The sequence below is a fragment of the Paractinoplanes globisporus DSM 43857 genome (assembly GCF_000379645.1).
Classification (GTDB): domain Bacteria; phylum Actinomycetota; class Actinomycetes; order Mycobacteriales; family Micromonosporaceae; genus Actinoplanes; species Actinoplanes globisporus.
The window spans coordinates 909,603-1,024,945 of record NZ_KB903294.1; the positions used below are offsets into that span (position 1 = coordinate 909,603).

Genomic DNA, 115,343 nt, shown 5'->3' on the forward strand with positions numbered 1-115,343 from the left:
CGAGTTCTGCGCGCACCGGGGCGTGTCGCTCTGGTTCGGCAACAACGAGCTGGACTCGGGGCAGGCGCCCGGACTGCGCTGCGCTTACCACGGCTGGAAGTACGACACCACGGGCCAGTGCATCGAGGTGCCGTCGGAGCCGGACAACAGCACGTTCTGCCGCAAGGTCAAGCTCACGTCGTACCCGCTGGTCAAGGTCGGGGACATCCTCTGGACGTACATGGGCGATCCGGACAAGCAGCCCGCGCTGCCGGAGTACGAGTTCTGCACGGTCCCGTCCGAGCAGAGCTACACGTCCAAGCGCTGGCAGGAGTGCAACTGGCTGCAGGCGCTCGAGGGTGGCATCGACTCCAGCCACGTCTCCTGGCTGCACAACGCCGGTCTGAAGAACGATCCATTGTTCAAGGGGTCCCGGGGCAACGAGTACAACCTCAACGACATGCGGCCGTTCTTCGAGGTCGTCGAGTCCGACGGCGGCCTGCTCGTCGGCGTCCGGCGCAACGCCGAGGAGGGCCACTACTACTGGCGGATCACGCCCTGGGTGATGCCGGCGTTCACGATGGTGCCGCCCCGCGCCGACCACCCGGTGCACGGGCACTTCTGGGTGCCGATCGACGACGAGAACTGCTGGGTCTTCACCTTCGACTACCTGCCGGTGCGGGCGCTGACCGAGGCCGAGCTCGCGGCCATGAAAGCCGGGCACGGCGTGCACAACGAGTACGAGCCGGGCGGCACGTACCGGCCGCTGCAGAACCGGGACAACGACTACATGATGGATCGCGACGCGCAGCGCCGCGGCGAGACGTTCTCCGGCATCAAGGGCATCGCCATGCAGGACGCCTCGTTGCAGGAGAGCATGGGCCCGATCGTCGACCGGTCCAAGGAACGCCTGGTCTCGGCGGACAGCGGCATCATCAAGGCTCGGCGCAAGCTGGTCGCCGCGGCGGTCGAGCTGCGCGAGAAGGGCATCACGCCGCCCGGGGTCGACCCGGTCCACCACCGCGTGCGCTCGGTCGCCGCGGTGCTGCCCCAGGACGCGTCGTTCGTCGAGGCGTGCCGGGAAGACCTGGTGGCCACGCCGGGCGTCCGCCAGACAACGGTATGAGGCTATGACTGTCACCGTTACTACCTCTTATATAAGGCCGACCCTTCTGCACAGCTGCGCCTGGGCGGCGACGGCCAAGGAAGCGGCCTTCCGGATCGACAAACCGCCGGCCTACGTACGCACGAGCCGCGTGTTCGCGCTCGATCCGGGCGCCGCCGGCGTGGTCCGCGACCTGGCCGCGATGCCGTGGCACGACACGCGCTTCATTCCCGCCTTCGACGCGGGCACGCTCGCCGACGAGCTGCGGGACGCCGACCTCGCGATGATGATCGCGACCGCCGACGACGGCGCCGCCGCGGCCCACGCGATCGGCCACGCGTGCTGGGAACGCGGCATCACCACCGCCGGCGTCGTGCTCGACCTCGGCGGCCTCGGCCTGCGCCGGGCGGCGACCGAGGCGGTCGCCGCGCTCCGCCCGCACGCCCGGGTGCTGCTGGTCACCGAGGACCGCGGGGACATCGTCGAGATCCTCGGCGAGGTGGGGGCCTGATGCCGACGCTGCCGGAGCTCGCCGCCCGCAAGAAGACCGGGCAGAAGATCGTCGGAGTGGTCGCCTGGGACTACCAGATGGCCCGCATCGCCGACCGGGCCGGAGCCGACCTCCTCGTCGTCGGTGACTCGGTCGGGGTCAACCTGTGGGGGCACGCCAACCCGTTCGAGGTCACCCTCGACGAGATGATCGTGGTCGCCAAGGCCGTACGGCGCGGGGCGGTCTCGGCCCTGGTGTGCTGCGACTTCCCCTACGGCCCGCTCCAGCAGGGGCCGGCGGCGGCGGTCGCGGCGGCGATCCGGATCGTCAAGGAGACCGGCGCCGACCTGGTCAAGCTCGACGGCGCGGCCGACCACCCGGACGGCGTCGAGGCGGTACGCCGGGCCGGCGTGCCGGTGTTCGCGCAGATGGGCGTGACCCCGCAGCTCGCCCTGCGGTACGGCGTCGACTACGCGGCCCTGTCCCGGGCGGGCGCGCAGGTCCCCGCCTCGCTGGCGGACGAGCTCGTGACGGAGGCCAAACGCCTCGAAGCGGCCGGCGCCTCGATGATCGACTTCACCAACTCCGGACCGGTGGCCGGCCGCCTGGTCACCGAGGCGGTCTCGATCCCGGTCCTCGGCGGCTTCGGCGGCGGGCCGTGGCTCGACGGCCGGGTGCGGATGGCCCACGCGGCCATCGGTTACGCCGCGAGCGGCATCGACAAACCATCTGACACGTACGCGCAGGTGGCGCGCGTGGCGCACGCCGCGCTCTCGGCCTATGCCGACGACGTGCGCGCGGGCCGGCAGATCAAGGGAGGGATCCCCGTTGCCGACGGCGGTCGTTGACGGCATCGTCACGCGCTACGAGGTGACCGGGGACGGGCCGCCGCTGCTGATGTACTCCCCCGGCGGCTTCGACTCGCGCCTGGAGAACTGGTCGTCGCTCGGGATCTACGGCCGGCTCGAACTGCTGTCCCGGTTGTCGTCCCGATACACCTGCATCACCTTCGACCGGCGGGAGTCAGGCCTGTCCGGCGGCCGCCTCGAACGCATCGGGTGGGCGTCCTACGTCGCACAGGGCAAAGGTCTGCTGGACCATCTGGGCTTCGATCGGGCCTTTCTGATGGGCGGATGCGTCGGGTGCTCGTCGGTGCTGGCGCTCGCGGTGGCCCATCCCTCGCTGGCCCGGGGCATGGTGCTCTACTCGCCGGCCGGCGGGCCGCGCTATCGGATGGTCCAGCACGCGCGCTTCGCAGACCATTTGGCCTTTGTACGCGAGTCCGGGCTGGGGGCCGTCGTCGAGCTCGCGCGGACGACCTCGCTGGGGTTCACCAAGGACCCTCGGGTCGGGCCCTGGGTTCCGGTGCTCCGGTCGGATCCGGCGTTTGCCGATGCCTACGCGTCGTTCGACCCTTCGCGGTACGCCGTGCTGGTGGCCGGCATGTCCCGGGTTCTGTACGACCGGGACACGGTGCCCGGCACCGAGCCGGAAGACCTGATGACCCTGGACGTGCCGGCCCTGATCGTGCCCGGGCAGGACACGTCGCACGCGCCGTCCGCCGCGCGCTACCTGCAGGAATGTCTGCCCGGCGCGTCCTACTGGGACGTGCCGGTCGCCGCCCAGACGGCCGCCAACGCACCCGCGCGGATTCTCGAGTTTCTCGACGCTCACTAGCGCTCGCCGCGGCCTCCGGCTCGGTCCGTAGCCGCCGGAAAGCTCTCTCCCGCCGGGTGCCGACCACGACAACGCCCCAGCGCCGCGTCACCTGCGGCAGGTCGGCCCCTCGAGAGATTGACCATTCGCGCCTCGCGAGGGCTTGTCCGCCCCGCGGGACTGCCCACTGGCGCCTGCGAGAGACGTCCGCCTGCGGCTAGCGGTAGGCCTCGTCCTCTTCTATGGCCATGATGGCGTCGACCCGGCGCTGATGGATGCCGCCCCGGAAGGCGGTGGTCAGCCACAGGTCGGCGAGTTCGAGCGCGAGCTCGGCGGAGATCACCTTGGCGCCCAGGATCAGCATGTTGCTGTCGTTGTTGAGCCGGGAGATCTCCGTGGTGAAACGGTCGAAGCCCAGGCCCGCGCGGATGCCGTGGAGCTTGTTGCAGGCGATGTGCTCGCCCTGGCCGCTGCCACCCACGATGATCCCGCGGTCGGCGGCGCCTCCCGCCACGAGGTGGCCGACGTCGACGCAGAGGGCCGGATAGTCGACGACTTCGTCGCTGTGGGTGCCCCGGTCGTCCACGGCGTGCCCCTGCGACGTCAGCTGGTCGATGAGGCGGGTTTTGAGGGCGACCCCGTTGTGGTCGGCCGCGATGGCTATGCGCAAAGGTCTAACCTTTCAGGCCGACAGGCTCACGGTGTTACCGGCGAACAGTTCTTCGAGCACCGGCGGCCGGGTCAGGATGTGCTGGCTCAGCGCCGCCCCGACGAGCGCCTGCAGGACGTGCCGGTTGGCCTCGAGCCCGAACGGCACCGGGTCGGCGCCGGTGATCTCGGCGACGCGCCGGTCCAGTTCGGACGGGCCGGCCGCCAGGTAGCGGCGCTTCGCCTCGGCGAAGGCCTCGAACAACGCGGGCGCGAGATCGGTATGACCGGCCAGCAGTTCGTCGCGTACGACCAGCAAATGATTTATCGGATAGACGCCGGTGCGGCGCAGGCTCGCGAGGCCCGCCTCGACCGGGTCGTGGATCAGCGGGACCAGGCCCTCGCCGGCCGGGACTCCGATCGCCGCCGCCAGTTCGCCCGAGGCGACCATCGAGGGCAGCGTGCGGCCGGCCGGCGCGGCGACGACGTTCGCCGGGGGCTGGTAGGAGGCGACGTGCTCGTCGCCGGACAGCACCCAGGTGATCCGGGAGAGGTCGACGCCGTACTCGTCCCGCAGCACCGCTCGGGCCCACACGCCGGTGGTCACGGTGTAACCCCGGTTGACGCCGACCGAGCGGCCCTCGAGCTGCTTCGGGTGGTCGATCGGGCCGCCGTCCAGGCGCATGATCGCGCCGTGGTGGAAGCCGCGCACCAGGAAGATCGGGAGTGCGGTGAACTCGGCACCGTGCTCCTTCGCGACCAGGTAGGTGGTCGCCGCCATCTCGCAGACGTCGAACTCGTTGGACCGGACCATCCGCCGGAAACCCTTGACGAGCACCGGGACGTCCTGCCAGTCGAGCCGGTAGCCGACCGGCTGCACGGCTCCGTCGACGACCGCTCGGTTGATGCCCGAGGGCCGGCTCACCGCGGTCAAGCTCATCGGGCTCACCGGCAATCGCTTCTCCTCCGCCACGTTGGTATGGTAGCAAACGGTTAGACCATTAGTCTTCAACGACCTGGGGGTCCGATGGCCGAAACAGTCCTCGCCGCGGTTCGCACCGCACCGGGCACGACCGAGATCCGCGAGTTCCCGATGCCGGAGATCTCCGACGACTCGGCCCTCATGCGGGTCGAGGTGGCCGGCATCTGCGGCACCGACGTGAAGATGTACGGCAAGCCGCCGTTCGCCGACCCGGTCATCATGGGCCACGAGAACATCGGCATCATCGAACGGTCCGGCGCGGTCTTCCGCGAGCGTCATGGCGTGCGCGACGGCGACCGCGTCTTCGTCGAGCACTACGTGGGCTGTTACCGCTGCGAGTGGTGCCGCATCGGGCAGTACCGCCACTGCGAGCTGACCGACTGGCGGACCAACCCGGATGCCCGCCGCTACGGCTACACCTCGTCCGACAACCCGGGCCGGCTCTGGGGCGGCTTCGCGCAGTACATGTACCTGCCGTGGAACGCCGTCGTGCACAAGGTTCCCGGCAACGTGACCGCCGAGCTGGGTGGCATCGTCACCCCGCTCTCCAACGGCATCGAGTGGGCGCTGGTCGACGGCGGCGTCGGCTACGACTCGCGGGTTCTCATCCAGGGCCCGGGCCAGCAGGGCCTCTCCCAGGTCGTCGCGTGCAAGCAGGCCGGCGCCTCGCTGATCGTCGTGACCGGCACCGCCCGCGACAAGGCCCGCCTCGACCTCGCCCGGCAGCTGGGCGCCGACTTCACCATCGACGTCACGTCGGAGGACCCGCGCGAGCGCATCCGCGAGATCACCGGCGGCAAGGGCGTCGACGTCGTGCTCGACTGCACGGCCGGCGCCGGCACCGCCCCGGTTCTGCTCGGCATCGACGTGCTCAAACGCCGTGAGGGCACCCTGCTGATCCAGGGTGAGCTGGCCGCGTTCCCCGACTTCCCGGTCAAGAAGCTCACCGAGAAGGCCATCACGATCAAGAGCGCCCGCGGGCACAGCTTCCGCTCCTGCGAGCTCGCGCTCTCCCAGCTGGCGTCGCACCGGTTCCCCCTCGAGGAGCTGGCTACCCACACGTACGGGCTGGCCGACGTCGACACCGCGATCCGGGCGGTCGGTGGCGAGGCGGGCGAGGACGTCATCCACGTGTCGCTGCTGCCCTGGCGAGACCTCTGATGGCCCACGTGGTGGTCCAGAACATTCAGCGGACCCCGGTCGAGCTCGCCGGCGCGTTCGCCGGCCTCGGGGTGGCCACCGTCCACGAGGCGCAGGGCCGCACCGGGCTGATGCGCCCCCGCATCCGGCCGGTCTGGAAGGGCGCGCACATCGCGGGCACCGCGGTCACGGTCAGCGTGCCGCCCAACGACAACTGGATGCTGCACGTCGCGGTCGAGCAGTGCCGGCCGGGCGACGTGCTCGTGGTGGCGCCGACCTCGTTCTCCGACGCCGGCTACTTCGGTGAGCTGCTGGCCACCGCGCTCGCCTACCGGGGCGTGCGCGGCCTGGTCATCGACGCCGGCTGCCGCGACATCACCGAGCTCGAGGAGATGGGCTTCCCGGTCTGGTCGGCCTGCGTCTCGGCGACCGGGACGGTGAAGGAGACTCTGGGCAGCGTCAACGTGCCGATCGTCTGCGCCGGCCAGATCGTCGACCCGGGCGACGTGGTGGTGGCCGACGCCGACGGCGTGGTCGTGGTGCCGCGCGCCGATGCCGAGGAGGTGCTCGCCGCCTCGCGGGCCCGCGAGGAGAAGGAAGCGGTCTCCCGCAAGCGCTACGCGGCCGGCGAGCTGAGCCTGGACGTGTCGGGCATGCGGGACGCGCTCGCCGCCAAAGGACTGACCTACCAATGATCATCGACATCCATGGGCACTACACGACCACGCCGGCGGAGCTCGGGGCGTACCGGAAGAAGCAGATCGTCTGGATGAACGATCGTCATTTGGTCAGACCGGAGCCGCCGGTGATCTCGGATCAGGAGATCGTCGACTCCATCGCGCGGAACCAGCTGCGCCTGATGGACGAGCGGGGCGAGGACGTCATGCTCATCTCGCCCAAGGCGTCGGGCATGGAGCACCACCGGCCGGACCGCTCGGTGGCCCGGGACTGGGCGAGGGTGAGCAACGACCTGGTGCATCGCGTCGCCGGTCTGTTCCCGGGGCGGTTCGCGGGCGTCTGCCAGCTGCCGCAGACGCCGGGAAGGTCCCTGGTGGAGCCGGTTCTCGAGTTGCGGCGCTGCGTCGAGGAGCTGGGCTTCGTCGGCTGCAACCTCAACCCGGATCCGTCCGGCGGCTTCTGGACCGCGCCGCCGCTCACCGACGAGTTCTGGTTCCCGCTGTACGAGGTCATGACCGAGCTCGACGTGCCGGCGATGATCCACGTCTCGTCGTCGGACAACCCGGCGGTCGAAACGCTCGGCGGCCACTATCTCAACGCGGACACCACGGTCTTCATGCAGCTGGTCGCCGGTGACCTGTTCGCGCGCTTCCCGGGACTGCGGTTCGTCATCCCGCACGGCGGGGGCGCGGTCCCCTATCACTGGGGGCGCTACGAGGGGCTGGCGACGCGATTGGGCAAGCCGCCGCTGGCTGACCATTTGCTGGGCAACGTGTATTTCGATACATGCGTTTACCACCAGGCCGGGTTCGACCTTCTGACCTCGGTGGTGCCGGCCCGGAACCTGCTCTTCGCGGCGGAGATGCTCGGTGCCGTGCGCGGCGACAACCCGGCCACGGGCAGGTCCTGGGACGACACCACGGCCTACTTCGAGGCGTCGCCCCTCTCCGAATCGGATCGGCAGCGCATCGCCTCCGAGAACGCGCGAATCGTCTACCCACGCCTGGAAAAGGTGCTGCCGTGACGCGGCCCGTGGTCGGGGTGGCTGGGCTGGGCGCGATGGGGCGTCCGATCGCCGCGCGACTGGCCGCGCACGGCTTCGAGGTGCTCGGCCTGGATCCCCACGTCACCCTTGACGGCGTACGCCGGGTCGATCGTCTCGACGAAGCCGACGTGGTCCTCGTGATTGTCCCCACCGACGACGACGTGACCGCCGTCGTCACCGGCATCCTGGCCGCACCGCGACATCGGGCGACGCACGACCCGGGCCGCACCGGCGGCCGGCGCCAGGTGATCGCGATCTGCTCGTCGGTACGCCCGGAGACATGCCGCACGCTCGCCACCGACGCGGCCGCCCGCGGCGTCGATCTGCTCGACGTGGCCCTGACCGGCGGCATTCGCGGCGCCGAGGGCGGCACGCTCAACTTGCTTGTCGGCGGCGATCCCGCGGTCGCGGCGAGGCTCGGCGGCATCTTCGCGGTGATCGCGAGCGCCTATCACGTGCTGGGCCCGGTCGGGGCCGGGCAGGTGGCGAAGGCGGCCAGCAACCTCATCCACTGGGCCGAGATCGTGGCCATCCGCGAGTCCCTGCGCCTGGCCGACGCGTACGGCGTGAAACCCTCGGACCTGCGGGACGCGCTGCAGCAGGGCGGAACCGATTCCCGGACCTTGCGCGAACTGGAACTGATGAAGTTCACCTGGTGGGAGAAGGACATCACCGTCGCCGAGGCGATGGCGGCCGAGGTCGGCATCCCGCTCCCGGTGGCCGGCCTGTCCCGCCGCCTGATGCCGACGGTCACCGTCGAGTCGGTGCGCGACCTGCTCTCCTAGAACCGCCGGCGTCGACGAAACCGGCCAGCCAGCGTGCCGATCGTACGGAATCAATGAAGATCGCCTTGACCAGCAGACTGAGCGGGATGGCGAGCACGGCGCCGAGCGGGCCGAGGACCCACGCCCAGAACGCCACGGATGCCACGGTCACCGTCATGGACATCCCCACCGCGTCGCCCACGACCTTGGCCGGGACGAACGTCGTCACGATCGAGTTCAAGACTATGTAGACGACGATCACGAGGACCATGCTCTGCCACCCCTGGGTCAGCAGCGCCAGCAACGCCGGCGGAACCAGCCCGACCAGGAAGCCGACGTACGGGATGAAGTTGCACACCGCGGCCAGGAGCCCCCACAGGAACGCCAGGGGAATCCCCAGGATGAGCAGGAATACCGTGTCCAAGGTTCCGACAATGATCGCGAACACTCCGGTGATGGCGACGTATCGCCGGGTGTTCGCCACGAAGCTCGCCAGCGCGAGGGCCAGCCGGGGATGGTCCTCCTGCAGCGCGACGGACCGGCGGCTGATCTGGGCGGACTCGATCCCGACGAACAACAGCAGGCTGTAGACGAGGACCAGGCTCGTGGCCGCCCCCACCAGCGAGGGGATGTGCGCCGTGAGCCAGCCGGCCACGACCGGCAGATCGATGTTCCGGACGATCTCGCGAATCTGCTCCGGGCCGACACCGAGCGAGGCCAGGAACTCGGAGAACTCGCGTGTCGTGGCGGCGGCCTCGTCGAAATAGCTCGGCAGGACCGTGGCCAGGCGGGCGATCGCGTACACCACGATCGCCACCAGCCCGAGGATGATCCCGAAGATCGACAGCAGCAGCGCCACCAGCGCCACGATCGCCGGAACCCCGCGCCGCACCAGCGAGGTGTATATCGGATGGACCAATATAACGATCACCAGCGCGAACACCGCCGGAGTGACCAGCCAGGCCAACTCCCGCAGACCCAGCACCGTGATCACGATTCCGCCGAGGACCACGAAAACGGTGGCGGCACGCGACGAGTTGAACCGTGTTGGTTCCATACTGCAAGCTTCGCTGAGCAATCTTGCGGCAGTCTCACCCCGTGCGGGTGAGCCTCGCCCAGCGGATGAGGGCCAGAATGCGCCATGGTCGTCCGCCACGAGATGCGCATCGCGGCGCTGCTGCTGGCCGGTCTCGCCGCCGCTCTCACCCTGGCCGGGCCGGTCGACGGCGCGCAGCCCTCCGATCCGCCGGAACCGGGACCGGCCGCGACGTCCACCGACGACGCCGGTCTGCCGGCGCCGACCCCGACCCCGACACCGGAGCCGAGCGAGTCCGCCTCGCCGGGCCCGCTCACGAGCGACAACGCCTCGGTCTCCGTGTCCGCCAGCCTCCCGTCGCCGCTTCCGACCACGACGACGGCACCGGTGTCGGCGTCCGCGCCCATCCCGACTCCGGATTCCGCGGGATCCCCCGCCGCGACGCGGTCCGGCATCGCGGTGTCCACGCTGCTCGCGGCACTGGGCGCCCTGCTGGCAACGGGCGCGGTCGCCCTCGCGATCGGCCGTCGATCGGCGCGCGCCGCACGCCGCCCGACCGGACCGCGACCGGGACCGCCGCCGCACCCTGGTGTCTCCGGTTCGCTCGTACCCTTCCTCGTGGCCCTGGGGCAGGCCCTGATCGACGGCGGCGAGCCGGTGTCCTCGGTCCAGCGGATCCTGGGCAGGGTGGCGGCGGTCAACGGCGTTCCGGACGCGGAGGTCGTCGTGCTGGCGACGGCGTTGTTCGTCACCGCGCCCACCCTGGGCACGGTGCAGACCGCCGTCGCGCCCGCCGGCACCGAGCAGCTCCGCCTGGAGCAGATGGACGCCCTCCACCGGCTCGTCCGGTCGGCCGAACGTGGCCGGGTCGGGCCGATCGACGGGCTCGGTGAGCTCACCCGGATCCGGGGCCTGCCACCGGCGTTCGGGCCGGCGGCCCGCGTGGCCGGCTATGTCCTGCTGTCGACCGGGCTCGCGCTGGTGCTCCGGGCCGACTGGACCGGCCTGTGGGGAGCTGCCCTGCTCGGCGCGGGCGTGGGCCTTCTGCAACTGGCGACGGAACGGGCGCCGGCGCGATGGCAGCCGTTCCTTCCGCCGTTGTGCGCCTTCGGCGTGGCGTGCGGAGCCTTTCTGCTCGTCCGACTCGCCCCCGGCACGGGGGCGTTGGCGCCGCTGGCCGCGCCCCTGGTGACGTTCCTTCCCGGCGCCCTGCTGACGACGGCGGCGATCGAGCTGGCCACCGGACAAATGATCTCCGGCGCCGGCCGGCTGGCGTCCGGCAGCATGCGCCTGTTCCTGCTGGCGCTCGGCATCACCAGCGCGGCCGAACTGGTCGGCGCCCCGCTCAATACCCTCATCGGGGTCAGTTCCGACCTCCTGCCGGCCTGGACGACCTGGCTCGGCGTCGCTCTCTTCGGTACGGGTGTCGTGCTGCACCACTGCGCCCGTCTTGCCTCGCTCGGCTGGCTGTTGCTGGTGCTCTACATCGCGTACGCGGGTCAGGTGGTCGGAGGGTTCTTCCTCGGTGGAGTGCTGTCCGCCTTCGTCGGAGCGGTGCTGATGACCCCCGCCGCCCGCCTGGTGGCGCGGGCGCCGAACGGACCACCGGCGCCGGTCAGTGTGCTGCCCGCCTTCTGGCTGCTGGTGCCGGGCGCGCTCGGCCTGCTCGGCGTGACCAAGTATCTCGGTGCCGACCCGTTGGACGGGCTCAACACCCTGTTGACGACCGCGGCGACGATGGTCGCCGTCGCGCTCGGCGTGCTGCTGGGCAGCGAGATCTACTGGTCAGACCGTTCGCCGGACAGGGCGGCGCCGGTGGTCTCGTAGGATGCTGCCTCAGACGGAGATGAAGCCCCTCCACAGTCCGATGAAGCCGACGATCCCGGCGCCCACGATCAAGACGCACAGGACGATCTCGGTGGGCGTGAACAACCGGCGGCCTCGCTCGCTGCGCGCCTTGACGTACAGCAGGGTGGCCGGCGCGAGGATCACCGAGCACAGCAGCAGGAACTTGAGACCGGCCGCCTCGAACAGGAACAGGGTGTACGCGGTCGCGACCCCCGCGATGATCGTCTCCTTGCGACGCGTCCGGGTCGCCACCTCGTCGTAGGACTCGCCGGTGAGGCCCAGCTTCAACGCGTACGCGGCGGCCAGGAAGTACGGGATCAGTGCGAGGCTGGTGCACAGGTCGAGCATGAAGTTCAGCGCGTCGGTCAGGACGAGAGTCACCGCGAGGAGCAGTTGGACCGCCAGCGAGGTGACGACGAGCGCGGTGATCGGCGTCGCCTTGTCGTTCTCCTTGCCGAGGAAGGCCGGGAAGTCCTCGTTGTGGGCCGGTATGTACATCACCTCGGCCGCCATCAGGGTCCAGGCGAGGTAGGCGCCGAGGACGGAGACGATGACGGCGATGCTGATGAACCAGCGGCCCCAGTCGCCGACGACGCTTTCGAACAGGCCGATCATCGACGGCTGGCGGGTCGCGGCGATCTCCGGCTGGGCCATCACCGAGTAGCTCGACAGCGTCACCAGAGCGAAGATCGACAGCACGCTCAGCAGGCCGATGACGGTCGCCTTGCCGACGTCCTCGCGCTTCTTGGCGTAGCGGGAGTAGACGCTCGCGCCCTCGATGCCGAGGAAGACGAACGTCGTAATGATCATGGTGTTCCGGACCTGTTCGTTGAGCGAGCCGAGGTCGCCGTACCCGGTGGCGGTCCAGTTGTCGGCGAAGATGCCGGCGTCGAAGGCGACGAACAGGACGACGATGAAGACGAGGATCGGCAGGATCTTGAAGATGGTCACGATCCGGTTGATCACGGCCGCGTCGCGGATCCCCCGCGAGATGAGGTAGTGGAACAGCCAGACCCCGACGGTGGACAGAGCCACCGCGAGGACGGTGTCGCCGTCACCGAAGCCGGCGAAGAGCCCGCCGAGGGTCGCGGTGATGAACACCCAGTAGAAGGCGTTGCCGGCGACCGCGCTGGCCCAGAAGCCGATGGCGGAGTTGAAGCCGGCGTAGTCACCGAAGCCGGCCTTGGCGTAGATGAAGACGCCGGAATCCAGGTGGGGCTTGCGGATGGCGAGGGTCTGGAAGACGAAGGCGAGCATCAGCATCCCGGTTCCGGCGATCGCCCACGCGATCAGCGACCCGAGGATGCCGGTTGCCACGCCGAAGCGCGCCGGCAGCGAGAACACGCCCGCGCCGACCATGCTGCCGACCACCATCGCCGTGAGAGTGGGCAGGCTCATCTTGCCCGGCGTCACGACCGGGGGGTCGGCAGCCGGGGTCGCGCCAACCGGGGTGGCGGCGAGCGAGGTGTGAGCGGCCGCGGGAACTGTGTCATCCATTGTCAGTCACTCCGTCCTGGTGACGGGTCGAGCGCGACCGGCTCGACCTTCTCGATCTTGAAGCCGGTGAAGCCGTACAGCACGCTCAGCGCGGGACTCGCGTAGCAGAAGATGGCGTACGGCAGATAGAGCAAAGTGGAGACGCCAAGGGTGGCGCCCATGAACGCCCCGCACGAGTTCCACGGGACCAGCGGGGAGGTGACGGTGCCGCTGTCGGCGGTCAGCCGGGACAGGTTCGTCGGCGCGAGACCGCGTCGGGCGAACTCGGCGCGGAAGATACGCGCGGGAAGGACAAGCGCGATGTACTGGTCACCGGCGACGATGTTCAGGCCGAAGGCGCACGCGAACACGGTGAGGAACAGCCGCCCGGTGCTCTTCGCGGTGGCGATCATCGGGTCGACCAGGCGCGAGATCAGCCCGAACCGCTCCAGCAGAACGCCGAACGTCACCGCCCCGAAGATCAGCCACAGTGTGAAGAGCATGCTCGCCATGCCGCCGCGGGAGACGAGCCGGTCGACATCGGCGAGGCCGGTGTCGGCATGGAAACCGGTCGCCATCGCGAGCCAGGTCGCCTTGATCGACTCCACCACCACGTTGCCCTGCCCGACGATGAAGTCGGCGACGACCTGGCGCTGGGTGAACGCCGCGAGCACGCCCGCGAACAGCGCCGACCCGAGCAGGGACAGCGACGCCGGCGCCTTGCGCACCGACAGCACGACCAGCAGCAGCAAGGGCAGCAGGTTCACCGGGCTGATCCAGAAGAGCTTGTCGAGATCGGCCAGTTCCGTGGCCGTCGGTACCGCGTCGTGCACGTCCGGAGCCCGGGCGAAACCCAGGATGAAAAAGACGACGAGCGCGATCAGGAACGCCGGCACCGAGGTCCAGACCTGCCGCTTGATGTGCTCGCGTGGGTCCACCCCGACCATCTGCGCGGTCAGGATGGTGGTCTCCGACAGCGGCGAGGTCTTGTCACCGAGGTAGGCCCCCGAGATCACCGCGCCCGCCGTGATCGCCGGCGACACGTCGAGCAGGGCGGCGATACCGACCAGGCCCACTCCGATCGTCGCCGCGGTGGTCCAGGAGCTTCCGATGCTCAGCGCGACGATCCCGCAGATGATCGCCGTGGCCGCGTAGAACCAGGCCGGCGAGAGCACCTGGATCCCGTAGTAGACGAGGGTCGGGATGGTGCCGGACAGGTTCCAGGTGCCGATCAGCGCGCCGACGGCCAGCAGGATGAACATCGCGCTGGTCACCGAGGCGATCGCCTCCTGCCCGGCGTTCTGGATCTCCTCCCAGCTGTGCCCGTTCTTGAGCGCGATCAACGCCGCGATCGCGGCGCACACCACCAGCGCCACCTGCAGGGGCCCGTCCAGCGCGTCCAGACCGAACAGGGCCAGGGAACTCGCGATCAGCACGGCCAGCGCGATCAGCGGGAGGACAGCATCCATCATCGACGGTCGTCTGACCGGCGGGACCTCTGGTTCAGCCATGGTGCACCTGCCACGGGATTACGTCAGACCGTTGGCCGTTGTCAGCCGCACAGTAGGCAGCGGCCGGAATCAAGGTCTTCATCCGCCGCGGGTGATCCCCGCGAGAACGTCCCATGAATCGCCGACTCCCGACCCGCCGGCCGAGTCCGGCACGGCTCGATGCGGCCCCGGGTGGTGGACCGGCGGCCGATGCGGCACCGAGGATCCTCGCCATTCGCGACTGGCTTCCGGTGGCGCTGTCCCTCTCGTCGGGCATGTACGAGGCAATATGCTTTCTGTCGTTCGGAAAGGTCTTCACGGGATTCCAGACCGGCAATCTGGTGTTTCTCGGAATCGGCGCCGCTGGCACCCGGCCGCCGCTGGGCCCGAATCCGGTGACCGTGACCATTTCGCTGGTCGCGTTTGCCGTCGGCGCCGGGCGTTCGACGCCGACGCCTCTCCTTGAAGCGAATCGTTCTGGAGCCCGGCGCCATCCGGGAGCCACAGTGGAACGTCAACGCGAATCGGCTCGCCTACTGCGTTTCCGGCACCGTGCTGGTCGCCGCGCTCGGCAATGGTGACAGCTTCTCGTCCTTCTCCGCCTTCGACCGCTGCCCAACGCCCGCCTGTTCGACATCGAGGGACAACACGCACCCCTCTCGTACGCCAACGGGCACGCGCGCCTGGCCCGAAGGCAGTTCTGGGCCGCCCTCGACGACCTGTCGATGTATTCGCTTCAGATCAAGGAGAACAGCATGCGTGAGCCGCATTGGCACCCGGTGACCGCCGAGATGGGCTACGTCGCATGCGTGTTCTCGCGCCGGGACGGCATGCTTTCCGAGTACGTCCTGAACCCGGGTGACGTCGGCTACCGCGCCACCGCGACCGCGTTCTCCGCTGATCGTCGGCCGGCGCAACCCGGTCGACCCGGTCGTCTGAGCACGCCTGGAGATGCTGGGCCGGCCCATCAGGGCCGGCCCAGCCGGGCTCAGCCGACGGCGATGCGGCCGTCGGTGGTGTAGGTGAACGGGTTGGGCAGGGTGCCGACGTACCAGACCAGCGGCACCAGCTCGGCGTCGGCGGTCTGGACGATGTTGCTCGCGCCGGTGAGGACGGTGAAGCCGTCGCCGCCGCCCATCATGAACGAGTTGGCGGTGCCGGTGTAGGACGCCGACGTGTCGTTCGGGATCGGGGTGCTGTTGTCGCCGGCCGCGCCCAGCCAGACCCCGGTGATCGTTCCGCCGGAGTAGGTGAAGTGCAGGCCGGAGATCTGCATGATCCCGCCGGTGCCGGGCGCGAGCTGCTGCGCCAGCAACGCCCACACCTGGGCGCCGGTCAGCGAGAACGTGTCGACGTAATCGTCCTGGAACGGCTGCATCGTGAACAGGTCACCGTAGGTCACCTCGCCGGCCGTCAGCCCGGCCCGGACGCTGCCGGTGTTGACGAACGCGAGCTGTGTCTTGGTGTAGAGCCGCTGCGAGTCGGCGATCAGGTCACCGGCCGGCGACTCACCGGCCGCAGTCGCCCCGCCCTCCCGCTGGGAGGGGACGTCGGCCGCCGCGTGGCCGACCACCTGCTGGGTCACCGGATTCGTCGCGGTCACCGCGTCGTCGACGATCTTCTGCACCGCCGGGTCCGGCTGCACCGCCGGCGCCGAGGGGTCGGTGGACAGCGGCGGGGTGTTCTCCCAGACCGGGAGCACCGCGCCCCAGGCCGCCGCGATCGTCCCGGCTTGCCGGTCGAGCAGCAGGTGCACCCGGTCGAACGCCCGCGTGTAGGAGGACGCCTGGATGACCAGCGCGTGCCCGACCCGGGTGTCCACGACCGTGTGGCTGTGCCCGCTGATCACCACGGAGACGGCCGGGTCGAGGTTCGCCGCGATCGTGTTGATCCGGTCGCCGACCGTCCCGACCGGGTAGGTGGACTGGGCGCCGCCCTCGTGGATGACCGCCACGAAGGCCCGCACGCCCTTCTTCTTCAGGGCCGCGACCTGCCCGTTGATGGCGGTGGCCTCGTCGGTGAAGTGGACGCCGGTGGTCGCGCCGGTGGTGGTGATCGTCGGCGTGGTGATCGTGGTGGCGCCGATGAAGGCCACCGGGACTCCGCCGACGGTCTTGATCGTGTACGGCTGCAGCAGCGGCTTCCCGGTCGCGTCGCTGATCACGTTGGCGTCGACCATCGGGAAGTTCAGTTTGTTGAAAGTGATGGACGGATCGACCGTTGACACCCCGCCGTTGATCTGCCGGAGCATCTCGGTGACCCCGCGGTCGAACTCGTGGTTGCCGAGCGTCCCGACGTCGATCCCCATCTTGTTGAGCGCGTCCAGCGTCGGCTTGTCGCGGAGCAGACCGGAGGCCGGCGGGCTGGCGCCCACCATGTCGCCCGCCTCGACAGTGACAGTGTCGCGCGGGTCGGCAGCCTTCGCGTTCTTGAGGTACGCGGCGAGCGTCGCGATCCCGCCCGCGGTGTCCTTCACGCCCGTGTACGGGTCGGTGTAGGTGAGCCCGTCGTGGGTCAGGTTGCCGTGCACGTCGTTGATCGCCAGGAGCTGCCCCGTCGCGTACCGCGAACCGCCCTTGATTATCGAGGTGAGCACGCTGCCCTGGGCCTGCAGCGGCGGGTTGAACCCACCCAGCACGGCCAGCGTCGGGGCGAGGTCGACCGCGTGCACCCCGCGGACCGCCGGGACATGCGCGATGTCCGGGCCGCCGGCCACGAACGTCGCGTGCATGTTGATGTTGTGCGCCAGGTCGACGTCGTCCGGCAGGTAGCCGTGCTGGCCGAAGAACTTCGACGGCGCGACGATCGTGCCAACGGTATTACCGTCGAACTCGTACGGCACCTTGGTGACCACCACGACGTCGCCGGAGCGGGTCGGGTTGAGCGAGTCGCTGCCGTCCACGTCGGCCAGCTCGGCCTTGGTGAGCACCTTCTCGACGACCGGCTTGCCGCTCGCCGGGTCCTTCAGGCCCCGGTACGCCGCGACGATCTTGTCAACGGTCGCCTGGTAGTCGGCCTGCGCGAGCACGCCGTCCGGGTTGCGGCCCTTGAGGTCGAGGTAGATCTGCGCGGTACCGCCCGCCCAGCAGGCCTTTGCAATGGTCTTACCGGTCTGGCTGGCCGCCGCCGGCCGGCAGTTGCCGGTCTGCTCGACGTCCTGCAGGCCGAGTTGCTTGAGCACCAGCGGGGCGTCGACCGCGTACCACTGCGGGGCGAAACCGTGGTCGCTGGAGGCGAGGATGTCCGGGTTGTGCAGCACCGAGCGGACGAAGCCGAGCCGCGCGTCCGCCGAGTGGTAGGCGCCGCGCAGGTAGCCCTCGCGCTGGACGAGCCGGTTGTCGCGCGGCCCGCTGCCGGCGACCCGGTCGAAGTACGGGTTGGCGCTGCCGTCCGGCGCGGTCGGGGTGAGCAGACCGAGGATCTGGTGGCTCACCTCGTCCGTCTGGTCGGTGCCGGCCAGCAGAACCTCGGTGTCCGGCTGCAACTTCTTCAGGACATAATCAAAGACCGCGAGGTCGTACGCCTGATTGAGGCCGACGGTCTGGCCGTACCAGGTGTCCTCGTCGATCAGGCCGGCCTCCTCGGGCGCGAAGTCGCCGAAGATCGCCGGGGGCAGGTTGTCGGCGATGTATTTCGCGAGCTTGTCCTCGCCCGGGGCGCCCGCGGGCAGCGCGTTGCAGGCCGCGGTCGCGCAGTGCGCGTTGGGCCGGGTGACCGAGGTGAAGTAGAGGCCGAAGCTGGACAGGTCGCTCGCCAGGTTCGTCACGTCGACGTAGAACCCGGCGCTCTCCCCCGCGGCCGCCCCGATCAGGCCGTTCGCGCCGGTCAGCTTGACCGGGCTGTAGGTGCGCGGCGTCAGGTTGGCCGCCGCCTTGCTGCCGTCCTTGCCCGCCACCGACGGCACCATCACGACCTTGTCGTAGCCGTGGCGCCCGCTCGCGTACACGTAAAGGTCAAATGTTCTGGTCGGGTTGAGGGCTGCGGAGGTCGACGTGACTGTCAGGATGGTCTGCTCGGCGGGCTTGCCGCTACTCGTCGGCACGTTCGTCCAGCCGGCGGCCGGAGTGAACGCGGCGACCTGGTAGGACAGTCCGAAGCTCGCGGCGCTGGTCTGCTTGGCCGGGTTGACCGGGTATTCCAGCAGGCCGCGTTGGGAGTAGAAGGTGGCGTAGTCGACGGTCGGGCCGCTGATGTTGGCGTTCAGACCACCGGTCCATTCCAACTGTGCGACCTTCTTACCGGCCAGCTCGGCGCTCGACGCGACCGACTGGGCCTCGAGCACGTTTGTCGGGTCGCTGCCCGGGCTCGCGCCGTTGCCGTGGAACGAGAACGACGTCGACGTGGTGAACGCCTGACGGTTGTCGAAGAAGGTGTTGTTGGTGCTGCCGTGCACGCCCGGCCCGGCGCCGGTGGCCATCGTGTACCAGCCCAGGCCGGTGTTCGGCGGGAAGCCCTGGGTCAGGCCGTTCGCCCCGGTCGCACCGCCGTGCATGAGCGAGGCGTAGGCCGGCATCTGGCCCTGCGCGGCGTAGCGCTGCATGAGGTCGGGGCGCATGCCGTCGGAGCTGAAGAGCACCACCGGGGTCGCACCGGAGCCGTGATGGGCCGCGGCCGGGCCACCGGTGGCCGCCACACCGGCCGCCGTGAGCGCGACGGTCAGGAAGGCGGCGAGGGGCGGATCGAGAAATCGTCTGTTGACCATTTCACACCTTTTTGGTTCATCTCAATGCTGTGGCATGAGTCGAATGTGGAAATCGACCTAACTCTTGCCAGTGCATGGATGCCGGTCAACGAGTCTCGACAGACTTCAAATCACGGTCCCGGTGGCGGTAGCCAGGCCAACTGGTCCGCCGCGGCGGACATCTCGGCGGCGATGGGCGCGGAACTGGCGTCGAAGAAGGCGTTCTCCACCGTGTTTCGCACCGCCGGCCGGGCCAGCCAAGTCAGGAGCTGGGCTGGTTGGTCGTGCCACCAGCCGGGCAGGACCGGGCCGGTGGGCCGGCGGCGGATCGAGTGGGCGAGTTCGTCGACGAAGGCGGCGAGGTGGCGCGCGGCCAGTTCGGTGGGCGGGTCGAGCCAGGCCGACAGGAAGGGCGACAAATCGTCAATGGCCTGGCCGATAGCCCGTAATACCGTGGCGGCGTCGTCGGGGGCGGGGAAGATGGTCAGGGTGCGCCGCCACCAGGCGCCGGCAAATGCCTCGATCGCGTCCCGTTGGTCCGGGGGCCACCGCGACCACCGAGCCAGCCGTAGCTTGCCGACGACGGTGGCCACGTCGACCGGCAGATCGCCGTGGGCGGCCAGCTCGAGCAGGCGGGGCAGGAAATGCCGCAGGTCGTCGGCGTCTCCCCAGGTACTGATGGCCTTGAAGGCGTAATGGTCCAGGTCTTCGCCGGTCAGTTCGCGCAGCGGCGCCCGCCGGATCTCCCGCTGATCGTCCTCGCCGACGCAGTGCGGGCACCCGGCCACCGGGCCCAGCTCGAAGCGGGCAAACGTCGCATACAGCGTTCCCACGGCCTGGTCCAGGCGTTCGTCGGCCTGTTCAGCAACCGGGCGGGACATGCCGCCACTATGCCGCACCCGCACCAGTGCGGAGCCCGGATACCGTGGCCGTGTGGAACTGGCCTGGTTGACGCCGGCCGGCGAGATCCTCGTCGAGGGGCCGGTCGACTCGGTGACGATCGCCGGCGGGCCGATTCTCACCGAGGCCGGCCTCCCGGTCGCCGCGCCGCACACGTACTACCTGCTCGACGCGGGTTGGACCATCAGACGGATATTCGGCAGCACCACCAGTTCCGTCGACGACTCTCTCTACGGCGCGGTCTGCAAGGTGGACGGGAACGCGCTCTACGAGTACTGGACCGAGTGGAACAGTTACCACGGCCGGGTCGGATCGGTCTGGCGGGACACCGAGATCACGGGTCTGGTGAGCGTCCCGCTCGAGGAGGTCGCCGGGTGGCAGGGCCTGGCGGCGACCCCCGCGCAGGCACTCACGGCGGCGCTCGCCGAATTCGACCGCAGCCGGCGCGAGGAACAGCGCGAACGGCAACGCCCGATCGACGAGCTGGCCGCGCGGTTCTCCGCCGCGCTGCCCGACTACCCCGGCAACGAGCCGGTCCACCTCGTCTTCGGGTACGCCGATGGCGCCCTGGTCCGCGAGCCGAGCGGCCGCGTGGTCTGGCGCCTCACCGAGCAGTGGCCGTACCGGGGCAAGGACCTGTACGAGTTTCTCCACACCGAACTTCGGCGCCGCTACCCGGAGCGGCTCGGCTCGTTCGTGACCGACATCGACGCGGCTCCGTGGTGGTTCTGGGCTCCCGACCTGTAACCCGTCTCGGTTTAGGGTGTGCTCATGCCGACAGACGATCTCCGCCATTCCTTTCACGTCGCGGCGACGGCGGCGGCGATCTACGCCCACCTGATCGAGCCCCGGAACTATGTCGGCCTGTCACCGCTGCTCGTGGCCGTGCACGATGTCCGGCCGGTCCGCGACGAGCAGGGCCGGGAGGCGGTGGGCTACGTGGGCGTCGAGCGTTTCCGGTTCGGCCCGCTGAAGTGGGACAACAAGCTGCGAGTGACCCTGACCCCGGTGACGCCCGACCGCCGGCTCCGCAGCGCGGTGGTCAGCCCGGGCGCGGTCCGCCTCGTCGCCACGGTCGACCTGACCCCGGACGGCGACGGCACCTTGGTGACCGAGTCGGTGGAGCTGCGTACCCCCACGGTCCTGCGGCGTTTTGCCCTCGGTCAGGCAACCGCCGTCCAGCAGTCCCGCGCGGCCGAACTGACTCGCCGAATGGAACGCTCACCGCGCTCGGCGTGACCGAGGTCGTTGTATTTTAGTAATGACTAAAATACCGACCGGGATCGGAGGCGGTCATGGCAGGCGGGCGACCGCGCGCATTTGACGACGACACGGCTCTCGATCGGGCACTGGAGGTGTTCTGGCGCCAGGGTTATGAAGGCACGGCGATCTCCGACCTCACCAAGGCCATGGGCATCAACAACGCGCCCAGCCTCTACAACGCCTTCGGCAACAAGGAGCAGCTGTTCAGGAAGGTGCTCGACCGCTACGCCGACGGTCCCGCCCGGTACATCCGTGAGGCATTCGACCAGCCCACGGCGCGAGCGGCGGTCGAGGCCCTGCTGCATGGCGCCGCCGATGCCACCACCGATCCTGACCATCCGCGAGGATGCATCACGGTGCAGGGCGCTCTGGCGTGCTCGCCGGGCACCGAGGCTGTACGCGACGAGCTGACGGCGCGCCGGGCAGCGGGCGAAGCGGCCCTGCGCGAGCGACTGCAGCGGGCTCGCGGCGACGGGGAACTCCCGGCCGATACCGATCCCGACGGCCTCGCCCGCTACTTCGCCACCATCTACCAGGGCATTGCGGTCCAGGCCGCCGGCGGAGCAACCCGCGCGCAACTGCACCAGATCGTGGACACCGCCATGGCCGTCTGGCCGCGGCGCGCAGACGCCTGATCAGGCCGTTGGCACTACCGGCGCAACCCACCCACTTGACTCCCGCCCTCGGTCGAGCTAGTTTTTTAGCGTTCATTAAAAAACGTAGAGAGGGAGCGCCCCATCATGGGTCAGCTTGAGGGCAAGACAGCGATCGTCACCGGAGGCACCAGCGGCATCGGCCTGGCCACGGCGGAGCGTTTCGCGGCGGAGGGCGCGCACGTCTACATCACCGGCCGGCGCCAGGAGGCACTTGACGCCGCGGTGGTCAAGATCGGTCACCGCGCGACCGGCGTACGCGGCGACGTCGCCGACCTGGCCGACCTGGACCGGCTCTACGAGACCGTGGCCGCGCAGAACCGGCGCATCGACGTGCTGTTCGCCAACGCCGGCGGTGGCGAGTTCTCGACCCTCGAGCAGGTCACCGAGAAGCACTTCGACGAGACGTTCGGCAGCAACACCAAGGGGATGCTGTTCACCGTCCAGAAGGCCCTGCCGCTGCTGAACGACGGCGCGTCCATCATCCTGCAGTCCTCCAACGCGGCCACCCTCGGCAACGAGGCGTTCGGCGTCTACGCAGCCTCCAAGGCGGCCGTACGCTCCTTCGCCCGGACGTGGGCCGCGGAGCTCAAGGGCCGCTCGATCCGGGTGAACGCCATCAGCCCCGGCACGATCGACACGCCCGGCATCGACGGCCTCGCCCCCGATCAGGAACAGGCCGGCCAGCTCAAGTCCTACCTCGCCGGCACCATCCCGATGGGGCGCATCGGACGTCCCGACGAGGTGGCCGGCGCCGCGCTGTTCCTCGCCTCGGACCAGAGCAGCTTCATCACCGGCATCGAGCTCTTCGTCGACGGCGGCCGCAACCAGATCTGACCACCGCCCCCGCACCTCGCGCAGGGCCAGGGCCGCCATCTCGGAGACAGGACCAAGAAATGCACCTGGGGGACCCTGTGGATACCGGGTCTGGGAGGTGGCGACATCCTCGGCGACTCGGAACGGCTGCTGCGGGCGACAGTCAGGGCGAAGGTGGCCATCGGAGTCGCGAGCATCTGGCGACACCGAGCGGGTGACATGGCAGCCGGGCACATACGCCTGCAGGACGCGTACGGCCGCCGGCACCTGCTCGGCCTCGGCGTCAGTGACCCCGCGACGGCGCAGCACGCGGGACACCCGTACCGGCCGCTGGCCGACATGGGCGGCTACCTCGACCAGCTCGACCGGGCGCCCGCGCCGCTGCCCCCGGCGGAGCGGCTCATGGCGGCGCTCGGTCCGAAGATGACCGAACTCGCCGGACGACGCACGGCGGGTGTTCACCCGTTCATGGTCACGCCGGAATACTCGGCCGTGGCCCGGAAACAGCTCGGCGACGGCCCGCTCGTCGCGCCTTACCAGGCCGTCGTTCTCGAACGCGACCCCGGAAGAGCCCGCACCGCGGCCCGCGAGTTCGTCGGCGTGTTCCTGGGCATGGACCACTACACCAGGAGCCTGCGCCGCCAGGGATTCACCGAGGAGGATCTGACCGGCGGTGGCAGCGACCGGCTCATCGACAGCGTCGTCGCCTGGGGAGACGTGGAAACCATCGGCGAGCGCGTCAGCGCGCACCACCAGGCCGGCGCCGATCATGTCTGCCTCCATGTGGTCGGCGCCGGCCCGGGCATGCCGTTGCCCCAGTGGCGCGAACTGGCTTCGCTCATCTCCTGACGGGCCGCCCGCCCGCGGCGACGCACCCCGCCGGGATGCGTCGCCGCGTCTGTCCGCCGCCGGCTGTCAGTCGGTGATGACGACGACACCCGACGGCGCGTCCAACAGCTCGACCGTCCGATCGGCGGCGCGATCGATCTGGACTCGCGGCTCCGCGGGCAGCTGGTGTTCGTGGTAAGTGCCGGGGCCGTAGAACTGGCCGTAGCTCAGCACGACGCCGCCCTCCGCGAGAACGGAGCGCTCCAGCTCCGCCACGGCCGCGGCATCCGGTCCGGCGGGCAATTGCCAGGCGACGGTCTGCGCCAGGATCTTGGGAGATCCGCTCTTCCGGGCGGCCTCGATCAGGTTCTGGTTTCCCTCGGTCCGGATGCGAGCGTTCAGTTCCGCATGCACACCGATGCTCGCGACATCGTCCGGCAGATCGGTGAGCTCGTTCAGGATCACGTCCGGTGCGAAGTCACCGACGGCCTGGAACAGAGTTTCCCGGTCGAAGACGTCGCAGAGGATCGGCTCGGCGCCGAGCCGGGCCAGCAGCTCGGTCTTGCCGGCCGAACGAGTCATGCCACCGACGATGTACCCGGCCTCGATCAGTCGAGGGATCAGTCGCCGGCCGATCACGCCGGACGCTCCGGCAAGGAACACGCGCCGGTTCTGGGTGGAGGACATTGTCTACCTTCCTGGTTGGGTTCGATGGGATGGTCTGGGTTCACACATCGGTGGCGCGGCGTTCGAGGCGCTGCTGAGCGCCCCGGCTGAGCAGCGCGAGGAGTACGACCACCGCGCTGTACCAACCGACCGTCGGTACGACACCGACGACGTCGGTGAGCTGCCCGGCGATGACCACGGGCACGCCGAGCCCGACGTACGAGACGACATAGATTCCGGCGACCACTCCCGCACGCTGGTCCGCGGCCACCAGCGGGATGATGAGACGCAGGGATCCGGTGAACGCCGCACCGAATCCGAGGCCGGCGATGGCCTGCCCGATGAACATGATCGGAAGGCTGCCGGCGGCGGCGCCACTGATGATGCCGAGAGAACCGATGATCGATGCGTAGATGCCGATGGCCGTCGCGGCACGAGGGCGGACGCCCGCGAACGACAGGCCGACGACCACCGAGACCGCCGGCGCGATGAATCCGGCGAACCCGTCGAGCAGGCCGCTGTCGAGGTGGAACACGCTGTGGATCATGCTCGGGGCCAGGCCGCCGGAGAGTCCGGCGAGCATCCAGACCGCGGCGACCACGGGTGCCGCGGCCCGGAACTCGGTGCGGGCCGCGGACGGAATCGCGACCTCGGGGATCATCGAACGAAGCGCGCCGGGCTTCCGGCTGATCGTCTCGGGGATGGTGAACACGGCGAGGCCACCGGCGATCGTCAGCGCGCTGAGAACGACGAAGACGATCGCGTCGGCCGAGGACGTGAGCTGGATCGCCAGGCCCGCGAGCAGGGAACCCACGGCGAGACCTCCGGTGAGCCCGACGCTGCCGAGGATCGGGCCGAGCCTCTTGCGGTGAGCCGGCGCGAGTTCCACGAGCACCGCGGTGAACGCGGAGGTGGCCGCGCCACTGGCAACCCCCTGCACGACGCGGCCCGCGATGACCCACCCGATGCCGGTAGCGAAGAGAAACATGAGATTGGACGCGAGCTGGACGACGAGGGCGGCTATCAATACCGGCCGCCGGCCCAGACGGTCTGACAGCGATCCCAGGGTGAGAGCCGCCGCGAGGAACCCGATCGCATAGACGGCGAACGCCACGGTAAGTAACAGAGGCGAGAAGTCCCACCGACTCCGGTAAACCACCAGCAGCGGCGTGAGAGCACCCGCGGCGAGATACAGGCTGGTGAACGCAAGTGCCGCGCCCACCAGGGCCGCCCCCGCCGGTAGCAGGCGCGTCGCGGGCGAGGAACCGGAAAGTTGTGTTGTGGACATCGAAGCTCCTTGATGCGACCGGGTGCGGTCCCGTGGACGGGCCGCCGTCGATGCCGGCCGGAACCACCATCACGCTATGCAATAAATGGCATGGGTGTAGAGTCCAATTTTGTGGCAAGTTTGCAGACCAATTTCCGCACTGAGCTGCTCTCGGGCAGCGGTGTGGATCTACACCTCGAGCTGAGAGGCGCTGGGCTGCGGGCCGGCCTGACCGATGCTCTGCGCGAGGCTGTGCGCTCGGGACGGCTGACGCCGGGAACCGCCCTGCCCGCGTCCCGGGCCCTCGCCGCCGACCTCGGCATTTCCCGGAGCACCGTGACCGAGAGCTACTCCGAACTGGTGGCGGAGGGCTGGCTCACGGCCCGGCAGGGCTCCGGCACCCGGGTGGCCCAGCGAGCCGAGCCACGCCCGGCGGCCACCGCGGCCGTACGGGTCGATCCGAAGCGACGTCCACCCACGGAGGGCCTCGCGCCGGGGTCCGCCGACTTCGCGGACTTTCCCCGTGCCCGATGGCTCGCCGCCGCGCGCCACGCTCTGACCGCCGCGCCCCACAACGCCTTCGGTTACGGCGATCCCCTCGGCCGGAGCGAACTGCGTACCGCCCTCGCCGACTACGTCTCCCGCGTCCGCGGCGTGTCCGCCGATCCGGAGCGGATCGTCATCTGCTCCGGCTTTCACCACGGCCTGGCCCTGATCGCACAGGCGCTCAGGGCACGGGGCGTGAAAACGGTCGCAGTCGAGGCGTACGGCCTGGATCTCTATCGCGCCCTGCTGCGGGACGCCGGGCTGAACATCCCGCCGCTTCTGGTCGACGAACAGGGTGCACGCATCGACGATCTGCCCGGCCGGAACGGCGTTGGCGCCGTACTGCTCACGCCCGCCCATCAATTCCCGACGGGAGTCGCGCTGTCCGCCGAACGGCGAGCGGCCGCTCTCGACTGGGCACGCGCCACCGGCGGGCTGATCCTGGAAGACGACTATGACGGGGAGTTCCGTTACGACCGTAAGCCGGTGGGCGCCTTGCAGGGCCTCGATCCGGACCGGGTGGTGTACTTCGGCACCGCGAGCAAGTCGCTGGCACCGGCTCTCCGCGTCGCGTGGATGGTGGTGCCGGAGCACCTCCTCCCGGACGTCATGGCGGCGAAGGGGCGCGTCGAGGTGGTCAGCGTGCTGGAACAGCTGACTCTCGCGGAGTTCATCGCTTCGGGTGCTTTCGACCGTCACGTGCGCTCACGGCGGCAGAGCTATCGGCGCCGCCGGGAACAACTGATCGCAGCCCTGGCGCGGACGGCACCTGATGTCCGGGTGACCGGCATGGCCGCCGGGCTGCAAGCGGTTCTCGAACTCCCACCCGGTACCGAGAGCGGGGTGCTGCGGGCCGCGGCCGGCCGAGGACTGCTGGTCAGCGGGATGGCGGAGTTCCGCCACGAGGCGCTGGACCGGTCCGAAGCCCTCCGGGACGGGCTCGTCGTCAACTATTCAGCCGTCTCGGACAGCGCATGGGGCGGAGTGCTGAGCGCATTGTGCGGCGTGATGCCGTAGCGTCGCCGCGCGGGGCTTCTTCAGGTGTCCGCCGGATCAGGCGTGCGGCTGCTCCCGTAGCGGGAGGCCGGCCGCCGTGTAGATGGCGTCGATCACCGACATGGTGGCTATCGAGTCCTGCGGCGGGGTGAGGTTGGTCGGCTCGCCGCGGACCGCGGCGGCGAAGGCGCGCAGCTGGTGGGTGTACGTCGAGTCGCCGCCGAACCGTTCGCGGCGGCGCTTGCCGTCCACGGTGACGACGAATCGCGACGGCAGCTGCGGCGCCGCGTAGTTGTCGACCGTCATGGTGCCGTGTTCGCCGACGACGCGGGCCCGGATGCTGAGCAGGGTCCGCGACCACATGGAGGCGCGGATCTGCCCGGTGGCGCCGTCCGGGAGGGCGAACCGTGCGGTCATCGCCCGGTCGATGCGCCGGTCCTTGCGCAGCGTCGACGCGGTGGCCGAGGTGACCACCGGCCCGCCGCCCGCGAGGCCGCCGGAGAGGTCGCCGGCGAGGCCGCCGGAGATGCCGCCGGAGAGCAGGCGCAGGCAGTGCACGGCGTAGCAGCCGGCGTCCATCAACGCGCCGCCGGCGAGCCCGAAGTCGTACCGGATGTCGGAGAACCTCGGCAGCGGGAAGCACATCGAGGTCTCCACCCGCCGGACCGTGCCCAGCTCTCCACTGTGGACGACCTCGAGCATGCGGTGCGCGAGCGGGTGGTAGCGGTAGTGGAACGCCTCCATCACCACCAGGCCGGTGCCCTCGGCGGCCGCCGCGACCTCGCGTGCCTCGGCCGCGTTGGCGGTGAACGGCTTCTCGCAGAGCACGTGCTTGCCGGCCCGGAGCGCGGTCAGCGTCCACCGGCCGTGCAGTCCATTGGGCAACGGAACGTACACCGCGTCCAGCGACGGGTCGGCCACCAACTCGGCGTACGAGTCATACACAACCGGCACACCGTGCTTGGCGGCGAACGCCTCGGCGCGCCGGCGGTCGCGGGCCGCCACGGCGCCGACCTCGACGCCCTCGACGATGCGGGCGGGCTTCATCAGCGCGGTGGGCGCGATCCGCGCGGCGCCGAGCACACCTATGCGCACTGCCCCTGACCTCCTCGAGATCGGAAATAGTTCATCGGCTCAGTCCGAGGAGGTCCTTGATCTGGGCGTACACGTCATCGATCGGCCGGTCGGCGTCGACGGTCAGCAGGATGCCGCGCCCGCGGTAGTAGTCGATCAGGGGCCTGGTCTCGTCGTTGTAGACCGCCAGCCGGTGCTGGATCACGTCCAGGGTGTCGTCGGGCCGGCCCTGGGCCGAGGCCCGGTCGAGCAGACGGCGGATCAGCACGTCATCGGGCACGTCGAGCGAGACGACCGCGTGGAATTTCAGGTCCCGGTCGATGCCGAGCTCCCGGTAGGCACGCTGGGCCTGGGCCAGGGTCCGCGGGAATCCGTCGGCGACGAAGCCTCCGGTCTGCCTCATCGCCCGCACCGCGATCGGAATCATCAGGTCGAAGAGCAGGTCGTCGTCGACCAGGTCGCCGCGCGCCACGACACCGGCGAGCTTCCGGCCGAGAGGAGTGTCCGTCGCGATCGTGGCACGGAGCACATCACCGGAGGAGACGTGCTCAACCCCAAGTTCCTTTGCCAGCCGTACGCCATGGGTGCCCTTGCCGCTGCCCGGCGGCCCCAGCATGAGCAGTCTCAACCGATCCTCCAGCCACCGGAGCGGACCCCAAACCCTAACTCGGATGGTCCGGGCCGCCGCTGACCGGTCGAGCGGGGCCGAGCTTCAGAAGAAGACCGCGCGGACGCTGCCCAGCCCGGTGATCTCGGCGGACACCTCGTTGCCGGCCTCGACCGGGCGCATCGGCCCGAGCGCTCCGGAGAGCACGACCTGGCCGGCTCGCAGCGGATCGCCCAGTTCGCGCGCCGTCTCCGCCAGCCAGGCCACCGCCCGCAGCGGGTCGCCGAGGCAGGCGGCGCCGGTGCCGGTCGAGACCACCTCGCCGTCGAGCGTCATGGTCATCTCGGCGTCGACCGGCTCGAACCGCTCCAGCGGGGCCACCCGCTCGCCGAGCACGAACAGCCCGCTCGAGGCGTTGTCGGCCACGGTGTCGGCGAACGTGATGTCCCATTCCTCGATCCGGCTGTCCACGATCTCGAGGGCGGCCATCGCGTACGCGATCGCGGCCCTGACCCCGTCCGGACCGAGGCCCGGCTCGTCGAGGTCGCGGCCGAGGACGAAGGCGACTTCGGCCTCGGCCCGCGGCTGGAGCAGGCGCGCCATCGGGACCTTGGCGCCGTCGGCGTAGGCCATGTCCGCGAAAAGCACGCCGAAGTCCGGCCGGTCGACGCCCAGCTGCCGCTGCACCGCGGGCGAGGTCAACCCGATCTTGCGGCCGACGACGCGCGCGCCGGTCGCCAGCCGGGCCCGGGTCAGCCCGCGCTGGACGGCGTAGGCCGCGGTCACGTCGGACGGCCCGATCAGGTCCCGGACCGGCGCGCACGGCCGGTGCTCCTGGGCCGCGCGGCGCAGCCGGGCCGCGGCTTCGAGGACCGCGTTCATGCGTCCTCGAAGGCGGAGGACCGGGCCAGCAACGCCGGCAGGACACCCCGATAGGCCGACGGATCGACCGGGTTCAGCCAGTGCGACGCCCGCACCCCTTTGCCGATGTTGAGGTCGAGGTCGTTCAGCACCTCGTCGACGTTCTTGAGCGAGAACGGGATGATCTTCGTACCCCGGCAGTGGTGCCGGTCGGTGGCCTCGTCCATGAACGCCAGTTGCGCCTCGGCCCGGCGGCGCATCTCCTCCGGTGCGGGCAGCGGCACCGCGCCGGCCAGGTCGGCCGCGATCCAGACCGCGGCCATCTCGGCGTTGAGCGGGCTGAAGAACGACGAGTTGTAGCCGTTGAAGTAGAGCCCGTCCACGCCGATCGGGCGGATCTGCCGGTAGAGCACGAAGTTGCCGCGCTCGTCGAGGATCTGCCGTCGCACGTCCTCGTCCAGGAACGGCACGCCCTGCCGGAAGCCGGTCGCGCAGACGATCAGGTCGGCGGGCAGACGCGTACCGTCGGAAAGTTCGGCGGTCCGCTCGCCCAGGCGGACGATTGTCGTGTCTCGATGGACGACGATCCGGCCGGCCTCGACGCCCTCGAAGAATCCCTCGGTGGCCAGGCCGATCGCGCCCTTGACGATGCCCTCCATCGTGCCGCGCGGCACCAGGCCGAGCTTCTCGAGCTTGAACTGCCGCACCGACACCGACCCGACCGAGTTGAGCATGTTCCGGCGTACGGGGTTGCCCGGCCCGTGCAGGAACTTCTCGGCCCCGCGCAGGGTGTGGTAGCGGAACAGCGCCTCGCCCATCCGGGTCAGCAGCAGCATCTTGAAGTTGAGCACTCCCCCGATCCTGCGAGGTACCTTCCAGAGCAGTTGGCGGGCGATCACGTCGGTGCCGGCCGCGACCTCGCTCAGCGGGACGGTCACGTCGCAGGCCGACTTGCCGTAGCCCACGACGAGCACGTGCTTTCCGCGAGCGATCTCGGCGTCGTGCACATCGGTGCCGGCCATCACCTGGCCGCCGAACGCATCCTGCCCGGGAAAGACCGGCAGGTTGGGCTCGCAGAACACGCCGTTCGCGACCACCAGCCGGTCCACCGCCGCGGTCTCGCCGGTCGACAGCCGCAGGGTCCAGCCGCCGGGCCTTCGCGACACGTGCTCGACCCGGACCCCGAGACGCAGATGTGGCTCGACCTTGAATTCATGCGCGTACGCCTCGAGCCAGGCCTGGACCTGGGCGCCGGTCGGCCATTCGGGGTAGTCCCGGGGCATCGGGTAGTCGGAGAGGCCGTACGTCGCCTTCGCGCTCTGCGTGGTCAGCCCGGGGTAACGCCGGGTGCGGCTCCACACCCCGCCCACGTCCGGCGCCGAGTCGAAGACCACGACCTCGTGCCCCGCCTGCAGCAGAGTCTTGGCCGTGGCGAGCCCCGCGACGCCGGCGCCGATGATCCCGATCCGCATGGTCAATGCCCCCCGCCCGGCGGTAGCTGCGGCCGGATCCCGAACTCCTCCATGATCGGCTTGATGACCGAGAGCTCCTTGGGGCCCGGTGGCAGCTCGCCGAGCGCCTGGTAGTACGCCTCCAGGCCGGCCGGCGAGACCACCGAGATGACCCGGGCCTCGTCGCCGTACGGGTTGCGGAAGGTGTGCACGACGTTGCGCGGCAGGTAGAGGTAGTCGCCGAACTCGATGGTGTACTCCTCGCCGCCGAGCGAGACGTCGAGCCGGCCGGCGAGGCAGATGAACGACTCGTCCTCGCGGGTGTGCAGGTGCGCCGGCGGGCCGTTGGTCTCCGGCGGGATCGCGTACTCGAACAGTGAATAGGCGTCCCGGGTCGCCGACCCGTTGGCCTTCATCGTGATGTTCAGGCCGATCGCGGGGATCTGCGTCCCCTTGCGCGAGCTGAGCATGTAACCGTTGCCGAGGCTCACGGCTTCCTCCTCTTCGCCGGGGCTGGACCGCTGGCTCACAGCGTGCGGCCCGCCGCCGGAGCGCCCAAGGAACAGTCCCGCTCAGCGGGACGGAAAGCTGCTGTACGCCCGCGAAGTCGCCGCCGCCGCCAGGCGTACCGCAGGCCCGGCGCGGTCGGCGCGCACCAGCGCGGCCGGCCCGGTCACCGAGACGGCGGCCACCACCGCGCCCAGTGGCCCGAAGATGGGCGCGGCGACGCAGCTGATCCCGATGTTGCCCTCTTCCCGCTCCACCGCGAGCCCGCGATCGGGGATCGCGGCCAGCTCCCGGCGCAGCGCGGTGGCCGTGGTCATCGTCCGCGGGGTCCGCCGTGGCATCCCGGCGTCGATGACCGCCTGCACGGCCGGCTCGTCGCTGTAGGCCAGGATGGCCAGCCCGAGCGCCGAGCAGTGCGCCGGCAGCAGCGCCCCGACCTGGGACAGCATCGGCATCGGACGATGTCCGGTGATCTTCTCGACCAGCAGGACGTGGGCGCCGCTGAGCGTGCCCAGCTGCACCGTCATGCGGGTGGCGTGGTGCAGGTCCTGCAGGAACGGCAGCGCCGCCTCGCGCAGCTGGTGGCGCACCGGGGCGAGGCCGGAGAGCTCGAAGATGCGGTTGCCGATCCGGTAGCGCGCGGCCGGCTTGTCGAGCCAGCCCAGTTTCAGCATCTTGTCCGCGGTCCGGTGCGTGGTCGAGCGCGGCAGGCGGCAACGCGCCACCAGAGCGGCCAGGCTCAGCTCCCGGTGCTGTTCGTCGAAGGCGCCGAGGATCGCGGCGGCCCGGTCGAGACCGCCGAGGGATCCGGTGTCCCGCTCAGCGGGACTCACGGTAGGGCCCGCAGAGTCATGGCGGTCAGGCTAACCCCGTGACTTCCCGGAGAACAGCACTGATCGGCGGAGGCGGCTCGGGCATCGGGTTCGCCGCCGCGGAGTGCCTGGACGCCGCCGGCCACGACGTGATCCTGGCCGGCCGCCGCCTTGCCCCGCTCGAGAAAGCGGCCGCCGCGCTGGGCTCCGCCTCGGTCGTGCTGGATGTCGCGGTCGACTGTCCCGCGGTGGTGACGGAGGTCGACGTCCTGGTGCTCAACGCCGGCGGTCCGCCGCCGGGCCGAATCCTGGAAATCGACGACGACGGCTGGCAGAACGCCTTCGATCTGTTGCTGCGCGGGCCGCTGCGGCTGGCCCGGGCGGCCCTGCCGGCGATGGCCGGCCGCGGCTTCGGCCGGGTGATCTTCGTGACCTCGACCGCGGTCCGGCAGCCGCAGCCCGACCTGGCCACCAGCGTGGTGCTGCGGGCCGCGGTCACCAGCGCGGCCAAGCTGCTGTCCCGGGAGTACGCGGACCGCGGCGTCACCGTCAACTGTGTGGCGCCCGGCCCGACCACCACCGACCGCAGGCGCGAGGTCCTGGCCGCGCGTGGCGCCAACCTCGCCGAGCTCGACGCCGCCGACGTGGCGACCGTGCCGGCCGGACGTGCCGCGCGGCCCGCCGAGATCGGCGCGGCCGTCGCGTTCCTCGCCTCGGCGGCCGCAAGCTACGTCAACGGGACCGTGCTCACGGTCGACGGTGGCAGAACGGAGACTCCCTGATGTTTGATCTGGCCCAGTTCCTCGGCTCGATCTCGCCGGTGGTGCGGCCGAGCCAGGCCCGCCCGCTCGTGGTCCACGACGACGAGCTGGAGACGCTGCCGGCCGGCCAGGTGCACAACCCGAGCACCCTGCGGATCGCCGGGAAGCTGCCGACCGCCACCTTCGAGCTGTTCCGGCAGAGCATCCCGGCCGGCAAGAGCTCGGACATGCACCGGCACTACCACGAGACGGTGCACTTCGTGATCTCCGGGACCGGCCACACCGAGGTCGAGGACGAGGTCGTGCGGTGGGCGACGGGCGCGTTCGTCTACACGCCGCCGTGGACCTGGCACCGGCACTACAACGACTCGGCGGACGAGCCGGTCGAGTTCCTCACCATCGAGAACTCGCGCCTGCTGAGCAGCCTCGGGGTGGCCCGGCGGCAGAGCGCGGGGCTGGTCACCGTCGACGAAGCACGGGCGCGATTCAAGGAGGGTACGTGAGCCACATCAGCATCTGGGGCGAGCTGGCCACGGTGGACCACGAGCTGCGGCACGTCGACGTGGGCGGTGTGCGCACCCGCGTCCTGCAGGCCGGCCGCGGCCCCGATCTGGTCCTGCTGCACGGGACCGGCGGGCACCTCGAGGCGTACGCCCGGAACATCGGCGGACTGGCCCGGGACTTCCGGGTCACGGCGTACGACATGGTCGGGCACGGCTGGTCGGACACGCCGGACCGGCCGTACACCATCGATGTTCTTTCTGATCATTTGCTCGGCCTGCTCGACGCCCTCGGCATCGACCGCGCTCACCTCTCGGGCGAGTCGCTCGGCGGCTGGGTGGTGGCCTGGAGCGCCGCCCACCACCCGGACCGGGTCGACCGGCTGGTGCTCAACACCCCGGGCAACATCGCGAACAAGCCCGAGGTGATGGCCCGGATGCGGGACAGCACGATGGCGGCGGTCCGCGATCCCAGCGACGAGACCGTACGCCGGCGGGTGGAGTTCCTGTTCCACCACAAGGAGATGGTCACGGACGAGCTGGTGAACCTGCGCCGCGCGGTCTACAGCCGCCCCGGCTTCGTGCAGGCCATCACCAACACGCTGGTGCTGCAGGACCCGGCGGTGCGCAAGGACTTCGCCTGGGACCCGGCGTGGGTCGGCCGGATCACCGCGCCGACCCTGCTGCTGTGGACCGGCCACGACCCGACCGGCGGGCTGGACGAGGCCGAGATGCTGCTCGGCTGGCTGCCCGACGCACGACTGCACGTCATCACCGACGCCGGGCACTGGCCGCAGTGGGAGCAGGTCGGCGAGTACCTGCTCGCCCACCACGACTTCCTCGTGCACGGGAAGGACCCGGCATGAGCGAGATCATCGGGTTCGTCGGGATGTCGCACTCCCCGTTCGCCACCCTGCTGCCGCCGTCCGCCGCCGGCACCGCGGGCGCCCGGTTCCTCGCCGACGCGCGGCGGGTCGCGGCCGCGGTCACCCGGCTGGCGCCCGAGGCGGTGGTGGTGATCGGGCCGGACCATTTCCACGCCAACTTCTACGACCAGATGCCACCGTTCGTGCTCGGCGTCGAGGCCGCCACCGGGTTCGGCGACTTCGGCAGCACCGAGGGGCCGCTGCCGGTCGCGGCCGGGCTCGCGTGGGCCGTCCGCGACGGGCTGGACGAGGCCGGCTTCGACGTCACCCTTTCCTACGCGCTCACCGTCGACCACGGCGTCGTCCAGAGCTACGAGATGGCCACCGGAGGGCACTCGGTGCCGGTGGTCCCGCTGGTGCTCAACACCGCCGCGCCGCCGCTGCCCTCGCTCGGCCGTTGTGTGGCGCTCGGGCGAGCACTCGGCGACGCGATCCGGCGCTCCCCCGGCCCCGGACGCGTCCTCGTCGTCGCCAGCGGCGGCCTCTCGCACTGGTTGCCCTCCAACGACCCTCGCGATCCCTCGGTGGTGGGCGAACGCCGGGACTCGCTGATCCACGGCCGGCGAGACGCCCGCGCCTTCGCGGCGGTCCGGGAGCCTCGCGTACGGGCGATGGCCGGCGACCCGGACGCGCCCGTGAACGCGGAATGGGACCGCTGGTTCCTCGGACAGCTGCGGACGCTCGACCTCGGCCCGATCGTCGCGCTCGGCCACGAGAGACTCGAGCACCAGGCGGGCAGCGGCGGCCACGAGGTGCGGACCTGGCTGGTCGGGCACGCGGCAACCGGGCTCCCGCTGGTGTGGGACAGCTACGAGCCCGTGCCGGAGTGGATCACGGGTATGGGCATCGGCACCACGTTCCCGGTCTAGGTTCCGGAGGCCTCCGGACTTCCATCAGAGCATGAAAGAAGACATGCTGGAAGTCACCACCGTCGATTCCCCGTCGACGTGCCTCCCCTATCCCCCGGGAGTTTCCCCGTGTTCCGACAACGATTCGCGGCGGTCGTGGCCACCGTGCTGGCCGCCACCGTCCTCTACTCATCCCCCGCCCGAGCCGCCGACCCACCCTGGATGGACACCTCCCTGACGGCCGCGGCGCGAGCCGATCTGCTGCTCGCCGCGATGACTCAGGCCGAGAAGCTGACCATGATGCACGGCGGCGGGTCGTGCGGCTACGCCGGCTGCGTACCGGCCAACACCCGTCTCGGCATCCCCGCGCTGCGGCTGCAGGACGGCCCGGTCGGCGTCGGCGACGGCGCCACCGGCGTCACCCAGCTCGCCGCTCCGGTCGCCGGCGCGGCGACCTGGGACACCGCCCTGATGAAGCAGTACGGCAGCACGCTGGGCGCCGAGCAGTGGGGCAAGGGCACCAACGTCGTGCTGGCGCCGACCATCAACATCGTCCGCGATCCCCGGTGGGGCCGTGCGTTCGAGTCGTTCGGCGAGGACCCCTACCTGGCCGGGCAGATGGGCGCCGCCGACATTCAGGGCATCCAGAGCCAGGGGCCGATGGCCCAGGTCAAGCACTACGCCGTCTACAACCAGGAGTCCTACCGCAACAGCTCCGCCGACAACGCGATCGTCTCCGACCGGGCCGTACGGGAGATCTACCTGCCGGCGTTCGAGACGTCGGTGAAGCAGGGCGGCGCCGACTCGGTGATGTGCTCGTACTCGGCGATCAACGGGCCGTTCGCGTGCGAGAACGGGCCGCTGCAGAATCAGATCCTCAAGGGCGACTGGGGCTTCCACGGCTTCATCACCTCGGACTGGGGAGCCACCCACTCGACGGTCGCCTCGGCCAACAACGGGCTCGACATGGAGATGCCGGGCAGCACCTACTACGGCAATGGACTGACCACCGCGGTGGCCAATGGTCAGGTGTCCCAGGCGACCATCGACGACCACGTGCGGCGCATTCTCACCTCGATGTTCCAGCGCGGGCTTTTCGACCGTACGCAGAGCGGCACCATGGCGAGCGTGGTGACCTCGGCGGCGCACACCGCGCTGACCCGGCAGGTCGCCGCCGACGGCAGCGTGCTGCTGAAGAACAGCAACGCCGTCCTGCCCGTGCCCGCCACGACGAAGAGCATCGCCGTGGTGGGAACCGGAGGCGGCAGCGCGCCGATGTACCAGGGCGGCGGCAGCGCGGGCGTCAACGCGTCCGGCTCGGTCAGCCCCTACCAGGGCATCGTGAACCGGGCCGGCAGCGGGATCAGCGTGACCTATTCGCCGGGGACCGCCGGCGCCGGCATCACCGGGCTCGCCGGCCGGTGCATCGACGTGGCGGCCGCGAGCACCGCCAACGGCACCGCGATCCAGCTGTACGACTGCAACGGCACCAACGCGCAGTCCTGGACCGTCGCGTCGGACGGCAGCCTGCGGGCGCTCGGCAAATGCATGGACGTGACCGGCGCCGGCACCACCGACGGCACCAAGATCCAGCTGTACGACTGCAACGGTTCCGCCGCACAGAAGTGGACCGCGACCAACGGGACCCTGGTCAGCACCGGCTCCGGCAAGTGCCTGACCGCGACCGCCTCGACCAACGGCACCCAGCTGACGATCGGCACCTGCAACGGCGCGGCCGGCCAGCAGTGGAAACTGCCGAGCGGGGCCGGCCACGACCAGGCCGTGGCCGCCGCCCGGGCCGCCGATCTGGCCGTGGTGTTCGTGAACAAGTTCGAGTCCGAGGGCAGCGACCTGTCCGACATCAGCCTGCCCGCCGACCAGAACCAGCTGGTGGCCGACGTGGCCGCGGCCAACCCGAACACGGTCGTGGTGGTCAACAGCGGGTCCGCGGTCGCGATGCCGTGGGCCGGCGCGGTCCGCGGCATCATCGAGGCCTGGTACCCCGGCCAGGAGTACGGCAACGCGCTGGCGTCGCTGCTGTTCGGCGATGTCGACCCGTCGGGCAAACTGCCCGTGACCTTCCCGGCGTCGCTGGCCGACGTGCCCGCGCGCACCGCGGCCCAGTGGCCGGGACAGAACAACACCGTGCAGTACTCGGAGGGCATCGGCGTCGGGTATCGCTGGTATGACAAGCAGAACATCACACCCGCATACCCCTTCGGCTTCGGCCTGTCCTACACCACGTTCGCGTACGCCAACCTGGCGGTCGGTGCGCCGGACACCTCGGGCAACGTCGCCGTCTCGTTCGATGTCACCAACGCCGGCACGCGTACCGGCGCCGAGGTGCCTCAGGTGTATGTCGGTCAGCCGTCGTCCACTGGCGAGCCGCCGAAGAACCTGCGCGGCTTCGCGAAGGTCAGTCTCACGCCGGGGCAGACCCAGAGGGTCACCGTCACCCTGGACGCCCGCAGCTTCCAGTACTGGAACAGCGCCTGGACAACCGCTGCCGGGACCAACCAAATAATGGTCGGCGCGTCCTCCCGCGACATCCGCCTCACCGGCGCGGTGACCATCGGCTCGTCGAGCTCGGTGCCGCTGAGCCGTACCGGCTGGATCGCGACCGCCTCGCCCTCCAGCACCACCGACGTCCCGGCCCGGATGCTGGACGGCAACTCGAGCACCCGCTGGAGCTCGGGCACGCCGATGACCAATGGAAATACCATCACGCTCGACCTGGCGTCGGCCCGTACGTTCAGCAAGGTGGTGATGGACTCGGGCGGCAGCGCCTCCGACTACGCCCGCGGCTACCGCATCGACGTGTCGCCGGACGGAAGCACCTGGCGCACCGTCGCCACGGGCGCCGGCACCGCCGCCGTGGTCACCGCCACGACCGGCAGTCAGACCGCCCGCTACCTGCGAATCGTGCAGACCGGATCGGCGTCCTCCTGGTGGTCGATAGCCGAACTCAACCTGTACTCCTGACGTGCCCCACCCGCGGCGCGGCCTCGGTCGCGCCGCGGGCCCACCCGGGCCGCTACAGCCATCCCGCTTCGGTGGCGATCCGGATGGCGTCGACGCGGTTCCGGGCGGCGAGTTTGGCCATGGCGGAGGCGAGGTAGTTACGGACCGTGCCGTAGGACAGGAACAGCTCCGCCGCGATCTCCCTGGGCTCCGCCCCGGCCGCGTACCGCTGGAGGACCGCGGTCTCCCGGGGCGTCAGCGGGGTCGGCCTTTGCTGAAGCGCGGCCGCGGCGGACGTGGGATCGATGACCGGCTCGCCCGCGGCGACCCGCCGGATCGCCGCGATCAGGTCGGCGGCCGGAGTGTCCTTCAGGAGGAACCCCCTGGCACCCGCGTCGAGCGCGGCGCGCAGGTTGCTGGGGCGAGCCAGGCCGGTAAGGATCAGGACCGCGCAGCCGGGGACCCGGTGGCTCAGTTCGGCGGTGGCGGTGATGCCGTCCACCCGGGGAAGGTCGATGTCGACCACGGCCACGTCGGGGTGGTGTTCCAGCGCGGCCGGGACGATGCGGTCGCCCGACGACACTTCCGCCACCACGTCGAGATCGTCCTGCAGTTGCAGCAGCGCGGACAGGGTTTCGCGCAGGATGCCGGTGTCCTCGGCGATCAGAACTCGCACCACAGTCTCCCCCTGGTTCTGCCTGCGCGCCGACGTCATCCCGGCACGGCGGGCAGCTCGACCATCATGACGAAGGTGCCACCGCTGCGTCGCGTGGTCAGGACGCCGCCGCATCCGGTGACGCGGGTCCGCAGGTTGTCCAGGCCATGGCCGGTCCCGTTCGGCGACAGGGGTGCCGAGACAGCGCCGTCGTTGCTGACCCGGAGGCGAACCAGGCCGTCCTCGGACTCGACGGTGATCGCGCATTGCCGCGCCTGGCTGTGGCGGAGGATGTTGGTGATCGCTTCCCGCAGGACGATGGCGAGGACGTTGTCCACAGCCTGCGGCACGGCCCGGTCGACCCCGGTGACGCGTACGTGGATCGCCGCTGACGCGAGCACGTCGGTCGCGAGTCCCAGTTCGGTGTCGAGGGACAGCCGTGGGCGCTCACCGGCGATCCGGGCGGTGTCGGAGCGTACGGTGGCGCAGACGTGGAGCAGTTCGCCGATCTCGCGGGCCGCCCGGGCGTCGTCGGGTCCGATCAACGCCCCGATCAGGTCGGACTTCAGCGCGAGGGTGGACAGCCCGAGCCCGAGCAGGTCGTGGGTGTCACGCGCCAGGCGCAGCCGCTCCCGTACCGCCGCGACGGCGGCCAGGTCCTCGCGGCGGTCGGCGAGGCGAACCGCCAGTCCCGCCAGACGGGACAGCCCGTACGCCATCAGACCGAAGCTGGCGCTGATGGCGGCGGTGTAAACGGCTCTGATGGCGACCGTGGGGGTCGACGGGCTCTCGCCGGACGCCAGCAGGATGAATAGGGCCGACACGCTGACCACGGCCGCGCCGAACCATATCCACCGCCAGGTTCCCGGCAGCAACAGCAGCCCGGACGCGGCGAGGAAGGCGACGAATATCAGTCCCAGGGAACCCACGAGCGGGACCTGGAGGTAGGTCAGAACGGCCAGCAGCGCCAGGGTGTACGGCCAGTACCGAGGTTTGCCGCGACCGGTCCCGGCGCCGGAGTGGTACCACTGCACGGCCATAATGCCCAGCGAGACGACCACGGCCACGAGCAGGGCGGTGGCGACGTGCTGTCGCGGCCGGCCCGATGGCATGGTGACGTTGAGCAGGTTCTGCGCGGCGAACAGCGCCACGACGGTGACGAGCACGGCACGTGCGGTACGCGGGGCCGTCGTCGTGTGCGACGGCTCGTACGGGGTGATGCCGCGGTCCGGGTCGGCGGCGTGCAGGCGCCGGCTTTCGGCCGCGGCCTGCCGGGCGATGACGCCGGCCGCCGCGACCTCGCCCCGGGCGTCTTCCGGTGTCGCCGACAGCCACCGGAGAGCGGCCCGGGCGTGCTGGGCCACCTGTTGAATCCGGTCCCCGATCAAGCGTCGCAGTTGTTCCTGCGTGGCCAGGCGTTCCCGGTCAACCGCGGCCGTCGCCAGTTCCTCCTGCGCGGCACCCAGGTCGCGCACCAACTGGGACAGCCGGGAAAGGCCGAACAGCCCCAGCGCGACGTCGGCGAACGCGACGACCACCCAGACTCCGGCGTTGATCGCGGGCCGGTACGGAACCCCGACGACCTCCACCCACAGCGTCGCTTCCAAGGCCAGCAACCCGCCCAGCAGGAGCCAGGACCGCGGCGCCGGAATCAATACCAGGACCAGGCCACCGAGCAGGCCGGACAAACCGGCCACCCAGCCGTTGCCGAACAGGACGAACGGTACGTAGGTCAGCAATGCCTGGCCCGCGAGCAGCCACCAGCGCCACCGGGTCCAGGCGTGGCGCGCGACCCCGCTCACGTACCAGACCGGCAGCACGAAAAGGGCAGCGACGAACGGCAAGTACCCGAACGTGTGGTGCACTGCCGCGTCGGCGCACCGGGCGAGCAGAAGAGTGCCCAGGAAACCAAGCGAAACCAGGCGGGTCCGGGTGACATCGGGACCCACCCCGCGCGGGTCATCGGAAGGCGTGAGCGTTTCGCGCTGCGAACCGGGCGCGCTCACGACTGTCACGCCGTCCGAGTCTAGGTGGGCGCGGCGCCCTGGCCGCTGTGCAGATTGCACGTCTTCGATTGCGGACCGCACCTGAACCGGTGCGTCGCGCACTACCGCGGCCAAGCGGCGGAAATGCACTGTGCTTGCTGAACGGCCGGATCAATTCGCCAAGAAATTCCGCAAGCGGTGTCGGTTGCGGTCCGGGGTGTTCGTAGCAGGGACGAGGCCGCCCACGAGGGGCGCCCGAGCGTAGAACGGAAGAGCCTTCCTCATGACTATCTTGACGGAACCGGGCCCGGTCACCACACCCCGCTCCAGCCGCCTGTTGTGGGCGATCCTGGCGCTGGTGCTGCTGGCCGACGCCCTCGACGTGATCGATGCGACAGTCACGAACATCGCCGCCCCCACCATCGCCCGGGAGCTGAACGGCGGTGAGAGTTTGATCAAGTGGTTGGGAACGGCGTACATGCTCGCCATGGGCGTCCTGCTCGTGGTCGGCGGACGGCTGGGCGACAAGTACGGTCAGCGCCGGCTTTTCCTGATCGGCATCAGCGGGTTCACCCTGGCCTCGGCGGTCGCCGGGTTCTCGCCCGACCCAACCCTGCTCATCGTGGCCCGGGTCGCTCAGGGAGCGTTCGGCGCTCTGCTCATCCCGCAAGGCATGTCGATCATGATGAAGGCGTTCGGCCCCGACCTGCTCGCCAAGGCGTTCGGGCTGTTCGGCCCCGTTCTCGGTCTCGCCAGCGTCGGCGGTCCGGTCCTGGCCGGATTCGTCATCGGCGCCGACCTGTTCGGTCTGTCCTGGCGCCCGATCTTCCTGATCAACGTCATCCTCGGTGGCGTGGGACTGGTCGTAGCGGCCAGGATCCTGCCGCGTGACGACGACGGCGACCGGTCTGTCGTCGTCGACGGCTGGGGCTCCGGCCTGCTCGCGGTCACCATGATCGGGCTGTTGTACGGCCTGATCGGCGGCTCGACCAATGGTTGGACCGCCGTTCCCGTCGCCTCCATGGCCGCCGGCGTCCTGTTCTTCGCCGCCTTCGCCTACCGTCAGCGCACCGCGACCCACCCGCTCATCACGCCCTCGCTCCTGCGGAACCGGGGCTTCACCTCCGGAATGCTCGTGGGCCTGATCGGCTTCGCCGCCGGCACCGGCCTGATCTTCGTGCTCTCGCTGTTCATGCAGGAGGGGTTGCACGCCGGCCCGCGGGACGCCTCGCTCGGCCTGGTGCCGCTCACCCTGGGCATCATCGTCTCCGCGTTCGCCGCCATGGGTGGCCTGGTCGCCAAGCTCGGTCGCCGGCTCGTCGTCATCGGCCTCGTCGTCGTCCTCGCCGGTTGTGGCTGGGTCCTGGCCCTTGTCGATCGCTCGGGGACGAACCTCGGCCTCTGGGCGCTGGCCCCGGCGCTGTTCGTCATCGGCATCGGCATCGGCCTCTGCTTCGGCACGATCCCCACCGTCGCTCTCGGCAACGCGAGCCCCGACGAGGCCGGCAGTGCCAGCGGCTCGCTCAGCTCGATCCAGCAGCTCTCGTCGGCGATCGGTTCGGCCGGGGTCACCACGATCTTCTTCCAGGCCGCCGCCTCCGGATTCGGTCACGCGATGAAGGTCAGTCTGATCGTCGTTCTGGCCGTCACCGCCCTCAGCCTCCCGGTCGTCGCCCTGATGCCCCGCGAGGCCCCGGCCGGACCTCCGGGAGGGGCAGCGGAGTGATGACCGTACGTCTAAACTCCGGGTCCACTCCATGCCAGCGGAGGTCACGGGGAGGTCCCGCACCATGCATCGCTCGTTCGGCCGGCGTTTGCTCATCGTCGCCGCGGCGGCCATCGCGGTCGGCTCGGCATTCGCCGCGCCCGCGAATGCCGCCCTGATTTCCGTCAAGATGTTCCTGCCCGACGTCCTGGTCGGGGCCGGAGCCTCGGCCGACATACACCCGATCGTCGTCGGCGGCTCGCACTATCCCATCAGCTCGAGAATGGACTACGAGCTCTCCGGCGACCTCGAGGGCGTCCGGCTCGCCGCCCCCGAGGACAACGGCCTGGAGTGCACCAGCGACGGCCCGCGAAAGCTCACCTGCGCCGCCACGCCCACCCAACCCGGAGATCCGTTCGGCTACGCCGAGCAGCATGCCGTGATCGCCGCCGACCCGTCGGCACTCGGGGGGACCGGGAAGCTCACCATGAGTCTCTCGGCCGGATCCATCCACCCGGTCAGCCTCACCGTTGATGTCTCGGTCGTCGACGGCGTCGATCTGACCGCCGGCGGCTCGTCGACGATCAGCGTCAAGCCGGGTGCGACGTTCGACGCCCCGTTGCAGGTCCACAACAACACCGACAAAGTCGTGCACGGGGCCGCGGTCACCGTGGACGCCGCCTACGCGTTCACGGCCGGGAAGCAGTTCAGCAACTGTCTCTACCTCGACGGCCAGTCCAACTCCTGCGTCTTCGACCAGGATCTGGAGCCCGGCGCCACCTACGAGGTCACCCTGCCCTTCCGGCCACGGCCGGACACGTACGCGCCCGGCAAGGTCGTCGGGGATTTCGAGTGGCTCACCACGGACGACTACCAGAACCTGATCAAGTTCCTGAAGGACAACGGCCTCGACGGTCCCGGCACCCCCGGCACCGGCCCGAAGCTGGAGCTGAAGCGGACGGGCACGGTCGGCTCGCTGGCCCGGCAGACGGACACCAATCCCGCCGACAACACGCAGTCGCTGACCGTCAACGTCACCGGCAAGCAGGGCGCCGACCTCGCCGCCGTCGGCGCGACCGCGTCCGGCGCCGCCGGCACCACCGTCACCCTGCCGATCGGCGTCCGCAACAACGGCCCGGCCACGCTGGAACTCCCGGCTGGAAACGCCATCGGGGTCCACATCACGTTCCCGGCCGGCACCGAAGTCGTCGCCGAGCCGGACGTCGCCGTCACGCCGGGCGGCTGCTACCAGCAGACCGGCACACCGCACGTCACGTATGTCTGCTACACGGGCGAGTTTGCCCCGTTCGTGGCCAAGACGACCATCACCTTGAAGTTCCAGGTGAAGATCACCAAGGTCATCGCCAACGCGGAGGGATCGGTCGAGGTCGACGACAGCTTCAACTTCAGCAAGGACATCAACCCGGCCAACAACGTCGCGAAGATCGTCCTGAACCCGGCCACGGGCGGCGGCACCGGCGGCGAAGGTGGGGGCGAAGGCCTTCCGATCACCGGCCCGCAGACCGCCCTGATCGGCGGCGCCGGCACCGGACTCGTGGCCGTCGGCCTGGTCGGCTTCGTCCTGGCCCGCCGGCGCCGGACCCGCTTCGAGGCCTGACCTTCCCTTCGACGAAACGAGCGGACCGACCGGCCGTGAAGGTTCTTCCCGTTACGGCGGGCGTCCTCGTACTGGCGCTGTCGGTCTGCTCGTCGGCCGGGGATGCCGCGGTCCGCCCCTCCGCGGCATCCCCGGTCCTGGAGTTCTCGGCGCGCGAGTGAGCTGCTGAGGGAGCAGCAGCGCGCCCTGCTGGCCGGCGACGAGCAGAAATGGCTGGCGCCGGTCGATCCCGGGCGGCCCGACCTGGTCGCGCGGTACCGCGGGATGTTCCGGCCGGCAGCGAATCACGTCGATGAGCATCGAGCCGCCGACCGGGCACACCCTCGACCCGGTGCCGTGGGAGGAGCAGGACCTGGTCGTTCGCGCCGGTTCCCGGGTCGTCGTGGCCGGCCCCCGGAGCGAGGAGAAGAACCTCGACCGTGTGCTGGCCATCGCCGAGCGGGCGGCGAAGCTCAACGACCGGTTCGCCGCGATCGAGGAGAATCCGCAGCCGCGGTACCGGGTCTACCTCGCCGACGACAAGGCGTGGCGGCGCTGGTTCGCCAAGGCCGGCACCAGCAGCGCGGTCGGCTACACCATCGGGATCGGCGGGCAGGACAGTGAAGTGGTCCTGCGGATGGACGAGTTGCTACGCGACCAGCGCGAGCTGATCGTGACCGTGAAGCACGAGATGGGTCACGTGGTCACCCTGAGCGGCCAGAACGCGCGGACGGCCGACGACATGTGGCTGGCCGGTGAGCCTGCGGCAGGGGCTCGGCTACGAGAACGCGTCCCGCAAGGTCATCGGCGAGCCCTTCACGACTGTCGACAAAACGTGCGTGGGGTGGATTCGCAAACAGGTCGGCTGACTACTCACCTGGTCCGGCCATTTGCGTAGGCCGAAAGGGCGACAGTTGGATGGTCTGGCCTACAGGGGTCCGGGCACGATGACGGGCATGACGACGATCACGCGAATCTATGCCGACCCGGACGGGCACGCGCGGTTCGAGGACGTAGCGATGGAGTTCACGCCGGCGGAGCCGCCGCCGGAGGTGATGAGCGTGTCGGCGCCGCTGCCGGCGTCGGCGGTGCTGTTCGGGCGCGGGGCGGCCGGCGGAAGCCATCCGGAGCAGCCCGAGCACCGGCGGCAGCTGATCATCGGGGTGGCCGGGAGTGTCGAGATCACGGCGACCGGCGAGACGCGGACGTTCGGGCCGGGCGACGTGCTGCTGGTCGAGGACACCACGGGCACGGGGCACTCGAGCCGGTCGGCGACCGGGTTCACGGCGGCGGTCGTGGTGCTCGCCTAGAAGCCCTCGCTCACCTGCCGGGGCGGAAGAGCTGGAACTCCTTGACGCCGACGGCGCGGCCGGTCGCGGGAGTCACCAGCAGGCGCAGTCGCTGGGCGGTGACCGGCGCGAAGGTGATCTCGTTGAGGTTGGCCGCCGGGGTCGGCGGCGTCATCGTCCGGCGATCGACGTCCACCCAGGCAGTGCCGTCGAAGTACTGCAGGGCGTACGCGCTCGGCTCCTTGTAGGTGTTGCCGCCGGAGCCAAAGGCCTTATTGCTGTAGAAGTAGACCTTTGCGTCGCCGACGACGGCCGGCCGTGCAAGATCGACTTCCAGCCAGTCCTGGGCGTTGGGCGAGCCGAGCGTGCCCCAGATCGGATTGGTGCCCACGTAGGAGCCGGAGACCACCGGCAGCCCGCTGATAGTGAAGCCGTCCACCGCGTTGGCCGGACTGGTCGCCTGGGACGCGGGGCTGGTGGTGGTGAACGAGGCGGTCGCGGTGGCACCGGACGCGAGGTCGGCCGGTGGATCGGTCCGCGAGATGTTCACCCCGGCCTTGCCGAAGTAATCGACCAAGGGGGCGTTGCCGGCCAGGCTCACCCGGTCGGCCGCGGGAATCGGGGCCGACCCGTACCGGTGGGCCGCGGTCCGCGCGCCGAAGGTGTCCAGCCGGCCGGTGTGGGTGTCGAACGCGACATGCACCAGATCGTCCACAGTGAACACGGCGTGCCCGCCGAGGTAGAGCGTGTACCCCATCGGGGCCCGCGGGTAATACCGATGGCCGCCCGGCCGCTGCCACACGATCGTCAGGTCGCGGCCGTGGTAGCTCAGGTTGTTCGTGGTGAAATGGTCATACCCCAGGTCGATCGGCGAGAGCTCCACCGTGTCGTCCGGCCGGGGCTGCAGCCCGGCCATGTCCTGGAAGAACATCCAGTTGAACGAGCCGAGCACGTCGTGGTGGATGAACGAGCGTCCGAACGTCTTGGTGGCCGGGTCCCAGTCGAAGAAGTACTCGTTGTTGTCCGGGAACCGGTTGTCGCCGTTGATGTCCTCGTTCCACGCCAGCCAGGAGATCAGTTGGCGGTACATCGTCGGGGTGATGTACGGCGACCGGTACTGGCGCAGTGCCGACGAGTAGAGCCGCGCCTGCAGCGTCGCGTTGATGTTGGAGAAGTTGTTGCTGCCGTGGCTGCACGCCTCGCACGCGGCATCGGCGGCCTGGTCGGCCTGGTCGGCCGTGTAGACCGGCATGATCGGGAACTCGGCGGCGTCCGCGTAGTAGCGCAGCGCCTGGGTGTACTCCGCGGTGGCCGGGGCGACGCCGTCGATGAACGGCGTGAAGTTCTGCTGGTCTTTCCAGCAGACCAGGTTGCCGGTGGTCAGGTCGCGCTGGAGGAACACCTTGCCGGGGCAGGTGACCGTGGGCCGGGTCAGGGTGACGATGGTCGCGTCCCGGGCCTGGCCGGAGGAGTCGACGGCGGCCGGGCCGGACGCCTCGTCGAACCGGTAGGAGGCCACGTCCCCGGCCCCCGGCTGACCGCCGGCCAGCGCCGCGACCTCGTCGGCCGACAGGGCCCGGCCGTAGATGTTGAAATCGTCCACAGTGGCCGGCAGGTACGGATCGCTGTACTGGGAACGGCCGATCCAGTTCTGCGTCGTGGCGCCGAGGTCGGACGGATGCAACGTCATGGCCGTGTTCGTGGCCACCGCGTTCCCGTTGATGTACAGCGTCCCGATGGTGCCGGCCAGCGTGACCGTCAGCTGCGACCAGGTGCCGGTGGGCAGCGCGGCGGTGCCGCTCAACTGCTGCTCGGCGCCGCCCCCGGCGGTGGTGATGGCGAAGCGGGGCGCGCCGCCGGCGTTGACGGTCAGGAACATGTACGCGCCGGTGCCGGTGCCGAAGTCGAACACCCGCGACCAGGACGGGGTCGCCGCCGGGTTGACCCACGCCGAGACGGTGAAGTCGGCGAGCCCGCTGACGATCCCGGCCGGCAGGTCGACGTACTCGTTGGTGCCGGAGAGCTTCACCGCGTTGCCCAGCTTGCCCGGCACGCGGGCGCCGGTCGCCTGCCCGGGGCTGGTCTCGGCGTTGGTGACCGGGCCGGCCGCCCACAGGTTGGTCAGGATCGAGTCGCGGATGGCGTCGGCCGACGCGTTCAGCTGTGCGGCCTTGTCGGCTCTGCCCAGCAGCGCGTTCTCCTGGGCGGCGGCACGCGCCTCCGCGTACCAGTACGAGGACTCGGTGCGGTCCTGCGGCCGGGTGCCGTAGTACTTGAACGCCACGGAGTCGGCGTCGTTGCCGGGCAGCGTTCCCGACGCGTACTGGATGAGGTTGTTGTTGTTGGTGTCGAACTTCTTGAGCGTGCCGGTCAGGTCGCACTCGGAGTATTTGGCGAGTTGTGCCACGACCGACGGCGGGCCGCCGTGCACCAGGTAGCTCTGCCAGGCCTGGGCGCCGGTCCACTGCTCGTACGTGTTGTTCCAGTTCCCGGTGTTGCCGGGGTTGTCGTGGAACGCCTGGCACCCGGACTCCTCGCCCTGCGACAGCCAGGGCCCGTACGAGTACTGCGGGTCCCGCCAGAACTGCAGGTCCTGCAGGCGCATCGGGACGGTCAGCGAGATCTGGTTGTTGTAGCCGAGCGCGCCCTCGAGGTCGACCGGGAACTGGTAGTCGTTGCCGGGGATGTTGCCGTCGAAGAGGTTGAAGCGGTTGAGCCACGTACGGTAATAGGAGGTCTTCTCGACGTTCTTGTCGGGAATGTCGAGGTACGGGACCGTGGTGACCCAGAACTGGTTGTACTCCCGCATCTGGGTGAGCCACGCGGTTCGCGGGTCGTAACGGCGGTACCGCTGGTAGTCGGTGGCCGAGGCGGGCAGTTCACCGGCGATCGCGCCGAGCTGCACCTTGAGCCGCACCGACGCGCCCGGAGCGAGGTTCACGTCGCGGGCCAGGTCGGTCCCTCGGACAGTGAACTTGTCGCCGCTGAACCGCGGATAGATGGTGGACAGCGCGTACCGCAGCGGGACCGTGCCGGTCAGCTCGTCGCCGGCCGCCGAGGCCACGGTGGCGATCGGCGAGTGCGCGGCGACCGTGGTGGACAGCGGCGCCGTGCCGGTGTTGGTCAGGGTCAGGTCGGTGACCGCCACGTTGTTGTCGGTGATGAACTTGCGCTCCAGGGCCGACAGGCCGCCGCCGCTGAAGACGGTGCTGAAGTAGCTCGGATACTGCACCCGCTTGCCGGTGTCCTCGGTCAGGGCCGCGCCCGACACGCTCAGCGTGTAGAGATCCCGCGGGGCGCCGGTGGTCGGCGGCTGCCGGTACGCGTACCCGCCGCCGCCGTTCGCCCCCGTCCCGTCGGCGGCGAAACCGAGCACCGCCGGGTTGTGGGTGTACATGTAGAGCGCCCGGCCGCGGGTCATCAGCGCGGTCTCGTCGTCGGGCGAGTAGGGCCGGGCAAGAATGCGGTCCATCCAGTACGAGGTGCCGCCGGCTCGCACATCGGCGTCGAAGATGGCGCGCAGCATGCTGTCGCCGGGCCGGTAGGCGGCGGGCTCGGCGGGAATCGGCGTGGCCGACCCCACGAACGCCGGCTCGCCCGGGTCGTTGGCCGCCGGCGCGGCCCGGCGATCCTGCGCGCCGGCCGGGCCACCCGGCGCCAGCAGGCCCGTCACGAGAGCGAGGACCGCTGCCCCCGCCCGCAAGCGCGCACTCGACTTCGTCGTTGAGTGGTGCATGCCGACCCCCAACTGCTCGACACTCTTACGAAAACCTTTTCGGCTGACCGTAAGACTGCCCACTGACGCTTGTCAATATGCGAGCCCGGGATAGGTGCACCGACCCACCGAAAACTTTTCGGCCGGACGGGGTTCAGGCGACCGCCCGCCTCCGGGTGGCCTTGACGCGGTACATCGAGCTGTCCGCCTCTTGGAGGACGCGCTCGACCGTCGTGCCGGCGACGCACTCGGCGGTGCCGATGCTCACGCCGATCCGGACGACGTGTTCACCGAACTGGTAGGGCGCCCGGATCGACCGGCCGATGCGGTCGACCAACTCGTCCAGAACCGGGCCGGGTGCGACATCGTCGAGGAGTACCAGGAACTCGTCGCCGCCGAACCGCCCGGCCACGTCCTCACCACGAAGGCAGTGCCGGAGCCGGTCGGCGACGGCCATCAGCAGCTGGTCGCCCGTGTGATGGCCCAGCGCGTCGTTGACCGGCTTGAACCCGTCGAGGTCGAGGAAGAGCACCACCGCCGGCCGGCCGTACGCCCGGCGTCGCTCGATCGCGGCCTCGAGCGACGCGACGAACGAGGACCGGTTGGGCAGGCCGGTGAGCCGATCCGACTGCGCCTCGCGCCTGAGGTGTTCCTCCTGGTCGCGCAGGTCGAGCGCGACGGTCAGCAGCGCGGCGCACTGGTTGACGATCTCCCGTCCGTCCTCGACCCGGCACTCCACCGTGTCGACCAGGGCGAGCCAGCCGCGGTCGCTGTCACCGACCTTGGCCTTCACCACAAAGACCGTTTCTCCCGGTACGGCGGCATCCAGGAGCTCGATCGGCGGAAAGGCCGAGACGGTCGTCGGGCCGGCCGGGATCGACGGACCGGGATGGCGGCGCCAGCCCGGGGTCCGGACCAGTTCACCATCCGGCTCGCGAAGCGCGATCGAGCCGGCCGTCGCCGGAGTCATCCCGAGCCACGACGGATCCCGGGGCTCGACGTCGCGGCGGTGCAGCAGTGCCATGTTCAGCTTGTAGTAGACGCTGATCAGCGAGCGGAGGTGCAGCTTGTCGCCGAGCTGGACACCGGTGTGCGAGCGTCCGACGGACATCATGATGCTCTGCACGCCGGCACCGACCCGTGCCGCGGCCGGCACGTCGCCGAGCGGCAGCCCGGCCGCGTACTCCTGAACCGCCCGGAAGATCACCCGCAACGTCTCCGGGCAGGGGCTCGTCGCCAGCAGATCCCGCAGTTCGTCCACCGCGGGTCCGAGACGCGAGGAGTCTCCCTCGGCCGCGGCCAGGAGCGCATGCGCGGTTGCCGCCGCCGCCCTCTCGGCAGCGGCCCGGGCGCACCTGGCGCCGTCGCCGGCCTCGATCGCCGGCAACGTACCGGCCAAGTGGCGGGCGAGACGCTGCTGCCCGTCGCCGGCCACCACCGTCGGCAGCTTCTCGGCCAGACTCGTGCAGCCGCACGAACTGCGCGGCACGAACCGGGTCGGCAGCAGGTACGGGCCGGGAGGCACCTCCTCGCCATCGAGCTGCCGCATCAGCAGGTCGACCGCGCGCCGGCTCATCGCGTCCAGCGGCTGACCGATGCTGGCCAACTCGGGACGAAGCAGGCCGGCCTCGTCGATGTTGTCGAAACCGGTCACCAGGATGTCGTCCGGACAGCGCAGCCCGGCGGCCGCGATCGTCCGCAGGGCGGTGATCGCGTTCCGGTCGGTCGCCGCGACCAGGGCGTCGGGCCGGCCGTGGCGCATCAGGTCCTCGGCGGTCCAGGCGATGCCGCTCTCGACGTTGTTCCGCGCCGGCAGGAGAACACCCGGCTCCAGACCGTGCGCGCGCAGCGCCTCGAGGTACGCGTCGTACCGCTCGCGGACGTCGGTGGCGGCGAGGTATCCGGTGAAGGCGATGCGGCGGCACCCGTGGTCACGGATCAAGTGAGTGACCGCGGCCCTCGTGCCGGCGCCGTTGTCGGGCAGCACCGCCGGCAGGTCGAGTCCGGCGACGGTGTGGCCGACCAGGACCGCCGGCTTGCCGGCGAGCGCCAGACGGGCCAGGTACTCGGGCCGCACCGCGTCGGCCAGGGCGATGAAGCCGCCGACGTGATCCCAGGACACGGCGGCGTCGAAGGCCGGATCACCGCCGTTGACCGTCAGGTCGGCCGCCGCGTCCAGCGTCTGGATCGCGATGAGCCGCCGGCCGTACGACCGGGCCGCGGCGCCGACACCGGCGACAAGGCTGCCGTAGTAGGTTCCGCCGACGAACGGCGACAGCACCCCTACCGCCCTGGAGTCACGCATATCGGCCCTATCGGGTGCCGAGCGCCCCAGTTGAGCGATCGAGGCCAGGCCGATGCCGAGGCCCGGGGAACGGGCGAGCCCGGCCACCCGACCGTCAGGGGCAGCCGGGCATCGTCGCGGACGAGCAGGGGGATGCGGTCGAGCGGCGCGTCGATCACCACGTGGGCGCCGCCCGGGTAGCGGCGGCCGGTCTCGGAATCCGTCCATTCCGCGCCGGCCGGCAGGTAGACGCGTCGCTGCCGGGCTCCGAGCTCGGTGACGGGGGCGACCAGGATGTCCGGGCCGAGCAGGAACTGGTCCTCCACCGCCCAGGCCGCCGGGTCGTCCGGGAACTCGAGGAACAGCGGGCGCATCGGCGGGACGCCGGTGGCCGAGGCGTGATCCATCTGCTCGAGCAGGTACGGGGTGAGCCGGGGTCCGCAGGCCGAGGTACGAGCGCATCACCGCGTACGCCTCGTCGCCGTAGCTCCACAGCTCGTTGGGGCCGCCGCTGTGCCCGAGGAACTAGGCACCCGCTGACGGCGAGACGTTCTCGGTGTCGGGCGAGCCGGCTGAGGGTGCTATCGCACGCCGAACTGCCGCGCCTGCCGCGTGGCGGTTCGGATGCCGTCGGCGAAGGGTTCGCCGTGGCCAGGCAGCAGCAGGCCGGCCGTCAGCTCGTCGAGGCGATCGAGGGAGGCGAGCGCGGCCCGGCTGTCGTGGGTGAAGCCGCGGCTCACGATCGCGGGGCCGGTGCGTCCCACGAAGCCGTCCACAGTGACCAGGGCGTCGCCGGTGAAGAGCAGCCCGCGGTCGGCGAAGAGGTACGCCGTGCTGCCGGGCGTGTGGCCCGGCACCATGACGGCCCGCGGGGCGCCGGGGACATCGTCCAGCACCCGGTCATCGTCGAAGACCTTGGCGTTGCGGACGGCCGGAGCGGTGAAGGCTCCGGCGCGGGCCAGCCGGAGGGGCAGGGCGATCGCGGACGGCCTGCGCAGCAGGTACGGCAGCATCGAGCGCGCGGGCTTGGCATGACGATTCGCGCTGAGCGGGCCGTCGCGCAGGATGGCCGCGTCCCGCTCGTGGATCCAGATGTCGGCGCCGGCCTCCTGGAGGGCGTGCGCCAGGCCGGTGTGGTCGAGGTGGCCGTGAGTGAGCAGCACGGCGCGGATGTCGGCCGGCGAACGGCCGAGGCCGGACAGCAGTGCGCGCAACTCCCCCAGGTCGGCCGGCACTCCCGCGTCGATCAGAATCAGGCCGTCGGAGTCCTCGATCAGGTAGAAGTTGACGCCGTGATCGCCGAGGCGGTGGACGCCGGGTGCGGGACGGGACATGCGAGCCTCCGGCAGCCGAGATTCGATACAGTCGACTGTAACAGATTTTGGGAGCACGCCGATGACACGGGCCTACAACTCCGAGCGCCGGCGCGAGGCCGCGCGCCGCAACCGCGCCGCGATGCTGTCGGCCTGCCGTGAGCTGCTCTTCCAGGACGGCTTCCACGCCACGACCGTGCGAGCGGTGGCCGAGCGGGCGGGCGTCTCGCCCGAGACGGTGTACAAGTCGTTCGGCGGCAAACCGGGCATGGTCAAGGCGCTGTGGGACATCACGCTGGCCGGGGACGACGAACCGGTGCCCATGGGAGATCGCCCCCAGACGCGAGAGATCCTGCTGACCGCGGCGCCGGGCGCCAAGCTCCGGCTCTACGCCGCGTTCGTGCGCGGCATCAATGAGCGGATCGCCGCGCTGTTCGCCCTGTTGACCCAGGCCGGCCCGGAGGTCGTGGAGGTCCTGGAGATCGCCGAGCGGGAACGGCTGACCGGTGTCACCGCTTTCGTCGCCCACCTCGGCGAGGCCGGTCTGCTGGGACCGGAGGCGGACACGGCCCGCGTGGCGGACGCCCTGTGGGCACTGGCCGGCCCACAGCTGTACACCCAGCTCACGGCGGGCCGGGGCTGGTCGGCCGGCGCGTACGAGGAATGGCTGGCCAGCACCCTCGTCGCCACGCTGTAGACGGTCACAGGGTGCCCGCGGACGGCCCCCGCCCTCCGGTCGTCACCGGCCACGTCAGCACCGGGCTGCGCAGTTGCTCGGACCGCGCGACGATCTCGGTCAGATCCGGGCCGGGCAGCGTCAGGAGCCCGTAGCGCAGCCTGATCCAGCCGCTCTGGACCTGCGGGAAGTTCGTGTCCCAGTAGTTGTTGGCGACCCAGCTCAGCAGGAGCGGATCGGCCACCCGGTCGACCGCCTCCACCGGCGGCCCGAAGGAGAAGTCGCCGAACTGCACGAGCGGCGCGTCCGGCGTGAGCAGCGCCACCGCGCCGCGCTCGTCCCACATCGCGGCCGCCGACTGGGCCGTCACCCAGCCCCGGGACGCGCCGGGCAGCTGGTCGTCGTCGAGGGTGACCATCTGACCCGCCGTGTCGAAGACGGCCCGCCAGCCCGGGTCCATCGCCAGCGGCAGGGCGAGGTACAGCCCGCTCGGCCCGGTGTCGCCGGCGAGGTCGGCCTCGATGTCGATCCGGATGACGGGGTCGACCGCGTCGAATCGGAAGCGCTGGATCAGGCCTCGCGTGCCGGGCGCGGCGAACCGGCGCTCCAGCACGATGCCGCCGGCGTACTCCTCGATCGTGCAGGCCAGCACCCGCTCGGCCGGTTCCCGGATCGGCGCCCACGGCTCCCAGCAGGGTTCGTCGAGCATCTCCCGGTCCAGGTCGCGCTGGTAGAACGCGCGGCGGCTGCCGTCGGCGAGCGGATCGGGCCGTTCCCGGACGTACGACATGAGGTCGAGGCCCGGGCGGGGCCGCAGGATCTCGCGGCCGGTGGCGCGATCGACGAGGGAGAGGATCCGCCCGGAGTCCGGATCGTAGGACAGCACGTGGAACGGGGACTCGATCCGGCCGGTCGCGGCCACCCGGTTGACCGCGGAGGCGAAGTTCAGCTCGCGGGCGGCCGTGCGCTGCCGGACGATCTCGTGTGTCGGCCGGCCGGGGAAGTCGGGCGCGGGCAGGTCGTCGAGGGCGAGGATCCGCCAGGCCCCGGGGGCGAGATCGATCGTCCCGGACGACCGGCGCGGCTCGCCGGGGGCAAAAAACCGCCAGGGCCGGTTCTCGTACGCCATCCGGCTGGCCCGGTAGGTCCGCTCGGTGGCGGCGGTCCGTTCGGCGAACCAGGCGGCGGGCAGGTCGAGGGTCACCGTGCGGTGGTGCTCGGTGGGGTTGGCGACCAGGACGCCGGCGATGCCCTTGTCGGCGAGCGGGTTGCCGGCCAGGCGTTCGAGCGCGTCCATCACGGCGAACGCGGCCAGCTCGTGACCCTCGTACGCGCCGGCTCGTTTGATGGTCTCGATGGCCTGGGCCTGCGGGTTGGCCGGGTCGCTGTCCCAGTAGCTGCCGGTGTGCTCGTCGAACAGGTCGGCGCGGTCGGCCGCGTCGGCGATCACACTCGGGTCCGCGCCCAGTCGCTCGGCGGCGGCCAGCAACGGCTTCGTCTGCTGGTTCACCGCGGTGGCGGCGGGCGTGGCGCCGACACCGAAGGTCCAGAAGTCAGTCCAATCACCCCGAAGAACAGGCAATTCCTCATCCCGTACGCCCAAAACGCGCGCTCGGAGGTCGTCGAGCGTGGCGTAGCGGATGCGAGGGCCGCGCTCCTGCTCGTTCCAGCGCCGGATGAGGTCGGGCAGGTAGGGATTGGGCGGAGCGTTGTCCCACATGACCGGGGAGCAGGTCGAGGTGAGATAGACGAACGGCAGCCGGTAGCCGGTCCGGTCGAGGCGGTCGCGCAGCGCCTCCCAGCCGGCGGCCATCCGCTCCACCGAGTCGTCCCAGGCGTTGAGCAGCTGGTCGAACATCGTGTAGTGGCTGCCGTTGAAGACCCGCAGCCGCCGGCCGGACGGTGCCTCCCACGCGAACAGGCCGGGCCGCGGCGCCACCGGCCGGCCGAGGTGCCGGTTGACCGCCATGACGAACAGGTCGACCCCGGCGTCGAGCAACTCGTCGGCGATCGGCCAGGGCACCCCGTTGACGTCGTGCTGGCAGGCGACCGGGATGGCCCGGCCGACAACTTCCTCCAGCTCGCGCTTGCCGGCCAGCAGCCGGCGGATCCCCGGCCGGTCGATCGTGGCGCTCACGTTCCAGCGCAGCGCGGACAGCCCGATCCGGCCCTGGTCGCAGAGGTCCTTGAACCGGACGACCTGATCCGGGGACGCGCCGGCCAGCCAGCGCCGCACCGGCTCGGTCGCCTCGCACGTCCATTTCGGCCGCTCGTCCTCGGGCCGGTCGGCCGTGCTCTCCAGCCAGTCGAGGGCCTGGGAGATGTACTCGGCCTGCAGCCGCCAGAGGATCGGCTGGGAATGTGTGTATCCGACGTCGAGGTGGCTGTGGTGCAGAACGAGGATCTCGTCGATCTCGGTCACTTGGTGGCTCCCGTGCTGAGTCCGGCGACGAACTGCTTCTGCAGGGCGAGGTAACCGGCGACCGGCAGAATCGCCGCCAGGAACATCACGCCGAACAGCTGTGCGTAGTTGGTGGTGTACTGGCCGAGCGACAGGTACAAGCCCGTGGTGATGGTCTGCCCACGCAACGGGCCGAGGATGAACTGCGGGTTCATGAAGTCGTTCCAGATCCACAGCGACAGGAAGATCGCGACGGTCGCGGTGGCCGGGCGCAGCAGCGGCATGACGATCGTCCACCAGGTCCGCAGCCGGCCGGCGCCGTCCACCTCGGCCGCCTCGACGATCTCGTGCGGGATGGACCGCAGGAACCCGGAGTAGACGAAGACGGCGAAGGACAGGTACCCGCCGCCGACGTTGGCCAGGATCAGTCCCGGATAGGTGTGGTCCAGGTGCAGGAACGTCAGGATCCGGATGGTGGGCAGCAGCACCACGGCCGGTGGGATCATCAGCCCGGCCGCGAAGACGGCCAGGACGATCCGCCGGAAGCGGGCCGGCCGCCGGGTCAGCCAGAAGCTGAACGCCGCGCCGAGCGGGATGATCAGCAGGACCGAGACGAGAACGGTGACGGCCGAGTTGGCCAGCCCGATCTGGATGATCTTGTCGGACCGGCCCAGGGCGTCGGTGAGGTTCTGGGTGGTCGGCGGCACCGGCGGCGCGGACGGGCTCCGGATGATCTGATCCTGGGTCTTGAAGGCGTTGACGACGGTGAGGTAGATCGGGCTGACGAAGGCCAGGGTCAGCAGCCCGGCCGCGGTGAGGTGGCCCCGCGCCGCCCACGCGCGGCGACGACGGTCGGGCGCGGACGTGGTGGGCGCGCCGGCCCGGGGCCGGGTCTCGGTCAGGGTCACAGGTCCACCTCCCGCCGCCGCAGCAGACCGGTCACCGACAGCGCGACGACCGCGGAGACGACCAGCAGCAGCATGGCCACGCCCGAGGCGTACCCGAACCGGTCGTCGGTGAAGGCGAGCTTGACGATGTAGAGGGCGGTCGACTGTGTCGCGTTCGCCGGGCCGCCGGAGGTCAGCGCCACGATGATGTCGTACAGCTTCAGCATCGTGATCAGCGAGATGGTGACGCTGATCGTGGTGCCCGGGGCCAGCATCGGGAGGGTGATCCGCCGGAACCGCTGCCAGGGGCCGGCGCCGTCGACGATGGCGGCCTGGTGGAGCTCGACCGGGATCGACTGCAGCGCGGCCACGTGCACGACCGTGGTAAAGCCGGTGAGCACCCAGGCGGCGACCAGCCCGACCGAGAACGAGGCCAGCAGCGGGCTGCCGAGCCAGGTGATGGGCCGGTCGACGATCCCGGTCCGGACCAGCACCTCGTTGAGAATGCCGTCCTGGGCGAGGATGTACCGCCAGACGAAGCCGACGATGACTCCGGAGAGCACCTGCGGCAGGAACGCGACCGTACGCATCGCTCGGAAGCTCAGCGACGTCCGGTTCAGCAGCAGGGCGAACCCGATGCCGGCGGCGTTGGCGACCAGCGTCACCGCGCCGGCCAGGAGCAGGGTGAAGGTGAGGCTCGAGGTCAGGGCGTCGTCGTGGACCATGTCCCGGTAGTTGGCGAGACCGACGAAGTTTGCCTGTGCCAGCAGCGGGTTCTCGTCGGTCAGGCTCTTCCAGGCGCTCATGCCCAGCGGTACGACGATGAACAGCGCGTACAGGCCGAGCGCGAGCGCGGCGACCGCGCCGAGGGCGGGGTCGCCGCGCCGCATACGGGCTCGGGTGGTCACTTGGTCGCGGCGTTCCAGGCCGCGTCGAGCTTGGCCATCTGCCCGGCCACGTCATCGGAGCCGAAGAGCGCCTGGCTGGCCGCGTAGTACGCGTCGTTGAGGCCGGAGGGCATCGAGTCGTCGTTTGTCGCCCAGCCGAACGACGAGACCTTGTTGTTCTGCTCCCCCACGTATGCGTAGGAGTCCTTGAACACCTGGGTGACGGTCACGTTGTAGTCGGCCAGCGTCTTGCCCTTGAGCATCGGGAAGGCGCCGTCGCCCTCGATCAGGGCCTTGTAGTTCCCCGGGTCCAGCGACCAGGCCTGGGCGAACTCGGTGGCCTTGTCGGGGGCGGCGGTCTTGGCGCTGATCGCCATCGACCCGCCCACGGCGAACGGCACCACCAGCGAGCCGTCGTCGGTGGGTGTCATGAACGAGCCGAAGTCGTCGGCGTGGTCCTTCGGCACCGAGCCCAGGAACCAGCTGCCCATCATGTACATCGCGGCCTTTCCGGCGGTGAAGTTCGTGATCGAGTCGGCGTACTTGACGCCGAGCGCCCCGGTCTCGAAGTAGCCGTTCTTGACCAGCGTCCGGTATTTGGCCACCGCTGTCTGGACGTTGGCGTCGGCGAACTTGACCTTGCCGGCGTAGCGGTCCTGCAGCCATTGCGGGTTCTTGCCCAGCACGTCGGCGGAGAGGATGCCGGACAGCGGCATCGACGCCGCGAACGGCTCGCCGCCGCCCAGCTCGATCGGGGTGACGCCGGCCTTCTTGAGCTTGTCGCACACGGTCAGGAACTCCGCCCAGGTCTTCGGCGGCGCTGTGATCCCGGCCCTGGCGAACAGCGTCTTGTTGTAGAAGACCATCGGGATGATCTGCGAGTTGGTCGGCGGGATATAAACCTTTCCCTTGTACGCGTTGCCGAGCGGCAGCAGGAAGTTGGCGTCCACCCAGGCCTGGTCGTACGGCTTGAGCAGTCCCGCCTGGGCGAAGGTGGACGGGGTGATCGACTGCAGGAGGTCGGGGAACTGGCCGGAGGCCTGCAACTGCTTGGCGTACGCGTCGCGGTCGGTGCTCGGCGCGACCAGTTTCTTGATCGTCACGCCGGAAACCTTCTTGCTGGCGTTGGCGATCGACGTGTCCCAGAATGACGCGGTCAGGCTGGGGGTCTCGAAGGTGAGGTAGGTCAGCGTGGCGCCACCCGAGGCGCCCTCGGGGGACGCTGCGGAACACCCGGCGAGCAAGGCGAGCCCTGCGGTGAGCCAGGCGGCGAGCAGACGGTTATGCCGCATGGAAGTCTCCAAAGGGAGCGGAATAACGTTATCTTTGGCAAGAGGATAGGCTCGCGCTGCGTACAGGTGTCAAGACCGAGGAGAGCGAATGGGTCAAACGCCAGCGGGAAACGGCCGTCCCCGGCGGCCGACCATGGTCGACGTCGCGCGCGAGGCCGGCGTGGCGCTGCGGACCGTTTCCCGGGTGGTCAACAACGACCCGACGGTCGGCCCGGCGTACGTCGCCAAGGTCGAGGCGGCGATCGCGGCGCTGAACTTCCGCCCCGACGAGCGGGCCCGCCAGCTGCGTCTCGGCGTCACCGGCACGATCGGCGCGGCCGTCCGCCGGATCGCCGAGGTCAACCCGGCGCTGGCCGCCATCGAGCAGACGGCACGCGCCACCGGCCTGCGGCTGCTGGCCTCCTCGACCGACTTCGACGAGTCCCGCGAGCGCGACATCCTGGTCTCCATGTGCCGGCAGCGCCTCGACGGGATCATCGTCGAGCCGTTCGGCAACAGCCACGGCTACCTGGAGCCGGAGCTGGCGGCCGGCATGCCGATGGTGTCCATGGACCGGCCGATGAGCGGGATCTCGGTCGACTGCGTCATGTCCGACAACGCCGCCGGCATCGGCACGGCCTTCCATCACCTGCACCGGCACGGCCATCGCCGGATCGGCTACATCGGCGACAGCGAGCTCGTCTTCTCCGGCCGCGAGCGGGCCGCGGCGTTCCGGGCCGCCCTGGTGGCGCACGGGCAGTCGGTGGCCGGCCTGGTGCACCCGGGCGACATCACCGCCGAGCGGGTGGCCGCCGACCTGGACACGGTGCTGCACGGCCCCGACCCGGCAACCGCGCTGGTCACCGGCAACCTGGACACGACCATCGCGGTCCTTCGCGTGCTGGGCCCGCAGGCCGCCTCGCGGCTGGCGATCGTCGGCTTCGACGAGGTCCCGCTGGCCGACCTGGTGCGGCCCGCGCTGACCGTGGTCGCCCAGGACACCGCCACGATCGGCCGGACCGCCGTCGAGCTGCTGTCCGCGCGCATCGCCGATCCCTCCCGGCCGGTGCAGACCGTGATCGTCCCGGTGGAGCTGAAGGTCCGGGGCTCCGGCGAGGTGCCGCCGCACGCGATCGACTCTTGACGGTTGGCGCGATAACGTTATCCCATTGCCGCATGGCGGAAGAGGTCGAGACCACCATGCGCGACGGCGTCGTCCTGCGCGCGGACGTCTACCGGCCGGCCGGGGGCGGCCCCTGGCCGGTGCTGCTGGCCCGCACGCCGTACGGCAAACGGGATCCGGGCGTGCTCGCCCGCCTCGATCCGGCCGCCGCCGCGCGCCGCGGCTACCTGGTCGTCGTCCAGGACTGCCGCGGGCGGTTCCGGTCCGGCGGTCGCTGGGTGCCGCTCGCCCACGAGGAGGCCGACGGGGCCGACACCGTCCGCTGGGCGTCCGGCCTGCCGGAATCCGACGGGCGCGTCGGCATGTACGGGCCCAGCTACCTCGGCTACACCCAATGGGCGGCGACCGAGGCGCGACCGGCCGCGCTGCGTGCCGCGGTGCCCGCGTTCACCTGGGCGGACCCGGCCGACGGACTGGTCGCCCGGGGCGGCGCGCAGGAACTCGGGCTGGTGACCCACTGGACCCTGACGCTGGGGGTCAACGAGCTGGAGCGCCGGAAGGCCGGGCTCGCCGGGCTGAACGCCGCGCTCGCCAACCTGGCCTCGCAGACGTACTGGGAGATCCTGGCCGGCCGGGGACCGACCATGCAACGCCTGGGCCTGCCGGCGCCGGCGGCCGGGCACGCGCGAGCCGCCACCGTGGGCGTCCCGACGCTGACCATCGCCGGCTGGTTCGACGCCTTCCTCCAGGGCAGCCTCGACAACCACGTCCGGGCCCGCGACGCCGGGGCGCCCGCGGCGCTGATCGTCGGGCCGTGGACGCACGACGGCGACTCCGGTTCGCTCTTCGAACGCCAGCTGGACTGGCTGGACCGGTTCCTCCGGCCGGAACGCGCGAGGGTCACGCCGGAACTGCCGGTCCGGGCGTACGTCATGGGTGCCGGCGAGTGGCGCGACTACCCGGCCTGGCCGCCGGAGTCGGCCGATGTCGCCTGGTACCTGCACGCCGGCGGCCGCCTGTCGACCGACCCGCCCGAGCCCGACGCGCCGCCGGACGTGTTCCGCCACGATCCCGGCGACCCGGTTCCCACCTGCGGGGGCGCGTTGCTGATGGCGCCCGGGTTCCCGGCCGGGCAGCGCGACCAGCGCCTGGTCGAGGAGCGCGACGACGTCCTCGTCCACACCAGCGCGCCGCTGCGGGCCCCGCCGGAGGTCATCGGCCGGGTGCGGGTTCACCTGGTCGCCGAGTCCACCGCGCCGAGCGCCGACTGGGTGGTCCGGCTCTGCGACGTCGACACCTCCGGCGTGTCCCGGAACGTCACCGACGGCATGCTCCGGAGCCATCCCGGGAACCAAGCGCGGGAGCACGTCGTCGACCTGTGGTCGACGGCCCATGTGTTCCGCCCCGGCCACCGGGTGCGCCTGCAGATCGCCTCGAGCTGCTTCCCCCGGTGGGACCGCAACCTGAGCGCCCCGGACGCCCGCCAGACCGTGCACCACGACGCCGCGAACCCGTCGCGCGTCATCCTTCCGGTCGTACCGAATGCCGTATCGAATGCCTAGGGAGAACACCGCGATGACGCCGATTCGTGGCTACGAGGCCGAGCCCTGCCATGTCGTCACGGCACCGGTGGGCACGGGATACCGCTCCGCGGTCGCCGGTCTCGACCGCGGGCGGGTCCTCGCGGTCGACGGGCCCGCCGCGGTCGACTGGGACACGGTCGGCGCCGAGATCGGCGAAGCGCTGGCCGCCCGGGAGCTCGCGGCCAAGCCGGTCGACATGCGCGAGTACTTCGCCGCGTGGCCGGACATCGTCGCGCTCACCGCGTCGGCGGCGCTGCCGGACGACCCCGATTTCGCCACGCTGTCCGCGGTGGACCTGGCCGATTTCTTCGCCGAGATCCCCGCGGTCGAGGCCGCCCCCGACGCGGTGACCGTCGTCTTCGGGCCGGGCGCGGCGCTCGTCGCGCACGACGACCTGTGGTACGCGGACCTGCCCAAACGTCACGCCGAGGCCGGGATCGCCGGCGGCACCGGCCGCAATCTCGGGCAGCCGGCCGGCACCGGCGCCGGCACCACCCGCCGCCTGTTCTACATCGACTGGCCGGTGCTGGACCGGCACCGCGACGCCCTGGTCGCCGTCGTCGACCGGTGGCTGGACACCCAGGATTCGGCCGCGCCCGCCTGGCTGGACGGCCCGGCGCTGCGGGCGGCCCTGGCCGAGCTGGCGTCCCAGCCGTTCCGGACCCGGCCCACCTTCAACACCACCTCGTGGGGCGGGCACTGGGCCCAGCAGCGGCTCGGCCTCAATTCCGAGGCGCCCAACACCGCCCTGGGCTACGAGCTCATCGCGCCGGAGAGCGGCATCCTCATCGGCGATCCGGCCGGCCCGCGCGTCGAGATTCCGCTCCAGGCGCTGGTGGCCCTGCACCCCGAGGAGGTCCTCGGCACCCACGTGCACGAGAAGTTCGGCGCCTCGTTCCCGATCCGGTTCGACTATCTGGACACCGTGGGCGGCGGGAACCTGTCCGTGCACTGCCATCCCCGGCACGACTACATGCGGCGGGTCTTCGGCTGGCCGTACACCCAGCACGAGACCTACTACCTGATGGTCGGCGGGCCCGGCCGTCGCGTGTTCCTGGGCCTGCGCCAGGGCGCCGACCTCGACGCGTTCCGGCGCGAGGCCGACCGCGCGGTCCACGACGAGGTGCCGTTCGACGTCGAGCGGTACGTCCAGACCTTCCCCGCCGAGCCGCACCAGCTCTTCCTCATCCCGGCCGGCACCCCGCACGGCAGCGGCGAGGGCAACGTCGTACTCGAGATCAGCGCCACGCCGTACCTGTACAGCCTCCGCTTCTACGACTGGCTGCGCCGGGACCGCGACGGCCGGCAGCGCCCGGTCCACGTGGGCCACGCCTTCGCGAACCTCGACACCACCCGGTCGGGCGTCGACGTGGCGCGCGACCTGGTCCAGCAGCCGCGCACCCTGCGCTCGGGTGACGGCTGGCGCGAGGAGGTCATCGGCCGGCTTCCGGAGATGTTCTTCGAGGTACGGCGGATCGAGCTGGCGGCGGGCGCCGTGGTGGACGACACCACCGACCGCCGGTTCCACGTCCTCAACGTCGTGCAGGGCGACGGCATCCTGGTCGAGACCGCGCTCGGGGATCGCTACCTCCTCGCGTACGCGGAAACTCTGACCATGCCCGCCGCGGCCGGCGCCTACCGGGTGCGCGCCTGCGGAACCGACCCGGTCCGCTTCGTCAAGGCGCTGGTCGCGTGACCGCCGTCGTGTCGGCCATGGACATCGGCGGCACGCACGTGAGCGCCGCGAACGTGGCCCTGGAGACCGGCAGCATCGTTGCCGGCCAGTCGTTCCGGGAGCCGCTGGACGGCGCCGCCAGCGCCGCCGAGATCGTGGACGCGATCGCCCGCTGCGCCCGCCGCCTTCCGGCCTCCCCCGGCGGCCGATGGGCCGTCGCGTTGCCCGGGCCCTTCGATCACGAGCGCGGCATCGGGCGGTACGAGGGAGTCGCCAAGTTCGAGGCGTTGCGCGACTTCGACCTCCGCGCCGCCCTGGAGCGGCGACTGCCCGCGGGGGCCCGCCTCAGCTTCCACCACGACGCGGACGCGTTCCTGCTCGGCGAGTGGTGGACCGGCGCGGCCCGCCACCACCGGCGCGCGGCCGGGATCACGCTGGGCACCGGCGTCGGCTCCTGCTTCCTGCGGGACGGCCACATCCTGCGGGACGGGCCGGGAATCCCGCCCGAGGGACGGGTCGACCTGCTGCGCTACGCGGGCCGGCCGCTGGAGGACACGGTGTCCCGGCGCGCCATCCGCCGGGCGTACGCGGAGGCCACGGGCCGATCGCCGGGGCCGGACGTGCGGGAGATCGCGCAGTGCGCGAGGCAGGGCGACACGGTCGCGGGCGGTGTCCTCGCGCGGGCCTTTCGCACACTGGGCGAGGTGCTCGGCCCCTGCCTCGTGGCGTCCGGCGCGACGGTGCTGGTGGTGGGCGGATCCATCGCGGCGTCGTGGGATCTCGTGGCCGGACCGCTCCGAGCCGGAACGACCGTCGCCGTCGAACCCGCCCGCCACCCGGCCGACGCCGCGCTCCTCGGCGCCGCCTACCTGGCCGCCGTCCGGGACTGATCCGCCGGGCCGGGCGGCGTCAGGCGCCGATCAGGTCGAACTTCTCCCAGGCGCCGATCGACGCGCGGTTGGCGATCAGCGCCTGCGCGCCGGCGTTCTCGGCCGTGACGTAGTTGTTGTCGGCCAGCGCCCGGAGGCTCACCGTGCCGTCGGCGTTGCGGAGGAGCTGGAACGTCTCCCATCCGCCGACGGCGGTGCGGTTGGCGATCAGCGGCGAGACGCCCGCGTTGTCGGCGCAGACGATCTGGCCGTTGGCGTGGGCGCGCAGGGCGACGTTGCCGCCGCCGGCGTCGAGCAGGTCGAACTGCTCCCAGGCGCCGATCGTCGTGCGGTTGGCGATCAGCGGTGAGGCACCCGCGTTGTCGGCGCACACGTACAGGTTGTTCGCCCGGGAGCGCAGGCTGATCACTGTGGTCGACGGGTTGCCGAGGACCGGCGCGGTGGGCCGGGTGGCGGTCAGCGCGATCTGGCCCTTGAGCATGCGGCCGCCGTCGCCGGTCAGCCGCAGGTAGTAGTCGGAGGAGCAGGCGGTGCCGTCCTCGTTCAGGCCGAGCAGACCGGAGTTGGCCGGGAGGTACGCCGACGACTCGGCGGTCTTGACGATCTGGTTGCCCTCGTTGAACTCGTCGTACATCGAGATGTAGATGCTCTGCACCCCGCCGCGGACCATGTTGTAGAACTGCCGCCACATGAAGTCGCCGTGCACCCGCTGCCGGGCCGACACGTCGCCGGGCAGCACGCAGGGCTGGTAGTCGACGCCGTTCGCATTGCAGTCGGCCAGGTCGGGCAAGGTCAGGTTGGCGTACGCGTTGTCGGCCTCGGCGATGGTGCCGATCGCGCCGACCATCCACGGCGAGAGCATGTTGAACGCGTGGTACACGCCCAGGTACCCGGCCCGGGAACCGGCCGTCGCCGTACGCCATCCGCGAGGAACCCCGCCCATGACGTAGCAGCCCTGGCCCTTGAACCAGTTGATCACGTCCAGGCAGGCGGCGGCGTCCCACGGGTGGTTGGGGTCGTCGAACCCGAAGCCCCAGATGCCGACCACCGGCCGGCCCTGCTGCCGGGCGTACGCGCTCGAGGCGGCGTGAGCGGACATCTTGCTGGTCCAGTCGGCCTTGATCTCCGACTGCATAGCGGTCCAATTGCTCACGTCGTACATGACATAGAACTTCCGGCCGTACGCCTCGGCCGCGGACCGCACCCGGGAAGCCACCGCGTCGCGGGTGGCGCCCTCGCCCCCGTTGGGGTTGAAGCGCTGGAGGGCGGCGGTGTCGATGTTGTTCTGCTGCATCCACTGGAAATGCAGGTTCACCGTCGCCTGGTCGTAGGACGAGAAGAGCGTGGCGGGCTGGCCGTTGCCGAGGTTGGCGTACGCGGTCTGATAGCCCTTCGGGTACTCCCGCATGTCCGGCCACGCCCGCAGGGTGCCGTTGTTGGTCGGCGACGGCGGCTGCGACCAGTTCTGCGACCAGTGCCACCACGCGTTGATCGGGGCGCCGTCGCCGATGCAGGCAAACCACCCCTGGTACCCCACGGTGATCTTGCCGACCACGTCGCCGGGCGCGCTGGCGGCGCCGGCCGCGCGGGCCAGGAAGGGCGTGGTGACCGCGGCGGCGCCGGCCACAGCGGCGGACTTGAGGACCGTGCGGCGCGACAGTCTCACGAGGGGCTCCTTGCCGGTCGTTGACGAGGCATGGCTAGCCCCGGTGCCACTTCTGGTTGGTGGTGCCCGCGCAGTCCCACAGCTGCAGGGCGGCGCCGTCGTTGCCGCTGCACGCGGCGATCTGGATGACCGCGCCGTTGGCCGTGGAACCGCCCGCCACGTCCAGGCACATGTTGTTCTGCGTGCGCAGGGTGCCGCCGGCGGAGGAACGGCATGGCGACCACCTCGGCAACAAATTGTTAATAAACCTCGCAGTCGCCGCCACCGTAGGACCACTCATCGTCAGCTGTCAATATGTTGCCGGTTCCGGAACCATTCTTCCGGCCGCTCGTCGACTCCTTACGCCCTTGACGTTCACCCGTTCCCACGCGGTCCGGCTCCTGGCCCCACCCGAGGGACGGGAGCCGCCGAATCAAGGGCCGACCGCCGCCGCGAAGACGTGCATGGCCGTGGTGCCCGGATGCGCGCCGTCGCTGATCGCGGGCAGGGTCAGGTATCGCACGGTCTTGCCCTCGGTCAGCGGGACTGTCATCGCGTACAGGCTGATGTTTTGCACGATGCTGCCGTTGGCGGTGTTGACCTGCGGCATCGTCGCCAGCGTGTCGCCGCCGCCGGTCGGGTTGTTGTTCCACCAGTCGTTGAAGTCGAGGGTGAACTTCTGGGTGCTGCCGTCGGTGTAGGTCACCACCGCGGTGCCGGTCGCCTCGCCGTACGTGCTGGTCCCGACGATTCCCAGCCGGGCGCCGGCGCCGCTGACCGGCACCGTCTGGCCGTTCGCCACGATGTTGTCGGGCTCGCCGGGCGACCCGCCGGGCCAGGCGAAGGCGATCCCGTCGTGGGTGAACGTGCCGCCCGGGGTCAGGCCGGCCGCGGCCAGCGCCTGGGCCGAGAGGCTGTAGCCGCCGCCGTCCAGGCTGCCCTTGGTCTGGTCGCCGTCGTCGCTGATCCCGGGGTTGTCGAGGGCGGCGGCGAACGAGGCGTACGGAAGCGACACGGTCGCGGTGACCGTGCTGTGCCGGGCCGTGCCGTCCTCGGTGAATGCGGCTGTCGCGGTCAGCGGGTACGCGCCCGGAACGGCGCCGGCCGGCACGGACACCTTCCAGGTGGTCGTGGCGGACGCGCCGCCGGGCAGGGTCGGGAAGGTCGACGGTGCCGTCGCCTCGACCGTCCAGCCGTCCGGCGCGGTGACCGTGACGGCCACATCGGACAGTGGCGGCGAACCGGCCCCGTTCGGCAGCGAGGTGGTGGCGGTGAGCACGTCCCCGGGAGAGGCCATGGCCGGCACGGTGAGGGTGAGCGGCCGGTTCACGGCCAGCGCGAAGATGTGCATGGCCAGGCCCGACACCGGGCCGTGGCTGACCTCGGGCAGCGTGACGTACTTGACCGCCTTGGTCTGGTCGAGCGGGATGGCCGCGAAGTACATGCTGACCCGCTGGTTGACCCGGCCGCCGGTGCTGTTGATGTACGACGTCGAGGTCAGGATGTCGCTGCCCGGCGCGGGCGAGTTCGACCACCAGTCGTTGAAGCTCAGCTCGTACGGCTGGGTGGTGCCGTCCGCGTACACGATGGTCCCCGCGCCGGAGGCGGTGCCGTTGTTGGCGGCGCCGACGATGCCGAGCGTCGGCCCGGTCCCGGAGACCGCGATCGTCTGCCCGCTCGCGACGACGTTGTCGGGCGTGCCGGGCGCGACGTCGGGCCAGGTGAACGTGGTGCCGTCGTGGGTGACCGACTCCCCCGGCCGCAGCGCCGGGTTGGCCGCGGCCAGCGCCTGGGCCGAGTAGCTCAATGCGCCGCCGTCCAGGCTGCCGGCCGACGGGTTCGCGTCGTCGCTGATCCCGGTGTTGTTGTAGGCGGCGGCGAGCGACGGATACGGCAGCGAGACCCGGGTGCTCCCGCCCACCGTGTGCCGTCCCGTGTCGTCGGTGAAGGTCACCGAGCCGGCCAGGTCGACCTCGGCCGGGGCGGCGCCGGCCGGCACGTGGACGGTCCAGGTGGTGGCGACGTTCCGTCCCGGCGGCACGGTCCTGAAGGTGGCCGGCGTCTCGGTGGTGGCGGTCCACCCGGCCGGCAGGCCGAGCGCGAACGTCACGGTGCGCAGGGTGACGCCGCCGGCCGGGTTCGGCATCGACGTGGTCGCGGTGAAGTCGCCGCCCGCCTGGGCGATCGCGGGCGCCGAGATCGCGAACGGCGTCCGGACGACGATCGGGGCGCTGCCGGTGACCCCGTCCACGGTGGCGCTGATCGTGGCCGCGCCGTTGCTGTGGGCGGTGACCAGGCCGCGCGAGGTGACCGTGGCCACCCGCGGGTCGCTGCTGCGGTAGGTGACGTGCGCGTGCCTCAGGTCGGCGAACGAATGATCGGACTGCGCCGCCTCGACCACGTGGTCGGCCGCGACGTGCTGGGCCGCCTGCGCGGTGTCGTCGCCGATCCACGGGTTCACCCCGGTCAGGTCGAGCCGGTCGCCGGGCCGGTAGACGATCTGTCCGGGCTCGACGGTGACGCCGGTGACCCGCGGCGCGATCCGGCCGCTCACGCGTACGGCCGACTGCGCCACGACGTGCGCGGCGTCGGTGGCCACCTGGAACTGGTAGACGCCGGGCTGGACGACGTCCCGGTCGTTCCGCTCGTCCCAGAAGGAGAGGTCGCTGATCTTGACCGGTACGGCCAGCCGCTCGGTCCGGCCGGGCTGGAGCACCTTGGTCTTGGCGAATCCGGCCAGCCGCTTGATCGGCAGTTCCCGCCCGGCGACCGGCGGCGAGGCGACGTAGATCTGGGCCACCGTGGCGCCCGGCACCGAGCCGGTGTTGGTCACCGAGACGCGGACGTCCACGGTGTCGTTCGCGTCGGCCCTGCTCGGAACGGACAACCCGGCGTACCGGAAATCGGTGTAGGAGAGGCCATATCCGAAGGGGTACGTCGGCGTACCGGTGAAATCTTGATAGGTGCGGCCGAGACCGTTCGTCTCACCCGGGGCGAGGCCGTAGTTCTCCATGGCCGGCAGCTGCGAGTCGTCGCGGTACCAGGTGAAGTTGAGGCGCCCGCTCGGGTTCTGCGCGCCGAACAGCACATCGGCCAGCGCGTCACCCTGCGCCTGGCCGTTGTAGCCGCTGAACACGATGGCCGGGAAGTCGTCCTGCACGTCGGCGATGGCGATCGGCCCGTTCGTCTGCATCGCCAGCGCGGTGCGCGGGTTGCCGAGCGCGTGCACCTGGTCGATCAGCGACCGGTAGTTGCCCGGGATGGCGAGATTGTCCCGGTCGTTGCCCTCCCCCGAGATCTTGCCGTCGGTCCCGACGAACACGACGACCAGACCGGCCGTCCTGATCGCGTCCTGGGTCGCCGCCGAGCAGGCCGCCGGCGCGGTCGCGGTGGTCGAGGTGCCGCAGGGGTCGAAGGTGACGGTGGCGGCCGGATCGGCGGCCTTGACCGCGTCGGTGATGCCCTGGACCGGGCTGACCCGATGGGTCGGGTCGCCGGAGTAACCGCCGAGCGTCACCGTTCCGGCGAGGTCACCGACGATCACGACGTCGTGCAGCGCGGCCGGATCCGCCGGCAGCAGGCCGCCCTCGTTCTTGAGCAGCACGAGCGAGTTGGCGGCGACGGAGCGCGCCAGCGTCTGGTGCGCCGGGCTCTCGATCTGCTCCTTGGTGATCTTCGTGTAGGCCACCCTGGCCGGCGGGTCGAACTCGCCGGTGCGCATCCGGAGCGTGAACAGGTGCACCAGCGCCTGGTCGACGACGCCCTCGCTGAGGATGCCGCCCTGGATCGCGGCCTGGATGTTGCTCAGCGTCGCCTCGTCGCCGGTGCAGTTGACGTCGGTGCCGGCCCGCAGCGCGTACGCCTGCCCGCCGGCCGGAGCGGGCACCTGCTTGCCGGTGGCGGTCTGCGTCCACACCGCCCGCCCGCCGGTCGTCGCCGTGGTCCAGCCGGGCGGCGCCCAGTTGTGGCTGCCCGGGTTCCAAATGTCGCCGACCGCGCCGCAGTCCGACGTGACGTAGCCGTCCAGCCCGTACGTGCGGCGGGCGATGGCGTCGGTGGTGTACGTGTCGGCCGGCGACGGCGTCCCGTTGATCGCGTTGTACGAGGTCATCAGGCCGGAGACGTCCGCGTCCTCGATCAGGCTCTGGAACTGCCGGAGGTAGTAGTCGCGCAGGTTGGCGTCGGTGGTGTCGGACGACCCGCGGTTACGGGTGTCCTCCACGTTGTTCAGCGCGAAGTGCTTGGCCGTGGCCGCCACCTTGAGGTACGGCGTGCCCTGCCCCTGATAGCCCTCGACGTACGCCCCCGCCATCCGCCCGACCAGGTACGGGTCCTCGCCGAACGACTCGTCCGTGCGTCCCCAGCGCGGATCCCGGTCGAGGTTGACGGTGGGCGCCCAGTAGGTGAGCGAGCCGTAGTCGTCGGCGCTCGGGCCGAGGTTGTTCTGCCCGGTGCCGAACAGCGACTTGTCGAGGAAGCCCCGCGCCTCGTCGGAGATGGCCGTGGTCTCCCGGTACATCAGGGCGGGGTCCCAGCTCATCGACGACGCGAAGTTGGTCGGGAAGCTGGTGGCGTGCACGTTGTCGACCGAGCCCTGCGAGCCCCCGGCGACGTCCGCGCCCAGCCGGTTGATGCCGTGCTGCCCCTCGCTCCAGTACGTGTACTGCTGCACACCGAGCCGCGGGATGGCCGGGGCGTTGTTGGTGTGCAGCTGCAGGACCTTCTCCGGCAGCGTCATCCGGGACACCAGGTCGGCCGCCCGCTCCCCGAACGAGTAGTGGGCGTCGAGATAGACCGGGACCGGATCGGCCGCGGCCGATGCGGGGGCGGCCGCCACGACGGGAAGGGCCGGGACGAGCAGGAGGGCGGCGGCGAGGGCGACAGCGCGCCGCAGCGGATATGTCGTGACCACGGTGCCTCCAGGAGCGCGGACGGCAGCTACATCCAGAAACCTCGATATCTGATTGCAATATTTGTACCAAGAGTTGAAACATTCGGGAAGTCAGATCGAAAAAACTGGATGGACCACCGGCGATCGCACGCCGATCCGGTGGTCAGTAGTCGCCGGCCACGACCTGGTTGCGGCCGCCGTGCTTGGCGGCGTACAGGTTCTCGTCGGCGCGGGCGAGCAGGCCCGGCATGGTGTCGTCGCCGCGCGGCGAGGTGGTCACGCCGATGCTGGCGGTCACGGCGAGATCGCCGGTGAGCGGCCTCCAGGCGTACGACTGGAGGCGTCGCCGCAGCCGCTCGCAACGCCGGACCGCCTCGTCCGCGCCGACGCCCGGCAGGATAAGCACGAACTCCTCGCCGCCCAGCCGGGCCGCGATCGACGCGTCCTCGGTGGCGGCCTCGGCCAGCAGCTCGCTCACCTGCTTGAGCACCGCGTCGCCGGTGCTGTGCGAGAGGGTGTCGTTGATGCGCTTGAAATGGTCGAGGTCGACGATCGCGAGCGACACGGGCCGGCGATCCACACGGGCCGAGCCGAGTATGGCCGGCAGTTTCTCGTTGAGGTACCGGCGGTTGTAGAGGCCGGTCAGCGCGTCCCGGTAGGCCATCTCGCGGAAGCGCTCGTTGTCCTTGCGCGCCTCGGTCGCCTCGAACACCGTGTTCAGCGCGTGGGCGCGAGCTTCGCGCTGGATCGAGCGCAGCGAGGCGAAGACGGCATGGAAGGTCCGATATTCCTCGTACGCCTCGCGGTACCTCCCGGTGTCCGCAAGCAACGCCGCCTTTTCCTCGTGCGCCCGCATGCGCAGCGTTTCCAGCCCGCGTTCCTCGCACATGCGGAAAGCCGCGTCCAGAGCGACCTGCGACGCGGGGTACCGGGAGTCCAGCCGGCGGGCCTCGGCCAGGGTCAGCAGGCACTCGGCCAGCGCGTCGCCCTCGTCGCCCCGTACCGCCGACTCCTCGTGCAGGACCGGGCCCAGGAGTTCCTCGACCACGCCGTAGCGTCGCGACATCATCTCGACCCGGGCCACCGTGTCCAGCTCGTTCGCGGTGAAGGCGCGGCCGCAGTGCGACAGGGTCTCGCGCATGCGGGCGACCAGCGCCCGGGCGCCTGCCTCGTCGTCGTTCTCGTAGGCGATGTAGGCGACGTTGTTGAGGATGTAGAGCACGAGCTCGAACTCGCCGATCGCCGTGGCCAGGTCGAGCGCCTCGCCGAACCGGCGGTGGGCCTCGTCGGCGGATCCGTTCTCGTCCAGGGCCACAGCCAGGGAGACAAGGTGCCGGGCCCGGAGCACCGGGGCCGCGTCGTCGGCGAGGTTCGCCACGCACTGCACCGCGTGCCGGAGCGCGTCCGCCAGGTCGCCGATCTGGCGGTGGAAGATGGCCATCTCACGGTGGGCACGGGCGAGGAGGTTCGGGGTGTCGTGCAACACGGCCCAGTCGAGGACCCGGCGCGCCCGGTAACCGCCCTCGGCGGAACGGCCCTCGCGCAACAGGACACTGCACTGCAGGAGCATCGCCCGGTGCGCCAGCTCCGCGTCGCCCAGCTCGACCGCCCGGAGCTCGGCCATGACCGCCGGCTCCTGAATGGTGCGGAACTGCGACACGGACCGGCTCTCCAGCTCCGCGATGACCTCGGCGAGGGCCGTCCGATCCGCCGGCGCGTCGATCGTCGTCACTGCATTCACCCCCTCCCGAGCGGCGGCCGGGCCCGGTGACCCGGGCCCGGCCGCCTGCCGACGTTCACAGTGCCGGCGGAATCAGTTCCCGTCGCCCTGGTTGTTCTGGTTGGAGGCGGGGGAGGCCTTGACCGACATGATCTTCCCGGCTTCGTGCGTCGTGGTCTGGGAGCTGTCCGACCCGCCGCCGAGGGCCGAGCCGACGACGCCGGCCGCGCCGGCCGTCAGGGCGACGCCGGCCGCGACCGTGGCGAGAGTGGCGAAAATTCGGGAGCGCATTCTGTTCCTCCGTAGCTCAGGTGGGGGACCTGAAGGCAAGAATTCGCTGCCCCGGTTGCATCCGGGATGCCGTACGGGTGCGAGCGGGTTGCCAGGGCGCGGGGCACTAGGATTCCGCCGTGAACGCTGACCGGCCGTGGCTCGACCGGGTGCCGATGCCGGCCGGTCGGGTCGCCGACGCGGCCGACCAGCTGGCCCTGCTGCGCCTCGCGGGCTCGATCGGCGGGCTGGGCAGCCACCCTCTGGTGCTGCCGGCGGCCGAACCGCCCAGCGCGATGATGGCCGCCGACCGGGTGGCGGGACCGATGCCGATCCGGATCGCGGCCTTTCCGGCCCCGGACATCCGGATTCCGCTGAAGCAAGGCGACTACGCGGTCTGGCGCTACGACGGCGAGAATCCGGTGCCGGCGGTGGCCAAACCCACGACCGAGGCCGTACGCATGCTGCGCGAGACCGCCGCGGGGCCGTGGCCGCCGCCTCTGTCCGCACGACCCCGGGCCGAAGCTCTGGGCCGGCTGCCACTCGACGATCTGCTCGGCCTGCTGGCCCATCCGCCGGAGTCCCCGGACACGCCGCACTGGCAGGACCTCAAGCTGTCGACCCCCACCTACTGGTACCGGGTCACGCAGCCGTGGACGTGCCTCGGCATCCTGCGGCATCGTGAGGACGAGCCATGGGCGACCTCGACCCGGCGCCGAGTGTTGATCGATCTCGCCTTCGGCGTGGAGGACTGGGTGGCCGACTCGGCGCTGCTCGCCCTGGTCACCGCCGCCCACGACGATCCGGCGCGGCGGGCCGAGGTGCGCGAACTGGCCCGCGCCCGGCTGGACGAGGCTGCGGTCACCGCCGCCTCCCGGCCGGTCACCATCGCGGAGTCGCTGGCCCAGCTGATGCTGATCACGCCCGGCTGCACGGCTGATGACCGCGCCCGGGCGAGGTCAATGCTCGCGCCGGCGTCTTCCCGCCTCGCCGATAACTAGGCTGTCGCCGCGGTCAGTGCCGACCAGTCCGGGTCGGGGCGGTACACCGAGAACCGGCCCTTGCCTTCGCGCTTCGCGGTGTACATCGCGACGTCGGCGTGGCGGAGCAGGTCGGCGGGCAGGTCTTGCCGGGCGCGCTCGGCGACCCCGACGCTGGCGTTCGCGGCTAGCTCGTGGTCGCCCAGCCGGACCGGCAGCGCCAGGGTGTCGACGATCCGGGCGGCCACCTCGGCGGCCTGTGTGGTGTCGGCGCGCGGGAGCAGCACCGCGAACTCGTCGCCGCCGAGCCGGGCGACCAGGTCGTCGGGTCGCACCGCAGTGCGCAGCCGGCGGGCCACCTCGATCAGCAGTTCATCGCCCACCGGGTGGCCGAGCGTGTCGTTGACGGTCTTGAAGTCGTCCAGGTCGATCAGGATGGCCGAGACCAGTTCCCCGTTGTCGGTGGCGTTGTCCAGGGTTTCGTTGAACAGGGCCCGGTTGGCCAGGCCGGTGAGCGCGTCGTGGGTGGCCTGCTCGCGGAGCCGCAGCTGGTGCTGGCGCAGCTGCTCGACGAGTGCGGCGTTGTCCCGGAACGCGAGCAGCTGGCGGACCACCACGGTGGCGGTCGCGGCGACCGCGCCGATGAGCACGGCGAGCTGGTCGCTGTCGGTCACCACCGCGGCGAACAGCAACGCGTCGACCGCGCCGATCGCGAGGTAGGGCAGCACGCTGTACGGCCGGGTGCGGGGCACCGACGCCACGGAGGTCGCCCGACTGCACTGCACGACTCCGGCGAGAGCCGCGACGAACCCCTCGGTCGTCGTGATCACGTCCGAGACGCCGGCGTACCGAGGGTCGCCCAGCACCGGCACCAGCGCCGAACCGATCGCGCCGACCCCGACCACGGCCGCGAGCAGTCGCAGGGCGAGCGAGTCCACGGCGACCGTGCCGGCCAGCATCAGCTTCACCACGGCGAGCACGGCGAGCAGGCAGATCAGGCACATCACCAGCAGCCCGAGCACGGTCGCCGGACCGCTGCCGCTGCTGAGCTGAGGTCGCAGCACGAAGTGCCACAGGAAGGTGGACGCGCCGATCAGCACGGTCGCGGCGTCCATCCCGAGGCGCAGCCAGTCGGCGCCGCTTCGCCGAGCGCTCGGCAGTCGCAGCAGACTCCACAGCACCAGCCCGAGCGCCACCACGAGCAGCCCGACCGACACGTAGAACACCGGCCCGACGCCCGCACGGGTACCGCCCACGGTCGCGGCGGTGAACGGCCCGGTGGCCGGGGCGATCAGCAGCGTGGCGACGGACAGCCGGCGCCAGAATCGACGACCGGCCGGGGTCAGCTCGGGCAGCTTGGCGGCCTGACGGAAGTACCAGGTCACGGCCAGCATGCTGAGCGCGCCGGGCAACCAGCCGGCGACCGCGAGATGGTCCCAGCCGATCATCCGGGCTATGCACCAGCCGACCGCGGCGGCGTACAGCAGCCCGTACACCGAGGTCAGCCGGCGAAGCATTCGCCTCTCCAACGCTTCACCGCCTTCCGTCGCAGGTGCCATCGACCTGCCGCGGGCGGAGCTGAGCCCAACCGGCCGTTCGCCCCCGTCCCGCCACCGTGGTATCCGCCACGACAGCCGCTGGTGCACACCGCGAGCGCGGTTGTCGGGAACGCTGCTTCCACGCACGCGCCCCGAAGGCGGTCAGCTGCGCCGTGGTCGAGCCGGTGGTGTCGCAGTCGGCGACCACGTACCGGATCGTTGTCCGTCGCGGCGACCGGGTCACGGCCACCGCCACGCGCTGTGTGCAGACCGGTGGCCATGGCCTGACCTGGAAGCGTTGCCTCGATGCGCAGTCGAGCACGAGGGGCCGGGGCCCAACCGCGCAGCAGGTTTGTCCGTCTGCGGACGAAAGATCTGACCGGATCCTGACCGGTAGACATCGGATCTTTCCGCAAGCGTAGGGAAGTGATCACTGTCGAAGCAACCAGCAAGGCGGCCATTTGGACGGATCGCGAGACATCGATGGTGGAGGATTGACCGCCGCAGACATCCTATGTTAACTGTTCGTCTCAGGCATGTAATCGATCGCCGCCGCGGGCCGGCCAGCCGCGGACTCCCCCGGAGGGTCATCCACATGAGCGTGCGCAAACTGTTCCGTACGGCGGCGGCCGGCCTCATCCTCGGTGGCCTGCTCGTTGCCCACCCGTCCCCGGCCGGCGCGGCCCCGACCGACGCCGCGTTCAACTCGAGCACCGGCGCGCTGAACGTCGACTACGCCGGATACCTCTCCAAGCACGACATCGTCTACAACCGTCCGAACACCAATCCGTTGTACGGGCTGACCGTTGGCAACGGTCATACGGGTGCAATGGCCTGGCAGCAGAACGGCCTGACCATGCAGGTCTCGGGCACGGACCTGGCGGAGCAGTCGACGTACGCGGCCGGGAATCTGAATCTGCAGACCAGCCCGGCGCTGGACAGCGGCTACACGACCTTCCAGCAGCGGCTTTCCCTGTACGACGGCACGCTGACCACCAGGTACGACAACAACCGCACGGTCACCGTGCTGGGCTCACCGAACTCCGAGGTGATGGGCGTCCACGTCGAGGACTCGCGCTCCGGGGTCGGCAGCATCTCGCTCGACCTGAGCCTGTGGGACATGAACACCGTGCAGAACATCGCCGACGTGCCCGACCTGAACACGTGGCGCACGGTCAGCACGTTCGCCGACTCGACCGGCGCCGGGCTCAGCCGCGGGCAGACCGACGCCAACGGGTTCGGCTACACGTTCGCCGCGACCGTCGAGGGCGCCGCGTACTCCGCGCAGACGGTGAACGGCACCCGCGTACGGCTGAACATCACACCTTCATCGAGTTACACCATCTGGTTCACCGCCGCCAGCCGCATCAACGCGCCGAGCCGCAACTCGGTGCAGCAGGCCAAGAACCAGCTCGCCGCGGTCAAGTCGACCGGATACGCGACGACGCTGACCAACTACCGCAACTGGTGGCACGGCTTCTGGCAGAAGTCGTTCGTCCAGTACAACGCGGGCGGCTCCGACTATCTGGAGAACGTGTACTACCTGGCCACCTACATGATCGCGGCCGGCGGCTACGGGAACTACCCGGTCCACTTCATCAACGGCGTGTTCCGCGCGACGCAGGACAACTCGAAGTGGAGCAACGGGTACTGGTACTGGAACCAGCGCGACGTCTACAACTCGTTCTACGCGTCCAACCACGCCGACCTGGTGAAGACGTTCAACAACCTGTACTCCCGGAACCTGGGCGCGCTGAAGGCGTACACCCAGACCCGGTACGGCAGCGACGCGCTGTGGGTGCCGGAGACGATGGGCTGGGACGGCAACGCCCGCGGCACAGTGAACAGCGATTACGTGAACGACATCTACTCGACCGGCACCGAGGCCGCGTACAACATGTACCTGTACTACCGGTACACCAACGACGCCTCGTACCTGCAGAACGTGGCCTACCCGTTCATGAAGGACGCGGCGCGTTTCTACCAGAACCGGTTGTCCCGCAACGGATCCCAGTACTACATGGCGAGCTCGAACTCCCACGAGACGTACTGGGACGTGAAGAACGCGATCACCGACCTGGCCGCGGTACGCCTGTTGTTCCCCCTGACCATTCAGGTCTCGACCCAGCTCGGCCTGGACGCCGGTCTCCGGGCCGGCTGGCAGGACGTGCTCAACAACCTCGCGCCGTACCAGACCCAGAACGGCGCCTACCTGCCGCACGACCCGCCGATCTCGCAGACCCGCAACAACGAGAACGTCGCGCTCGAGCTGGTATGGCCGTATGACCAAACGGGCATCGGATACGCCGACACGCAGACCGCGATCAACACCTGGAACGTCCGTCCCTTCCCGTACGGCAATGTCTGGTCCAACGACCACGTGCACGCCGCCCGGCTCGGCCTGGGCGAGCAGGCGTACCAGGGCATGCGGACGATGCTGCAGAAATACCAGAACTATCCGAACGGTATGACCAGCAACACCAACGGGGTGTTCGAGTACCTCGGCATCCACCTGGCCGCGATGAACGAGTCGCTCCTGCAGTCGTACAACGACAAGATCCGCGTCTTCCCCGCGCTGCCCAACGATACGGGTTTCGTCGGCAAATTCACCCTGCTGGCCAAGGACGGCTTCGTCGTCAGCTCCGAGCGGGAGGCCGGCGAGACCAAATACGTCGGCCTCCGCAGCCAGTTCGGCAAGCAGGCCCGCGCGGTCAACCCGTGGGGCACCCAGGAGATCCGGGTGCGCCGCACCTCCGACAACGCCATCCTCACCACCGTCTCGGCCGGCGAGGTCAGCTTCGCGACGACCGCCAACACCACCTACGTCGTGGAAAGAACGGCAAAACCCCTTTCCTCGTACGCGTCGACGACGCTCACCGGAAGCGCCAACCAGGGCGTGAAATCGCTCAGCGGAACGGCGTCCACATTGGGCCTCGGCACCGCGACCGGTGGTGGCGGCGGCACCGCGCTGCTCGCCCAGGCCAACGGCAAGTACGTCAGCGCCCCCGCCAACGGCAATCTCATCGCGAGCGCCACCGCGGTCGGCGCCACCGAGCGCTTCGACATCGTCGACCTCGGCGGCGGCAACGTCGCCCTGCGCTCCCGCGCCAACAACATGTACGTCTGCGCCGAGAACGCCGGCGCCAACCCCCTCATAGCCAACCGCGCCGCGGCCGGCTCGTGGGAGACGTTCGCCCGGATCGACAACGGCGACGGCACGATCAGCCTCCGGGCGACGGTCAACAACAAGTACGTGGTGGCCGAGAACGGCGGCGCCGCCGCCCTGGTCGCCAACCGGGACGCGATCGGTCCCTGGGAAAAGTTCACACCCATCCCCCAATGAGGAGACAGCACTCATGCTGCGACGCCTCGCCACCATCCTGTCCGCCCTCGTCCTCATCCTCATCGCCGCCCCGGCGTTCCCCGCGCCGGCGGCGGCACCCCTCACCAAGGTCCTGGTGTTCTCGAAGACCGCTGGTTTCCGGCACGACGCCATCCCCGCCGGCATCGCCGCGATCCAGCGGCTGGGCACCGAGAACGGCTTCACGGTCACCGCGACCGAGGACGCCGCCCAGTTCACCGCGGCCAACCTCGCCCAGTACCAGGCCGTCGTCTGGCTCTCCACGACCGGCGACGTGCTCGACGCCAACCAGCAAGCGGCGTTCCAGTCCTACATCGCGGCCGGCGGCGGTTACGTCGGCGTGCACGCGGCGGCCGACACCGAGTACGACTGGCCGTGGTACGGCGGGCTGGTCGGCGCGTACTTCCTCTCCCACCCCGCGATCCAGCAGGCCACCGTACGGGTCGAGGACGCCACGAACCCGGCGACCGCGCATCTGCCGGCGGCCTGGGTCCGCACCGACGAGTGGTACAACTACCGGACCAATCCCCGCGCCAACGTCCGCGTGCTGCTGAGCCTCGACGAGGGCACGTACTCGGGCGGCTCGATGAGCGGCGACCACCCGATCACCTGGTGCCAGAACTACGCCGGTGGCCGCGCCTTCTACACCGGGCTCGGGCACACCCAGGAGTCGTACGTGGATCCGAACTTCACCCGGCTGTTGCTGGGCGGCATCCGGTTCGCGGGCGGCGCGGTCACCGCCGACTGCACCCCACGCACCAACCCGACGCCCACCGGCACCGCGCTGCGCTCGCGGGCGAACAACAAGTTCGTCAGCACCGCGGCCGGCAACCTGATCGCCAGCGCCACCACGGCGGGCACCACCGCCGAGCGGTTCGATGTCGTCACCCTCTCCGGTGGCAACGTCGCGCTGCGCTCGAAGGCGACCGGGCTGTACGTGTGCGCGGAGAACGCCGGTAACAACCCGCTGGTCGCGAACCGCGCGGCGGTGGGCTCGTGGGAGACGTTCACGCTGATCACCAACCCCGACGGCACGGTCAGCCTGCGCGCCACCGTCAACAACCGGTACGTGGTGGCCGAGAACGCCGGCGCCGGCGCGCTCATCGCCAACCGCACCGGGATCGGCGCCTGGGAGAAGTTCGACCTCGTCACGGGAGGATGACCATGCGACTCGCTCGTTCCCTGGCCGCCGTGACCCTGATCGTCACCGGCGCGGCCGTCGCGGCCACCCGCAGCGCGCCGGCCCAGGCCGCGGACATCCCCGCGACCGACTACCAGCAGGTCTCGCTGGCCCGCGGCAGCGCCGAGCTCGGCGAGGCCATGTCGCTGGCGGTCCTGCCCAACCGCTCGGTCCTGCACACCGCCCGCAACGGCACGGTCCGGGTCACCGACGCGGCCGGCAACACCAAGGTGGCCGCGAACATCCCGGTCTACAGCCATGACGAGGAGGGGATGCAGGGCGTCGCGGTCGATCCGAACTTCGCGACCAACCGTTGGATCTACCTTTATTACTCGCCGACACTGAGCACCCCGTCCGGCGACGCGCCGACCACCGGCACCGCGGCGGACTTCAATGCCTGGAAGGGCCACCTCAACCTGTCCCGGTTCACGCTGAACGCGGACGAGACCATCAACCTGGCCAGCGAGGTCGTCGTGCTGACCGTCGACAACGACCGCGGCCAGTGCTGCCACGTCGGCGGCGACATCGACTTCGACGCGTCCGGCAACCTGTACCTGACCACCGGCGACGACACCAACCCGTTCGAGTCGCAGGCCTTCACCCCGATCGACGAGCGGACGAACCGCAACCCGCAGTTCGACGCGCAGCGCTCGGCGGCCAACACCAACGACCTGCGCGGCAAGGTTCTACGGATCAAACCTCAGGCCAATGGCACGTACACGATCCCGGCCGGCAACATGTTCCCGCCGGGCACCGCGAACACCCGCCCGGAGATCTACGCGATGGGCTTCCGCAACCCGTTCCGGATGAGCGTGGACAAGCCGACCGGCATCGTCTACCTGGGCGACTACGGGCCGGACGCCGGCGCCGCCGACCCGAACCGCGGGCCCGGCGGGCAGGTCGAGTTCGACCGGATCACCGCGCCCGGCTTCTACGGCTGGCCGTACTGCACCGGCACGAACACGACCGCCGAGACCTACAACGACTACACGTTCCCGTCCGGCCCGTCCGGGGCAAAGTTCAATTGCGCTGGTGGTCCGACCAACAATTCATTCCGCAACACGGGCCTGCAAGCCCTGCCGGCCGCGAAACCCTCGTGGATCCGGTACGGCTTCGACTCCAACCCGCCGGAGTTCGGCAGCGGGTCGGAGTCGCCGATGGGCGGTCCGGTCTATCGGTACGACCCCGCCCTCAACTCGGCGATCAAGTTCCCGCAGTCGCTGGACGGCCGGTACTTCGCCGGCGAGTACGGCCGCCGCTGGATCAAGGCGATCCAGGTCAACAGCAACGGCACGTACGGCGAGATCAGCGCCTTCCCGTGGACCGGCACGCAGGTCATGGACATGGCGTTCGGGCCGGACGGCGCGCTGTACGTCCTCGACTACGGCACCGGGGCGAACGACCAGGCCCTGTACCGGATCGAGTACATCGGCGGCGGCAACCGGGCCCCGATCGCGGTGGCCACGGCCAACCGCACGTCGGGGCCGAACCCGCTGACCGTGGCGTTCTCGTCGGCGGGCAGCAGTGACCCCGAGGGCGGGGCGCTGACCTACCTGTGGACGTTCGGCGACGGGACAACGTCGACCGCGGCGAGCCCCACGAAGACGTACACAAGCAATGGGAATTTTGTCGCGACGCTGAGGGTGACCGATCCGACCGGCCTGAGCGGCACGGCCAGCATCCCGATCACGGTCGGGAACACCGCGCCGACGGTCACGCTGACCACCCCGGCCGACGGCTCGCTGTTCAGCTTCGGCGACACGGTTCCGTTCACGGTGACGGTCAGCGACCCGGAGGACGGCACGATCGACTGCACCAAGGTGACCGTCACCTATCTGCTCGGCCACGACAGCCACCAGCACCAGATCACGTCGAAGACCGGCTGCTCCGGGACGCTGACCGTGCCGGCCGACGGTGAGCACGACAGCGCCGCCAACATCTTCGGGGTGTTCGTGGCCTCGTACACTGACAGGGGCGGGCTGACCGGGACCAGCCAGCGGACCCTGCAGCCGCGGCACCGGCAGGGTGAGCACTTCGGCACCCAGTCCGGCGGCGTGCAGATCGCCACCCACGCGACCGCCGAGGGCGGCGCGACGGCCGGGTACATCGACAACGGCGACTGGATATCGTTCCGGCCGTACAACCTGTCGAACGCGACCCGGTTCACCGCCCGGGTGGCCTCGGCCGGCGCCGGAGGGACGATCGAGGTGCGTACCGGATCGCCCACCGGAACGCTGCACGGCACCGCGACCGTCGCGAGCACCGGAGGATGGGAGACGTACGTTGATGTCAGCACCGCGCTGAGCAACGTCCCGTCCGGTCCCACCCAGCTGTACCTGGTGTTCAAGGGCGGCGCCGGAAGCCTGTTCGACGTGGACGCGTTCACCTTCGACACCGGCGGGGTGCCGACCCCGGGCTCGACGCTGAAGGCGCTGGTGAACAACCAGTTCGTCTCGGCGCCGAACTCGACGACGTCGCTGATCGCGAACAAGGCGGCGGCCGGCACCACCGAGCGGTTCGACGTGGTCGACCTGGGCGGCGGCAACGTCGCGCTGCGATCGCGGGCGACCAACCTGTACGTGTGCGCGGAGAACGGCGGCGCCCAGGCGCTGATCGCCAACCGCGCGACGGTCGGACCGTGGGAGACCTTCGCCCTGATCCGCAACGCCGACGGCAGTGAGAGCCTCCGGTCGGCGGCCAACAACATGTACGTGACCGCGGAGAACGCCGGGGCCAATCCGCTGATCGCCAACCGGGCGGCGATCGGGGCCTGGGAGAAGTTCGACCTGGTCTGAACGACGGGAGGTGCGGTGGTCCGGGAACGGGCCACCGCACACCCAGGCGGGCAGTACGGTTCGAAGGGGTCATTTCGCGGTTGCGCTGGCAACCTTGACGGAGGTGGGCAAGTCGAACCCGCCGTCGGCGGCGTACTCGGCGGTGAGACGATCGAGGGCAGCCCGGATGCGGGCCTGCGTCGCCTCCGGTTGGGTGATCACCAGGCTCCGCGTCCGCACCGTGCCGCCGACCAGGGCATCGAACAGGTCGCCGACGTAGTGGTACGTGAAGGCGACCGTGGACACCGAGGCGTCCACGAACCCGGCCGCATTGAGCAGCCCGACGAACTCGGCCTCGTCGGCGAAGCGATAGAACGGCGGCCCGGTCGGCAGGTCCGGCGGCGGCGCCGCGCCGACCTCCTGTACCGCGTCGTAGAAGACTCCGGGCATCCGGGATGCGGCCGGCACGTCCCAGGTGGAAAGGGCCACCTTCCCGCCGGGGGCCAGCACGCGGGCGAACTCGGCCGCGGCCTGCTCCGGCCGGCCGAGGTGCAGGATGGCGAAGTTGGCGACCACCACGTCGAACGAGTCGTCGGCGAATTGCAGGTGCTCGGCGTCGCCGTCGACGAACTCGACCGACGGGTGCAGCGTCCGGGCCAGCGCCACCATCGCGGGCGCGACGTCCACCCCGACTGCCGACGCGCCGCGGGTGAACGCGGCGGCGGCGACGTAACCCGGCCCGCTGCCCACGTCGAGTACCCGGCTTCCGGGGCCGACGGCGGCTGCATCGAGGAGTGGCTCGACGACCTGTCTGGTGATCGGCAGCAGCAGCCGATGATAGGTGGGCGCCCGCTTCTCCCAGCCGGCGGCCTCGAACGCGTTGAAGGCATCCGGATCGACCTGCGTACCCATCGTGACCTCCCGGTTTGGATGTCATGAACTCGACTCCAGGGTGTGCGTAAGCACCCTCGACCGGATCGGGCAGGTCGCCTTATTGTCACGGCGACGGCGCTTACGTGACGATCCGGACCGCCCGAGTCGGCGGAGAATGACCCGATGGTGCGGACACCATTCGTCGGCCGGGCAGCGGCGATGGAGCGGCTCACCGCGGCGTTGGACGCCGCGGCGTCGGGGCGCGGCACGACGGTGCTGGCCGGCGGCGAGGCGGGCATCGGCAAGTCGCGGGTCGCCGCCGAGCTGACGGTACTGGCCCGCGACCGAGGCTGGCTGGTGTTGACCGGCCGCTGTCTCGACCTCGTCGGCGCCGGCGTGCCGTACCTGCCGATCGCGGAGGCGATCCGCTCGCTGCGGGACCCGTCCGCGCCGAGCAACGGCCCGAGCGTGTCACCGGCCCTGTCGCGGCTGGTCGCCGACCTCACCGATCCGGTCGGTACCCTCGAGCAGCGCCCGCACGAGGGCGACGCCCAGGCGCGGCTGCTCGCCGACGTGCGGGCCCTGCTGGACGCGGTCAGCGCCGAGACACCGGTACTGCTGGTCCTGGAGGACCTGCACTGGGCGGACTCATCGACTCTGGATCTGGTCACTTTCCTCGCGCACGTGGTGTCCGACTCGCGTGTTCTGGTGCTGGCCACCTATCGCAGCGACGAAGCGCGCCCGGAAGACCCCCTGCAGCGCCTGACCACCAGCCTGCTCCGGGCGCGCGCCGCCACAGCCCTCGACCTCGGGCCACTGACCGACGCCGAAATGACCGCGCTGCTCGAGGGAATCTCCAAGGATCCCGTCCTGACCGGCACGATCGTCCAACGTGCAGAAGGCAATCCCTTCTACGCCGAGGAGCTGTACGCCGCGGCGACCCGCGGCGAGCCGGACCTGCCGTACGCGTTGCGAGAAATGCTCCTGCAGCGGGCCGCCCGGCTGGATCCGCGCAGCCGGACAGTGCTCCGGACGGCGGCCGCGGCCGGGCGCGACGTCTCGTACGGGCTGCTGGCCGCGGTTGTCCCGCTCGCCGAGCGAGAGCTGCAGGACGCGCTGCGGTCGGCGGTCGACCAGTTCCTGCTGATACCGGACCAGGACGCCGGCACGTTCCGGTTCCGGCATTCGCTGCTCGCCGAGGCCGTGTACCAGACATTGCTGCCGGGCGAACGCGAGGCGGTGCATGCGCGGCTCGCCGAAACCCTGTGCGAACAGCCTCACCTGGCCGCCGCCGGCCTGGTCGCGAGCGACCTGGCTCACCATTGGGCAGCCGCCGGGCGCCCGGTCGAGGCCCTGGCGGCGTCGGTCCGGGCGGCGCGAGGCGCGGAGGCTCTCGCCGGGCCGGCGGAGGCGTTGCGGCACGCCGAGATGGCACTGACCTTGTGGCCGCGGGTGCCGGACCCCGACGACGTCGCCGGGACGCCGCTGGTCGCGCTGCTCGACTGGGCCGCGGAGCTGGCCTACCTGACCGGGAACAACGGGCGCGCGGCGGAGATCATCGAGCGGGCCATCGACCTGTCCGACGTGGGCGTCGACCCCAACCGCGCCGGGTCACGGTTCGAGCGGCTCGGCACCTACCTACTTCCGGCCGGCCGGCGGGAACAGGGCCTGGCGGCATTCCGGCGGGCGGTTGAGCTGGTGTCGGCTGGGCCACCGTCGGCGGAGCGGGTGCGGGTGCTCGCGGCTCTCGGCAACGCGCTGCTGCTCTCCGACAGCTACGACGAGTCACGCCAGGCGTGCCAGCAGGCGCTCGACCTGGCCGCGGCGATCGGCGACCGGCGCTCGGCGTTCCGGGCCGCGGATGTGCTCGCCGCCGACCTGTGTTACCTGGGCCGGCTCGACGAGGGTCTGGCGATGCTGTTCGCCGCGTGCGAGCCCGATCCGGAGCGGAACACTTCGCCATATCAGCTGCGTCCGTACGTCCACCTGTCCGATGTACTGGTCATGGCCGGGCGCCTGCCCGAGGCGATCCGGGTCGCGTACGAAGGTCTGATGACCGCCCGCCGGCTCGGGGTCGAACGTGGCGTGGGCACCGTACTGGCGTCCAACCTGGCCGAGGCGCTGCTGGGCACCGGCGACTGGGCGCGGGCCGACGACGTCCTGACCACCGCGTTGCGGAACGGCGGCACATTCTGGTCGCACTACCCGCACATCCAGCGAGCCCAGCTCGCCATCTGGCGCGGCGAGTTCGACACGGCGCGGGAGCATCTGCGATCCGGTGCGCAGGCCGCCCTCGAGCCACCGACGGCGCCGTTCCATGCGATCCTGCACGCGGAGCTGGCGGCCTGGGAGGGCCGCATCGACGACGCCGCGAGCGCGGTCGACGAGGCTCTGCGGCAGGCCGAGTCGATCGGCGTCGTGAGCAGTCGGCCCCACTCGTGCGCGATCGGGCTGCGAGTGGAATCCGACCGCACGCGGCTGGCCATCGCCGGCCGCGACGCCGCCACGGTCGACAAGGCGAGACGCCGGGCCGGTCAGCTCCTCCGGGATGCTCGCCGTTCTGCCCGCCCGGCCGCCACCTCGAGGCCGGACGCGGCAGCGTGGCTGGCCATGGCCGAGGCCGAGCACGCGGGTGTGGAGGGGTCACCGAATCCGCATCTGTGGCAGGCCGCGGTCACCGCATGGAAGGATCTCGATCGGCCGTACGGTGTCGCGTACTGCCAGTGGCAGCACGCGGCGGCGCTGGCCCTCGCCGGCTCGACCGCCGCCGACACGACCGCCGCCGCGAGGGCGGCCCACCAGCTCGCCACCCGCCTGGGAGCCGAACCGATCCGGCGCGAGGTGGAGTTGCTCGCCCAACGGGCCCGGCTCGACCTGGTCGGGATCCGGCGATTCGAGCGGACCGGCGCACCCAGCCCACTCGGCCTGACCGCCCGCGAGGACGAGGTCCTGAAACTGCTCGGCCGCGGTTACACCAACCGCCAGATCGCGGCCGAACTCACGATCAGCGTCAAGACCGCGTCCGTGCACGTCTCCCACATCCTGCACAAACTCGGGATGTCCCGTCGGCTGGAGGCGGCTGCCATCGCCCACCGGCTCACGACATCTGCCGACTGACGCTCAGCCCGCGAAGGCGTACGGACGGGCTCCCTCGACCCCGACGTCGACCGCGAACACCGCGCCGGCCCCTGGCTCCGCTTCGCTGCCCAGCCCGTCCCGCGAGGTGGTGATGAAGAGCGTGGTGCCGTCGTCGAAGGCGCAGGCGGTGGTCTGCCGGGCCGGAACGGCGATCCGCTCGGTCAGCGTGCCGTCGCTCGCGTAGCGGTGGATCGCGCCGCCGCGCCACAGAGCCACCCAGACGCCACCCTCGGCATCCAGGGCCATCCCGTCCGGCTGGCCCAGCGCGGGATCGATGACCGCCAGGGTCTCGCGGGCGCCGAAGGTACCCGCGTCCGGATCGAAGGCGTACCGGTCGACCCGGCCGGTCGGAGTGTCGTTGTAGTACGCGTGGTGGCCGTCGGGCGGCCACTGGATGCCGTTGGAGATGGTGACGCCGGTCAGCACCTCGTGCACGGTCAGGTCGGGGTCGAGCCGGTAGAGCACGCCGGCGCCGGGCGTCACCGCGTACGCCATCGTGCCGCAGTAGAACCGGCCCTGCGGGTCGCAGCCGCCGTCGTTCATCCGGATCGCCGGATCGTCGAACGCCGCGATCGGCGGGCCGTCGGGCGTGAAGTCGGCGGTGAAGCGCTGGAATCCGCGTTCGGTGGCCAGCACGTAACCGCCGGCCGCCCGAGCCCGGACGGCCGCCGCCACGCCGCCCACCTCGTACCGGTGGACGTCGCCACCCGGCACCACCGCGACCACCGCCCCGGCCAGCATGTCGACCACCAGGAGCCGACCGGCCGCCTCGTCCCAGAACGGGCCCTCGCCATGATGGGTGACCACCTCGGTCACCTGCCGCGCCGTCGTCATATCCACCCGCCGTCCACGATCCACTGCTGCGCCGTGCACGACCGGGAGTCGTCGGCCGCCAGCCACAGCATCATCCGGGCCACATCATCCGGGTACAGCTTGCCCGGCAGACACTGGTTGCGCGCGATCGACGCCTCCGCCTCCGGGGTCACCCAGTGGGCCAGCTGCTTCTCGGTCATGATCCAGCCGGGGACGATGCAGTTGACCCGGATCTGCCACGGGCCGAACTCGCGGGCCAGGGTGTGGGTCAGGCCCTCGATGCCGGCCTTCGCCGTGATGTACGCCGGGAGTTCGAGCAGGTCGATGTGCGCGCTGATCGAGCCCAGGTTGATGATCGACCCGCCGCCGGCCTCGCGCATCCCGGGCGCCACCGCCTGAGCGGCGAAGAAGTGATGCCGGACGTTGACCGCCATCCGGTCGTCCCACAGCTCGACGTCGAACTCGTCGACCCGATAGCGCCGGTCGTCGGCGGCGTTGTTCACCAGCACGCGGACCGGGCCGAAGCGGTCGGCCGCCGCGGCCAGCGCGGACCGCAGAGCGGGAACGTCCCGGACGTCGCACGCCCGGAACAGGGTGTCGTCGCCGAGCTCCCGCTGCAGGGCCGTGCCGCGATCCTCGTCGATGTCCACGAACGCCACTCGCGCACCCTGACCGGCGAGCTGCCGCACGAACTCCTCGCCCAGCCCCGACGCGCCGCCGCTGACGAAGGCGACCCGGCCGCGCAGCGACGGGTAGGTGGCGTACTCGGCCGTCATGCCCACTCTCCCCTGGGTCTTGGAAATGTTTCGCGCTCGACAGACCCCGTTGCCGACGGAGCATACCGGCCTGTCTGCGCAGGATGACACCCCCTTGACCCCGGTTCGTCGACCCTCGTATGCTCCCGCTACTGCGACACTTTCGCGGGCATTACGAAAACTTTCTGGACAGGTGAGCCGATGACGAGGCGCATCCGGGCCGCAGTGCTCGAACGACCGGGCGCCAAGCTCGCCATCGAGGAGCTGGACCTCGCCGACCCGGCCCGCGACGAGGTGCTGGTGCGGATCGACGCGGCCGGCGTGTGCCACAGCGACTACCACTACCTCATCGGCGACCTGCCCAGCCGGATGCCCCTGGTGCCGGGGCACGAGGGCGCGGGCGAGGTCGTGGCGGTCGGGGCGGAGGTCACCGCCGTACGGCCGGGCGACCTGGTCGGCCTGATGTGGCGGCCCCGCTGCGGGCGGTGCCGGTACTGCCTCACCGGACGACCGGCGTTGTGTCAGTCCGGCGCCATCCATGCCGCCTCCGGCGGCCTCCAGGACGGGACCACCCGCCTGCGCCGGCCGGACGGGACGACCGTGCACCACCTGATGGGCGTCTCCTGCTTCGCCGAATACGCGATCGTCTCGGAACGAGCCGTGGTGAAAATCCCGCCGGGCGTGCCGGCCGACATCGCCGCCATCACCGGCTGCGCGGTCATCACGGGCGTCGGCACCGTGCTCAACGCGATCGGGCCGTGCGCCGGGCAGAGCCTGGTGGTCTTCGGCGCGGGCGGGGTCGGCCTGTCCGTCGTGATGGGGGCGGTGCTGGCCGGGGCGTACCCGATCGTCGCGGTCGACATGGTCGCCGAGCGGCTGGAGGCCGCCACCCGGCTCGGCGCGACGCACCTGGTGAACGCCGGGTCCGAGGATGTGGCCGCGGCGCTGACCGACATCGCCGCCGACGGACTCGACTACGCCGTCGAGGCGATCGGGCGACCGGCCACCCTGCGGCAGGGCTTCGACGCGCTGCGACCCGGCGGCACGCTGGTGGCGATCGGGCTCGGCACGGCCGGTCAGGAGCTGAGCCTTCCGTTGAATCCGCTGGTGCAGCGGGAGCGCCGGGTGGTCGGCAGTCTCTACGGGTCGTCCAACCCCCAGGTGGACGTGCCGAAGCTGCTGTCGCTGTACCAGGCCGGACGCCTGCCCATCGACCAGCTCGTCGGAACGCACTATCCGCTGGACCGGATCGACGACGCGGTGAGCGACCTGATCGGCGGCGCGGTCGGCCGCGGAATCATCGTCCCGGCCTGACCGTCGGCAGGGCCCTCCTCTGTGCTCTGACGTCCTTCTACGGCCACGCTCAGCGCAGCCGCCACGCAGCCGATGTGATGCTCGGAGGGCACACCAGCGCGCGAGGTGGCAGAGGCAGCGATGACGAGTGGATCCGACCCGGCCGAACGCGCCGGCCGACCCGGTGCCTACGGGGCCAGATTTGCCCCCGTTCTTGTCGCTGTCTGCGCCCTCGCCGGGGTAGCGGTGTGGCTGGTGGTACGCCATCCCGGCGACGTCGTTCTCGGCAACCTCGGCGGCTCGGTCGTGCTGCTCAGCGCCACGGTTGCGTGTTACAAGGCCAGCGGCGGCAACCGCACGCCCCGGCCGGAGCGAGCCTTCTGGCGCCTGTGGTCGTACTCGGCCGCCGCGCTGTTTCTCAGCACCGTCGCCGCGATCGTGGCCACGGCCCGGGGCGAAACCGGCATGCCGCTCTACGAGGCGGTCCCGACGCTGCTCAGTCTCACTCTCGCGATGCTCGCGTTCCGGCATGTACCGCTCAACCAGCGCAACAAGACCGACTGGACCCGCCTGGTGCTCGACGGTGCCGCCGTGGCGGTGTCCGGCGCCGTGTACTTCGGCTACGTCCTGCTCGATGCGGCGCCCGCCGGCACACCCGTGGTGGTGCGAGCCACGGCCGCGGCGGTGGGCGTCGGCTGCCTGCTCGCGCTGGTCGTCTTCGGTAAGGCCGCGGTCAGCCCGCAGGCACGGATCGACAAGGGGGCGCTGACCATCCTCGCGGTGACCCCGGTGGTGGGGCTCTCCGCGGTGGTGGTGTTCCTGGGTGGGACCCCGATGGGCATGATGCTGCTGTCGGTGGTCGGGTATCCCCTGGTCGGCCTGGTGATGTGCATGGGCGCCCTGCGGCAGTCGCTGGTCGATTCCGGCGCCGCACGCCGCGGGGAGCGGGTCGGCCGGCGATCTCTGGCCGATCCACTGCAATATCTCGCGGTGACCATGGTCGCGGCGCTGGTCATCACGGTCTCGGCCCGGGATCTCGACGCCCGCGGCCGAGCCGTGATCGTGGGTGCGGTGCTCATCGCGACGATCCTGGTGGCAAGGCAGCTCCTGACGGTTCGGGAGAACACCACGGCGCTGGCCGGCATCCGCCGGCAGCAGGCCGAGCTGGAGCGGCTCGCGCTGAGTGATTCGCTGACCGGCCTTCCCAGCCGTACGGCGTTCGGAGTGGCCCTGACCGAGCGCTTGGACGCTGGTGATCCCGCCACCGTGCTGATGCTCGACGTCGACGACTTCAAGATGATCAACGACACGCTCGGCCCCTCCTCCGCCGATCAACTCCTGCACCAGATCGGGCAACGGCTGCGCGACATCTGCGGCCCAGGCGAGGTGGCCGCGCGGCTCGGCGGGGACGAGTTCGCCCTCCTGCTCCCCCACCACGACGCGGCCGACGCCGAACGGACGGCCGCTCACGCCCAGCGGGCCGTGAGCGAGCCGGTCCAGGCCGCCCAGCACCAGCTCATGCTGCACGCCAGCATCGGGGTCGCGACCGCCGCTCCGGGCGAGTCCGCCGATGAGGTCCTACGCAATGCGGACATCGCCATGTACGCCGCGAAAGACGGCGGAAAGGCCACGTGGGTACGGTACGACCCGCAGATGCGGCAGGACATGACCGACCACGCCCGCACCGCCGGCGAGCTGCGCGACGCCCTCGCCCGTGGTGAACTGCGGCTGCTCTATCAGCCGGTCTTCGACCTGCGCACCGAGCGGCTGCACGGCGCCGAGGCGCTCGTACGCTGGCACCATCCCGTTCGCGGCCCCATCTCACCGGTCGCGTTCATCCCGGTCGCCGAGCGCTCGGGCCTGATCGTGCCGCTCGGCGCCTGGGTACTCCGCGAGGCATGCACGACACTCGCCCGATGGCGCGCCGAGCACCCGGGCGGGGCGATCGAAGCCGTCAACGTCAACGTCGCCGTCCGGCAGCTACGGGAGGCAGACTTCGCCGGCGCGGTCGCCGCCGTTCTCGCGGAGACCGGCCTCGCCCCACGCAACCTCGTCCTCGAGGTCACCGAGTCCGCCGTCGTGGACGGCCCGCAGGTCAACCAGACCCTGCAACAGTTGCACGACCTCGGCGTCCAACTCGCCCTGGACGACTTCGGCACCGGCCAGTCCTCGCTGAGCCTGCTGCGCGCCTTCCCGGCGAACGTCATCAAACTCGACAAGTCGTTCGTCGACGGCATCGCCGCCGACGCCGACCGTGGCCGGCACGCGATCGCCGCAGCGGTAGCCCAACTCGCCGACAACCTCGGCCTCAAAGCCGTCGCCGAGGGCATCGAGACCCGCGATCAGCTGAACCGGCTACGCGACATGGGATTCCCGTACGGCCAGGGCTTCCTTCTGGCAAAACCCATGCCGGCCGACGAGTGCGCCGCCCTGATGGCCGCCCACACTCCGGTCCCGACGGCGTGACAGAAGCTCACCCGGCTCCGGTGATTCCCGCCTGCGGTTGCCGGTGGCGGACTGTGCCGTCGGCCATGACGTCGCCGTCGGGGCACCGCCATTGGACCTTGCCGCCGTCGAACTGCTCCTGATAGAGCGACGAGTACAGGCCACCGTCGCGCAGCAGGGAGCGGTGGGTGCCGGATTCGACCACGCGGCCGCCGTCGATGACGTTGATGACGTCCGCGTTGACGATGGTGGACAGGCGGTGGGCGATGGCGATCGTGGTCCGCGAGCCCATGAGCGAGTCGAGGGCCTTCTGCACCTCGCGCTCGCTGGCCGTGTCGAGCGCCGAGGTCGCCTCGTCCAGGATCAGGATGCGGGGATCGTGCAGCAGCACCCGCGCGATGGCCAGGCGCTGTTTCTCCCCGCCGGAAAGTCGGTAACCGCGCTCACCGACGATCGTGTCGTACCCGTCCGGGAACTCCATGATCCGATCGTGGATGTACGCCTCGCGGGCGGCCTGCTCGACGTCGGCCCGGGAGGCGCCCGGACGGCCGTACTGGATGTTGGCCAGGATGCTGTCGTGGAAGAGGTAGCTCTCCTGCGTCACGAAGCCGATCGCGGCGGCCAGCGACGACTGGCGGACGTCCCGGACGTCGGCGCCGTCGATCCGCACCGAACCGCCCGTGACGTCGTACAGCCGCGGAATGAGGTAGCTGATGGTGGTCTTGCCGGCGCCGCTCGGGCCGACCAGCGCCACCAACTGGCCGGGGTCGGCTTCGAAGCTGATGCCCTTCAGGGCGTCCTGCGGCGCGCCGGGGTAGTGGAAGAAGACCTCCCGGACCGCGACCCGGCCGCCGCTGCCGATCGCCGGCAGATCGACCGCGTCGGGGGCGTCGACGATGTCGGGCACCACGTCCAGATACTCGAAGATCCGGTCGAACAGGGCCAGCGACGAGCGCAGCTCCACCGAGACCTGCAGCAGCTGCCCGATCGGGAAGTACAACCGGGTCTGCAGCGTGGTGAACGCGACCACGGTGCCGGCCGAGATACCCGTGCCGCGGGTCAGCAGCAGCCCGGCGACCAGGTAGACCGCGGCCGGGGTGATCGACAGGAACACCTGCACGATCGTGAAGAAGCCCTGGCCGATCATCTGCTGGCGGACCTGCAGGCCGGCCTGGCGCTGGTTCTCCTCGTGGTAGCGGGCGGTGTCCCGCGCCTGGTTGCCGAACACCTTGGCCAGCAGCACCCCGGAGACCGACAGGGTCTCCTCGGACAGGGCGCTCATCGCCGCCAGCGACTCCTGCGTCGAGCGCGCCACCCGCCGGCGCCGCTCGCCGACCAGCCTGGTCAGCCAGAAGAACACCGGCACGGTCACGAGCGCCACGATGGTCAGCTGCCAGCTGAGGATGATCATGGCGACGACGGTCGAGGCGAAGATCACGATGTTGGCCAGGATCGTGGAGGCGGCCGTGGTGACCACCGACTGGACCCCGCCCACGTCGTTGGCCAGCCGCGACTGGATCTCGCCGGTCTTGGTGCCGGTGAAGAAGGCGAGCGACAGCGTCTGCAGGTGCGAGTAGAGGCGGTCGCGAAGATCCCGCATGACCAGCTGGCCGACCCGGGTGGTCTGGTAGGTCTGCAGGATGCCGATCGCGCCGTTGACGATCGGGACGATCGCCATGATCGTGACCAGGATGACGAGCAGCCGGATGTTCGGACCGCCGGGGACGAACAGGGCCTTGTTGAACACCGCCTCGATCAGCAGCGGGTTGATGATGCCGATCGTCGAGGTCACCATGATCAGCCCGACGACCACGGCCACCTGTACGCGGTAGGGGCGGAACAGCGGGACTATACGGCGGCCGATGTCCCGGTTCAGGCGGGCCGGCCCGGCAGTGGTCATGTCAGCAGCCCCCCGAGCACGGTGTCGGCATCACGCCCCCGCGATCCATCAGGCCACGGTCGGGACCGGCGGGTCAACCGGCATCACCGTGACCCTCGGCTCACACGCCCGTCATTCCTTGAGCAGGCGATCGGTCAGGACGAGTTCGACGATGGCCGGGACGGTGGCCTGCCGCGCCCAGTCGCGCTGGAGCTCGCAGGCGAGCGATACCCAGCTGATCGGCCGGCCGCCGGCCTGGACCACGCGGTCGAGGGCGGCCCGGTGGGCTTCGGGCGAGGTGCCGCCGACCGCGTCGACGACGGGATAGACCTCGTATCCGTCGCGCAGCGCGTCCAGAGCGGTGAAGGCCATGCAGACCTCGGTCCACAGCGCGCAGATGATCAGCTTCCGGCGGCCGGTGGCGCGGACGGCGTCGAGGAACTCGACGTCCTCCCAGGAGTTGACCGTGGTCCGGTCGAGCGGCTTGTCGTCGGTGAGCAGTCCGGCGAGTCCCGGAAGCGTCGGTCCCTGGCCGTTCGCGACGTTGACGGTGGAGTGCACGACCGGCACCCCGAACGTCTTGACGGCCCGGACCGTGGAGACGGCGTTCTTGAGCAGCAACGCGTGATCCATCGAGCGGACCAGGGCCAATTGTGACGGCTGGTAGTCGATGAACAGGAACGCCGCGTTCTGCGGGGTGATGAGATGGTCGGCCAGCGGGTCACGCACTGGGGCACTGGTCATGAGGCTCCCTTCCAGGCAGCAGATTCCGGACTCAGGTTCACTGGCGAGACGGTGAGACGTCGTCGCCAGAATCCGGTGATCTGCTGGGCCCCGCGCCTCTCAGTGAACGAGCGCGTGCCCGGCCGGGGGAAGCGCGGCCGATGGTGCCGCCGGCCAGGCGCGACGGTCGGGTCCCAGTTGGGCCAGCAGGGTGGCCTGCAGTTGGCACCAGGGCGAGTAGGACGAGCCCGCGGCGGTCGCCTCGCGGAGGAACGCCGGCCAGGCCATCCAGCGAACGGCGTCGACCTCGTCGGGGCGGGGGCGGGGCTCGGCGCTCACCGACGCGGTGAACACCGGGCACATCTCGTTCTCCACCACGCCGCTCCACTCGGCACGGTAGCGGAAGCGTGGCAGCAGGAGCCGCACCTCGTCTAGGGCGAGACCGAGCTCGTACGCAGCGCGGCGGCTGACCGCGGCCACCATCGGCTCGGACTCCTGCGGGTGGCCACACACGCTGTTCGTCCAGACGCCCGGCCAGGTCAGCTTGCGCGGCGAGCGGCGGGTCACCAGAACCTGGTCGTCGGCATTGAATATGTAACAGGAGAACGCCAGGTGCAGCGGGGTCGACGCGGTGTGCACCGTGCGTTTGTCCTGATGTCCCAGCGCGTTTCCCGACTCGTCGAGCAGAATGACGTGTTCCATTGCGCAACCGCCTCGCGGAATAGAGGGATGACCGAAGATTAGACCGGCCCCGGGGCGCGGCGCCAGGGGCGCGATTAGCCCGGTAGGTCCACATCGGTCGATGGCACCCTCCGTGCTCATGGTGAGAAAACTTCACGTCTTCGCACAAACCACAAGTAACTTTCAGTAGTCACAATGACCGGATTATGCGCCTAAAGCCGGTCGCACTGCCTTCGCAATGTATTGATCCCGCAGCGATCCCGCGGAGTGTGACCGACATCTCACTCGACATTGAGTAGTTGCTCGATCACTATTCGTGATGCGGCTGATCATCCACGGACACCGCGAATCCCCCAGTGGATGATCGACGGCAGCCGGATCGAAACAGGGGTCATGAATGCAGGCCTTGTCTGTCCTGGACCATATCGGCGGCCAATTGGGCCGCCTCTGCGAAGTTCTCGGAATGGATCCGGGCGATCCGGCCGAACTGTTGAAGGATCTGCTCGGCCCGCACGGCGACCGCCCATTGTCGAAATCGCCGGCCTGGCCGTCCGAGGTGGCCGACGACAATTCCCCGGTCGAGTTCTCGGTGGCCTGGAACCAGACCGAGCCACCCTCGCTGCGGATCCTCGCCGAGGTGATCGACGCCGCGCCCGGCGTGCACGCCAACATGGCCTCCACGTACGACTTCCTCGACCGGCAGACCGCCCGCCACGGGCTTCGCACCGACCGGCTGGACGCGGTCCGCGACCTGTTCGGGGCGGCCTGCCCGGACGCCGCCTTCGCCCTGTGGTGCTCGCTGGTCTTCCGCAGCGGCCGCCGGCCCGAGTTCAAGGTCTACTTCAACCCCGAGGCACAGGGCGTGCACCGCTCCCCCGGCCTGGTCGCCGAGGCGCTGACCCGGCTCGGCCTGGCCGCTTCCTACCGGGCGATGCTCGACCACGCCGCACGCCCCGGCGAGCTCGGCCGCCTCGACCGGCTCAGCTTCTTCGCGCTCGATCTGCACGACGGGCCGCAATCCCGGGTCAAGCTCTACGTGTCGCACCACGACGCCCAGCCGCGGGACGCCGCGCGCGCCGCCGCGGTGGTCGACGAGGTCCACGCCGCCGAGGTCGCCGAGTTCTGCGCGCTCGCCGGGCGGGTCGGGCTGTTCACCGGGCGGCCGCTGGTCAGCAGCTACACGCTCACCGAGGGCCTCGCCCGGCCGACCGGCTACAGCGTCTACGTCCCCATCCGCGGCTACGTCGGCGACGATCGCGAGGCACGCGAGCGGGTGCTCGAGCTGATGAGCCGCTACGACCTCGACCACGACCTGCTCGACCGCGCGATCGACGCGGTCGCCCGGCGTCCGCTGGAGCAGGGCGCCGGGCTGATCGCGCACGTCGCGCTCCGGCTCGGGCGACCCCGGCCCGGCCTCACCGTCTACCTGTCGGCCGAGGCGTACGGCGTCGCCTCCCCCACCCACCTCGCCGCTTGACCGCCAGGAGGCCACCGTGTCCGATCCTCGCCGACTTCCCCCGCCGTACCGGATCAAGGTGGTCGAGCCGATTCCGTTCCTCTCGGCCGAGGAGCGGGCCCGCGCGCTCGACGACGCCGGGCACAACCCGTTCAACCTGCGGGCCGACCAGATCACGGTCGACCTGCTCTCCGATTCCGGCACCGGCGCGACCTCGGCCGCGCAGGAGGCGGCGGCCGCGGTCGGCGACGAGTCCTACGCCGGCGCCCGCTCCTGGTTCCGGTTCCGCGACGAGGCCGCCGACCTCACGGGATACCCCCACCTGCTGCCGGTGCACCAGGGCCGCGCCGGCGAGCGGATCCTCTTCACCACCCTGCTGAAACCGGGCCAGATCTGCATCAGCAACACCCACTTCGACACCACCCACGCCAACGTCGAGCTCGCCGGCGCCGAGGCCCGCGACCTGCCCTGCCCCGAGGCCCTCGACCTGGACTCCGACTTCCCGTTCAAGGGCGACATCGACCTCGCCGGCTTGGAACGCACCCTCGCCGGTCCGGACGGCCCCCGGGTCGGCCTGGTCCTGATGACCATCACCAACAACGGCCTCGGCGCGCAGCCAGTGTCGATGGCGAACCTCGAGGCCGTCGCGTCGCTGTGCCGGCGGTTCGGCGTCCCGTTCTTCCTCGACGGCGCGCGCTTCGCGGAAAACGCCTGGCTGATCCGTTCCCGGGAGCCGGGCTACGCGGACTGGACGCCGCGGCAGATCGCGACCCGGGTCTTCGGGCTCGCCGACGGCTGCGTGATCAGCCTCAAGAAGGACGGGCTTTCGGCGATCGGCGGCCTGATCGGGCTGCGCGACGACGACCTGTTCGCCCGGTGCGAGGCCAACCTGATCGCGACCGAGGGCTTCTCCACGTACGGCGGGCTCGCCGGGCACGACCTGGAACGGCTGGCCCAGGGCCTGCGCGAGGTGGTGGAGCCCGCCTACCTGGCCGCCCGCGCCGCCTCCACCGCCCGCCTGGCCCGCATGATCAACGAGGCCGGCGTGGACACCGTGCAACCGGCCGGCATCCACGCGCTCTATCTCAACGCCGGTCGCCTACTGCCGCACCTGTCGCCGGCCGAGTTCCCGGGTCACTCGCTGGGTTGCGCGCTCTACCTCGAGGGTGGCATCCGCTGCGCCGAGCTGGGCTCGCTCTACCTGGGCACGATCGACGAGCAGTACCGGCTGGTCACGCCGGCGCCGTTCGAACTGGTCCGGCTGGCGATTCCCCGCCGGGTCTACACCGAGGAACATTTCGCGTACGTGGCCGACACGCTGGGCGCCATAGCCAAGGAACCCGAGCGCGTCCGCGGCTACCGCATCGTCTCGACTCCCCCGCTGCTGCGGCACTTCAAGGTACGGCTGGCTCCGCTAGGCGCGGGCGGGTGACAAGCGGCCCAGCGCGTGCCGGACCAGCGCGATCAGCGCCAGCTTGCTGGAACCGCGGTCGCGCGCGTCGCACCACACCAGCGGCACCTCGGGGGTGAGCTCCAGCGCCGAGCGGATCTCGTCCTCCGTGTACGCGCACTCGCCGAAGAACCGGTTGACCGCGGCCACGAACGGGACGCCGCGCCGCTCGAAGTAGTCGACGGCGGGGAAACTGCTCTCCAGCCGCCGCGTGTCGACCAGCACGATCGCGCCGACGGCGCCCTGCGCCAGCTCGTCCCAGATGAACCAGAACCGGTCCTGGCCCGGCGTGCCGAACAGGTAGAGCACCACGTCGGGGCTGATCGTGATGCGGCCGAAGTCGAGGGCCACCGTGGTGTGCGTCTTGCCCTCGACGCCGGTCGTGTCGTCGACCCCGACGCTCGCCTCGGTCAGGACCTCCTCGGTGGTCAGCGGCGGGATCTCGCTGACGGAGCCGACCAGGGTGGTCTTGCCGGTGCCGAATCCGCCGGCCACAACGATCTTGACGGAAGTGCGTTCCACGTCCTGCTCCTACAGCCGTTCCAGCCCGGCGAGCACCGAGTCGAGGAGGTGGCGATCGACGATCTTGCGCTGGGCCGGCGAGCCGACGCCCAGATAGCCCTGCTCCACCAGCACGTCGACCATCACCTTGGCGATGGTGAGCGGCAGCTGGAGGTACGCGCCGATCTCGGCCACCGAGATCCAGTTGCCGCACCGGTCCACGATTCGCAGGTACTCGGGGTCGAGCAGCCGGGTGTCCACCGGCAGCGCCACCACCTGGGTGGCCAGGTCGAGCCGGCTGTCGCGCGGGCTTGTCCGCCCGTTCACCAGGACGTACAGGGGCACGAACCGGCCGGCGGCCGACTCGTCCTCGCCGTCCCAGGCGTCAAACGCCATAGCCGTCCCCGGCGGGGCGGGCCGCGGTGCCCAGATACTCCCCGATCCGGGTCACCAGCCGGCTGACCTCGTACGCCACCATGCCCATGTCGACCTCCTGGTCACACAGCACGGCCAGGCGCGCGTTCTGCCCGGCCGCCGCGATGAACAGTGTGTGGTCCAGGAACTCGATGATCACCTGCTGGACCGCGCCGCTGCCGAACCGCCGCCCGGTCCCGGCCGCGACGCTGTACATCGAGGACGCGCCGGCGGCGAGGATCTCCGCGAGGTCCTGCGACATGGCCGAGGACTTCTGCACGATCAGCCCGTCGGTGGAGAGCACCACCACGGAGGCGACGTGCGGGACCTCGACGAGGTCGTCCAGCATCCACGGCAGATCGTTCTGCGATGTCGAGATGGTCACGGGTTCCCGCCTTGCTCGCCGTCGGTGTTCTGGTCGTCGCGGCCGGCCGCCCGCCCCTCGTTCCGGCCTTGCTGATAGCGCGCGAACCGGTTGCGTGCCTCGTCCGGGGAGCGGGCCGGCAGGGCGGCGCCCGCGTCGGCGCCGTCTTCGCGCAGCTCGGGCACGAGATGCTGCTGCGGCCGCCGATGCGGCAGCGGTGGCCGTTCCGGGCGCGGGGGTGTGGTCACGGCGCCGCCTGGTGTCTCTGGTGCGCGTTCGGGTTCGGGTTCGAGCAGGCCCACCGCCGACCGGCTCGCCGCCGGGACGATGCTGGGAGCGGCCGGCCGTTCGGTCTCGTGGCGTGGGTCGGGCTTCGGCGCCGTCCGGGCCGGCAACGAAGCGCTCTCCACCGGGTCGGGCGCGGCCACCAGCAGCCGCTCCGGCAGCAGCACAATGGCCAGCAGCCCGCCGTACGCCGAGCGCCGCAGGCTGACCTGCAGTCCCTCCCGCTTGGCCAGCTCGGCGACCACGTACAGACCGACCTGGGCGCCGTCCTTGAGCTCGGTGACGTCCGGGGTGGGTGCGGTCGCCAGCAGGGCGTTCGCATTGTCGACGGCGTCGGCGCTCATCCCCACGCCGGCGTCCTCGATCTCGATGGCCACGCCGTGGTTGACCTGGTTCGCCGTCACCCACACCGTCGACGCGGGCGGGGAGAACGCGAGCGCGTTGTCGAGCAGCTCCGCGGTCAGGTGGATGACCTCGGCGACCGCGTGCCCGGCCAGCGCCACGTCGGCCGCGCCGCGCAGCGTGATCCGCTGGTAGTTGCGGGCCTCGGCGAACGAGGCGAGCAGCACCCGGCGCAACGCGACCGGGTTCTGGAAGCGCCGGCCGATCTGACCGCCGGCCAGGATGACCAGGTTCTCCAGGAAGCGCCGGGTCTGATTGAGCTGGTGGTGGATGTCGAACAGCTCGACCAGCAGGTCCTCGTCGCCGATCCGGTTCTGGAGGTCCTCGACGACCTTGAGGCCGCGCTGCAGCGGGCGTTGCGGACGCCGGGCCACACCCATCAGCATCGCCGTGCCGGCCGCGCGGGCCTTCGCCTCGTCGACCGCGGCGCCCGCCGCGACCTGCAGCGAGCGGTTGATCACCTCGGCCACGCGGCCGATCTCGTCGCCGCCGTAGTCCGGGGTGGCGAACTCGGTGGCCAGGTCGACCGGCTCCCGATGGCGCAACCGCTCCATGACCGCGGGCAGCCGCCGGTCGACCAGCTCGCCGGCGTCGGTGCCGAGCCGGGCCAGACGCACCGAGAGGGCGCGGTCGACCAGGACCCGCGACTGGCGCACCGCCCACACGATCGCGCCGATCGCCACGGCCAGTGCCACGAGACTACCGAGCAGGGCGGTGAGCAGCTGATTGTTGCCCTTGCTCAGAGCCTTGGCCGAGACCTGGTCGGCCTGGGCGACGGTGAGACCGATCAGGTCGGCGGAGACCGCGTCGGTCAGCGAGTTCCACTTGTCGCGGCCGGCCGAGATGCTGACCGGGACCCCCGATCGCCACGGGCCGGCCGCGACGATGGCGTTCTCCACCGACGTCAGCTGCTTCCAGGACGCGCCCGCCTGCATCGTCTCGAACTGCTTGCGCGCCCCCGGTTCGAGGTGGGCGGCGGCGTCACCGAGGGCGAAGCGGTACGCCCCGACGAGCTGGACGAACTGGAGGTAGTTGGTCTGACTCAGGGCCTGGGCGGCGAACGCGCCGTCCATCGCCGACGCGGCGCGGGACATCAGGTCGCTGGCCCGGAAGACCTCGGTGGCGGTGAGGCCGCCCTGGGTCGCGGTCACGTCGGGGACCACCCGTGCCTGGTTGTCGAACAGGTCGGTGGCCGAGTCCAGCACGTTGTTGTAGAAGGCGTACGCCCGGGCCGCCGTCATCGACCGCGCGTCGATCGCGCTACGAGTGTTCGGCAACTGGTCCAGCACCGTCGTCAGGGTGTGCCACCGGGACTTGATCGACTCCGGGGCGAGGCCCAGCGCGTCGTCGGCCGCCACCCGCAGGTCGGCGACCTGCTTGTCGGTCTTGCCGCGCTGGTCGAGCAGGGCGCTCAGGTCGCGTGAGGGCCGGGCGAGGTACGCCACGCTGAGCCGCCGCTCCTGCTGGATCGAGGAGAGCGCGGCGACCGCGGGGATCGACACCTGGCGCACGGACTGGGCGACGGCGCGGTTGTAGAAGCCCTGGAAGACCAGGTAGCCCGAGGCGGTGAACCAGAGCAGCAGGGCGACCACGCTGGGCACGAGGACCAGCCGGACGACCCTTCGCTTGATCGACTGCCGGCGGGCCGGACTCTTGGTGGGCTCGTCCGGCGCGATGGCGGACTCGGCCGATGTCGGCGACAAAGTCGATCCAATCTGGACTGCGCTCGACAGTGAGCGCGCACGTACGCGGCCCCCGCCGCCAATGTGGCTTGCACACCCTAGCGGCCGATCGATGCCGAATCCAGATCCGTCCTTTCTCGACGGTGTGACCTGGATCATTCCGTGACGGGGCGGTCCGCGGTCAGGCCTCGGCCGTGCAGGTGGCCGGGAGGCTCAGGGTGTCGACCAGGCGGGTGGCGGCCGGAACATGCTTGGCGTACGCCCCCGGATAGGCCGACACCTGCACGGCCTGGGCGGCGTCGGTGACCCGCATCTTCTGCCAGTCGCGGGTGCGGAGCAGTTTGTCGTAGAACCTCTGGGTCTGGTAGGCCGGGTCGGCGAGCTGGTCCGGCGTTCCCCAGCCCTGGCTGGGGCGCTGCTGGAACAGTCCGATGGAGTCCCGGTCGCCGCCCCGCAGGTTGCGCAGGCGCGACTCCTGAAGGGCGGCGGCGACGGCGATCACCTGGCCTTCTCTCGGCACCCGCCGCTGGTTGCCGATGGCGACGATGGTGCGCGCGTTGGCGACCTGCTCGTCGCTCCAACGCTCCTGGGCCGGTGTGGACGCGGACGCGACGGGCGCGGACGGGCAGGCGGCATCGGCATGCAACAAGGGACTGATGAGGAAGCCGACCAGGACGGCGGCGGCTATCACGAACAACGCGCGCACGACGGCGAAGGGTACCGGTGACCTTCGCTACGCGATCATCCGGGCGCCGAGCCGATCGACGCGGTAGATCCGGCGGCCGTCGACCCACAGCCAGCCCCGGGCGAACGCGGTCCGGTCGCGGATCTCGAGGATCTCCAGTTCGACCGTGATCGTACGGTCGGAGGGCACCACCTGGCCGCGATAGGTCCAGGTCAGCGGCTCGTCGAGCGCGACGGGTCCGAAACGCGCGCCGCCGGGGCCGCGGTCCATCAGGTACCACTGCAACAGCTGGCACATCGCCTCGACGCCGAGCGAACCGGGCATGACCGGATCCTGGAAGAAGTGGGCCTTGAAGAACCAGTCGCCGGCGTCGACGTCCTTCTCGGCGCGAAGCCGCCCGAGACCGGCCGCGCCACCGTCGGGCCAGTAGCCGGTGATCCGGTCGAGCATCGTGAGCATCGGGCCGGCGGGATGGTGGAACACGGGCGGGTTCTCGCACGGTTCGGTGAGCCGCGAACGCTCGGCCGGGGTCGGGGGCAGGCCGGGCTGCTGGGCGAAGGCGGTGGTGAGGAAGTACCCGAACACGGCGGTGCCGTCGAGCAGCGGCTCACCGTCGGCGTGGCACTCGATCCGGAAGGTTTCGATGATCATGCCGGCCGCCCGCGAGACGCTGGTGAGCTCGGCGCGGGTGCGCACGACGCGGGCGCCCGGCCGCACCTCGCGGCGGACGCGGAGGTCGCCGTCGAGGTTGCGGAACAGCAGCTCGGCGTCGATCTGCCGGGGGCTGCCGACGTAGCAGCCGAGCCATCCGCACGGCTGCAGGGCGATCTCCATGAGGACGGCGGCCGGCATGGTGCCGGCCGCGAAGTACCAGGCCTCGCCGGGGACGTCGTACTCCGCGACGACCGCGCTGCCGGCCGCCATGCCCTGGTAGGGGCCCTCGACCGCGGTGACACGGCTCATGAAGTGGTACGGCGGGCCGGGCAGCCGCGGTCCGCGGCGCGTACCGGTGAATGCTTCGGCCATGGGTCCGAGCCCGTCCGTCGGCCGGCCCCATGCGCAGGCCAGCAGCGAGGCGTAGTCGAGCGGCAGGTCCCCGATCCGCGCCACCGGTTGTGCCTCGCGGTGTCCGGCGAGCCCGCCGAGCGCCGGGAGCGGTTCGGGCCGCGCGGTCCGCTGCACCAGCGGCGGCCCGAGGTGCCGCCAGTGCTCGAGCGGCCAGTCCGGGACCAGCCGCACGGCGCAGTCGGCGACGTGCAGGGCCTTCACACCGTCCACGGTGACCAGCACGTCGGCGACGACCATCGGGTACGGGTCGGCCGACATCTCGGTGACGAACACCTCGTACGTCAGCTTGCGGCTGTCCGGAGTGACCTGACCGCGGCAGCGCATGCGGGCGGCCCGCCCCGGCACCGGCTCGAACCGCCAGCCGTCGCGGTCGATCGTGTGGCCGGAGGCGGCCATGAAGAACGAGACGGCCTGGAAACAGGCCTCGGACATGAGCGTGCCGGGCATGCAGGGGTCGTTGTGGAAGTGGCCGTCGAAGAACCAGTCGTCGCGGTGGACCGCCGTCTCGGCGCGGAGATAGCCGGCCGGATCGAAGACCGGGACCTCGTCGAGCAGGCGCAGCCGCCCCGATCCGATACGTGGGGTGCGCACGTGGGCGCGCGTCGTCTCCCAGCCCGGGCCGAAGCACAGGTCGGGGTGACCCTCGGCGAAGGCGGCGACCGCGTCGGCATCGAAAGCGACATGCGGCGCGGCAAGGTCCGGGCGAGGGGCGTCCCAGAGCACCCCGCCGGTGTTGCGGAGCTCGTCGTCGGTGAAGAACCCGGCCTGACCGTTGCGCACGGTGAGCAGCAGATCGTCGCCGACGCGGCAGTCGTACTCGAAGAAGAAGAGCCGGATCGGACCGTGCCCGACATGCCGGACGACCCGGATCTCGAAGCGGAGGGTCTGGCCGGGCCGGGGTGGCGGCCCGTGGAACGTCACGTCGCTGCCGAGCAGGCGGTAGACCCGCTCGCCCCGGTTGTGCAGGTCGGCGCCGAGCCAGCTGATCAGCAGCAGGTCGGCCTGCCCGGCCTCGACGACCAGTCCGGCCGGCATGCGGCCGGCGGGGTCGAGGTACCACTCGTGGCGCACGTCGGTCTCGGTCCAGATGACGCCGGTGCCCATCCGGCCCGGCTCGGCGTCGATCCCGAGGACACGGTCGGCGAGCAGCATGGGTGGGCCGGGCATCCGGGTCTGCCGCCGGTCCGTGTCCTGGCCGGCGAACGCCGGACCGAAAAGATCCGAGATCCGGCCGTACGCGAGAAGCTCGAGCTCTTGGCGGTTGAAGGTGGGTCCCGGATGGGTGGCGGGCGCCGGGGCCCGGCCGCGAAGGAAGCGGGTGTGCGCCGTGGCCTGGATCTCCAGGTATTGGCGATGGGCGGCGGTGACGGACGCGTGCCAGGCCAGCGCCACCGAGACGGCGGAGACAGCCGACGGCTGCGGCATCGGCGCGAGGTCGGGGGCGGGCTCCATCACCTCGTACTCCTCCGTCATGGGGGCGGGGAGCCGTCGGGGTAGGACGATCGTCGCGGGCCGGCCGACGGCGGGCTCCGCGAAATAGGCCTCGAGCGCGTCGTGCCGGACCGCGACGCCGGCGGCGGCCAGCTCCGCGACGGCCAGGTGCAGCGACCACAGTCCCTGGCCCGGTACCGCGTCCAGGGCCACCGCGACGTGGTCCCGGCCGTCCAGGATGCGCCGGGTCCAGCCGGTGCACTGGGCGGCCGGTCCGTGCTCGATGAAGACGCGGACGCCGTCGTGCCAGGCCCGCTCGATCAGGTTCGGGAAGTTGACGGGGGCGATCATCTGCTCGGTGATCGCGTCGGCGGCCGACTCCTCGGCCGGGTGATACCAATCGCCGGTCGCGCCGCGGTAGAACCGGATGCCCGGCACGCTCGTCGTGGGCCGCCGGTGCAGGGCACGCCAGCGGTCGCGCAGCTCCACCACCTCGGGGACGTGCGCGACCAGGAGATTCAGCCGGATGCGGGAGGCCGGGTCGAAGCGCTCGGCGAACGCCGTACACGCCGTTTCCTCCCCGGCGACCACGCAGGCGCCGGGAGCGCACACCGCCGACAGGTAGACGGCCCGCTCGTCCTTGACCATGTCCCGCACCCGGTCGGGGTCGGCCGTCAGGAGGTAGCCGGCCCAGCGCTCGCCGGGGATGCCGTGGCGCTCCCAGAAGCGGCGGACCGCCCGCAGCTCGCCGCTCAGATCGTGCGCGAACAGTCCGTCGGCACGCGCGTCGGCGACCATGCCGGGCACGTCGGTCCAGGCCCCCAGCGCGACGAGGGCGGCCGACTCCCCGGCCGAGAAGCCCAGCGCGGCCTGCGGTTCGATGCCCAGGACCTCCCGGGAGATCCTCGTGTGCAGGCCGGCGAGCGAGCCGACGGCAAGGATCTGGTCGAGGAGCTCCGATCCCGTACGGCCGTCGTGGTCCCCGCCCGTGACCAGCGGGGCGAACGCGATCGTGAGATCGGCGCCCAGGCCGGGGTAGAAGGACGCGCCGTTGGGATAGACGAAGGCCGTCTCGCCGCCGACCGGGGTCTCGCGGAAGGCGACGCCCGGCGGCCGCAACGCCTCGCCGCGCAGCCAGGCCCGGGCGCCGTCGAGCTGCTCGGCGAGGTGGGCGGGGTCGCGAGCCAGGACGGCCAGGCGGGCCGGGCCGGTGTCGCTCTCGTCCCCGGCCGAGGCGGCGGCCGATACGCCCGCTCGGTCGGCCCCCGAGTAGAGGTGCAGCCGGGGCTGGGGACCGGGCGCCCACGGCGCGGCGTCGGCGGCGCGCAGGCGGATCCGGGCCGGTGGCGCACCGAGGACGGGCGTGACCACGTCGGCCGTCGTCGCGCCGGGGTCGGGCTCAGCGGGTTGTCCCGCGCGCGGCCGGACCCGGTGCCGCAGCGCGAGGGCAGCGACCGCGACGTCGAGCAGCCCGGCGGCGGCGTGGGGCGCGCCGAACAGGCCACCGGGAAACGAGCCGACCGGCTTCTCGGGGTCGATCAGGGCCAGGATCTGATCGCCGTCGCGCCGGGCGTCGTCGCGGCGTTTGAGCACGAGGACGACGGCGGCGTCGACCGGCTCCCCGGCCCGGCCGAGCTGGGTCACGGCGGCCCGATGCACGGGCTCGTCGGAGAGATCGACCGCGCCGACGAGCGCGGCATCGACCTCCCCGGCCCGCAGCGCCCGGGCCGCCAGTTCCAGCGCCTCGATCCCGGAGGCTTCCTCGGCGCTGATCGCGAAGCCCGGTCCCGAGAGGCCGAGCTGCCCGCCGACGCGGTTGGCGGTGATGTTCGCCATGGCGCCCAGGACGCGGGCGGCGGTCAGCGGCGGACTGAGCTCGTCGCCGGCCTCGAGGCGCACGCGGGCGGGCGCACGGGCGATCTCGGGATCGCAGCCCATTCCCACCAGGACGGCCGTGCGTTCCGGTGGCAGGTCGAGGCCGCGGACGGCGTCGCGGGCGGCCTCGAGCACGAGGATCTGCTGGCCGAGCGTCTCGCCGAGGTCGCGCGGTGGGTAGCGCAGGTCGTCGAGCGCGACCTCGATGCTGTCGGGGGCCGCGCCCGGCGGCTGTCCGCTCAGCACAGCGTCGCGGAGCCCATCGGCGTCGGTGTCGCCGACGCGAGCTCCGATCGCGACGATCGCGATCTCCGCCGGTCCCGGGTGGTCCGGCATCGCGGCGACAAACCTTTCCCCGCCGTCGTACGCCTCGACGATGAGGTGCGCGTTGTTGCCGCCGAAGCCGAACGCGCTGATCGCCGCGCGCCGCCGAGCCCCCGTCCAGGGTTCGTTCGCCTGGAGCAGCCGCAGCGGACCGCCGCGCAACTCGTCGATCGGGTCGGCGGCGCCGGCCGTCGCCGGGAGCATCCCCCGTTCGATCGCGGCGAGGAGCTTCAGCAGTCCGGCCGCGCCGGAGGCGGTCAGCAGGTGGCCGACGTTCGATTTCGCCGAGCCGATCGGCAGCGGCTGCGGGCGCCGGCCGAAGAACCGGGCGGTCGAGCGGGCCTCCACGGCGTCGCCGATCGGGGTGCCGGTGGCGTGGCATTCCAGCAGTTCCACCGTCTCCGGACCGAAGCCGGCCGCCCGGTACGCCGTACGCATGGCCCGGATCTGGCCTTCCTCCGAGGGCACGAGAAATCCGCCGGTCCGGCCGTCGTTGGACAGGCCGATGCCACGCACAACGCCGAGGACCGGAACGTGCGCGCCCACGGCGTCGCGGAGCCGCATGAAGGCGAGCAGGGCCGCGCCCTCGGCCGGGATCAGCCCGTCGGCGCCGCGCTGCAACGGCCGGCTGCGACCGGACGGGCTCAGCGCGCCCAGGGCCCGGAACCCGGAGTCGATGATCAGCCCGTCGCAGCCGCTCACCGCGCCGGCCAGCATGAGGTCGGCCGTGCCGTCGTGCAGGCGGTCGCACGCGATCTTGATGGCGTACAGCGCGGAGGCGCAGGCCGCGTCGAGGGCGAGCGACCCGCCTTCGAGCCCGAGGGCGTTCGCGGCCGTGTGCGCCCACAGGCCCGAGCAGAACCGGTCCCGCGGGTCGAGGTCGCCGGGGTGGCCGTCCCGCCAGATCCGTTCGGCGTACGCGGCCAGGCTCCGGCTCGGGTAGCCAAGGTTGCCGAGGATCAGCCCGGTGCGGGCCGGGCTCGCGTGGTCACCGGCCTCGCGCAGTGCGGCCCGGCCGGCGTGCACCACCCATTGCAGCGCGGGATCGAAGGCCGCCTCGGCGGCGTCCCTCGGGTCGAAGACGTCGGTGAAGCCCCGGACCAGGCCGGCCGTCGCGCCGGCGGCGAGGGAGCCCGGCGGCAGTCGCCAGTCCTCCGGCCGCACCGCGGCGAGATCGACCCGGCCGGCCGCGATGTTGTCCCCGAACTGCTCGGGGCTCAGCGCTCCGGGCAGCACGCACCCGCGGCCGACGATCGCGATGGGCTCGCTCACGTGCGGGCCGCCGGTGGCAGGTCGGGCCGCCGGATGAGGCCGACGCCGAGCAACTCGGTGCGGACCTCTCCGTCCTCGTCGAGCAACGCGATGTCGCAGCGGGTCTCGTCGGTGGCCACGCCCGCGGCGCGCACCAGGCACCGCACCGTCGCCGGCGCCGGTCCGGGGCGGTGGACGTGGATCGCGCCGACGCTCATGGGCAGTGTCGCGTGGCCGGTGACGTGCCGGGCCCAGAGGACGGCGGTCTGCAGGGCGCCGTCGATCGCGGCGGGGTCCGTCCACCAGGGAATGTCGGGCCAGTCGACGGCCCGCACTCCGACGACCTGCGCCGCGGCGCCCTCCCGGGACAGCCCCTCCACCCGTCGCAACACCTGGAACCGTGGACCGTGGAACAGCGCGGCCGAGTCATAGACCGGCTCGGCCAAGGTCTCCATCGCGGCCGGCGTGACCCAGACGCGCGGCCGTTCCGAGGCGGCGAGCCGGGCCCGGTAGTGGTTGCCGAGCCGCAGGTCGTCGGCCGGGGTGACCTCGATCGTGAAGCGGTGACCGCCGTTGGCCAGGTAGGGCAGTTCGATCCGGTGGAGAACCCGGACGTCGGCCAGTGCGGTGGGGCGGCCCGGGTAGCGCGCCTGCGCGGCCGCCGCGAACCACTCCACCGCCATGGCCAGCGGAAGCACGGGCACGCCGGCCGGCGCGTGGTCGGCCAGGAAGCCATGCGTGCGCGCGTCGACCGCCGCCTCGGCCGCAAATCGTGCCCGGCCGGCATAGGGGGCGATGCCGTCGCGCCCAGTCCCATCGCGCCCAGTCCCATCGCGCCCAGTCCCATCGCGCCCAGTCCCATCGCGCCCGGCGCCATCGCGCCCAGCGCCACCGCGCCCAGCGCCACCGCGCCCAGCGCCACCGCGCCCAGCGCCACCGCGCCCAGCGCCATCGCGGCCCGCGCCATCGCGGCCCGCGCCATCGCGGCCCGTGCCGTCGCGGCCGGTGTCGCCGCCCGTGAGCAGCACCTGGACCGCGTCGCCGGGGGTGCTCAGCTCGGCGACGAAGGCGTGTGCGCCCGCGTCGAGGGGGATGAGCGGGACGCCGAGGTTCCGGAACTGGGCGGCGTGGGCCGCGGTGACCATGCCCGCCTCCCACGGTCCCCAGCCGATCGCGCGGACCCGGGCCGACGGCCGCCGCCGCTGCTCGGCCAGGGCCACCTGGTTGAGCACCTCGTTGGCCATCGCGTAGTCGCACTGCCCGGGGTTGCCGAAGCGGGCCGCGACCGAGGAGAACAGGCAGAGCAGGTCCAGCGGATCGGTGGCGGTCGCGTCGAGCAGGGCGCGGAGCCCGGCGACCTTTGTGGCGTAGACCCGGTCGAACTGGTCGTCGGTCTTGTCGGCGATGCGCTTGTCGGCCAGGACTCCGGCCCCGTGCACGAGCCCGGTGACGGCGCCCCACTCCCGGCGGGCCCGGGTCAGCTCGCGGTCGAGAGCGGCCCGGTCCGTGACGTCGACCCGGGCGTACCGCACGGTCGCCCCGGCCCGCTCGAGACCGGCGAGCGTCGCGCGTACTTCCCGGCGGGCGAGGATGGTGCGGGCCTCGGCGGTCAACTGGGCCGGCGTGGCGGTCCGGTCGTGCTCGGCCAGGAGGCGGGTGAGGGACGGTTCGTCGCGGGCGGGCGCCAGATGCCCGGGCTCGTCGGCGAGGATCGTGCGGCCGAGGATCAGGATGCGTGGACGGCAGGTCGCGGCCAGCGCGAGCAGGGCGGCCGCAGTGACGCCGCGGGCGCCGCCGCTGACGACGAGGACCGGCTCCCCGGTCATCGGCGAGGTGGCGGCGGGCGGCGCCGAAGTTTCCCCGAGGGTCCAGCGCGTGCCGTCGGCGCGCAGGCCCACGTCGAGGGTCGGCCCGCCGGTCAGCAGTTCGGTGACGATGGCGGCGGCCACCTCCCCCGGCCCACGGTCGCCGCGCTGGCAGTCGATGGCCTTGGCCGCGACTTCCGGCCACTCCTTGGCGGCGGTCCGGGTGAGCGCCGCGAAACCGCCGAGCCAGGCGCGCTGCGGATCGGGGTCGGTCAGCCCGAAGCAGCCGCCGGTGTCCTGCACGGTCACGAAGACGCCGCCGCGCTCGGTCATGCCGGCCGCGACGGCCCGAGCCGCCTGGAACGCATGCCTGGCGGCCGGTCCCGCCTCCGTCGCCGGGGCCAGACCACCGAGCAGGATCACGCCGTACGCGTCGGCCGCCGGCTTGTCTTCGGCGGTGGCGGTGATGCCGTGCGTCCGGAGCTGCTCGACCACGGCGGCCGCCAGCCCGCTGCCTCCGTCGACGACGGTGACCGGTCCGTCCCCCAGGCCGGCCAGTGCCAGCCCGCACGCCGGCGCGGCGGCCGGCTGGACCTGTAATCGAGGCAGCCCGGGAGTGGTCGGCTCGGTGGTGATGCCGCGCATGACGTCGTCCAGGGTGCGCGCCTGGAACAGCCGGGCCATCTGGGCCGAATCGGTGGCCGGCAGGCCCTCGGCGCGCTCGCGGACCGCCGCGAAGATCTCCACCTTCTTGATCGAGTCGATGCCGAGGTCGGATTCCAGGTCCATGCCGCCGTTGAGCATGTCCACCGGGTACCCGGTCTTGTCGGCGACCACGGACAGCAGCAGCGCGAGGCTCACCGGCTCGGTGGCGGCGACCGGCGCGACCGGCGCGACCGGCGGCGGCGGTGGCGGTGGTGGCGGCGGTGCCGGATCGAAACGCGGTTCGAAACGCGGCTCGGGCGCCGGCGGCAGCGGCGCCTGCTGGAGGAACTGCACCGGCTCGAGGGACTGCACCGACTGGAGGGACTGCGCCGGCTGGAGGGACTGCGCCGGCTGGAGGGACTGCGCCGGCTGGAGGGACTGCGCCGGCTGGGTGAACTGCGGCCGGGAGAGCTGCCCCGGCCGCGGCGGCTGTCCGGCGAGGGCGGCGAACGCGTTCTCGGCCATCTGCAGGAAGGCCTGGTGCGAGTCGGCGAGAACGCGCTGGAAGTGCATGTGCGCCTCGGCGGTCTGGCGCTGCATCTCCTGCATCGCGGCCAGCCACTCGGGACCGGGCGGAGGCGGGGTCATCGGAGGCGGGGTCATCGGCGGCGGAGTCATCGGATGCTCGGTCATCGGGGCGGCGGGCTCCGTAAAGGTCGATGGGGTTGGGATCTGCGTCGGAGGGACCCGGGGCGCGACGTAGCCGGCGCCGTTGACGCGCATCGGCATCCGCGGCGGCTCCGCCTCCGGCGCCGGGTCGCCCGATGCCGGCAACTTCGTCAGGTCCATCGCGACGCCGTGGACGGCGAGCCGGCCCAGACCCTCGTAGCACGCGGTCACGCCGTCCCGGCCGCGCCGGTCGAGAGCGACCGCGACGTGCGCCCGGTCGCCGAGAATCCGCCCGATCAGCCCGGTGAGCACGGCCGACGGGCCCACCTCGACGAACGTGCGCACGCCGGCCGCGTACATGGCCTCGATTTGATCTTGAAATAGGACCGGCGCACCCGGATGCCGGGCGAGAGCGCGCCGGATCGCCGCCGGCGACTTCTCGTAGACCGTCGCGTCCTCGTTCGCGTACACGTCGATGTGGGGTGTGGCCAGGTCGAGCGTCGCCAGGAACTCGTGCATCGGCGCCTCGGCCGACCGCATCAGCGGGCTGTGGAACGCAGCGGAAACCGCGAGCCGGCGCGCGGTGACGCCGTTGGCGGCGAAATGTGACTGCAAAGCCTCGATCGCCGGCACGGTCCCCGAGACGACGGTCTGCTTGGGCGAGTTCCGGTTCGCGATCCACACCTCCGGATCGGTCGCCTCCTTGATCGCCGATTCCACTGCTTCCGCGTCCGCCTCGACGGCGAGCATCGTGCCCGGCTCGGTGTCGATCCGCGCCAGCAACTCGCCCCGGCGCCGGGCCAGGCGCAGCAGGCTCTCCGCGTCCAGGACGCCGGCCGCGTGGAGCGCGACCAGCTCCCCGAGGCTGTGCCCGGCCACGCAGTCGGGCACAAGCCCGATCGAGGTGACCAGCGCCAGCAGCGACAGGCTGTGCGCGGCCAGCGCCGGCTGCGCCCAGCGCGTGTCGGTGAGCCGCTTCTCCTGGGCCGCGCGCTGCTCATCGGTGAAGACCGGCGGCGGGAAGACGATGTCGGCCAGCTCGGAGCCGGCCACCAGGTCCCACACGTCCTGGGCCTCCGGCGCCGCCAGGGCGAGCGAAGCGCCCATCCCGACGTACTGAGCCCCCTGGCCGGGGAAGACGAACGCGATCCGCCCGGGATCGGCCGGTCCGCGCTCGTAGAAGACGCCGCCGGGCAGCGCGAACGGCTCGCCGGGCCGTCGGGCCAGCATCTCCGCGGCCCGGTCGAGCTTCTCGCGCCGGTCGTCGGCGTCGCTCGCGACCACGGCCAGCCGGTGCGGATCGCCGGCGTCGAAATGATCGCTCCCGATCAGGTCGGCCGGTGACCCGGCGCTGAGCAGGACGAGCTCGCCGGCCCCGGCACGCAGAAGGGCGGGTGAGTTGTCGCCGCCGTACTCCTCCAGCGTGACGTGGAAGTTGGCGCCGCCGAAGCCGAAGCTGGAGACCGACGCGCGCCGGGGGTGGGTGGCCCGCCGCGTCCACGGACGCGCGACCGTGTTCAGGTAGAACGGGCTGTCCTCGATGCCGAGCGCCGGGTTGGGCGAACCCACCTTGATGGTCGGCGGCAGCGTCCGCTGGTGCAGCGCCAGCACCGTCTTGACCAGACCGGCGGCGCCCGCCGCCGCCTTGGTGTGCCCGATCTGCGACTTGATGCTGCCGAGCGCGCACCAGCCTTTGTCGGGCCGCCCGGCCGAACCGAAGACGCGGCGCAGCGACTCGAACTCGGCGGCGTCCCCGGCCCGGGTCGCGGTGCCGTGCGCCTCGACCAGGCCCACCGTCTCCGGGCCGTACCCGGCGGACTCGTACGCGCGCCGCAGTGCCCGCGCCTGCCCGGTGGCCATCGGCGCGTAGATCGCCCCGCCCCGCCCGTCCGAGGAGGTGCCGAGCCCGCGGATCACCGCGTAGATCCGATCCCCGGCCCGCGAAGCGTCGTCCAGGCGCTTGAGACCCAGCATCGCCAGGCCCTCGCCGAGCAGCGTGCCGTCGGCGTCCGCGGCGAACGGGCGCGCGTCGCCGGTCGGGGAAAGGGCCGGCGTCTTGCTGAAGCACACGTACATCAGCGGGTTGTTCGTCGCGTCCACGCCGCCGGTGACGACCAGGTCGGCCTGGCCCAGGGCCAGCTCGTTGGCCGCGGCGGCCACCGCCGCGAGCGAGCTGGCGCAGGCGGCGTCGATGGTGCAGTTGGTGCCGTGCAGGTCGAGGCGGTTCGCGATCCGGCCGGCCACGACGTTGGACAGCAGGCCGGGGAAGGAGTCCTCCTGCCAGGGCACGTACTGCTCGGCGATCCGATCGCAGATCGCCAGCGCCTCGTCCTCCTCCAGGCCATGTGCGAGCAGGGCTGCACGCCAGAGCGGCCGCTGGATGCGCGCGTCCATCGTGCCGACCCGGCTCAGCGTGGAGCTGCCGAGGATGACGCTCACGCGTTCCCGATCGAGCGGGACGGCCAGGTTCCGGCCGAGGTCGGCCAGCAGCGCGTCGGCCACGGTCAGGCCCAGCAGCTGGGCGGGGTCGATGGCCCCGAGCGTGGCCGGCGGCAGCCCGTGGGCGAGGGCGTCGAACTCGATCTCCGGCAGGAAGGCGCCGCGGTTGCTGTAGGTCGTGTCCGGCGTCGCCGGGTCGGGATCGTAGAATCCGTCGGCGGGCCAGCGGCCGGGCGGCACCTCGGTGATCAGGTCCCGGCCGGTGACGATGTTGCGCCAGAACTCGGTCGTGTCGCGCGCCCCGGGCATCAGGGCGGCCACCCCGACGACAGCGATCGAATCCATGGCTCTCCTCAGGACAGCAGGCGCGGACGCGGGGCGAAGGCCTCGGCGGGCACCGGGACGCCGTACGAGCGCAGCTGGTGGGCTCGCGTCACCGCGGCCGCGCCTTCGAGCAGGTTGAGGGCGATCTGGACGACCGTGCGCCGGGCGGGCTGGGCGAGCGGGCTGCCCGCCGCCCACCGGTTGAAGGCGCCGATCGCCGGACCGCACCAGATCTGGTAGTCCGTGACGCGGGTCGGCTCCCCCGTGATCGCCCACCGGCTCGACAGTCCCAGGTAGGACCGGAAGACCAGGGCCATCCGATGGCGCGGCTCGCGCTCGGCCCGGTCGACCTCGCCCGGGTCACGGTCGAGCCAGAACTGGCGGGTCTGCTTCCAGCAGTCCTCGAAGGTGCCGCGCAGGACGTCCTTCTCGAGTCGCTCGCGGGTCGCGTCGGGCACGTCGTCGAGCGTTTGATGAGCCAGGTAGGTCTCGTAGAGCTGACCCGCGCGCGCCGCGAACAGCGTGCCGCGCCGCAGCACCTGCACCTTGACGCCGTACTCGAACATGTCCGCGGCCGGCGCCATCGCCACGTCGGCCAGATCGGCCTGCGCGAGCAGGGCCTTGGCCGTGTCGGACAGCCCGGCCTCGACGGAGAGCTGGTTGATGGTGCCGGTCACGACGTAGTCGGCCCCGGCGGCGAACGCGGCCGCGACCCCGGCCGGATCGCCCAGTCCCCCGGCGGCGCCGATCCGGATCGGCCGGGTGTAGCCGTGCCGCGAGGTCAACTCGTCGCGCAGTGCCCGGATCACCGGGAGCACGACGGCGAGCGGCCGGTTGTCGGTGTGGCCGCCGCTGTCGGCCTCCACGGTCACGTCCTCGGCGAGCGGCACGTGCGCCGCCAGCTCGGCCTCCTCCCGGGTGATCCGCCCCTGCTCGACAAGCCGGCGCAGGATCTCGGGCGGCGCCGGGGAGAGAAACCTCGCGGCGACCTCGGGCCGGGAGACCTTGGCGAACAGCTGCCGGGCCCGGCCCTCCGGGCGCAGGCCAGAAACAGCACACCGGACGACGGCCGGGGTCAGCTCCATGTACGCGGAGGCGGACACCTGCGGCACCGCGG

At 71.0% G+C, this 115,343-nt stretch carries 86 protein-coding genes and 1 pseudogene (2 of these 87 cut by a window edge); 42 read left to right on the top strand and 45 right to left on the bottom strand.

Translation table 11 applies throughout. The features are described 5' to 3' along the window. The 4 genes in view from A3CQ_RS0104065 to A3CQ_RS0104080 are tightly spaced (at most 4 nt apart) and all read left to right on the top strand, a layout consistent with a single transcriptional unit that may run on beyond the window. Positions 1-1,105, top strand: the 3' portion of a protein-coding gene (locus A3CQ_RS0104065; RefSeq protein ID WP_020509635.1) for a Rieske 2Fe-2S domain-containing protein. The gene continues 200 nt to the left of window position 1, outside the view; only the last 1,105 of its 1,305 coding nucleotides appear in the window; its start codon lies off the left edge, out of view; it ends in the stop codon at positions 1,103-1,105. Between the two features lie 4 nt (positions 1,106-1,109). Then, on the top strand, positions 1,110-1,595 hold the full coding sequence (locus A3CQ_RS0104070) for a hypothetical protein (RefSeq protein ID WP_026205273.1): 486 nt from the start codon (positions 1,110-1,112) through the stop codon (positions 1,593-1,595). Next, positions 1,595-2,422: a 3-methyl-2-oxobutanoate hydroxymethyltransferase gene (locus tag A3CQ_RS0104075; RefSeq protein WP_020509637.1), complete on the top strand. Its 828-nt coding sequence runs from the start codon at positions 1,595-1,597 to the stop codon at positions 2,420-2,422. The genes A3CQ_RS0104070 and A3CQ_RS0104075 overlap by 1 nt, the downstream gene beginning before the upstream one ends. Continuing rightward, positions 2,403-3,251, top strand: a complete 849-nt coding sequence (locus A3CQ_RS0104080; protein WP_020509638.1) for an alpha/beta fold hydrolase — start codon at positions 2,403-2,405, stop codon at positions 3,249-3,251. Before A3CQ_RS0104075 ends, A3CQ_RS0104080 begins: the two co-directional genes overlap by 20 nt. A 196-nt stretch (positions 3,252-3,447) precedes the next feature. Here the strand turns inward: A3CQ_RS0104080 and A3CQ_RS0104085 are convergent, their stop codons facing one another. Next, positions 3,448-3,900 carry an RpiB/LacA/LacB family sugar-phosphate isomerase gene (locus A3CQ_RS0104085; RefSeq protein ID WP_020509639.1) on the bottom strand — a complete coding sequence of 151 codons (453 nt, stop codon included), beginning with the start codon at positions 3,898-3,900 and terminating at the stop codon, positions 3,448-3,450. A gap of 12 nt (positions 3,901-3,912) precedes the next feature. After that, complete coding sequence (locus tag A3CQ_RS0104090; RefSeq protein WP_211216444.1) at positions 3,913-4,851, bottom strand: substrate-binding domain-containing protein; 939 nt, start codon at positions 4,849-4,851, stop codon at positions 3,913-3,915. 54 nt (positions 4,852-4,905) lie between these two features. On the opposite strand from A3CQ_RS0104090, the gene A3CQ_RS0104100 reads away from it, so the two are divergent. From A3CQ_RS0104100 to A3CQ_RS0104115, 4 genes are read left to right on the top strand one after another with little or no spacing between them, the layout of a single operon-like run. Continuing rightward, the gene (locus A3CQ_RS0104100) at positions 4,906-6,021 is read left to right on the top strand and encodes a zinc-dependent alcohol dehydrogenase (RefSeq protein ID WP_020509641.1); all 1,116 of its coding nucleotides are present in this window, start codon (positions 4,906-4,908) and stop codon (positions 6,019-6,021) included. Continuing rightward, positions 6,021-6,695, top strand: coding sequence for a 4-carboxy-4-hydroxy-2-oxoadipate aldolase/oxaloacetate decarboxylase (locus A3CQ_RS0104105; protein ID WP_020509642.1), 675 nt, complete (start codon positions 6,021-6,023; stop codon positions 6,693-6,695). Before A3CQ_RS0104100 ends, A3CQ_RS0104105 begins: the two co-directional genes overlap by 1 nt. Further along, positions 6,692-7,702 carry an amidohydrolase family protein gene (locus A3CQ_RS61590; RefSeq protein ID WP_020509643.1) on the top strand — a complete coding sequence of 337 codons (1,011 nt, stop codon included), beginning with the start codon at positions 6,692-6,694 and terminating at the stop codon, positions 7,700-7,702. The genes A3CQ_RS0104105 and A3CQ_RS61590 overlap by 4 nt, the downstream gene beginning before the upstream one ends. Further along, a complete protein-coding gene (locus tag A3CQ_RS0104115; RefSeq protein ID WP_026205274.1) occupies positions 7,699-8,508 on the top strand; it encodes an NAD(P)-binding domain-containing protein in 810 nt (269 codons plus the stop codon). The genes A3CQ_RS61590 and A3CQ_RS0104115 overlap by 4 nt, the downstream gene beginning before the upstream one ends. Here A3CQ_RS0104115 and A3CQ_RS51395 read toward each other — a convergent pair. Beyond that, positions 8,474-9,544: an AI-2E family transporter gene (locus A3CQ_RS51395; protein ID WP_020509645.1), complete on the bottom strand. Its 1,071-nt coding sequence runs from the start codon at positions 9,542-9,544 to the stop codon at positions 8,474-8,476. The genes A3CQ_RS0104115 and A3CQ_RS51395 overlap by 35 nt on opposite strands. A gap of 84 nt (positions 9,545-9,628) precedes the next feature. Here A3CQ_RS51395 and A3CQ_RS51400 point away from each other — a divergent pair, with 84 nt between their 5' ends. Beyond that, on the top strand, positions 9,629-11,350 hold the full coding sequence (locus A3CQ_RS51400) for a threonine/serine exporter family protein (protein ID WP_020509646.1): 1,722 nt from the start codon (positions 9,629-9,631) through the stop codon (positions 11,348-11,350). Between the two features lie 9 nt (positions 11,351-11,359). On the opposite strand, the gene A3CQ_RS0104130 is transcribed toward A3CQ_RS51400, so the two are convergent. Next, a complete protein-coding gene (locus tag A3CQ_RS0104130) occupies positions 11,360-12,868 on the bottom strand; it encodes a basic amino acid/polyamine antiporter (RefSeq protein WP_020509647.1) in 1,509 nt (502 codons plus the stop codon). 2 nt (positions 12,869-12,870) lie between these two features. Further along, a complete protein-coding gene (gene nhaC / locus A3CQ_RS0104135) occupies positions 12,871-14,358 on the bottom strand; it encodes a Na+/H+ antiporter NhaC (RefSeq protein ID WP_040431300.1) in 1,488 nt (495 codons plus the stop codon). Positions 14,359-14,471: 113 nt separating this feature from the next. Between nhaC and A3CQ_RS61980 the strand changes: the two genes are divergently transcribed. The 3 genes from A3CQ_RS61980 to A3CQ_RS61985 are packed head-to-tail and all read left to right on the top strand — an operon-like array spanning position 14,472 to position 15,359. Beyond that, on the top strand, positions 14,472-14,918 hold the full coding sequence (locus A3CQ_RS61980; RefSeq protein WP_157295269.1) for a YoaK family protein: 447 nt from the start codon (positions 14,472-14,474) through the stop codon (positions 14,916-14,918). After that, a complete protein-coding gene (locus A3CQ_RS63995; protein ID WP_369076484.1) occupies positions 14,800-15,120 on the top strand; it encodes a cupin domain-containing protein in 321 nt (106 codons plus the stop codon). Before A3CQ_RS61980 ends, A3CQ_RS63995 begins: the two co-directional genes overlap by 119 nt. Next, positions 15,093-15,359: a cupin domain-containing protein gene (locus A3CQ_RS61985; protein WP_211216445.1), complete on the top strand. Its 267-nt coding sequence runs from the start codon at positions 15,093-15,095 to the stop codon at positions 15,357-15,359. The genes A3CQ_RS63995 and A3CQ_RS61985 overlap by 28 nt, the downstream gene beginning before the upstream one ends. On the opposite strand, the gene A3CQ_RS57040 is transcribed toward A3CQ_RS61985, so the two are convergent. Together A3CQ_RS57040 and A3CQ_RS51410 are read right to left on the bottom strand one after the other, a co-directional pair. After that, positions 15,326-19,039, bottom strand: coding sequence for a 5'-nucleotidase C-terminal domain-containing protein (locus A3CQ_RS57040; protein ID WP_020509649.1), 3,714 nt, complete (start codon positions 19,037-19,039; stop codon positions 15,326-15,328). The genes A3CQ_RS61985 and A3CQ_RS57040 overlap by 34 nt on opposite strands. 110 nt (positions 19,040-19,149) lie before the next feature. After that, positions 19,150-19,899 (bottom strand): hypothetical protein, encoded by a 750-nt coding sequence (locus tag A3CQ_RS51410; RefSeq protein ID WP_020509650.1) that lies wholly within the window; start codon positions 19,897-19,899, stop codon positions 19,150-19,152. A gap of 52 nt (positions 19,900-19,951) precedes the next feature. Here A3CQ_RS51410 and A3CQ_RS0104155 point away from each other — a divergent pair, with 52 nt between their 5' ends. The 5 genes and pseudogenes from A3CQ_RS0104155 to A3CQ_RS51415 all read left to right on the top strand — a co-directional run. Then, a complete protein-coding gene (locus tag A3CQ_RS0104155; protein WP_020509651.1) occupies positions 19,952-20,665 on the top strand; it encodes a hypothetical protein in 714 nt (237 codons plus the stop codon). 24 nt (positions 20,666-20,689) lie between these two features. Next, the gene (locus A3CQ_RS0104160; RefSeq protein WP_026205277.1) at positions 20,690-21,157 is read left to right on the top strand and encodes an SRPBCC family protein; all 468 of its coding nucleotides are present in this window, start codon (positions 20,690-20,692) and stop codon (positions 21,155-21,157) included. A 56-nt stretch (positions 21,158-21,213) separates the two neighbouring features. After that, on the top strand, positions 21,214-21,816 hold the full coding sequence (locus A3CQ_RS0104165) for a TetR/AcrR family transcriptional regulator (RefSeq protein WP_026205278.1): 603 nt from the start codon (positions 21,214-21,216) through the stop codon (positions 21,814-21,816). A gap of 105 nt (positions 21,817-21,921) precedes the next feature. Further along, positions 21,922-22,671, top strand: coding sequence for an SDR family NAD(P)-dependent oxidoreductase (locus A3CQ_RS0104170; RefSeq protein ID WP_020509654.1), 750 nt, complete (start codon positions 21,922-21,924; stop codon positions 22,669-22,671). A 72-nt stretch (positions 22,672-22,743) separates the two neighbouring features. Continuing rightward, positions 22,744-23,499 (top strand): annotated as a pseudogene (locus A3CQ_RS51415) (TIGR03620 family F420-dependent LLM class oxidoreductase); the annotation flags it as partial. A 66-nt stretch (positions 23,500-23,565) separates the two neighbouring features. Here the strand turns inward: A3CQ_RS51415 and A3CQ_RS0104180 are convergent. Together A3CQ_RS0104180 and A3CQ_RS0104185 are read right to left on the bottom strand one after the other, a co-directional pair. Beyond that, positions 23,566-24,165 (bottom strand): SDR family oxidoreductase, encoded by a 600-nt coding sequence (locus A3CQ_RS0104180; protein WP_020509656.1) that lies wholly within the window; start codon positions 24,163-24,165, stop codon positions 23,566-23,568. Positions 24,166-24,205: 40 nt separating this feature from the next. Further along, complete coding sequence (locus tag A3CQ_RS0104185; protein ID WP_063713516.1) at positions 24,206-25,432, bottom strand: MFS transporter; 1,227 nt, start codon at positions 25,430-25,432, stop codon at positions 24,206-24,208. Positions 25,433-25,543: 111 nt separating this feature from the next. Here A3CQ_RS0104185 and pdxR point away from each other — a divergent pair, with 111 nt between their 5' ends. After that, entirely contained in the window at positions 25,544-26,974 is a 1,431-nt protein-coding gene (gene pdxR, locus A3CQ_RS0104190; protein WP_051115129.1) for a MocR-like pyridoxine biosynthesis transcription factor PdxR, read from the top strand. 36 nt (positions 26,975-27,010) lie between these two features. Here pdxR and A3CQ_RS0104195 read toward each other — a convergent pair whose 3' ends face one another. The 6 genes from A3CQ_RS0104195 to A3CQ_RS0104220 form a co-directional block, all read right to left on the bottom strand. Further along, positions 27,011-28,048, bottom strand: a complete 1,038-nt coding sequence (locus A3CQ_RS0104195; protein WP_211216446.1) for a Gfo/Idh/MocA family protein — start codon at positions 28,046-28,048, stop codon at positions 27,011-27,013. A gap of 31 nt (positions 28,049-28,079) precedes the next feature. Further along, on the bottom strand, positions 28,080-28,655 hold the full coding sequence (locus tag A3CQ_RS0104200; protein WP_026205281.1) for an adenylate kinase: 576 nt from the start codon (positions 28,653-28,655) through the stop codon (positions 28,080-28,082). Positions 28,656-28,739: 84 nt separating this feature from the next. Next, positions 28,740-29,516 (bottom strand): 2-keto-4-pentenoate hydratase, encoded by a 777-nt coding sequence (locus A3CQ_RS0104205; RefSeq protein ID WP_020509661.1) that lies wholly within the window; start codon positions 29,514-29,516, stop codon positions 28,740-28,742. After that, positions 29,513-30,967, bottom strand: coding sequence for a flavin-containing monooxygenase (locus A3CQ_RS0104210; RefSeq protein WP_020509662.1), 1,455 nt, complete (start codon positions 30,965-30,967; stop codon positions 29,513-29,515). The genes A3CQ_RS0104205 and A3CQ_RS0104210 overlap by 4 nt, the downstream gene beginning before the upstream one ends. 2 nt (positions 30,968-30,969) lie before the next feature. Further along, positions 30,970-31,437, bottom strand: coding sequence for a cupin domain-containing protein (locus A3CQ_RS0104215; RefSeq protein WP_020509663.1), 468 nt, complete (start codon positions 31,435-31,437; stop codon positions 30,970-30,972). Positions 31,438-31,518: 81 nt separating this feature from the next. After that, complete coding sequence (locus tag A3CQ_RS0104220; protein WP_020509664.1) at positions 31,519-32,286, bottom strand: IclR family transcriptional regulator; 768 nt, start codon at positions 32,284-32,286, stop codon at positions 31,519-31,521. A 38-nt stretch (positions 32,287-32,324) separates the two neighbouring features. Between A3CQ_RS0104220 and A3CQ_RS0104225 the strand changes: the two genes are divergently transcribed. The 5 genes from A3CQ_RS0104225 (at position 32,325) to A3CQ_RS51420 (ending at position 38,282) form a co-directional block, all read left to right on the top strand. Further along, positions 32,325-33,047: an SDR family oxidoreductase gene (locus A3CQ_RS0104225; RefSeq protein WP_020509665.1), complete on the top strand. Its 723-nt coding sequence runs from the start codon at positions 32,325-32,327 to the stop codon at positions 33,045-33,047. Continuing rightward, a complete protein-coding gene (locus A3CQ_RS0104230) occupies positions 33,047-33,529 on the top strand; it encodes a cupin domain-containing protein (RefSeq protein ID WP_020509666.1) in 483 nt (160 codons plus the stop codon). The genes A3CQ_RS0104225 and A3CQ_RS0104230 overlap by 1 nt, the downstream gene beginning before the upstream one ends. Then, positions 33,526-34,392 (top strand): alpha/beta fold hydrolase, encoded by an 867-nt coding sequence (locus tag A3CQ_RS0104235; protein ID WP_020509667.1) that lies wholly within the window; start codon positions 33,526-33,528, stop codon positions 34,390-34,392. Before A3CQ_RS0104230 ends, A3CQ_RS0104235 begins: the two co-directional genes overlap by 4 nt. Then, a complete protein-coding gene (locus A3CQ_RS0104240; protein ID WP_020509668.1) occupies positions 34,389-35,321 on the top strand; it encodes a DODA-type extradiol aromatic ring-opening family dioxygenase in 933 nt (310 codons plus the stop codon). The genes A3CQ_RS0104235 and A3CQ_RS0104240 overlap by 4 nt, the downstream gene beginning before the upstream one ends. A gap of 108 nt (positions 35,322-35,429) precedes the next feature. Beyond that, on the top strand, positions 35,430-38,282 hold the full coding sequence (locus A3CQ_RS51420; RefSeq protein WP_020509669.1) for a glycoside hydrolase family 3 C-terminal domain-containing protein: 2,853 nt from the start codon (positions 35,430-35,432) through the stop codon (positions 38,280-38,282). 52 nt (positions 38,283-38,334) lie between these two features. Here the strand turns inward: A3CQ_RS51420 and A3CQ_RS0104250 are convergent, their stop codons facing one another. Together A3CQ_RS0104250 and A3CQ_RS51425 are read right to left on the bottom strand one after the other, a co-directional pair. Then, a complete protein-coding gene (locus A3CQ_RS0104250) occupies positions 38,335-38,937 on the bottom strand; it encodes a response regulator transcription factor (RefSeq protein WP_342663639.1) in 603 nt (200 codons plus the stop codon). 35 nt (positions 38,938-38,972) lie between these two features. Beyond that, a complete protein-coding gene (locus tag A3CQ_RS51425) occupies positions 38,973-40,931 on the bottom strand; it encodes a sensor histidine kinase (protein ID WP_157295272.1) in 1,959 nt (652 codons plus the stop codon). A gap of 253 nt (positions 40,932-41,184) precedes the next feature. Between A3CQ_RS51425 and A3CQ_RS0104260 the strand changes: the two genes are divergently transcribed. From A3CQ_RS0104260 to A3CQ_RS0104280, 5 genes are all read left to right on the top strand, one after another. Next, positions 41,185-42,627 (top strand): MFS transporter, encoded by a 1,443-nt coding sequence (locus tag A3CQ_RS0104260; protein ID WP_026205284.1) that lies wholly within the window; start codon positions 41,185-41,187, stop codon positions 42,625-42,627. A 64-nt stretch (positions 42,628-42,691) separates the two neighbouring features. After that, positions 42,692-44,224 (top strand): DUF11 domain-containing protein, encoded by a 1,533-nt coding sequence (locus A3CQ_RS0104265; RefSeq protein ID WP_020509673.1) that lies wholly within the window; start codon positions 42,692-42,694, stop codon positions 44,222-44,224. Positions 44,225-44,259: 35 nt separating this feature from the next. Next, complete coding sequence (locus A3CQ_RS63550) at positions 44,260-44,385, top strand: hypothetical protein (protein ID WP_281171427.1); 126 nt, start codon at positions 44,260-44,262, stop codon at positions 44,383-44,385. A 131-nt stretch (positions 44,386-44,516) separates the two neighbouring features. Further along, the gene (locus tag A3CQ_RS0104275; protein ID WP_020509674.1) at positions 44,517-45,101 is read left to right on the top strand and encodes a hypothetical protein; all 585 of its coding nucleotides are present in this window, start codon (positions 44,517-44,519) and stop codon (positions 45,099-45,101) included. A gap of 58 nt (positions 45,102-45,159) precedes the next feature. Further along, complete coding sequence (locus tag A3CQ_RS0104280; protein WP_020509675.1) at positions 45,160-45,513, top strand: cupin domain-containing protein; 354 nt, start codon at positions 45,160-45,162, stop codon at positions 45,511-45,513. Positions 45,514-45,523: 10 nt separating this feature from the next. On the opposite strand, the gene A3CQ_RS57045 is transcribed toward A3CQ_RS0104280, so the two are convergent. The 4 genes from A3CQ_RS57045 to A3CQ_RS0104300 all read right to left on the bottom strand — a co-directional run bounded on the left by A3CQ_RS57045 (position 45,524) and on the right by A3CQ_RS0104300 (position 52,825). Next, on the bottom strand, positions 45,524-49,165 hold the full coding sequence (locus A3CQ_RS57045; RefSeq protein ID WP_026205286.1) for a LamG domain-containing protein: 3,642 nt from the start codon (positions 49,163-49,165) through the stop codon (positions 45,524-45,526). A gap of 196 nt (positions 49,166-49,361) precedes the next feature. Then, positions 49,362-51,512: a substrate-binding and GGDEF domain-containing protein gene (locus A3CQ_RS0104290; RefSeq protein ID WP_084698895.1), complete on the bottom strand. Its 2,151-nt coding sequence runs from the start codon at positions 51,510-51,512 to the stop codon at positions 49,362-49,364. Next, a complete protein-coding gene (locus tag A3CQ_RS0104295; protein WP_020509678.1) occupies positions 51,491-51,898 on the bottom strand; it encodes a glycoside hydrolase family 31 family protein in 408 nt (135 codons plus the stop codon). The genes A3CQ_RS0104290 and A3CQ_RS0104295 overlap by 22 nt, the downstream gene beginning before the upstream one ends. 174 nt (positions 51,899-52,072) lie before the next feature. After that, entirely contained in the window at positions 52,073-52,825 is a 753-nt protein-coding gene (locus tag A3CQ_RS0104300) for an MBL fold metallo-hydrolase (protein WP_020509679.1), read from the bottom strand. 61 nt (positions 52,826-52,886) lie between these two features. Between A3CQ_RS0104300 and A3CQ_RS0104305 the strand changes: the two genes are divergently transcribed. Beyond that, positions 52,887-53,501 carry a TetR/AcrR family transcriptional regulator gene (locus A3CQ_RS0104305; RefSeq protein ID WP_020509680.1) on the top strand — a complete coding sequence of 205 codons (615 nt, stop codon included), beginning with the start codon at positions 52,887-52,889 and terminating at the stop codon, positions 53,499-53,501. Between the two features lie 4 nt (positions 53,502-53,505). Here A3CQ_RS0104305 and A3CQ_RS0104310 read toward each other — a convergent pair whose 3' ends face one another. Genes A3CQ_RS0104310 through A3CQ_RS0104325 form a run of 4 tightly spaced genes read right to left on the bottom strand, consistent with a single transcriptional unit; the run spans position 53,506 to position 58,947 of the window. Next, positions 53,506-55,902, bottom strand: a complete 2,397-nt coding sequence (locus A3CQ_RS0104310; protein WP_020509681.1) for a glycoside hydrolase family 38 N-terminal domain-containing protein — start codon at positions 55,900-55,902, stop codon at positions 53,506-53,508. Further along, positions 55,899-56,789 carry a carbohydrate ABC transporter permease gene (locus A3CQ_RS0104315; RefSeq protein ID WP_020509682.1) on the bottom strand — a complete coding sequence of 297 codons (891 nt, stop codon included), beginning with the start codon at positions 56,787-56,789 and terminating at the stop codon, positions 55,899-55,901. The genes A3CQ_RS0104310 and A3CQ_RS0104315 overlap by 4 nt, the downstream gene beginning before the upstream one ends. Then, the gene (locus A3CQ_RS0104320) at positions 56,786-57,676 is read right to left on the bottom strand and encodes a carbohydrate ABC transporter permease (protein ID WP_026205288.1); all 891 of its coding nucleotides are present in this window, start codon (positions 57,674-57,676) and stop codon (positions 56,786-56,788) included. Before A3CQ_RS0104320 ends, A3CQ_RS0104315 begins: the two co-directional genes overlap by 4 nt. Then, positions 57,673-58,947 carry an ABC transporter substrate-binding protein gene (locus tag A3CQ_RS0104325; RefSeq protein WP_020509684.1) on the bottom strand — a complete coding sequence of 425 codons (1,275 nt, stop codon included), beginning with the start codon at positions 58,945-58,947 and terminating at the stop codon, positions 57,673-57,675. Before A3CQ_RS0104325 ends, A3CQ_RS0104320 begins: the two co-directional genes overlap by 4 nt. A gap of 88 nt (positions 58,948-59,035) precedes the next feature. Between A3CQ_RS0104325 and A3CQ_RS0104330 the strand changes: the two genes are divergently transcribed. The 4 genes from A3CQ_RS0104330 to A3CQ_RS0104345 are packed head-to-tail and all read left to right on the top strand — an operon-like array spanning position 59,036 to position 64,197. Continuing rightward, entirely contained in the window at positions 59,036-60,070 is a 1,035-nt protein-coding gene (locus A3CQ_RS0104330; RefSeq protein WP_026205289.1) for a LacI family DNA-binding transcriptional regulator, read from the top strand. A gap of 32 nt (positions 60,071-60,102) precedes the next feature. Continuing rightward, the gene (locus tag A3CQ_RS0104335) at positions 60,103-61,611 is read left to right on the top strand and encodes a CocE/NonD family hydrolase (RefSeq protein ID WP_020509686.1); all 1,509 of its coding nucleotides are present in this window, start codon (positions 60,103-60,105) and stop codon (positions 61,609-61,611) included. A 13-nt stretch (positions 61,612-61,624) separates the two neighbouring features. Further along, entirely contained in the window at positions 61,625-63,328 is a 1,704-nt protein-coding gene (locus A3CQ_RS0104340) for a class I mannose-6-phosphate isomerase (RefSeq protein ID WP_020509687.1), read from the top strand. Then, positions 63,325-64,197 carry an ROK family protein gene (locus A3CQ_RS0104345; protein WP_020509688.1) on the top strand — a complete coding sequence of 291 codons (873 nt, stop codon included), beginning with the start codon at positions 63,325-63,327 and terminating at the stop codon, positions 64,195-64,197. The genes A3CQ_RS0104340 and A3CQ_RS0104345 overlap by 4 nt, the downstream gene beginning before the upstream one ends. Positions 64,198-64,216: 19 nt before the next feature. Here A3CQ_RS0104345 and A3CQ_RS0104350 read toward each other — a convergent pair whose 3' ends face one another. From A3CQ_RS0104350 to A3CQ_RS0104370, 5 genes are all read right to left on the bottom strand, one after another. Continuing rightward, complete coding sequence (locus tag A3CQ_RS0104350) at positions 64,217-65,863, bottom strand: hypothetical protein (RefSeq protein WP_020509689.1); 1,647 nt, start codon at positions 65,861-65,863, stop codon at positions 64,217-64,219. A 34-nt stretch (positions 65,864-65,897) separates the two neighbouring features. Beyond that, positions 65,898-66,035: an RICIN domain-containing protein gene (locus A3CQ_RS58695; RefSeq protein ID WP_020509690.1), complete on the bottom strand. Its 138-nt coding sequence runs from the start codon at positions 66,033-66,035 to the stop codon at positions 65,898-65,900. A gap of 240 nt (positions 66,036-66,275) precedes the next feature. Then, a complete protein-coding gene (locus A3CQ_RS0104360) occupies positions 66,276-70,754 on the bottom strand; it encodes a glycoside hydrolase family 3 C-terminal domain-containing protein (protein ID WP_020509691.1) in 4,479 nt (1,492 codons plus the stop codon). Positions 70,755-70,896: 142 nt separating this feature from the next. Beyond that, positions 70,897-72,465 (bottom strand): GGDEF domain-containing protein, encoded by a 1,569-nt coding sequence (locus A3CQ_RS0104365; RefSeq protein WP_020509692.1) that lies wholly within the window; start codon positions 72,463-72,465, stop codon positions 70,897-70,899. Positions 72,466-72,546: 81 nt separating this feature from the next. Further along, on the bottom strand, positions 72,547-72,744 hold the full coding sequence (locus A3CQ_RS0104370; RefSeq protein WP_020509693.1) for a hypothetical protein: 198 nt from the start codon (positions 72,742-72,744) through the stop codon (positions 72,547-72,549). A gap of 119 nt (positions 72,745-72,863) precedes the next feature. Between A3CQ_RS0104370 and A3CQ_RS51440 the strand changes: the two genes are divergently transcribed. Beyond that, on the top strand, positions 72,864-73,724 hold the full coding sequence (locus A3CQ_RS51440) for a hypothetical protein (protein ID WP_051115130.1): 861 nt from the start codon (positions 72,864-72,866) through the stop codon (positions 73,722-73,724). On the opposite strand, the gene A3CQ_RS51445 is transcribed toward A3CQ_RS51440, so the two are convergent. Then, positions 73,721-75,220, bottom strand: coding sequence for a GGDEF domain-containing protein (locus A3CQ_RS51445; RefSeq protein ID WP_020509695.1), 1,500 nt, complete (start codon positions 75,218-75,220; stop codon positions 73,721-73,723). The two genes, A3CQ_RS51440 and A3CQ_RS51445, sit on opposite strands and share 4 nt — an antisense overlap. A 616-nt stretch (positions 75,221-75,836) precedes the next feature. Between A3CQ_RS51445 and A3CQ_RS0104385 the strand changes: the two genes are divergently transcribed. The 3 genes from A3CQ_RS0104385 to A3CQ_RS0104395 are packed head-to-tail and all read left to right on the top strand — an operon-like array spanning position 75,837 to position 82,577. After that, a complete protein-coding gene (locus A3CQ_RS0104385; protein WP_020509696.1) occupies positions 75,837-78,584 on the top strand; it encodes a glycosyl hydrolase family 95 catalytic domain-containing protein in 2,748 nt (915 codons plus the stop codon). A 13-nt stretch (positions 78,585-78,597) separates the two neighbouring features. Beyond that, complete coding sequence (locus tag A3CQ_RS0104390) at positions 78,598-79,764, top strand: ThuA domain-containing protein (RefSeq protein ID WP_020509697.1); 1,167 nt, start codon at positions 78,598-78,600, stop codon at positions 79,762-79,764. Further along, on the top strand, positions 79,761-82,577 hold the full coding sequence (locus A3CQ_RS0104395; protein ID WP_020509698.1) for a PQQ-dependent sugar dehydrogenase: 2,817 nt from the start codon (positions 79,761-79,763) through the stop codon (positions 82,575-82,577). Before A3CQ_RS0104390 ends, A3CQ_RS0104395 begins: the two co-directional genes overlap by 4 nt. 69 nt (positions 82,578-82,646) lie before the next feature. Here the strand turns inward: A3CQ_RS0104395 and A3CQ_RS0104400 are convergent, their stop codons facing one another. After that, positions 82,647-83,468 (bottom strand): class I SAM-dependent methyltransferase, encoded by an 822-nt coding sequence (locus A3CQ_RS0104400; RefSeq protein WP_020509699.1) that lies wholly within the window; start codon positions 83,466-83,468, stop codon positions 82,647-82,649. A gap of 144 nt (positions 83,469-83,612) precedes the next feature. Here A3CQ_RS0104400 and A3CQ_RS63555 point away from each other — a divergent pair, with 144 nt between their 5' ends. Then, positions 83,613-86,546: a helix-turn-helix transcriptional regulator gene (locus tag A3CQ_RS63555; RefSeq protein ID WP_026205291.1), complete on the top strand. Its 2,934-nt coding sequence runs from the start codon at positions 83,613-83,615 to the stop codon at positions 86,544-86,546. Between the two features lie 3 nt (positions 86,547-86,549). On the opposite strand, the gene A3CQ_RS0104410 is transcribed toward A3CQ_RS63555, so the two are convergent. Both A3CQ_RS0104410 and A3CQ_RS0104415 read right to left on the bottom strand, forming a co-directional pair. Further along, on the bottom strand, positions 86,550-87,401 hold the full coding sequence (locus tag A3CQ_RS0104410; protein WP_020509701.1) for an SMP-30/gluconolactonase/LRE family protein: 852 nt from the start codon (positions 87,399-87,401) through the stop codon (positions 86,550-86,552). Then, positions 87,398-88,156, bottom strand: coding sequence for an SDR family NAD(P)-dependent oxidoreductase (locus tag A3CQ_RS0104415; RefSeq protein ID WP_020509702.1), 759 nt, complete (start codon positions 88,154-88,156; stop codon positions 87,398-87,400). The genes A3CQ_RS0104410 and A3CQ_RS0104415 overlap by 4 nt, the downstream gene beginning before the upstream one ends. A gap of 180 nt (positions 88,157-88,336) precedes the next feature. Between A3CQ_RS0104415 and A3CQ_RS0104420 the strand changes: the two genes are divergently transcribed. Beyond that, a complete protein-coding gene (locus A3CQ_RS0104420) occupies positions 88,337-89,449 on the top strand; it encodes a zinc-binding dehydrogenase (protein ID WP_040431306.1) in 1,113 nt (370 codons plus the stop codon). Between the two features lie 234 nt (positions 89,450-89,683). Further along, on the top strand, positions 89,684-91,894 hold the full coding sequence (locus A3CQ_RS0104425; RefSeq protein ID WP_245576987.1) for a putative bifunctional diguanylate cyclase/phosphodiesterase: 2,211 nt from the start codon (positions 89,684-89,686) through the stop codon (positions 91,892-91,894). Positions 91,895-91,901: 7 nt separating this feature from the next. Here the strand turns inward: A3CQ_RS0104425 and A3CQ_RS0104430 are convergent, their stop codons facing one another. The 3 genes from A3CQ_RS0104430 to idi all read right to left on the bottom strand — a co-directional run bounded on the left by A3CQ_RS0104430 (position 91,902) and on the right by idi (position 95,177). Continuing rightward, positions 91,902-93,773: an ABC transporter ATP-binding protein gene (locus A3CQ_RS0104430; protein ID WP_020509705.1), complete on the bottom strand. Its 1,872-nt coding sequence runs from the start codon at positions 93,771-93,773 to the stop codon at positions 91,902-91,904. Between the two features lie 111 nt (positions 93,774-93,884). Next, positions 93,885-94,496 (bottom strand): hydrolase, encoded by a 612-nt coding sequence (locus A3CQ_RS0104435; protein WP_026205293.1) that lies wholly within the window; start codon positions 94,494-94,496, stop codon positions 93,885-93,887. A 99-nt stretch (positions 94,497-94,595) separates the two neighbouring features. Further along, positions 94,596-95,177 (bottom strand): isopentenyl-diphosphate Delta-isomerase, encoded by a 582-nt coding sequence (gene idi, locus A3CQ_RS0104440; protein ID WP_020509707.1) that lies wholly within the window; start codon positions 95,175-95,177, stop codon positions 94,596-94,598. A gap of 442 nt (positions 95,178-95,619) precedes the next feature. Between idi and A3CQ_RS0104445 the strand changes: the two genes are divergently transcribed. Together A3CQ_RS0104445 and A3CQ_RS0104450 are read left to right on the top strand one after the other, a co-directional pair. Beyond that, the gene (locus tag A3CQ_RS0104445; protein WP_020509708.1) at positions 95,620-96,633 is read left to right on the top strand and encodes a tryptophan dimethylallyltransferase family protein; all 1,014 of its coding nucleotides are present in this window, start codon (positions 95,620-95,622) and stop codon (positions 96,631-96,633) included. Positions 96,634-96,649: 16 nt separating this feature from the next. Continuing rightward, the gene (locus A3CQ_RS0104450; protein ID WP_040431309.1) at positions 96,650-98,044 is read left to right on the top strand and encodes a tryptophanase; all 1,395 of its coding nucleotides are present in this window, start codon (positions 96,650-96,652) and stop codon (positions 98,042-98,044) included. On the opposite strand, the gene A3CQ_RS0104455 is transcribed toward A3CQ_RS0104450, so the two are convergent. From A3CQ_RS0104455 to A3CQ_RS0104490, 8 genes are all read right to left on the bottom strand, one after another. Next, positions 98,027-98,584, bottom strand: coding sequence for a GTP-binding protein (locus tag A3CQ_RS0104455; RefSeq protein WP_040431311.1), 558 nt, complete (start codon positions 98,582-98,584; stop codon positions 98,027-98,029). The genes A3CQ_RS0104450 and A3CQ_RS0104455 overlap by 18 nt on opposite strands. A 9-nt stretch (positions 98,585-98,593) precedes the next feature. Next, the gene (locus tag A3CQ_RS0104460) at positions 98,594-98,959 is read right to left on the bottom strand and encodes a DUF742 domain-containing protein (protein WP_020509711.1); all 366 of its coding nucleotides are present in this window, start codon (positions 98,957-98,959) and stop codon (positions 98,594-98,596) included. Then, entirely contained in the window at positions 98,949-99,362 is a 414-nt protein-coding gene (locus tag A3CQ_RS0104465) for a roadblock/LC7 domain-containing protein (protein ID WP_020509712.1), read from the bottom strand. The genes A3CQ_RS0104460 and A3CQ_RS0104465 overlap by 11 nt, the downstream gene beginning before the upstream one ends. After that, complete coding sequence (locus tag A3CQ_RS0104470; protein WP_020509713.1) at positions 99,359-101,731, bottom strand: sensor histidine kinase; 2,373 nt, start codon at positions 101,729-101,731, stop codon at positions 99,359-99,361. Before A3CQ_RS0104470 ends, A3CQ_RS0104465 begins: the two co-directional genes overlap by 4 nt. A 160-nt stretch (positions 101,732-101,891) precedes the next feature. Further along, entirely contained in the window at positions 101,892-102,416 is a 525-nt protein-coding gene (locus A3CQ_RS0104475; RefSeq protein WP_020509714.1) for a hypothetical protein, read from the bottom strand. A gap of 27 nt (positions 102,417-102,443) precedes the next feature. Then, positions 102,444-108,365 carry a type I polyketide synthase gene (locus A3CQ_RS60475; RefSeq protein WP_020509715.1) on the bottom strand — a complete coding sequence of 1,974 codons (5,922 nt, stop codon included), beginning with the start codon at positions 108,363-108,365 and terminating at the stop codon, positions 102,444-102,446. Further along, positions 108,362-114,247 carry a type I polyketide synthase gene (locus tag A3CQ_RS51450; RefSeq protein WP_051115131.1) on the bottom strand — a complete coding sequence of 1,962 codons (5,886 nt, stop codon included), beginning with the start codon at positions 114,245-114,247 and terminating at the stop codon, positions 108,362-108,364. The genes A3CQ_RS60475 and A3CQ_RS51450 overlap by 4 nt, the downstream gene beginning before the upstream one ends. An 8-nt stretch (positions 114,248-114,255) precedes the next feature. After that, positions 114,256-115,343: the 3' portion of a PfaD family polyunsaturated fatty acid/polyketide biosynthesis protein gene (locus A3CQ_RS0104490; RefSeq protein WP_020509716.1), read on the bottom strand. 487 nt of this gene lie beyond the right edge of the window; 1,088 of the gene's 1,575 nt are visible here — the last part of the coding sequence; the start codon falls outside the window, past its right edge; its stop codon occupies positions 114,256-114,258.

Bases quoted from the DNA above. Each gene is read 5' to 3' on its own strand.
- A3CQ_RS0104410 (WP_020509701.1), bottom strand. From the start codon at position 87,401: ATGACGACGGCGCGGCAGGTGACCGAGGTGGTCACCCATCATGGCGAG.
- A3CQ_RS0104460 (WP_020509711.1), bottom strand. From the start codon at position 98,959: ATGGCGTTTGACGCCTGGGACGGCGAGGACGAGTCGGCCGCCGGCCGG.
- A3CQ_RS0104130 (WP_020509647.1), bottom strand. From the start codon at position 12,868: ATGGATGACACAGTTCCCGCGGCCGCTCACACCTCGCTCGCCGCCACC.
- A3CQ_RS0104390 (WP_020509697.1), top strand. From the start codon at position 78,598: ATGCTGCGACGCCTCGCCACCATCCTGTCCGCCCTCGTCCTCATCCTC.
- A3CQ_RS0104230 (WP_020509666.1), top strand. From the start codon at position 33,047: ATGTTTGATCTGGCCCAGTTCCTCGGCTCGATCTCGCCGGTGGTGCGG.
- A3CQ_RS61980 (WP_157295269.1), top strand. From the start codon at position 14,472: ATGAATCGCCGACTCCCGACCCGCCGGCCGAGTCCGGCACGGCTCGAT.
- A3CQ_RS0104205 (WP_020509661.1), bottom strand. From the start codon at position 29,516: ATGAACGCGGTCCTCGAAGCCGCGGCCCGGCTGCGCCGCGCGGCCCAG.
- A3CQ_RS0104395 (WP_020509698.1), top strand. From the start codon at position 79,761: ATGACCATGCGACTCGCTCGTTCCCTGGCCGCCGTGACCCTGATCGTC.
- A3CQ_RS0104275 (WP_020509674.1), top strand. From the start codon at position 44,517: ATGAGCATCGAGCCGCCGACCGGGCACACCCTCGACCCGGTGCCGTGG.
- A3CQ_RS0104290 (WP_084698895.1), bottom strand. From the start codon at position 51,512: ATGCGTGACTCCAGGGCGGTAGGGGTGCTGTCGCCGTTCGTCGGCGGA.
- A3CQ_RS0104445 (WP_020509708.1), top strand. From the start codon at position 95,620: ATGGATCCGGGCGATCCGGCCGAACTGTTGAAGGATCTGCTCGGCCCG.
- A3CQ_RS51395 (WP_020509645.1), bottom strand. From the start codon at position 9,544: ATGGAACCAACACGGTTCAACTCGTCGCGTGCCGCCACCGTTTTCGTG.
- A3CQ_RS0104305 (WP_020509680.1), top strand. From the start codon at position 52,887: ATGACACGGGCCTACAACTCCGAGCGCCGGCGCGAGGCCGCGCGCCGC.
- A3CQ_RS0104075 (WP_020509637.1), top strand. From the start codon at position 1,595: ATGCCGACGCTGCCGGAGCTCGCCGCCCGCAAGAAGACCGGGCAGAAG.
- A3CQ_RS0104385 (WP_020509696.1), top strand. From the start codon at position 75,837: ATGAGCGTGCGCAAACTGTTCCGTACGGCGGCGGCCGGCCTCATCCTC.
- A3CQ_RS51400 (WP_020509646.1), top strand. From the start codon at position 9,629: ATGGTCGTCCGCCACGAGATGCGCATCGCGGCGCTGCTGCTGGCCGGT.
- A3CQ_RS0104170 (WP_020509654.1), top strand. From the start codon at position 21,922: ATGGGTCAGCTTGAGGGCAAGACAGCGATCGTCACCGGAGGCACCAGC.
- A3CQ_RS51445 (WP_020509695.1), bottom strand. From the start codon at position 75,220: ATGCTTCGCCGGCTGACCTCGGTGTACGGGCTGCTGTACGCCGCCGCG.
- A3CQ_RS0104415 (WP_020509702.1), bottom strand. From the start codon at position 88,156: ATGACGGCCGAGTACGCCACCTACCCGTCGCTGCGCGGCCGGGTCGCC.
- A3CQ_RS0104435 (WP_026205293.1), bottom strand. From the start codon at position 94,496: ATGACCAGTGCCCCAGTGCGTGACCCGCTGGCCGACCATCTCATCACC.
- A3CQ_RS0104370 (WP_020509693.1), bottom strand. From the start codon at position 72,744: ATGCGCTCCCGAATTTTCGCCACTCTCGCCACGGTCGCGGCCGGCGTC.
- A3CQ_RS51410 (WP_020509650.1), bottom strand. From the start codon at position 19,899: ATGTCCCGCCCGGTTGCTGAACAGGCCGACGAACGCCTGGACCAGGCC.
- A3CQ_RS0104180 (WP_020509656.1), bottom strand. From the start codon at position 24,165: ATGTCCTCCACCCAGAACCGGCGCGTGTTCCTTGCCGGAGCGTCCGGC.
- A3CQ_RS0104265 (WP_020509673.1), top strand. From the start codon at position 42,692: ATGCATCGCTCGTTCGGCCGGCGTTTGCTCATCGTCGCCGCGGCGGCC.
- A3CQ_RS51450 (WP_051115131.1), bottom strand. From the start codon at position 114,247: ATGGATTCGATCGCTGTCGTCGGGGTGGCCGCCCTGATGCCCGGGGCG.
- A3CQ_RS0104165 (WP_026205278.1), top strand. From the start codon at position 21,214: ATGGCAGGCGGGCGACCGCGCGCATTTGACGACGACACGGCTCTCGAT.
- A3CQ_RS61985 (WP_211216445.1), top strand. From the start codon at position 15,093: ATGCGTGAGCCGCATTGGCACCCGGTGACCGCCGAGATGGGCTACGTC.
- A3CQ_RS61590 (WP_020509643.1), top strand. From the start codon at position 6,692: ATGATCATCGACATCCATGGGCACTACACGACCACGCCGGCGGAGCTC.
- A3CQ_RS0104160 (WP_026205277.1), top strand. From the start codon at position 20,690: ATGCCGACAGACGATCTCCGCCATTCCTTTCACGTCGCGGCGACGGCG.
- A3CQ_RS0104325 (WP_020509684.1), bottom strand. From the start codon at position 58,947: ATGCGGCATAACCGTCTGCTCGCCGCCTGGCTCACCGCAGGGCTCGCC.
- A3CQ_RS0104335 (WP_020509686.1), top strand. From the start codon at position 60,103: ATGGCGGAAGAGGTCGAGACCACCATGCGCGACGGCGTCGTCCTGCGC.
- A3CQ_RS0104070 (WP_026205273.1), top strand. From the start codon at position 1,110: ATGACTGTCACCGTTACTACCTCTTATATAAGGCCGACCCTTCTGCAC.
- A3CQ_RS0104400 (WP_020509699.1), bottom strand. From the start codon at position 83,468: ATGGGTACGCAGGTCGATCCGGATGCCTTCAACGCGTTCGAGGCCGCC.
- A3CQ_RS0104260 (WP_026205284.1), top strand. From the start codon at position 41,185: ATGACTATCTTGACGGAACCGGGCCCGGTCACCACACCCCGCTCCAGC.
- idi (WP_020509707.1), bottom strand. From the start codon at position 95,177: ATGGAACACGTCATTCTGCTCGACGAGTCGGGAAACGCGCTGGGACAT.
- A3CQ_RS0104280 (WP_020509675.1), top strand. From the start codon at position 45,160: ATGACGACGATCACGCGAATCTATGCCGACCCGGACGGGCACGCGCGG.
- A3CQ_RS57040 (WP_020509649.1), bottom strand. From the start codon at position 19,039: ATGGTCAACAGACGATTTCTCGATCCGCCCCTCGCCGCCTTCCTGACC.
- A3CQ_RS0104420 (WP_040431306.1), top strand. From the start codon at position 88,337: ATGACGAGGCGCATCCGGGCCGCAGTGCTCGAACGACCGGGCGCCAAG.
- nhaC (WP_040431300.1), bottom strand. From the start codon at position 14,358: ATGGCTGAACCAGAGGTCCCGCCGGTCAGACGACCGTCGATGATGGAT.
- A3CQ_RS0104295 (WP_020509678.1), bottom strand. From the start codon at position 51,898: ATGGATCACGCCTCGGCCACCGGCGTCCCGCCGATGCGCCCGCTGTTC.
- A3CQ_RS63555 (WP_026205291.1), top strand. From the start codon at position 83,613: ATGGTGCGGACACCATTCGTCGGCCGGGCAGCGGCGATGGAGCGGCTC.
- A3CQ_RS0104430 (WP_020509705.1), bottom strand. From the start codon at position 93,773: ATGACCACTGCCGGGCCGGCCCGCCTGAACCGGGACATCGGCCGCCGT.
- A3CQ_RS0104300 (WP_020509679.1), bottom strand. From the start codon at position 52,825: ATGTCCCGTCCCGCACCCGGCGTCCACCGCCTCGGCGATCACGGCGTC.
- A3CQ_RS0104330 (WP_026205289.1), top strand. From the start codon at position 59,036: ATGGGTCAAACGCCAGCGGGAAACGGCCGTCCCCGGCGGCCGACCATG.
- A3CQ_RS0104100 (WP_020509641.1), top strand. From the start codon at position 4,906: ATGGCCGAAACAGTCCTCGCCGCGGTTCGCACCGCACCGGGCACGACC.
- A3CQ_RS0104240 (WP_020509668.1), top strand. From the start codon at position 34,389: ATGAGCGAGATCATCGGGTTCGTCGGGATGTCGCACTCCCCGTTCGCC.
- A3CQ_RS0104210 (WP_020509662.1), bottom strand. From the start codon at position 30,967: ATGCGGATCGGGATCATCGGCGCCGGCGTCGCGGGGCTCGCCACGGCC.
- A3CQ_RS58695 (WP_020509690.1), bottom strand. From the start codon at position 66,035: ATGTGCCTGGACGTGGCGGGCGGTTCCACGGCCAACGGCGCGGTCATC.
- A3CQ_RS0104340 (WP_020509687.1), top strand. From the start codon at position 61,625: ATGACGCCGATTCGTGGCTACGAGGCCGAGCCCTGCCATGTCGTCACG.
- A3CQ_RS0104185 (WP_063713516.1), bottom strand. From the start codon at position 25,432: ATGTCCACAACACAACTTTCCGGTTCCTCGCCCGCGACGCGCCTGCTA.
- A3CQ_RS0104105 (WP_020509642.1), top strand. From the start codon at position 6,021: ATGGCCCACGTGGTGGTCCAGAACATTCAGCGGACCCCGGTCGAGCTC.